We start from the raw sequence: 115,343 nt of genomic DNA, 5'->3' as shown, positions 1-115,343 counted from the left end.
ATTGCTTGCGAGCGGGAGTATTACATATGTTGTCGACAAGTTGGAAAAGAAAGAATACTTAGAGCGAATCTCATGTCCGAATGATCGCCGCATTACATATGCACATATAACAGAAAAAGGCAAAGAATTTATCGAGTCGTTTTTCCCAGAGCATGAAGAACGAATTGATCGTATTATGTCTGCGTTAAATGAAGATGAAAAAGCACTAGCGATTCAATTTTTAAAACGGATTGGAAAAAACATCCATTAATATTTTGAAATCAAGAATTTTTCAAAAGGTTAGCAGGAGTTTTTAACCTTGAACAGGAGAAAAAAACATTAATTTTTTTAAAAAAAGAGATCATGATATAAATGTCAAAAAGAGGTGAAAGAATGAAATTTGAAGAGTATAAGTATGTGAGACCGAATATGGAGCAAATTACAAGGGAATTTCATCATTGGCTTAATCACTTTCATCATGCAGAAAATGTGGAGGATCAACATCAGGCGATCGCTGAATTAAATAAAGTATCAAGCATGTTTGATACGATGTACAATCTTTGTTATATCCGGCATACAATTGATACGGAAGATGAATTCTATAAAGCTGAAAATGATTTTATGGATGAAGTCTTGCCAGTGATGGAAGGCTTAAATGCTGATTTTAATAAAGCAATTGTGCAATCCAACTTCCGTTCGCAATTGGAAGAAAAGTGGGGAAAACAATTATTTGCCCTTGCTGAAGTTCAGCTAAAGACATTTTCTCCTAATATTGTTCCTTTGTTGCAGAAAGAAAATAAACTTGTATCCCAATATACAAAGTTAGTAGCCTCTGCCAAAATCTTATTTGAAGGTGAAGAACGGACACTTGCCCAATTGCAGCCATTTGCTGAGTCAACAGATCGGGAAATAAGAAAAAAAGCAACTGAAGCACGTTTCACCTTTTTTGCAGAACATGAAGAAGAATTTGATCGAATTTATGATGATCTAGTTCAAGTACGAACGGAAATCGCTAAAACGTTAGGATATAAAAACTTTGTCGAACTCGGTTATGATCGTATGAATAGAACAGATTATAATGCTGATATGGTGAAAAATTATCGAAACCAGATTCAAACATATATCGTTCCACTTGCAACAGCTTTATATAAACGCCAGGAGAAAAGAATTGGTGTTGATTCACTCAAATTTTACGATGAAAGCTTACAGTTTTTAACAGGTAATGCGACTCCAAAGGGGGATGCGGAGTGGATTTTGGAAAATGGTAAGAAAATGTACGCACAACTATCCCCTGAAACAAATGAATTTTTTCAATTTATGACAGAACATCATTTGCTCGATTTATTGGCAAAAAGAGGTAAAGCGAGCGGGGGATATTGCACTTTTATTGCTGATTATCAATCACCATTTATTTTCTCAAACTTTAATGGCACAAGCGGTGATATTGATGTATTGACGCATGAAGCTGGCCATGCTTTTCAAGTATATTCGAGTCGCCATATCGAAACTCCTGAGCTCATATGGCCAACTACTGAAGCTTGCGAAATACACTCAATGAGTATGGAGTTTTTTACGTATCCATGGATGAACTTATTTTTTAAAGAAGATACGGATAAATATAAGTTTGCCCATTTAAGTGCGGCATTACAGTTTTTACCTTATGGAGTTGCTGTTGACGAATTTCAGCATGCTGTTTATGAAAATCCAGAAGCTACTCCAGAAGAGAGAAAACAAATATGGAAAGAATTAGAGAAAAAATATTTACCACACCGAGATTATGATGGGTTTGCTTATTTAGAGCGTGGCGGTTTTTGGCAAAGACAAGGTCATATTTTTGAAAATCCATTTTATTATATTGACTACACACTGGCACAAATATGTGCCTTTCAATTTTGGAAAAAGTCACAAGAAGATCACGATGCTGCTTGGAAAGATTATCTCCATTTATGTAAACAAGGGGGAACGAAGTCTTTCACTCAGTTAGTGAAAGAAGCAAATTTAATTTCACCTTTTGAAGATGGCTGTGTCAAATCTGTCATTGATACAATTCAAAACTATCTTAACGAAGTTGATGACAAAAACCTATAACAAAGATGATCATAACAGTCGGGGTGCACCATTAAGATTTATTCTTTACGGGGCACCCCGTATTTTTTACGTAATTTTTGAAGTGCTGCCGGTCTTCTATAAAAATGAACTGCCTCGAATATATTGGAAAACTAAACTAACGAATCATCGTTCTATACAAATAGTCTCCTAATAATAAGGGGATTTTACATCCAATTACAAAGAAAAATAATTCTGAAAATTATATTAGTAAAGTATTCTATGATATAATGTTTACAATAAAAATACAATTGTTTGCAGGTGGTAGACATGGAACAACATTCGGAGTTAAGGAAAAATATTGGCTTTTCAGTGGCAACGTCAATTGTTATCGGTACTGTTATTGGATCAGGAATATTTATGAAGCCTGGAATTATTTTATCTTCAGCAGGAAATTCAAAAATGGCAATGTTGGCATGGATCATAGGGGGCATTATTACATTAGCGAGCGGCTTAACAATCTCAGAAATAAGTGTAAAAATCCCAAAAACAGGTGGTTTATATGCTTATCTTGAAACTGTTTACGGAAAACTATGGGGTTTTTTATGTGGCTGGATTCAATCTCTTATTTATGCTCCAGCCGTTATTGGGGCACTAGGCCTATATTTTGGCTCAATATTTGCTGACTTGTTTGGTATAGAACAGCATAATAAAATTTGGATTGGGATTATGGTCGTTTTATTTTTGACGATTTTAAACTTATTAGGAACAAAATATGGCGGATTTATACAGATTGGCTCTACGATAGGAAAGATGGTTCCTATTTTTCTGATTGCGATTTTTGGTCTTTGGAAGGGAAATGGGAATATATTAATGCAAGAGAGTGGTGTTGCAGCTGATCATATTAGTATGGGTGCAGCTGTACTTGCAACGCTTTGGGCGTATGACGGCTGGATTAATGTCGGCTTTATGGCGGGGGAAATGAAAAATCCTTCAAAAACATTACCTAAAGCGATTATATCAGGAATTTTATTTGTCATGTTTGCTTATATAGCGGTAAACGCCGCTTTATTCCATGTGTTATCAGGCAAACAAATTGTTCATCTTGGAGCAAATTCAGCCAGCTATGCATCACAGATTTTGTTTGGTCCAGTTGGTTCAAAATTGATCACAATTGGGATTCTAATCTCCATTTTTGGTTGCTTAAACGGCAAATTATTAACCTTTCCACGTATACCATATGCAATGGCTGAAAGTAAGCTAGTACCAGCTTCCCGTTTCATTTCGTGGGTTCATCCGAAATCTAAAACACCAGTAGGGGCGACTGTTCTTGTCGTGATCATTTCATTAATATTAATGTTATGTTGGGATCCAGATAGGTTATCAAATATTGCAATTTTTTCTGTTTTTACTTTCTATGGACTCGCTTTTTTTGCTTTATTTATATTAAGAAAAAGAGATCCAGACAATGGAAGGAATCTTTATAAAGTACCACTTTATCCAGTAACACCGATTATTGCCATTTTAGGGGTTATATATATTGTAGGAAGTACATTAATAGATAGTCCAAAAGATACAATTTTATCGATTATCTGTACAATAATTGGTCTGCCGGTTTATAAATTTATGATAAAACGAAATCATACAGCCAGTCTTCCAGTAGTCAGTGCTATCCAAGAAAAGACTACTGAACAATAATCACTGTTTTAACGAATAGAATAGGGTATTAGCTATTATGCGGATGAATGACAAGCTAATAAAGCACAATAAAAAGGCCAAAAGAACGAGACGTTCTTTTGGCCTTTTTAATTTATTTATATCCATTATTTTGCAGCGTTTATCATGATTTGTTCATTTTGTATCTCGGCAACTAATTGTTTATGTTCTGGGTGATCTAATATAAAGTCAGCGATTTGATCTTCTAATTGTTCTTGGATGACACGGCGTAATGGTCTAGCACCAAATGCAGGATCGTAGCCAAGTTCAGCGATTTTTTCTTTTACGGCTTCCGTTACTTCTAATTGAATAGATTGTTCATCAAGTGTTTCGTTTAAATCTGTAAGCAATATATCGACAATTTTAATTAAGTCATGTTTTTCTAATGCATTGAATTCAATAATACTGTCGAAACGGTTTAAAAATTCTGGTTTAAAGAAATCTCCTAATGAATTAAGGATGTTTGATTCTTTGATCGCTTCACTTTTTCCGAATCCTAACTGAGCGCGTTTTTGTCCAACACCAGCGTTACTTGTCATAATAATAACAGTGTCTTTGAAGCTTACAGTTCGACCTTGGCTATCTGTTAGGCGGCCATCATCAAGGATTTGTAAGAACATATTGAGTACGTCTGGGTGTGCCTTTTCAATTTCGTCCAGCAAGATGATGCTGTAAGGATTGCGGCGTACCTTTTCTGTCAATTGACCTGCCTCTTCATGGCCAACATATCCTGGAGGCGCACCGATTAATTTGGCCACACTATGTTTTTCCATAAATTCACTCATATCAAGGCGAATCATTGCATCTTTCGTACCGAATAATTCTTCTGCTAGCGTTTTTGACAATTCTGTTTTACCGACTCCAGTAGGACCTACAAATAGGAAAGAACCGATTGGGCGAGTTTTAGCCTTTAACCCTGCACGTGAGCGTCTGATTGCTTTTGCCACTTTGTTAACAGCTTCTTGTTGGCCAATTACTTTAGCAGATAAGTTTTCTTTTAAATGTTGCAGTTTTTGTTGTTCATCTACTTCTAATTTACCAACAGGTATGCCTGTCTTTTTCTCAATAATTTCTTGTATTTGCGCTACATCAACGATTGGTTTTGCCGAATCTTGCTTTGATGTTTGCCATTCTTTTAGCTTTGTTTCTTCATTTCGAAGCTTAGCTGCTGTTTCATAATCTTCTTTTGCTAAAGCAGCTTGTTTCTCTTGCTTAATTTCATTTAAACGTTTTTCGATATCTTCTTTACTTGGAATTGTAATCGTTAAATTTAATTTTGAGCCAGCTTCATCCATTAAATCAATGGCTTTGTCTGGCAGATAGCGATCTTGAATATAACGATGTGAAAGGTTCACACAAGCTTTTAAAGCGTCTTCTGTATAAGTTACTTGATGATACTTTTCATAACGGTCTTTTAACCCTTTTAAAATCATGTATGCTTCATCTAGGTTTGGTTCACTAACTTGAACAGGTTGAAAACGTCTTTCAAGGGCAGCGTCTTTTTCAATTTGACGATATTCTTTTAATGTTGTTGCACCAATCACTTGAATTTCACCACGAGCGAGAGCAGGTTTTAAAATATTCCCCGCATCCATTGATCCTTCTGCAGAACCAGCACCAACAAGCAAGTGAATTTCGTCAATAAATAACAGTACATCTTTTCTTTGCTGCAATTCATTGATTAGTTTTTTCATGCGTTCTTCAAATTGACCGCGAATTCCTGTGTTTGCAACAAGGGATGCTACATCTAATAAATATACTTGTTTATTTCTTAATTTGGCTGGAACTTTATTTTCAGCAATTTTAAGGGCAAGCCCTTCAGCAATGGCCGTTTTACCTACACCTGGTTCCCCAATCAACACAGGGTTATTTTTATTGCGGCGATTTAAAATTTCAATTACACGACTGATCTCTTCATCGCGACCAATTACAGGATCGATTTGTCCAGATTGGGCCATTGTAGTCAAATTACGACCAAATTGATCTAAAAATCCGCCGCCTCTTTGACCTTGGGTTTGTATTGTTTGTTGTTTGATACCACCCATATTTGTAAATCCATTTGCATTCATTTGGTTGAATAAATCATTCAAGCCGCCAACATTACCAAAACCATTCATGAATGATCCACCTCCAAATTGATTTTCAAATTTAGCACGTTCTTCTTGGTAGCAATTAGAGCATAAATTTAAAGTTTGTTCATTCCCATTAATATTTATATGAAATCCAATATTCGCTTCATTTTGATGACATTTTTCACACAACATCAAACATTCCTCCTTATTAAAGATCGTTTGATTGTTTGACTTTGATTAACTTTGACCTTTTGTTGAATAATGTAGATCAAAATAAGAATAAATGCAAATGGTTTGCTTGAATTTGACCAAGTTTGATTTTTGCAATCAAACAATATAAAGCAAATAACGACTTTGTTTGACTTATTTTGACCTTTGATTACATTATAGCCATTTTATTTTTCGTTGTAAAGAGTTTTTTTTGACCTTTTTTGACTAATTTATTTTTTTCTAAATAACAGAAGGGCCGGGCTAATCTTCATTGCTTGTACATAGGATGATAATAAATGGAATTTTATTGATTAATCATGATGTTTACTGGGGATAGAGAGTTAATTGTAGGAAGGGGAAGTTTTATGAAAAGAGGTTTAAGTGCACTTCAAATTGCTGCTGTTTATATTGGAACAATAATCGGTGCAGGTTTTGCAACAGGAAAAGAGATAGTGGAATTTTTTACTCGCTTTGGGTTTTATGGTTTTCTTTCTATCTTTATTTCAGGTGTGCTTTTTATTATTCTAGGAACGAAGATGATGGAGAAGGCGATTGATATAAAAGCACAATCGTACGAAGAGTTTAACGAATTTTTATTTGGGAAAACATTATCTAAAGCGATTAATTTATTAACAATGGTGATGCTTATTTGTGTTTGTGGCGTGATGTTATCTGGCGCAGGTGCAGTTTTTGATGAACATCTTCATGTAAGTAGAATGATTGGTATGCTCATTACTGTTTTGCTCACTTTTATTGTAATGTTAATTGGTTCAAAAGGATTGTTTAGTGTCAATACTTTTGTCGTACCGATGATGATCTTATTTAATGCCTTATTAATGTCACATTCTGTACAAGAGCCTAATTTTTTGACGCATTTACGATGGAGGCCAAACACGGCGCATTTTGGTAATGCCATTACTCAAGCTCTTTCATATGCAGCATTTAATTTAGCATTGGCGCAAGCTGTTCTAGTCCCAATTGCAACTGAAGTAAATGATAAAAAAACGATAAGGCTTGGGGGAATATTCGGCGGTTTATTTTTAACGTGGATCCTTATATCTAGTCATTTTTCATTGGTTACGTTACCACATTTTACATCATATGAATTGCCGATGGCAGTTATTGTGAAAAATAGTTTTCCTGAAATCTATATGATTTACATATTAATGATTTATAGCGAAATTTTCACTTCAATTATTGGCAATGTCTATGGTTTAGAAAAGCAACTAAGAGGATATTTATCGATTAATAGTATTCCGATTTATATCATCATTTTAGTTATAACATTTCTTATTAGTCAATTGCACTATGGAACACTGCTATCGATACTTTATCCGATATTTGGTTATTTCAGTCTACTGTTTATCGTTATCCTTGGGATTAAAACAAGGAAAATATAATAAAAAAAGACTGCTTAGTTGCAGTCTTAATGGATTGGAAAAATGACAAGAAGTAAAAGATCGAATATTAAATGTGACAAAATAAGCATCGATAGATCTCTTTTTTTAGCATAAAGAATTCCCCAAAATAGAGAACCGACAAACGCGGCAATCATCATAATTGGTAAATCTGCATAAAGAAATACAGATGCATTTAAAAGTGCAGAAATTAAGATGGCAAACTTATCGTTCATTAGATTCATTAAACGTTTTTGTACAAAGCCTCGCCAAAAAATTTCTTCACCTGGGATGAGAATAATGATGAGGACAATATAATTCCAAAGCAATTCCGGTGAAAAGCGTTTATAAGCATGTGAAACTTGTTGATCAAGATCCGTTGGCAATAATGTTAATAAAAAATGTCCGATCCAAAAAATCAAATATAAAACGATACCGGAAAGAATGCCATATAGTAGGAATTGAAAAAAAGACTTTTTCGCGTTGCTTTCTGCTTTCCCTTGAAATATAGAAAAACTAATTAGAAAGAGCATAGCCCCGGAATATAAGTACCAAAAAACCGCATGATGATCGTGAAATGTTATAAATAGAAGAATATGAGCTAGTATAATACTACTGATTAGCTTCGTATCGACGGAAAGTTTCGTCATGCTGTAGTTTCTCCTCTCTTTCAATCACAGAAAATATAATAGTAACTCATTCAAAAAATGAATACATTCATGAAATAAAACATATTCATTTTTTCATACTTTGTTATTTTATCAAATCTAGTAGATAAAATGAATGGAAAGAAAATTCCATCATTTAATATAAATAGTCGAATCGAGTTGACACGCAAAAAAGAAATTGAGAGCACTCCCAATTTCTTTTTTTTTTGCGTACGTGAGCTTTTAGTTAGGTAGATCGTCATTATGGTATTTAAGCCTTTGTGGATGATTGAATAATTTTGTAATTTTTATGATTAATAACCGTTTTTTCATCTAATTCTAGTTCATTGAAATTTTCCATATGTGTTAAATTAACAATAACAGAATTCTCATTCACTTTTTCCACAACGCCTTGCAAGCCCTCTTTGAATTCAATAATATCACCAATTTGAGCTTTCTTCAAAATAACGCCTCCTATCACTTTTTGAACGTATTGTAAATAGTTTGCACTATTTATCAGAAAAGTTCAAGACTAATAGTTACGGAAATTTGAATAAACTATTAATTTGTTTTAAAAAAGCATTTTATGCTTTTACAATTCCAACAAGCAAATCATCATTGTTATGATTAATATGAGAGTTCCTATGATAAAATATTAATGGGGTGAAGCATATGACAGAGGAAGAAATGAAAGATTTGATTGAAAAACTTCGAAAAGGTGAAATTCAGGAATTTTTAATTAAAAAGGAAGATTTTTTAACTTTTCGTGAAGTGCTTGTTTCCCAAGAAGATTTTAAACATTTTAAAGGGATTGCCCAACATGGGGGAAATGTGATTTATCAATATTTACAGATTCCGAGAAGCTAATATCATTATTTTGATCGAATTGAAAGAATTATGTTGATATTTCTCGAAATTTGTATTATTTTTTAAGTCATGGTATCCTATACCGTGGATTTTCTTTTAAATCCCCATCAAATTTAATGCAGTTTTGTCTTTTTTATGTAACATTTCACATAAATATTGACGAAATTTGCAACGTGCTTTATTTTTATATGAGAAAAATATTTTATTGAAAAGGAGTAAGAAAATTATGGCTCAAAAATCTTTTACAGTAACTGCAGATACAGGAATTCACGCACGTCCGGCTACTTTGCTTGTACAAGCTGCTAGCAAATTCGACTCTGACGTTCAATTACAGTACAAGGATAAAAAAGTTAACTTAAAATCAATTATGGGTGTTATGTCTCTTGGAATTGGTAAAGGTGCAGATATTACAATTTTCGCTGAAGGTAACGATGCTGAAGACGCATTGAACAGCCTAGCAGAACTATTGAAAAAAGAAGGTTTAGCTGAATAATGTCAACAATTCTAAAAGGTATTGCGGCATCTAACGGTATTGCAATAGCAAAAGCTTACCGTTTAGTGGAACCTGATTTATCTTATGAAAAGAAAAATGTTCAAAATGTTGACGAAGAAGTTAATCGCCTACATAGCGCGGTAGCTGAATCAAAAACAGAATTGGAAGCGATTCGCGAACATGCTCTTAAAGAATTAGGTGCGGATAAAGCTGCGATTTTCGATGCACATTTACTTGTTTTAAGTGACCCAGAATTATTATCTCAAATCGAAGATAAAATCAAAAACGATCAAGTTAATGCAGAATTCGCTTTAAAAGAAACTGCAGATATGTTCGTTACGATGTTTGAACAAATGGATAATGAATATATGAGAGAACGTGCAGCTGATATTCGCGATGTTACGAAACGAATTTTAGCGCACCTGCTTCAAGTTGATATTCCAAATCCTAGTATGATCGCTGAAGAAGTGGTTGTCATCGCTGAAGATTTAACACCTTCAGATACAGCTCAACTAAATCGTGAATTTGTTAAAGGATTTGCGACTAACGTTGGGGGACGTACATCACATTCAGCAATCATGGCTCGCTCTTTAGAAATTCCAGCTGTTGTTGGTACAAAAACGGCAATTCAAGATATCCAAAATGGTGATCTTGTAATCGTTAACGGATTAACGGGTGATGTCCATATTAATCCAACACCAGAAGTAGTGGAACAGTACAAGAAAGAGCAAGAAAAATTTGAACAACAAAAAGCTGAATGGGCTAAATTACTTCATGAAAAAACCGTTTCTAAGGATGGACATCATGTTGAATTAGTTGCTAATATCGGAACACCAAATGATTTACAAGGTGTTGTTGATAATGGCGGTGAAGGTGTCGGTTTATATCGTACTGAGTTCTTATATATGGGAAGAGATGAACTTCCAACTGAAGAGGAACAGTTTGAATCGTATAAAGCGGTTTTAGAAGGCTTAAATGGTAAACCTGTCGTTGTCCGTACACTTGATATCGGTGGCGATAAAAAATTACCTTATTTACCACTTCCTGAAGAGATGAATCCATTTCTTGGTTTCCGTGCTATTCGTCTATGCTTAGATAGACAGGATATTTTCCGGACACAATTACGTGCGCTACTTCGTGCAAGTGCATACGGTAACTTAAAAATCATGTTCCCAATGATCTCCAACTTAAATGAATTCCGCGAAGCAAAATCTATTCTTCTTGAAGAAAAAGATAAACTCATTCAAGAGGGTGTAAAAGTTTCTGATGAAATTGAAGTTGGTATCATGGTAGAAATTCCTTCAACTGCAGTTTTAGCAGATCTATTTGCAAAAGAAGTTGATTTCTTCAGTGTTGGAACAAACGATTTGATCCAGTATACAATGGCTGCTGACCGTATGAATGAGCGTATTTCATACTTATATCAACCATACAATCCATCTATTTTACGACTTGTGAAACGCGTTATTGATGCTGCTCATCAAGAAGGTAAATGGGCAGGCATGTGCGGTGAGATGGCTGGAGATGAAATTGCAATTCCTCTTCTTCTTGGTTTAGGATTAGATGAATTTTCAATGAGTGCTTCTTCTATCTTAAAAGCTAGATCACAAATACGTACGTTGAACAAAGCCGACATGGAAAAATTAGCTGAGCAAGCATTAAATCTAACAACAAATGATGAAGTGTTAGAACTTGTGAAAAAATTTACAAATCATTAAAAAGTAAAAAAGTGGATTAGTGAGATTGTAAATGGGTATAGTATATTATCCCAATAAGAACATTGCGTCCTGATATACGTAGTATAATCTGTTGGGTGTGCATCGTTTCTTCTCATTATTCTCTTTTTTAAGCCGAATGAATATTTCATTCGGCTTTTTTAGTCATAATAGATGAATTTTACTGAATACTTCGTTTATACTTGAATTAGCATTGAAGAATATTAAGGAGGTATATGAAATGAAATTGGGAATTAAAGGAAAAGCAGCTCTCGTTGTAGCTTCTAGTCAAGGGCTCGGAAAAGCAATTGCAAAAGAACTAGTTGAAGAAGGTGCTAATGTTGTTATTGCAAGCAGAAATGAACAACAGCTCCAACAAGTAAAACAGGAGTTGCTTGCATTAGGCAAAGGTGATGTTGAATATATTAAAACGGATATTACAAATGTTGAAGAGATAAAAGCAATGGTCCAAAAGGTAAAAGATACTTATGGAAGACTTGATATATTGGTAAATAATGCAGGTGGGCCTCCAGCAGGAAATTTTGAAGATATGGACGATGAAAAATGGCAGCAATCATTTGAACTTAATTTGCTTTCATACATAAGAATCATTAGAGAGTCACTTCCTTTGCTGAAGAAAAATGGCGGAAGAATTATCAATATTGCTTCATCTTCTATTAAAGAGCCAATTCCAGGATTAATTTTGTCAAATACTTTTAGAACGGGTATTGTCGGACTCTCTAAATCGCTAGCTGAAGAACTAGCACCTTACTCTATTTTAATTAATACAGTTGGTCCAGGTAGAATTGCAACGGATCGAATTACACATCTTGATCGTGTAACAGCAGAAAAGACAGGAAAGAGCTTAGAAGAAGTTGAGCAAGAACAATTACAGTCTATTCCGCTTAAACGATATGGTCAACCTGAAGAATTTGCTAAATTTGTTGCTTTTCTTGCATCAAATGCAAATTCATATGTCACCGGAAGCAGCTTTTTGATTGACGGCGGAAAAGTAAAATCGATTTAATAAAACGATAAATAAATGAGTGTGGGGGAGAAAATATGGATAAACAATTAACAAGTATTGGATTTATCGGATTAGGTGTCATGGGTAGAAATATGGCATTCAATTTATTGAAATCTGGATATTCACTTAATGTTTATAATCGTTCCAAGGATAAGGCAAATCTTTTATTAGAGCAGGGGGCTACATGGTGCCCTTCGCCAAAAGAGGTTGCAGAACAATCAGCGGTTATTATTACAATGGTTGGTTATCCGTATGATGTGGAAGAAGTTTATTTTGGCGAAAATGGATTACTGAAACATGCTAATGAACAGACAGTATTGATTGATATGACAACATCAACTCCTACACTTGCAAGGAAAATATATCAAGCTGCGAAAGAAAAAAATATCGAAGCAATTGATGCGCCAGTTTCAGGTGGCGATATCGGTGCACAAAAAGGAAATTTAACGATAATGGTTGGCGGAGATGTTGAAACATTTGAAAAGGTATTGCCAGTTTTGAAGGTGCTAGGGGAAAATATCGTACATCAAGGGGCGGCTGGTTCTGGACAGCATACAAAAATGTGCAATCAAATTGCGATCGCTTCAAATATGATGGGGGTAAGTGAAGCAATTGTGTATGCCAAAAAAGCAGAATTAGATCCGGAAAAAGTATTGAAATCAATTAGTGCAGGGGCTGCGGGCAGCTGGTCATTATCCAATTTAATTCCTCGGGTACTTGCTGGCGATTATTCACCTGGATTTTTTATTAAACATTTTATTAAAGATATGAAAATTGCATTAGATGAAGCAGAGAAAATGAACTTAGAGCTTCCTGGGCTTGCTCTAAGTAAAAAGCTATATGAACAATTAGCTGAAAATGGTGAGGAAAATAGCGGTACGCAAGCTTTAGTGAAATATTGGGATATTTTTTAATGAATTGATTGCCTTGTTTTTAAACATCGAATTCACAGTAAATATATGTTAATTTCAATGATACAATAAACAATCCGCTTAAAAGGGGGCTGAACGGTTCCTCTTAAGCGGATTATTTATGATCTATATTCTTTTAAATAGCTGTTTTCGTTAACCTTGTAACTTTTCAACAAAAGGGTTAGTTGATTTATGCTCCAGTATGCTTGCTTCACTCCTTTAGTGTCTCATCTATCCCGTTTTTCCCGAAGGAGTCTTGCACCTTTTACTCCAATCAACAATCTTTAGGAACAGTTTCACTATTTAACCAAGGATCTATCTTTTTAAATAACTTTCGATGCGGTTAAATCCTTCTTGAAGTGTCTCCATACTGCATGCATATGAAATTCGGAAAAATCCTTCACCATAAGCTGAGAAAGAACTTCCAGGAACGACTGCGACTTTATTTTTATTGGCTAAATCGACAGCAAAATCAAATGATGATAGAGCAATATAGTCGGGTATTTTAACAAAAAAGTAGAATCCGCCGTTAGGTTTTACATATGTTAAACCTAATTGATCCAGTCGTGAACATACAAAGTCTCTTCTTTTCATGTATTCTTTTTTCATCACTTTAGCATCATCTATTCCATTTGTTAATGCTTCAATTGCTGCTTGTTGCGAAATAGAAGTAGCACATGTGACATTGTATTGATGGACTTTTAAAATATGTTTACTAAGCCATTCTGGAGCAAACAACAAGCCGATTCGCCATCCTGTCATAGAATGCGACTTAGAAAGGCCATTTATGACGATGGTACGGTTATGTAAAAAGTTCGCAATAGATACATGCGGACTATCATAAGATAGTTCACTATATATTTCATCTGCTAATACAAACACTTCTTTGTCCTTTAGTAAATCTGCTATTTCTTTTAATTCATCTGCCGTTAAGGTAACACCAGTTGGATTTGAAGGATAAGGTAAAATGACACATCTCGTTCTATCTGTAAGAGCTGTCTTAATTTTTTCAGCTGTTAATTTAAAGTTAGAGTCTCTCGTATCGACATGAACTGGTATTGCATCGCACAAACGGATCAGTGGCTCATAACCAGGATACACAGGGCCGGGTAAAATTACCTCTGATCCAGGTACTAAGATCGTCCTAAGCGTAATGTCGATCGCTTCACTGGCACCTATTGTTACAATGACCTCCGTTTCGGGATTGTAATTCAGATTATATTTTGTTTGCACAAATTGTGCAGCAGCATTTCTTAGTTTTATATCTCCAGCATTGTGTGTGTAACTTGTTACATTTTGTTCAATTGCATGTATTCCAGCCAGTTTAACGTGCTCAGGTGTAGGAAAATCTGGTTGGCCGATTGTAAAAGAGACCATATCTTCAATATGGTTCACCATATTAGAAAATTTGCGAATTCCGGAAATTTCAATATCTAATACTTTTGGATTTAGTAAATGATCCAAAGAAATTGCCTCCTTATTTCGTTTAACTGTATCATAGCATTGAAGAAAAGTATGATTAAAATATTTTATTCGTTGTTCTAATTGTACTATAAAATGAGTTGGCATTAGTGGAAAAAATAATTTTTCAATATCATGCTTTTTTTATTAATTTTACATGATTTTCTCATTTTAATCATTTATAGTAGTGAGTGTATGCTTGAATGGAGATGGAAGTATGGATGAACAACAACAAGATATAAGGTATGCAGGTTTTTGGAGGAGATTTGTAGCTTATTTAATAGATATGGTAATACTCAGTATTCCACTCTTAATTATTACACTTGCGGTGTTCTGCATTGTAGCAGTACAAATTGATTTTTCTACGAATAAAGTTACAATTAATCAATTTTTCTCTATCGGAATTGGATATCTTGTTATTTTCTTCGTAGATTTAATTTTACCTATTTTGTATTTTGCGTGGCTAGAATCATCGAAATGGCAGGCAACGATAGGAAAAAGAGTTTTAGGGCTCAAAGTGATTGATACTAAAGGAAATCCGCTAACATTTTGGCGTGCTTTAGGTAGAAGCTTTGCGATGATTTTATCTGGTATATTTTATATTGGATATATTATTGCTGCATTTACAGAAAGAAAACAAACACTACACGATATGATCGCTGGCACATCAGTAATAATGGACGAGCGAAATTAAGCCTCCCAAATAAGGAGGCTTTCAGTTTGTTAACAAAAGGAATTTAGAATAGTCTCTTTTAATCAATATGCCATTCGAAAACATGAAAGTTCCACCTTGCACTGATTATATCCCGTAGTAAACTTCCTTACATTTCCGCTCCAATCTACATAGTAAAAAATCTTCCATATTAAATGTAAAACTTCATGCAAAAGGGTTTTATCATCAATCTCTTCGCATTAGGTTCTATCTTCACTCCAATAGAAAAATATAAATAATAGAATTTAAATATTTCCTTGAAAACTTGAAGAGTTTGTTTTTCGTTGTACCAGTATAAAAGACCCAAAACGATAAAAATAAAGAAAACGTGATTTTGCAAAAAATACAGCGAATATAAGAACGTTCATGATATAATCATTCAAAAGGAGAAAAAAGTAGAAAAAGGGGGAATTTTGGTGGAAAGTAATAAAGGAATTCTTTTAGAAAGTGGTACGAATGAACTAGAAATCATTGAATTTGAAGTAAATCAAAATAAATATGGAATTAATGTTATCAAAGTGAAGGAAATTATTATGCCTGCACACGTGACGATCATTCCGAATGCACATCCATTTGTAGAAGGAATTATCCAGCTACGCGGTGAAGTGCTGCCGGTTGTAAACATGCGGAAGGTGTTAAAATCTCAAGAACAGACGTATTGTGCAAATGAGAAATTTATCGTAACAGAATTTAATCAGCAAAAAATCGTTTTTCATGTAGACAACGTCTCCAAAATACATCGAATATCTTGGGAGAGAATTGAAAAGCCTTCTGATTTGTATTCGAGTCAATCAAATGAAATTGTCGGTGTGATTAAACAAGATCAGGATATGATCTTAATGCTAGATTTTGAAAAAATTATAACGGAAATAAATCCAAATATTAATATAAAAGTAGCAGAAGTAAAGAAACTAGGGAAAAGAGAAAGAAGTAATAAGCGAATTGTTTTGGCTGAGGATTCTGCTTTACTTAGAGGACTTCTAGAAGAAACATTAAATGAAGCTGGTTATGAGCAAGTGAAATTTTTTGAAAACGGAAGAGAAGCTTTTGCTTACCTTGATTCACTTCTGAAAGAAGGCAAACGGATAACGGAAGAAGTGCAGCTCGTTATTACAGATATTGAAATGCCGCAAATGGATGGTCATCACTTGACGAAAAAAATTAAAGAGACAAATGATATGAATGATTTGCCCGTCATCATTTTTTCATCGCTGATCACTGATACTTTAAGGCATAAAGGAGAGATTGTAGGGGCTGACGCTCAAGTAAGTAAACCGGAAATTAATGAATTAATTAAATATATTGATGCACTTATTTTATGATATTAGTAGTATCAACAGTATTTAAAGCCCCATATTATGATCATCATTATTTATAATATGAGGCTTTAAAATTAATAACCGTTATGAAAAATGTTGAATTGCTTAAAAAAATGAATCCCCCAGCCTTTTAAAGACAGGTTTGCAATTCTTTTTATGGTATTGCTGCGTTGATTTTTGAGGTGATTTTGGTTGATTTTCCATCATTCCTGTATAGGCTTGTAGTAAAAGTTTCGCTTGGTGCAAAGACATGTGACATTTTGGATTTCTTGATGAATGATCGAGTTTGCCAAGATGAGGGAGATTTTTAAAGTCTTCCTTTGATGGTGGTATATGAAATGTATAATCGCCACAACGAATTAAGACATCCGATTGCTGCTGACTGTATTTTGGGTGTTCAGAAAAATGCAGTCCGATTTTAACAGCTTTTCCTTCTTGAATCATCTTTTGAAGCGCTGTTTTTTTAAGGCAGTATAAATATTTCGGATTCGTAGCAGTTTTAGCATGGCGATTCACGGTGAAAATCGCATGAGAGAGGTTTTGAATTGTAGGGTTCAATGGAGTACATTTATGTGAATTCAATGTAGAACTCCTTTCTAAATTAAATAATTTTACTTTTTTGTTAATTAATTATACAACTTTTCCTTGGAAATGGAAAGAACCGATCTATTGTTTTAATTATTTAACAATATTACATAGATGAATATGCTATAATTTCATTATAAAAAATAGAGAGAAAGTTAAACAAAAGGGGGTAGGAGTTGGATGAAATATATTGTACAGCTCCGTTGGTTAGTCTTAATTTTATGGGTGTTGTGTGGGGGCATATTGGCATGGAAGGCGCCATCTTTAAATTTATTAGTACGTGAAAAAGGACAAATTTCCGTACCAAATGGATATCCTTCCGCTATAGCGTCGCAAATAAAAGATCGGCATAATCCAGATCAAAAAGAGACTGCAAATATTATGGTTGTCTTTCACCAATCACATAAATTTAATCAAGCAGACATGGATCGTATAGAACATACGATTCACCGCTTAAATGATAATAAAGAATCTTTACACATCACGAAAGTAATAAGTCAGTTTGATCATCCATCACTAAAAAAAGCACTAGTGTCCAAAGATCAAAAAACAGTAATGACACGACTTACTGTAAATTTGAGTCACTCTTCTTTAAGAAGTGTGAGGAAACAATTACAAAAGGCAATTCAAACGCCTGGTATTCAAGCTTTAATGACGAGTAGCAGTTTGATTAATCAAGATGTTGCAGACAGTTCACAAAAGGGTTTAAAAAGAACGGAGCTCATTACAGTTGTTTTTATTTTAATCGTATTAATTTTAGTTTACCGTTCAATCATTGCACCGTTTATTCCTTTAATAACCGTGGCACTTGCCTATATGATGAGCCAATTTATTTTAGCCGTTTTAGTTGATCGTTTTAATTTTCCAATTTCGAATTTTACGCAAATATTTTTAGTTGCAATTCTTTTTGGAATCGGAACGGACTATTGTATTTTACTGCTAAGTCGTTTTAAAGAGGAGCTATCAAAAGGAAGGGAGACACTCCCTGCGATTATAAATACATACAAATCTGCAGGAAAAACCGTCTTAATAAGCGGCATTGCTGTTATGATTGGATTCGCCTCTATTGGTTTAGCAACATTTAAATTATATCAATCGGCAGCGGCTGTTGCCATCGGTGTTGCCATCTTGTTAATGGCGCTGTTTTCAGTTATCCCTTTTTTTATGGCAGTTTTGAAAAAAAACCTATTTTGGCCAACGAAAGGTGAAATTACCCACAATGAAAGTAAAATATGGACTTGGCTAGGAAAGATTGCTATCGCACGGCCTTTCATTGCTTTAGGAATCGTCATCATCATCGTCATGCCTTTACTAATCAGTTACAATGGGAAAATTTCTTTCAACTCTTTAAATGAAATTGGCAAGGGGTACGATTCTGTCAAAGCATTTAACATGATTTCGACTAGCTTTGGTGCTGATAAAATGATGCCAGTCGAAGTTGTTATAGAAAACGACGAATCAATGAAGTCAAAAGACTATTTAGCTTTGATTGAGAAAATCAGTGCAAATCTAGCAAGTTTGAAAAATGTTCAAGAGGTTCAAAGTCCTACACGTCCAGCAGGGAAGGTTATACAAGACATATATATTCATAAACAAGCGAAAACAATTAGTAATGGTATTAAAGAAAGCAATGATGGTTTGCGTCAAATAAAGTCAGGATTGAATACTGCTTCCGATTCAGTTGCCAATTCTAAAGCTAAAATTAAGGCTGCTACTGATGGAATAGATGATTTACAATCAGGAACGAGTAAAATCCAATCAGGTATGACAAATCTACAAGCGGCATTAAGCAATATTGAAACAGGTATGAGAGATGGTTCACAAGGGGCCCATCAATTAAAGTCGAATGTTCAAAAGGCACAGGTACAGGCTGAACAACTGCAGGCTGGATTTGGACAGTTATTATTAAAATATCAGGATGCTCAAAAAAGCATTAAGCAATATATAAAAGAATCCAATCAATTGCCTAGTGATATTCCTTCTGAACTTGATCAGCTGCAGTCCAACTATAATCGTTTTTTAAAAGGTCATCCCGAAATCAAAAAGGACCCGCAATTTCAGCAGCTACAACAAAGCCTTGAGGAACTTGGGATGATAAACAGTGAAGTTCCTAGCTTAATTATGCAACTGGATCATACGACATCAAAGCTAGAAGCGATCAATACGCAATTACAAACGATGTCAAATGGTCTAAGTCAATTCGTAAATGGTTTTACGCCTGTTATCAATGGCTTGAATCAACTAGAACAAGGAATTGATAAAGCGGCGAATGCCCAAAATCAAGTTATTAATAAAATACCAGCCATTAATCATGGATTAAAGAGTATATCAGACGGGCAGGCGCAATTACGATCAGGATTAAGTCATTACAATGGTCAACTTGATCAACTATCGAATGGATTAAATTCAAGTGTAGATGGCCTTGGTCATATAGAATCCGGACTGGATAGTGCACAGAGTTTTTTAGCGGATTTATCTGCCGATCAAGAAGGAACACAAGGGATTTATATCCCGGACCAATTATTAAATAATGTAAACTATCAAAAAGCACTTGGAAATTATATATCTCCTGATGGGAAAATGGTTAGAATAAATATTATTTTAACCGAAAATCCGTATTCAAATGAAGCGATAGACATGATTAATCACATTCATCAATCTATTAAAGATTCAACAAAGAATACAAAATTAGAAAATGCCCATGTCGGGATTGATGGCGTAACAAGTATAAATCATGATCTTAGAAGTTTATCAAAAAATGATTATACACATACTGTCATTTTAATGTTGGCAGGGGCAGCTGTAGCTTTAATTATTTTCTTGCGGTCAATCATCATGCCAATTTATATATTGGTGTCATTATTGATAACATATTATGCATCTATGGCTGTTACTGAACTAATCTTTATCCATTTAGGCGGCTATTCTGGACTTAGCTGGGCAGTTCCTTTCTTTGGTTTTGTCATTTTAATTGCTCTCGGAATAGACTATTCTATTTTCTTAATGGAGAGGTTTAATGAGTATCAAGCATTGTCTGTTGCAGATGCAATATTATATGCGATGAAAAATATGGGGACTGTCATTATTTCAGCTGTAATCATTTTATCTGGAACATTTGCTGCAATGCTTCCATCAGGCGTATTAACGCTTATGCAAATTGCTACTTTAACGCTCACTGGTTTATTATTCTATACTTTTCTTGTTTTGCCGCTTTTAATTCCTGTGATTGCGAAGACTTTAGGAAAAGTAAATTGGTGGCCGTTCATCGCTAATAAATAATGTTTAAAGAGGTTGGGACAAGACTCAAAAGTGGTTAGCTAAAGACGAACATTGCACAACTCTGCTCCGGAAGCGAAGGATATTTCCGGAGCGGAGTTGGAGCGCGATATTCGGGGGTTCTTTAGTTCATACTTTTTTCCTAGCCTCTTTTTTGTTTTAGAATTTTTTTCTATTCTTTTTATTTATTTCCTTGTAAAATAGAGTTATATTGTTGTGTTATTACAGTTTGCCCACTTTTGGGAGATTGAATTTCCTGATTATGGAGATAAAAAGGATGGTTTTATGGACAAGGTAGCAGCAACGAGAGAGTTTGACAATCTTCGTGATTTAATTAAAACATTATTCAATCTAGATACTTTATATCAATTGGCTGATTTCGTATCGATAATAAAGGTGGAGCATGGTCCAACATTTGCAATTGCATGTGATGATCGAGCCGAACAACAAGTATATCAAATATTAAGTGAAGTGATTCAAAATGGACAGTTGGAAAGCTATTGCTGTAAAGTGATTGAAAGTTCTGAACCTGTTACTTTTATTACAGAAACCTATATAAATAATAAAGTGTCCCTTTATGAATCGACATTAATTTGCAACAAAGAAGAAGATCGTCCGTGTCAATGGATTATTGTAATGACAAAAGATGTAACAGAATTAGAAATGGGGAAGAAGGTATTATTAGAGAGCAATAAAGCTTATGAGGCACTTGTACAACGCCATATCGGTGCTGTCATGTCTATTGATGTATCGGGTAACATTTTAAGTATGAATGAATCAGTAAATGATTTGCTGTTATATAAGGAGAATGAGCTGAAAAGCCGTTCTATTTTTAATCTAATGGAGAAGCATACAGCACAGGATTTTCAATTATTATTAAATAAGTCGCTTGTGAGCCATCAAGACCAAACGTTTTCTTGTTATGTTTATAATCGAATTGGTGAAAAAATATTTGTTTCTATTCATATTATGCTTGTTGCGGTAGATATAAATATAAAGAGGTTTTTTATCACTATCCAAAATATTAATAAATCGGCGGTTGAGAACCGATTCGCATTACATGATGAATTGACAGGATTATGGAATCAACATGCACTTCTAGAACATATGAAGATGCTTATTTTAGAAGCAAAGAAAGCAAACCGTCAATTTGCTATTTATTATATTGATTTAGATCGTTTTAAGTATTTTAATGATATTTTAGGTAAGCAAGCTGGAGATGAAATCTTAAAGAGAACGGCGCAGCGACTGCAAAGATTAAATCTTGATGACTTTCAAGTATATCATGTAAACAGTGATCGTTTTATCATTATATTAAATGGAAATCAAGATGATATTGAAAAAGGGGCCGTTTTAATATCTGCAATATTTAATGAGCCCTTTCAAATTGAGGAAGAAGATTATATCATTGCTTCTTCAATTGGAATCAGTATTTATCCAAATGATGGCGAAGATGAAGAAACATTGATTAAACATGCTGATACCGCGTTGTCACAAGTAAAGGATAGTGGTAAAGGACATTATCGCTTTTATAGTAGCCGTATGGACGTCGAATTTCAACAGTATATTTTAATGGGGAAACATTTAAGACGAGCGATTGAAAAGAATGAATTAATGATCCATTATCAACCACAAGTTGACCTCAAATCAGGGGAAATTGAAAGCTTTGAAGCATTATTAAGGTGGAATAACCCAAAATTTGGTAATGTTTCGCCGTTAAAGTTTATTCCATTTGCAGAAGAGACAGGCTTAATTATCCCAATTGGAGAATGGGTGATCGACACTGTTTGTAAGAAAGTAAAGGAATGGCAGGAAAGGGGAGCTGTTGATTTTCGGGTGGCGATCAATATTTCTCCAAAACAGTTCAAAGCACCATACTTGCCTAAATTAATTCATCAGACATTGCGAAAATATGATTTGCCTGCTTCGGCTATCGAAATAGAGATTACAGAAACAATGATGATGGATATAGGGAATGTTTTAAATATTTTACAGGAATTAAAGGATTTAGGAATAAAGATTTCTGTAGATGATTTTGGAACAGGTTATTCATCATTGAACTATATAAAAAAATTCCCTATTGATATTTTGAAAATTGATCAATCTTTTATTAGGGAGCTTAATATTAGCCAGAAGGACGTGGCAATTACAAAGACGATTATCCATTTGGCTCATCATTTAGATTTAGAGGTTATAGCTGAAGGGGTAGAAGAGCAAGAACAAGTAAAGTTACTTCAATCTCTTAATTGTCAAAAGGCCCAGGGCTATTATTTTAGCCGTCCAGTATCGGCTGAAGAGATTGAACATCGATATTTTTATTAATGCACGTTTATTTCCTTTTTAATGGTTTCGTGTTAGAGTGAACATATGAACATAAAAAAATTCCTCTTCTTTGTATGCTTGGCTGTATGGGGACAGAAGGAGCGTGCTAAATGGATAAAAAAATGGAAATGATGATCATTCCAACTGACACAGGCTGTATGAAAATGTTTATTTATGGTTTTAAAGAACCTAGCTCAAAAGGGAAAATCATTACTGAGTACAATGAACATGTCGCAATTGCAAAAGGCTATAATTTTAAAGATACTATGCTGCGTTCATTAGCTAAGTTAAACAAGACCATTACAAATAATAAATTAGATTAATAGCTAGTAGGTTTCATATATTTTATTCAATCGGTTCTGCTTGGAGCGAAATCGATTGAATAAAATTTAGTTCTGTCAAAAAAATGAATGGTTATTCATTCACGAAGAGGGGGATTTATGTGAAAAATAAAGTGGTGATTATCACTGGCGGTTCAAATGGAATGGGAAAATATATGGCAAAAAGATTTGTAAATGCTGGGGCGAAAATTGTCATTACTGGAAGAGATCAAGACAAGCTGGAAAGGGCAAAGAGGGAATTAGGGGCTGAATCCCCTTCAATTTTAGCGATCCAAATGGATGTAAGAAATCCTGATGATGTTGAAAAGATGTTAGAACAGACAGTTGAATCATTTGGAACAGTTGATTTTTTAGTGAACAATGCTGCAGGGAACTTTATATGTCCAGCAGAAACACTATCTATTAACGGTTGGAATTCCGTCATTAATATTGTCCTCAATGGAACGTTTTACTGTTCACGTGCCGTTGGAAACTATTGGATTAAACATCATATTAAAGGGCGGATTATCAATATGGTTGCGACATATGCTTGGGGTGCTGGTGCAGGGGTTGTTCATTCAGCAGCAGCAAAGGCAGGAGTTTTATCGCTTACAAGAACATTAGCTGTTGAGTGGGGTAGCAAATACGGTATCACTGTTAATGCAATCGCTCCAGGTCCAATTGAAAGAACAGGTGGTGCAAGTAAATTATGGACATCTGAAGAAGCTGCTAAAAGGACGCTAAGCAGTGTTCCACTCGGCAGATTAGGCCATCCAGAAGAAATAGCAGAGCTTGCCTATTTTCTCCTCTCTGAACATGCGGCTTACATGAATGGTGAAGTTGTGACGATGGATGGTGGACAGTGGTTGAACCAACATCCATTTTAAGTGTTCATTCAAGTTATTTAAAAATAATGTAAACAGCGCATCAATGTTTATGTACAAAAGTCAACAATCATATATACTTGAATACAAAAACTTTCTACATTTGAAGTAGAAAGTTTTTTGTAAAATAAAACGGGAACAATAATATGGAGTAAAACGTTAACATATGATAAAGAATAACTTAAAGTGGATGGAATAGAAAAAAATATGTAATAAAATGTCGACAGTGGGTTTCCTAAGTGGAATTATTACTGTACAATTCCTTTTGGGGACAAGAAATATTCGTTATTGTTTCGACATGTAAAATGTGAGAGGATTGCATATGTAAATTATATTTTGTAAATCGTTAAAGAAATGATTTCGAATTCATCATTTTATTTGCTTTTGAAAGGAGTTCATTATGTCTCAACTTTTAGGTATTATTCAAAGATTACAAGCAATGCAAGAAGTAAAGGATTCAGGTGAAGTGCAGCAAAGGCGTTTTGAAGTAAATGGAAAAACGCTATGCCAAGTTAAATTTTTCCCTGCGACAAATACTTATGAGCTAGAAGTATTCGATGATAAAAAGCATTCAAATAAGTACCAATTTGATGATATTGATATTACTGCAATTGAAATTTTTGATATCGTTCAAGAAGGAAGTAATGCTTAATAGAAGGGGCCGTATTGGCTCTTTTTTTAAGCTCTTTTTTAAAGGATTCAATCAGGTTCATTTATGAAAATTTAAAGAGACAACATCTAGTTTCTTTAAACAGCAAATTGTTACGAAAATAGCTATTTATGGTTGTTTTTTAATCTTTTGATGTAAAGCGGCAGAATTAGTTTTTATAAAATATTTGTAAATATAAGTTTATTATATATAGAGTAGAAAATGATTTTAATCATTGTTACAATACAGATGATATAAATTGGAACCATTCCTAAGTGTACTATGATAAAATATAAAGGGATATACACAAAGATTTTATTGAATTGTTTGATTTGATACTTCATCTTAGAAGGGTTTTGAACATACAAAATTCAATTAAGAATGGAGGAATTTCATGATTTCCTTACAAAGCCATGAATTTCTTGAACCGAAAATTATTGATTTTATGATTCCATCTGAAAAAGTTGCCCATGTACAAATGAGCAACAGTTTAGAACATGCTTTGTTAGTGCTGACAAAAAGCGGATATTCATCTATTCCTGTTTTAGATCCGCAATATAAATTACATGGACTTATTAGTTCAGCATTAATTACCGATTCAATTTTAGGTTTGGAACGGATTGAATTTGAAAAATTAACTGATAAAAAAGTAGAAGATGTAATGAATAAAAATATACCTCGTATACAGATTAATGATAACTTCGAGAAAGCTTTAGGATTGTTAATTGATCATCCGTTTTTATGTGTAGAAGATCAGGACGGGTTTTTTGCAGGAATTTTTACGAGGAGGACTTTGCTAAAAGAATTAAACCATCATGTGCATAAACTCAATCATTTTTAACAGCCTCTTTATAGGGCTGTTTTTTTATAAAAAGCAGTAGTTGATTTCCGCTCCAGGATGCTCGCTTTCCGCGGGCGAAAGCTGAGCCTCCTCGACGCTGTCCGTCTGCGGGGTCTCAGCAATTTCGCTTATCCCGCAGGAGTCTCACATCCTTCCGCTCTAATCATCTTTATAATCAAGGGGCAGCTTCTTTTAAAAAGTGAAAATTTTTAAAACGGCTGTTCTTGTATACTTGTTGTTTTTTCGTAAAACAAGAGGTTGCTTTCTGCTCCAGGATGCTCGCTTTCCGCGGGCGAAAGCTGAGCCTCCTCGACGCTGTCCGTCTTTGGGGTCTCAGCAATTTCGCTTATCCCGCAGGAGTCTCACATCCTTCCGCTCTAATCATCTTTATAATCAAGGGGGTAGCTTCTTTTAAAAAGTGAAAATTTTTAAAACGGCTGTTCTTGTATACTTGTTGTTTTTTCGTAAAACAAGAGGTTGATTTCCGCTCGAGGAAGCTCGCTTTCCGCGGGCGAAAGCTGAGCCTCCTCGACGCTGTCCGTCTGCGGGGTCTCAGCAATTTCGCTTATCCCGCAGGAGTCTGCTCTGATCAGTTCTTTATAATCATTTAAATTTAAAGTTGCATGGATGAATAGAAATCTCTTGACTTCTTCGTGTATAATAATAAGAAAAACTTATAGAGGGGTATTATGGCTTTTTCAGAGTTTCAATTACTTTCAGTATTAGCGCAAGAGTTGAATATGAGGAAAGCGGCAGAACGTCTTTTTGTTTCTCAACCTGCGCTTTCACAAAGATTACAAACAATTGAGAAACATTGGGGTACACAGCTTTTTCTTAGAACCCAAAAAGGACTGACGATAACTCCTTCAGGTGAGTTAGTGATTCAATTTGCAAATGAAATTCTTGATAAAGAAGAAAAGGTTCGAGAGCAAATTAATACGTTGGATTCAAAAATACATGGAACGTTAAAAATTGCTTGTGCAACAATCGTTGGGCAAAATTGGCTTCCAAAAGTTTTAAAAAAATTCGTCCAACAGTATCCACATGCGAAAATTTCTTTAATCACTGGTTGGAGCAGTGAGATTATGAAATCTATTTATGATGATGAAGTACATATTGGAATCGTTCGTGGATCAACTGATTGGAAAGGACCAAAGCTTCACCTTTTTGAAGATCCTCTATATTTAGTGGATAAAGAAATTCAAGAAATTGGTGAAGTCCTACATACTGATCGTCCATATATCCAATTTAAAAGCGACTCAAATTATTATCAAGAAATTCAAGATTGGTGGCATCGTGAATTTCAATCATCCCCAAAAAGAACTATTGTCGTTGATCAGATTGAAACTTGTAAACAAATGGCTTTTAACGGAATTGGCTACGCTATTTTGCCGGCTATTACATTAAATGATGCTGATGTAAAAAATCTTTATAAAATTCCATTAAAAGATGAGCACGGTCAACTATTAAAAAGAGACACATGGATGCTTGGCTATGATGCAGCTTTTGAATTAAAACAAGTCCAAGCTTTTCTTGATGTAGTCAATGAATTTGTTGCTATGAATCCCCATGTAATTTAATGATTCATACTTGTATATAAAAGACTTGTCTGTTAAAGTAAATGCAGTAGTATAATGGCTTAATTTGTCAAAATAAGGTGAAGAACAATTCTTTAAGTGAAGCTAATTAAAGATTGTCGACTCCTCATCTTATTCATATATATTTTAGATGGAGGTATACATATGAAAATGATGGATGCAAACGAAATTATTTCATTTATTGCAAATAGTAAGAAATCAACTCCCGTAAAAGTGTATGTAAAAGGGCAATTACAAGGGATTGATTTTGGAGAAAGTGCTCATGCTTTTATCAATGGTAACGTTGGAACCATCTTCGGTGAATGGTCAGAAATTTCAGCAGCAATTGAAGCGCATAAAGACAAAATTGAAGATTATGTTGTTGAAAATGATCGCCGCCATTCTGCGATACCTTTGCTTGATTTAAAAGGGGTAAATGCACGTATTGAGCCAGGTGCTATTATTCGTGATCAAGTTGAAATAGGAGATAATGCTGTTATCATGATGGGAGCTTCCATCAACATTGGATCAGTGATTGGTGAAGGTACGATGATTGACATGAATGCTGTACTTGGTGGAAGAGCAACAGTAGGGAAAAACTGCCATATTGGTGCCGGTGCTGTATTAGCTGGTGTTGTAGAACCGCCTTCTGCAAAACCAGTTATTATTGAAGATAATGTATTAGTAGGTGCCAATGCTGTTATTCTTGAAGGTGTTACAGTTGGGAAAGGTGCTGTAGTTGCTGCTGGTGCAATTGTTGTAAGTGATGTTCCACCTAATACAGTTGTAGCTGGAGTTCCTGCAAAAGTTATCAAAGAAATTGATGAAAAAACAAAGTCAAAAATTGAAATTAAACAGGAACTTCGAAACTTATAATTAAAATCTTGTTTTTAAAAGGGTCTGGCGCTATGTTTTATATCTCGAAATACCTATTGGATAGATATTTTGAAATATGAAATGTGATGCCCGACCCTTTTACGATAGAGGAGGACGTTGTGATGGCGGTGGATTTAACTCAAATAAGGCGAGATTTACATCGAATACCTGAGTTAGGGTATCAAGAATTTAAAACACAGGCCTATATAATGAATTATCTTTCTTTACTTCCGCAAGAAAGATTGCAAATAAAAACATGGAAGACGGGGATCCTTGTAAAAATAAAAGGAACCAATGCGAAAAAATTAATAGGTTATCGTACAGATATTGATGGTTTACCTATTGAAGAGCAGACAGGACTAGATTTCCATTCCGAACATGAGGGGAAAATGCATGCATGTGGTCATGATTTTCATATGACAATTGCCCTTGGTATTTTAACCTACTTTGCAGATCATCCAATTCAAGATGATTTGCTGTTTATTTTCCAACCAGCTGAAGAAGGGCCTGGAGGGGCGGAAGCAATGTTGGAAGAAGTATTAGTTGGTGATTGGAAGCCTGATATGATCATGGGGCTTCATATTGCTCCAGAATATCCAGTAGGTACGATTGCAGTAAAGGAAGGATTGTTGTTTGCTAATACTTCAGAGCTGTTTATTGATTTACGAGGAAAAGGTGGACATGCCGCATATCCACAGTTAACTAAGGATATGGTGGTGGCAGCAGCTCATTTAGTAACGCAATTGCAAACGATTATTTCTCGCAATGTTGATCCACTTGATAGTGCTGTTATTACAATTGGAAAAATAACAGGAGGGACTGTTCAAAACATTATTGCAGAACAAGCAAGATTAGAAGGAACGATTCGCACATTATCTGCAGAAGGTATGGAGCTAGTTAAAAAGCGAATTGAAAATGTCGTTAAAGGCATTGCAGTCTCATTTGAATGCGAAGCTTCTATTGACTATGGTTGCAATTATTATCAAGTATATAATCATCATGAGCCAACGAAAGCATTTATGGATTTTGTAGAAAAGTACAAACATGCCAATTTGTTTGTATGTAAGGAAGCAATGACAGGTGAAGATTTCGGTTATATGTTAAAAGAAATACCAGGGTTCATGTTTTGGCTTGGGGTTGATTCCCCATTTGGGCTTCACCATGCTAAACTGTCACCAAACGAAGAAGCAATTGAAGTGGCTGTATCTCTTATGACTGATTATATTTGTACGCTTTAATACAAAGGCCTATAAAAAAACAATAGTTTATTTTGTTTTCCGCGTGCGGGTCCGAAAGCTCACCTTTTACGCTTTAATCAACTTTAAGGACAGTTTTATTTTACAGCTTCATTTAAACAGAATGAAAAAAGAAGGCTATAAGGAGCTTTTCACAGTCCTTAAGCCTTCTTCTTTTTTCATTTTAATTGCTTTCTTTTACGCGTTTTGTTAACACATTTGCAATTGCCTTTTTCAAGATTCTTTCAACTTCCCATTGTTTTCCATTTTTTGTTTTTGCAAGTACACGAATAACAATTTCTTTACTATCAAATGCTTCAACCCCAACTACATTTGGACCTTCTACTACATCTAAGTTTCCTTTTACAGCTTCTATACAAGCAGTTTGGATGATATCAATCATTTTATCAGGATCTTCTTCATTACTTATAGAAATATCTACGAGAGCACGCATATTGCCCCGAGAATGATTGCTTAAAGTAATGATTTGGCGATTAGGAATAAAATGCAATGTTCCATCGAAATCCCGTATTTGTGTTGTGCGTAATCCCATTTGCTCGACAATGCCTGAAAAATTACCTGTCGTAATATAGTCATCAACATCTACTTGCTTTTCTAATAATAAAAAGAATCCTGTTACAACGTCACTGACCAATCCCTGAGCTCCAAACCCTATTGCTAAGCCAATGATTCCTGCACCGGCCAATATTGCTGTAACGTGAATTCCTATCATTTGCAAGGCTGTAACAATAATAATAAAGAGGAGAATGTAGTCAATAGTATTCTTAATAAGCTTTTCCAATGTTTTTGCACGTGAGGATGATACTTTTTCTCGTGCTTGATAGCGTTCGAAAATAGTATGAATCATTTTATGCCCAACTGCCTTAATAATTAAGTAAAGTACATAAATAATAATCAATCGTACGATAACCGTACCTGCTTCATAAAAGATGTTAAGAATCTCATCCTTATTTGTGAAATCATTTAAAACTTTATCCAAAATAAACCTCCTAATGATTTTAAATAATCGTTATTCTAATTTTAACACGCCAATAAGTTGGTTAAACTTTAAATGTAGATTAAAATCATATTTCAAAATAACTTCTGCTTAAAAATATTATTTTTCCGCGCATTGATACAGTTATTGGCGTTGTTAGATAATAATAAGTTTTAATAGGCTAAATCTAAATGCGATCGTTTGACTCTCGATATGTGGTTTATTATAATAATTTTAACGTACATAGTAATTGAGAATAGATTTATTGCGTTTTCAATTGAAAAAGATCCTATATTATTGGGAGGGATTGTGAATGACTGAACGTTTAGTAGGGAAGCAAGCGCCACGTTTCGAAATGGAAGCTGTTTTACCTAATAAAGAATTTGGTAAAGTAAGCTTGGAAGAGAACATGAAAAATAACAAATGGACGGTTCTTTTCTTCTATCCAATGGATTTTACTTTTGTTTGTCCAACTGAAATTACTGCTATGTCTGACAGTTACGCAGATTTTGAAAAGTTAGATGCAGAAGTAATTGGGGTGTCAACTGATACTATTCATACTCATTTAGCTTGGATTAAAACGGATCGTAAAGAAGGCGGAATTGGCGAACTTAACTATCCTTTAGCTGCCGATCATAACCATAAAGTTTCTCGTGACTATGGGGTTCTTATTGAAGAGGAAGGCGTAGCACTCCGCGGCTTATTTATTATTAATCCGGATGGAGAATTAATGTATCAAGTTGTGAATCATAATAATATTGGCCGCAGTGTAGAAGAAACTCTTCGTGTACTTCAAGCTCTTCAAACTGGTGGACTTTGCCCTGTCAACTGGAAGCCTGGTCAAGCTACACTTTAATCCTGAATCTTTTTATTTGTAAGGACCTACCGAATTCGGTTAGGTCTTTTATTTAGGCTGCTTTCAATAAAGTTTAGGAAAAGGATGAAGTGGTTTTGCTCCGGGATGTCGCTTTCCGCGGGCGAAAGCTGAGCCTCCTCGGCGCTGTCCGCCTACGGGGTCTCAGCAATTTCGCTAATCCCGCAGGAGTTTTGCATCCTTCCGCTCAGATTAGTTTTATGAACGGTCATCAAAAGCGAGCAGGTGATTTTCTTACCAATTAGTTTCAGAAAAAATGTTATTTATTTTTGTGTATTTAGGTTAATGTAAACGATAGAGAGATATAGTAAGGAGGGGGATTATGAAGCTTAATGAAAAAATGCCTGAATTGGCAAATGCAACAGAATGGGTTAATCAAGAAGTTACGAGAGATGAGTTAATTGGCGTAAGGCCGACATTGATTCATTTTTGGGCGATCAGCTGCCATATTTGTAAAAAGGCAATGCCGGAACTAAATAAATTCCGTGATCAATATAAACAACAATTAAATGTTGTTGGTGTACATATGCCACGATCTGAAAATGATCTTGATATTGAAATCGTAAAATTGATTGCAAAAGATTACGGGATGACACAACCAATTTATATTGATAATGAGCATCGGTTAGCAGATGCATTTGAAAATATGTATGTTCCTTCTTACTATCTATTTGACGAAAACGGAAGACTGCGACATATGCAAACAGGAGGAAGCGGTTTACATCTGCTTGAAAAGCAGCTTCATCTTATATTGAAAGAAATGAAAGAGATCAGTTCATTTTATAAAAGCTAATGAAGTTAAACATGAACAAATAAAAAACAGCAATCCTTAAAAAGAGTCTTCTTCCAAAATATGCAAAGATCTATGTTAGAATAATGGTATTAAAAATGTTAAGTTCATAGGATGGGGAATTTGAGATGAAGAAAGAATTTACTGTGATTGGTTTAGGGCGGTTCGGTGGTAGTGTATGTCGGGAATTGATTGACGCTGGTATGGATGTTTTAGCTATTGATAGAGATGAGGATAGAGTTAATGAGTTTGCTCAAATTGCGACTCAGGCGGTAATTGCTGATACAACGGATGAGACAGTCATGAGAAAATTAGGTGTCCGAAATTTTGAACATGTTATCGTTGCGATTGGTGAAGATATACAAGGGAGTATATTAACAACAATTATTTTAAAAGAATTAGGTGTTAAAACGATTACGGTGAAAGCGCAAAATGATTTACATGAGAAAGTATTGCTAAAAATCGGTGCTACTCACGTTGTTCATCCTGAAAGAGATATGGCAAAAAGAATTGCACATCATATGATCTCGAATAATATACTAGACTACTTGGAGTTGTCTGAAGAGTTTAGTATTGCTGAGGTTGCTTCAACGACAGAAATGGCTGGTAATTCACTTTTAGATTTAAATGTTCGCGCAAAATATGGGGTTACAATTGTTGCTATAAAAAGGAATAAAGAAAACATAATAATTTCTCCAAGCGCTCAGGACGTTATTCAAGCTGGAGATACATTAATTATTATTGGAGCGGATGAAGCTATCAATCGATTTGAACAAGATTTGCAGTAAATAAAACAGGAGGACATAATTCCTCCTGTTTTATTATATTTACTCTGTTTTTTTAGATAGACAATGATCACATTCCATTAAGTAAGATTCAGCTTGTTCTTCAATTACTTGACCGCATTCTGGACATTGCTTTGGTGGCAAAGTTTTAAAAAACTCAACTGGGCTAGTGATATTCATTATAAATCCTCTCCTTAAAAGATAGTTTCTGTTGTTATAAAACAGATGGGATGATTGTATTGGATAAGTGAGATTAGAAACATTTTGTTTTATACAACAGACATTATTTATGATTTGTTGTTATAATACAGTATATACGGTTTTTTTGTTTTTGTACAGTACTTTTTTAGATTATCCGTAATTTTTTGCTTTATCTGATAAATATGGTTGCTGTTTTGGTGAACCGATACAGGGAGATTAAGGCTCCTGTGAGAAAAGCGGAATAGGTGAGAATTACAGGGGTGTAGTGCACAGCGACGGAGGCTCAGCATTTTGGATCGAAATCACCTCTCCCTAAACAACATCTTTAGAAAAGAGCCCAGCTTTTATACTTGAAAATTACTTTCTTCCAAGGATTTGTATCCGTCTATTTGCGTCTCCAGCAAAATAAATATGAAAATGTTATACAACAGACTCTTTTTTGCAAGAACGAGGTTAAAAGTAATGACATTCTGAACTTCGTCCTTAATTCAAGCTTCATTTTGATCTCTACATTTTACCTTTTATCTTAAATAGAGGGAGGGGAGTCTAGCTTAAAGGATGAAAAAGCAACAAAGTTAACGAAAACAGCCAAAAAAGACTGTAAACAATCGATCCATGTTAACGGAGCTTGTTTACAGTCTGTATGATTTACATAAATATCTTATTAAACCTCCATAATGATTGGCATAATCATTGGTCGGCGCTTTGTTTTTTCGTATAAAAATGGTGCAAGTGTGTCAGTAATTTCATTCTTAATTTCTGTCCATTGAGTTGTTTTTCGTTCCATTACAACGTTTAGATGTTTTGCAATAATCGATTGTGCTTCGTTAATTAAATCACCGGATTCACGCATGTATACGAAACCTCGTGAAATAATATCTGGACCAGAAGCAATTTTAAATTCATTCATGTCAATAGCTACAACCACGATGACAAGTCCTTCTTCTGAAAGAATTCGACGATCACGCAGTACGATATTTCCAATATCACCGATTCCATTTCCATCTATATAAACAGAGCCAGAAGGGATTTTACCTGCTACTTGTGCTTTATCACTGCTTAAAGCAAGTACTTCACCATTATCCATAATAAAACAGTTTTCTTCAGGAACACCGCAGTCATTTGCTAATTGTGCATGAGTCTTTTGCATGCGATATTCACCATGAATTGGCATGAAAAACTTAGGTTTGATTAAACGCAACATCAATTTCTGTTCTTCTTGACCACCATGTCCAGAAGTATGGATATTATTTAATGGACCGCTAATAACATCTGCTCCAGCACGATAAAGTAGATTAATCGTTCGATTAATACTCGTTGTATTCCCTGGAATTGGAGAAGAAGAAAAGACAACAGTATCCCCGGGCTGAATTTGAATTTGACGGTGTGTGCCATTTGCGATTCTAGATAAAGCAGCCATTGGTTCGCCTTGGCTACCAGTACAAAGAATGGTTACTTGATTGGCCGGAAGACGATTCAATTGTTGTGTATCAACAAAAGTGTCTTTTGGGCAACGAATATAGCCGAGATCATGTCCGATTTCAATCGCTGCTTCCATGCTACGTCCAAAAACAGCAATTTTTCTTCCTGTTTGAACAGCAGCTTCTGTTACTTGTTGGAGACGATGTATGTTTGATGCAAAGGTTGCAAATATAATTCTTCCGTCAACTTTTCGAAAAATATCTTGAATACTTTCGCCTACTCGACGTTCAGACATTGTGAAATTAGGAACTTCACTATTTGTACTATCAGACAAGAGGCAAAGAACACCGTCTTTTCCAATCTCAGCCATTTTCGTTAAGTTGGCAGGCTCCCCAACAGGGGTAAAATCAAACTTAAAGTCTCCTGTATGAACAATATTTCCAGGAGGTGTTTTGACAACAATTCCGTAAGAATCAGGAATACTGTGGGTTGTCCTAAAGAAGGTCACTGATGTTTTTCTAAATTTAATGATATCATCTTCTTGAATTTCTATTAATTGTGTTTGTCGTAATAAGCCGTGTTCTTCTAATTTATTTCTAATTAAGCCAAGTGCTAATTTGCCACCGTAAATAGGAATGTTGATTTGTCGTAGTAAATAAGGGATACCACCGATATGATCTTCATGACCATGGGTAATAAATAGCCCTTTAATTTTATCAACATTTTTAACTAAATAAGTATAATCAGGAATTACATAATCAATTCCTAACAACTCATCTTCAGGAAATTTGATCCCAGCATCAATCAGAATGATTTCATCTTGAAATTGTACGCCATAAGTATTTTTGCCGATTTCGCCCAGTCCGCCTAAAGCGAAAACAGCTGTTTGATCATTTTTAACAAATTTCATATAGTTACTACTCCACTAATTTAAAATTTTCTTGTTGTTTTTCATATTCGAGATATTTTCCTTCTAATAATTGAATATACTCGATATTAATTGCGCGGTTTTTTAATTTTTGGCGTACTTCTCTTTCAGATTCAGCTTCAATATAAAAAGCTTTTGTATTTTCTCGTACAGGTACTTCATATAAACTGTCTTGATAATAAACTTTATAGATCATGTTTTATCTCTCTCCTTACTCCGTTTTCAATAGTAACTTTTTCTATTATATAAAAAGATAACTACATATAACAACTTTTTCATGTAAATTAATATTTATCCATATATTTATTTGATTTTTTAAATCTTTCACCCGGTATCAATCAAGTATATTGTTAGTAAATACTATTAGAGTATGCTGATTTCATTTTAATGGGTGAACTTACTAAAATAAAAAGATAATTAGATAAAGAATAATCCCTCACAAAGAGGGATTCCAATGGTTATGCAATTGTTTTTTTTCTTAATAGATCTTTCCATTGTTTTAAAAGCTTCTTTTTTAGCTTTTTTAACATGGAGATCATCTCCCTACTTCTATTGTAATAAATTATCGGATAAAGTAAAGGCGGCCAGTAGATCTTGTCTTATATTATATGCAAAAGAATTTTTTATTATCGAGGAAAAATGTGGAAATGACGAATATTTAAGATGAAAGTAATTTACGATTGAGGAGAGGAAATGTTAACATTGTGAAATATAAGTAGTAAAGAATGGAGTTTAGATAAAATGAAAGACATCGTATTTTTTGATATTGATGGTACATTGCTTGATCATCATAAAAATATTCCGGATTCTACAAAAAAGGCAATTAAAGAGTTGAAAAGCAATGGAGTATATGTAGCCATTGCAACAGGTCGTACCCCTTTTATGTTTGAACATATTCGCAAGGAGTTGGAGATTGATTCATATGTTAGTTTTAACGGTCAGTTTGTAGTGTTCGAAAATGAATTGATATATAAGAATCCACTTTTAATTGAAGCACAAAAGGCCTTAACGGAATTAGCAAATAAAAACGGTCATCCACTTGTATACTTAACAGAAAAAACTATGAAAGCGAATGTGGAGTACCATCCTCATATTGAAGAGGGGATCGCTAGCTTAAAGTTTCCTCATCCTGCATACGATCCATCTTTTTATTTACATAATGAAATTTATCAAGCGTTATTATTTTGCGAAGAAAAAGATGAAGATATATATATAGGTAAATTTCCCGATCTTCATTTTGTACGTTGGCACCAATATTCCATGGATGTTTTACCAAACGGTGGTTCAAAAGCAGAGGGGATAAAACAAATGATCTCTAAATTAGGCATTCATATGAAAAATGTATATGCTTTTGGAGATGGACTAAATGATGTTGAGATGATTAAAGAAGTTGGTACTGGAGTAGCAATGGGGAATGCTGTTGACATACTGAAAGGATGCGCTAGCTTTGTAACTGAAGATGTTGACAATGGCGGAATTTATTATGGTCTAAAAAAATTAGAACTAATATAAAGAAAAAATCCCGTGCGAGACGGGATTTTTTTGTTTCTAGATTTGCAGTCATTGTCGAAAAATATTGGACAGTTGCGGAACTTGTTATGGTATAAAAGATTAATGTCTATTCTATTATAATACAGTTTTGAAGGCTAAGTATTACAGATGATTGTTTATGATCTTTAAAAAATTTTTTTGAGTTAGGTTTTATAATTGACGCTTTACCAATTTTAAGGTACTCTATATATGTCAGAAACAGTATTGTATCACTTTGTTAGATGATTTTATTAATACAGTATATACTGTTTTTTGTGAAAAATGAAAATGATTGCGGTTTCTTGTGTATTTGTTGTTTTATGTAATCTGTCGACATTTTCATAAAATAGTGACTAATTTAGTATTGGAAAAATGAATGATAGAACTGAAATAATCATCTAAATGAAGATATGTAGAAAGGATTGGTGACTTCGATGGCTTCAAAAACAAAGAATACAGTGTTCGATGAGAAGAAAACATTCGAAATGATTGAAGAACAATTCGAAATGGTCCAAATCTTAAATGAAGAAGGAAAAATTGTAAACGATTCCTTAGTGCCGGATATGACAGACGAGCAATTGCAAGAATTAATGCGTAGAATGGTCTATACACGAATTCTTGATCAACGCTCAATTTCATTAAACCGTCAAGGCCGATTAGGATTTTATGCGCCAACGGCAGGACAAGAAGCTTCACAACTTGCTTCACATTTCGCATTGGAAAAAGAAGATTTTATCTTGCCAGGATATCGTGATGTACCACAAATTGTTTGGCATGGACTACCATTATACCAAGCATTTTTATGGTCACGTGGTCATGTTGATGGTATGAAAAATATTAAGGATTTAAATATTTTACCGCCGCAAATTATTATTGGTGCTCAATACGTTCAAACAGCTGGTGTTGCGCTTGGATTAAAAAAACGCGGTAAAAAATCTGTTGCAATTACATATACAGGTGATGGCGGTTCATCACAAGGAGATTTCTATGAAGGGATGAATTTTGCAGCTGCATATAAAGCGCCTGCTATTTTCATCGTGCAAAATAATCAATTTGCAATTTCTACTCCACGGGAAAAACAAACAGCTGCTAAAACAATCGCTCAAAAAGCTATTGCTGTTGGAATTCCAGGAATTGTAGTAGATGGTATGGATCCATTGGCAGTTTATTCTGCTGTAAAAAGAGCTCGTGAACGGGCGATTAATGGTGAAGGTCCAACATTAATTGAAGCAGTATGCTATCGTTTTGGCCCACATACTATGAGTGGTGATGACCCAACCCGTTACCGTACTTCTGATTTAGATAACGAATGGGAAAAGAAAGATCCTTTAGTTCGTTTCCGTAAGTATTTGGAAGATAAAGGTTTATGGAATGAAGAAAAAGAAAATGAAGTAATTGCACAAGCAAAAGAAGATATTAAAGCGGCAATTAAAAAAGCCGATGAAGCATCGAAACAAACAGTAACAGAACTAATCTCTGTTGTGTATGAAGAACAACCATATACATTACAAGAGCAATATGAAATTTATCAAGCAAAGGAGTCGAAATAGGCCATGGCGCAAATGACAATGATTCAAGCAATCACTGACGCATTACGTACTGAGTTAAAAAATGATGAAAATGTGTTAGTATTCGGTGAAGACGTTGGCGTTAACGGCGGCGTATTCCGTGCGACAGAAGGTTTGCAAAAAGAATTTGGTGAAGAACGTGTATTTGATACTCCGTTAGCTGAATCAGGAATTGGTGGATTATCAATTGGTTTAGCTCTTCAAGGATTTCGTCCTATTCCAGAAATTCAATTTTTCGGTTTTGTATTTGAGGTAATGGACTCGATTCATGGCCAAATGGCTCGGTATCGTTTCCGTACGGGCGGCAGTATCAATATGCCAATTACAATTCGTTCTCCATTTGGAGGCGGGGTACATACTCCAGAAATGCATGCTGACAGCTTGGAAGGGTTAATGGCCCAAACACCAGGTATTAAAGTAGTTATACCTTCAACACCATATGATGCAAAAGGATTGTTAATTTCTTCAATAAGAGATAATGACCCAGTTGTGTTCTTAGAGCATTTAAAATTGTACCGTTCTTTCCGTGAGGAAGTTCCAGAAGAAGCATACACAGTACCTATTGGAAAAGCAGATGTTAAACGAGAAGGTACAGATCTTTCCATCATAGCTTATGGTGCGATGGTTCATGAATCATTAAAAGCTGCTGAAGAGCTGGAAAAAGAAGGCTATTCTGTAGAAGTAGTTGATTTACGAACAGTAAGTCCGCTGGATGTTGAAACAATTGTTGCTTCCGTTGAGAAAACAAATCGTGCTATAGTAGTCCAAGAAGCACAAAGACAAGCAGGAATTGCTGCAAATGTTATTGCTGAAATTAATGAGCGTGCCATTTTAAGCTTGGAGGCACCAGTCCTTCGGGTAACGGCTCCTGACACGATCTATCCATTTGCACAAGCAGAAGGTATTTGGATTCCGACTTATAAAGACATTTTAGAAACAGCGAAAAAAGTCTTAACTTTTTAATCGCTACATCATATCTATTCACATGCTACAATAAAAAGTTTCTTATTGTTGTGATAGATGATTATGATCAAAAAGGAGTGAGAACACCTTGTCATTTGAATTTAGATTACCAGATATCGGTGAAGGAATACATGAAGGTGAAATCGTTAAATGGTTTATTAAGCCTGGCGATAAAGTTGAAGAAGATGATGTACTATGTGAAGTACAAAATGATAAATCCGTTGTTGAAATTCCTTCTCCAGTAGAAGGTACAGTTGAAGAAATTTTAGTTGAAGAAGGAACTGTAGCTGTTGTTGGAGATGTGCTTGCGAAATTTGATGCCCCTGGATATGAAAATATGCAATTTAAAGGCAACCATGGAGCAAGTGAAGAAAAGGAAGAAGCACAGATTGAAAAACAAGAGGTAGCTGTTGAAACGAATAAAGAAGAAGCAGCTAAAGAAACGGCAGATTCTAAGCAAGAGGCGGCAGATCCAAATCGCCGTGTAATTGCAATGCCTTCTGTTCGTAAGTATGCTCGCGAAAAGGGTGTTGACATTCGTCTTGTATCTGGTTCCGGTAATAATGGCCGTGTCATTAAAGCTGATATTGATGCTTTTGTTAACGGTGATACAAAAACGCCGGAAACATCAGAAACACCAGTTGAACATGCAGAAAAAGCAGCGCCACAAGTCGTTATACCAGAGGGTGATTTCCCTGAAACACGTGAGCCAATGACTGCAATCAGAAAGGCTATTGCAAAGGCGATGGTTCATTCAAAACAAACGGCGCCACATGTAACGCTCATGGATGAAGTGGATGTTACAGCATTAGTTGCACATCGAAAGAAATTTAAAGAAATTGCAGCTGAAAAGGGCATTAAACTAACGTTCTTGCCGTACGTAGTGAAAGCTCTTGTTAGTGCTTTAAGAGAGTATCCTGTTCTTAATACATCGATTGATGACTCAACAAATGAAATTATTCAAAAGCATTATTACAATATTGGAATTGCTGCAGATACTGAAAAAGGTTTGCTTGTTCCAGTTGTTAAACATGCTGATCGAAAATCTGTTTTTGCTGTTTCAAAAGAAATTAATGAGCTAGCTGATAAAGCACGCAGTGGTAAGTTAGCACCAAACGAAATGAAAGGTGCTTCTACAACAATTACGAATATTGGTTCTGCTGGTGGCCAATGGTTTACACCTGTAATTAACCATCCTGAGGTAGCTATCTTAGGAATTGGTAGAATTGCTGAAAAACCAGTTGTAAAAAACGGTGAAATTGTTGCAGCTCCTGTTTTAGCATTATCATTAAGCTTTGATCACCGTATGATTGATGGTGCAACCGCACAAAATGCGTTAAATCATATAAAACGTTTATTAAACGATCCAGAACTATTATTAATGGAGGCGTAAAAAAATGGTAGTGGGAGATTTTCCAATTGAAACAGATACAATTGTCATTGGTGCTGGTCCAGGGGGATATGTTGCAGCAATTCGTGCTGCACAATTAGGACAAAAAGTAACAATAGTAGAAAAAGAGCATATTGGTGGTGTTTGCTTAAATGTTGGCTGTATACCATCAAAAGCACTTATTTCAGCATCTCATCGTTATGAGCATGCAAAGCAATCTGAGGATATGGGAATTGTTTCTGAAAATGTAACAGTTAATTTTGAAAAGGTACAAACATGGAAACAAAGCGTTGTTCAAAAATTGACAGGCGGAGTTGAATCTCTTTTAAAGGGGAATAAAGTAGAGATTGTAAAAGGTGAAGCTTATTTCAATGATGATCATACTCTACGTGTTATTAAGGAAGATTCGGCGCAAACTTATACATTTAAGCATGCAATTATCGCAACTGGTTCACGTCCAATTGAATTGCCAACTTTCAAATATTCAGAAAGAGTTTTAAACTCAACCGGAGCGTTAAATTTAAAAGAAATTCCAAAAAAATTAGTGATTATCGGTGGCGGTGTAATCGGAATCGAACTTGGTACTGTTTATGCGAACTTTGGAACTGAAGTAACGATTTTAGAGGGCGCTCCAGATATTTTAGGTAATGCTTATGAAAAACAAATGACATCAATTGTTTCCCGTAATTTGAAGAAGAAAGGTGTTCAAGTTATTACACAAGCATTAGCTAAAGGTGTAGAAGAAAAAGAAGATGGTGTCGTTGTCACTTACGAAGCAAAAGGTGAACAACAAAAACTTGAAGCAGACTATGTGTTAGTTACAATTGGTCGCCGTCCGAATACAGACGAAATGGGATTAGAACAAGCTGGTGTGAAGATGACAGAAAGAGGCGTTATCGAGATCGATAAGCAATGTCGTACAAGTGTATCTAATATTTTCGCAATTGGTGATATTGTGCCAGGTCCTCAGCTTGCTCATAAAGCGTCATATGAAGGAAAAATCGCTGCTGAGGCAATAGCCGGCCATCCTTCTGAAATTGATTACATCGGTATTCCTGCTGTTGTGTTCTCTGAACCTGAGCTTGCAACTGTCGGTTATACTGAAGCTCAAGCTAAAGAAGAAGGATTAGATGTTGTAGCAGCAAAATTCCCTTACGGTGCTAATGGACGTGCATTAGCATTAAACGAAACAGATGGTTTTGTTAAATTGGTAACACGTAAGGAAGATGGCTTACTAATTGGTGCACAAGTAGCAGGTGTCAGTGCATCTGATATCATTTCTGAACTTGGTCTAGCAATTGAGGCAGGTATGACTGCTGAAGATATTGCAATGACGATCCATGCACATCCAACATTAGGTGAAATTACAATGGAAGCATCGGAAGTTGCTCTTGGAACACCAATTCACATTTTAAAATAAGCAATATGAAGTGTCCTCAACGAGGGCACTTTTTTAATTTGCAGCCTTTTTATTAAAAAGAGGCAGTTGATTTTCGTCCGGGTGCTGCTTCTGCGGAAGAAGCTGGGGACTCAGCAATCCTGCTAATCCCGTAGAAATTTTGGTTCTTTTACTGTAGATAGCTTGTTTGAGAACGGACTAATAAAAACAAACATTTTTTAAAAGGCTCAAATAATAAATGACAATATATGTTTTTACGTTGAGTAAAAGGGGTATTCACAAATAAAGCAATGTTATTTGGGTGCCTATCATTTATGTTTATTCCTTTTTATCTTCTTAAGTTTTCGTAATATAGATATTATGATTCTAATCGTCGTAAAATATTCATCATATTGTGTAAAATTGGGCATATTTGTTTATTAATGGAGAATAGATTCGTTATATTCATAATAAAAAACTTAGGGTGAGACGATGAAATACTATGTTGCATTTCTTTTTCAATTAATGGTTTGGAGCGTTTTTACATTGGCATCTTGGCTTTCAAAAGGGGATCGAATGGTGTTTAAAGTTATTACATTTATTGTGTTTTTTTATTTAGCCTTTTTGTTAGCTAAGTCCATCATTAAATCATTTCGCAGAACGATGATTATTACGGCTTCGAGCTTATCTGCTTACGGCGTACTACAAATCGTTTTAGATGAGATGGTAAAATAAATTATATGTCACAATTAAATAAATATAATATACTTTTTTATCTTGAATAATTAAATAGTATGTATTAATATATAAATATAAACGCTTACAAATTATTTTTAGGGGGAAATTAAAATGGGAATCATTGTATGCCAATCATGTGAAGCTACGATCGAACATGTAGAAGATGAAAAGGTTACGGTTCTCTACTCAACATGTGAACATTGTCAGCACGAAGAGGAAGAATAATGGTCAATGTCTCAACGGCTTATAGCCGCTTTTTTTTTGCACTATAAGTTAAGAGTAGGCGATTTCAGATACTGACATTAGCTTTTTTAGAAAAGGGAGAAAAGAAGAGGTGGAACAAAAGTTATTAACTAAAGAAACTCGAATATTGCGCTCTAACCCGGATCCGGGAATATCTTTCGCTTTCCGCGGTTGGCTGGTGAGCCTCCTGCATCCGCTTTGTGCAATGTTCGTCTTTAGCTATTGAGTTTTGTCCCATCCTCTTTCTTACGATTAGTCAAGTATCTTTCAGTAATTTCTGTTGCGTTTTTAATTTGTCATAAGCATTGCGCAAATCATAAAAAATAAAATCTTTCGTAAGGCGATGACATGTTTCATACAAATCTACTCCTTTTGCCTATCATAGAAGCCTTCACAGTGCCTTATCGATTCCATTTTCTTATACACGATCTCGTGGACCCAACATACTAAACTGATTCAAATAAGGGTGTGAAGTTGGTCTGGTTTTGATACGGACTCTTACATGGTCCCAGAGGTTGGTCGACCTTCCTTCACTTCTACTATAAAAAAATAGTAGCACAAACCATGGCCTAGGTTTGCGCTACTAATGTTAGTATGTTTTAATATCTTAATATCTTTATTTAATTGCCCGATGTTCTTTTATGACTTTTATTGTATTTAATTGAGGGTCTTCTGGCCCTTGAACAGGTAATCCAGCTTCTAAATTTGTGCGAATATAATTTAAGTTCTCTTCTGTAATGATTTCCCCAGGAATAAAGATTGGAATTCCTGGAGGATAAACCATTACAAACTCCGCAATAATTCTCCCTTCAGATTCTGATAACGGTATCGTCTCAGTTTCAGCGTAAAATGCATCACGCGGTGTTAAAGCAAGTAAAGGAATATCTGGTAATAGTACTTGAACATCAAGCTTGCTTGAAAGATGTGAAAAAGTGTTAGAGAGCTCTTCTAACGCCTTAACTAATTGGTTTACACTTTGATCGCTATCTCCAGGTGTGACAATACAAAGAATATTGTATAAGTCAGAAAGTTCAACTTCAATGTTATATACTTCACGTAACCATTTTTCTGCATCATGACCTGTAATGCCAAGATCTTTTACAGAAATAATTAATTTCGTCGGGTCATAATCGTACGTCGCTTTTGTTCCTAAAATTTCATTGCCAACACAATACAAATGATCGATTTCATTAATTTGTTTGCGCGCTTTTTTCGCAAGTTGGATGGTTGCCTCAATAATTTCTTTCCCTTCAGTGGCCAATCTTTTTCGTGCAACGTCTAAAGAGGCAAGTAAAATATAGGATGTAGATGTTGTTGTAAGCATGCTAAACATACTTTGAACGTGATTTTTAGATATAAGTCCTTCTTTAATGTTCAATATCGAGCTTTGAGTAAGTGAGCCGCCAAGTTTATGGACGCTTGTTGCTGCCATATCTGCACCGGCTTGCATTGCTGATAATGGAAGTTCATCATGAAAATGTATATGAACACCATGGGCTTCATCAACAAGCACAGGAACATGATATGCATGGGCAATCTCAACAATACTTTTTAAATCAGCGGAAATCCCATAATAAGTCGGGTTTATGACTAACACAGCTTTCGCATCAGGATTTTGTTGTAATGCCTTTGAAACGGACTCTGGTGTAATGCCATGTGAAATTCCTAATTGATTGTCTACTTCAGGATGAATAAAAATAGGGATTGCTCCTGAGAAAACAATTGCTGACATAACAGATTTATGAACATTACGCGGAACAATAATTTTATCTCCAGGATGGCAAACGCTCATGACCATTGTCATAATCGCACCGCTTGTTCCTTGGACTGAAAAAAATGTATGATCAGCGCCAAAAGCTTCAGCTGCTAACTGTTGTGCGTGCATAATAATTCCATGTGGTGAATGCAAATCATCTAATGGCTCAATATTAATTAAATCTAGCTTGAAAATATTTTCGCCAATAAACTGACGAAACTCAGGATCAACGCCGTTTCCCGCTTTATGGCCAGGAATATGGAATTGAATGGGGTTGCGACTAACATGTCTAAGTAAACCTGTATATAATGGTGTGTCCAATTGCGACAATGACTTCTCCACCTTTTTTATAAAATAATCGTTAACAAAACAAATGAATTATAGCATTTCACTCTATCTTTTTAAATAGTTTTCCGTATAAAAAGGAAAATAATTATTTCATATAGAAATTAGATATAAGGGCACTTAGTTATAATAAAGTGGGTATTGTTCAATCACATCACAAGTATGAAATGACAATTGTAGTGATAAGCTACGTATAAAAGTGAAAGAAACGCTGAAACTTAATTGCTTATTTTTAATTATTTATTATACTAGAATAATTGAATGAAAAGAGGCTATCTATGTAAAATGTGTATGTGTTAAAAAAGTGAGAAAGATGGTGAAATTGGTGGAATATCAATATCCTTTTTCAATGGATTGGTCAACACAGGAAGTAATTGATGTCGTTCATTTTTTTGAAGCAATTGAAAAGGCATATGAAAAAGGCATAAAACGTGATGAACTTTTAAGCCGTTATCGACGCTTTAAAGAGATTGTACCTGGTAAAGCAGATGAGAAAAAATTTTGCAATGAGTTTGAAGAAGTAAGTGGGTACTCTCCGTATAGAGCAGTAAAAAAAATGAAAGAGTCCGAATCAGGGTTAATTAAAATGTAACCAATCTTTTTTTATAAAGATAAAGGCTGTCTCAAATATGATCAAACATAACATATTATAAGAGCTGTTTTAACTTATAATCCGTATTTGTTCGATCGAGAGACGGCCTTTTTTAATCAAGTACTGAAAATTGTTATGTTAATACAATGGTTTAGACGATTTTATATATGGGTAATAAATGAATAAATACATCTTCAATTGTTTTAATCAATGTTTCAGGGGACATCTCAATCGCTTGATTTTTGGGAATATGGAGTCCGCAAAGCATTTCTGCTTTTTTTACAACTTGCATACGGCGAAATAGTGATTGAAGCTCATGTTTATTTAATATACTGGCATTCGGTTTCGTATGATCATTGGACCAAACATAATGACTTGGGATATTTTCGATAATTGGATTAATTTTTTTCTCTAACTTTTTTCCGATCTCGTCCTTTATTGGGCATTCATTAATAATTGCAACCCATATAAACAAATGTGTTTCCCAAAGTCCAATTTGAAAATGTGGAAATTTTTTATAACCACGTTTATTGCTTGAAAAGGCAACCCACGTATCATTAGGCGGATTTATCGTACGACGAGCATGCTTAGCGACATGGTAAAACATCTCTTCTCCTGTAATGGCTGATAGTGTAGGAGTAAAATACGCTCCTAACGCTTCAAGCTTCGGTCGTACTGTTTGTTTCAATTGCTCCATTCTTGCATCTAGTCCCTCTATGTTAAAGACTTGAAAGTCCTGCTCAGTAAATGATGCGATGTTCATATATGTTCACCTCAGTTTAATAATAAAATTAGACATGTTATGACAATATTCATCATTATTTTATCACATTCGACGGCGTGTCTTGAAAATTAAAGTGGTTTGTTTAATAAAAAAATAGATTTTCACCCAATTTTGTTACATCATTCCGACAAGTTCATAATATATATAAAACAATATCTGAAAATTCGATCATCCAATGGAAGGAAGTGTGAGAATTGAAACAAGTCATTAATTCCAAAAAAAGACAGCAGTATGAAAAGAAAAAAATTGCGGTTTTAAGGCTGGAATTAGATTACGAGCTTGCAACATTGTTCGAAGCAATGGAAAACAAAAATGAAGAAACTAAGCAAAAAACCATTAAGAAACTGGAAAAAATTCGTGAAGAACTTTTAAAAATGGATGCTATGTAAAAGTAAGAAAATGTTTGGCTTACCTGGAAAAAATTTTGCTCCCTTAAAAAATGGGGGTTTTTTTATGTGAGACCCTGGATTCGCAAAGCTACGAGGATTTTTCCGGACTGTCTGGGGAAAGCGTCCTCCTAAAATGGAATCACTCATCCGATCTATTAGATCTGAAAGCAAAAGATTACGTATTTAAGTATGTTTAAATTTTAATAAAATCATTCATTTCCAGTTATTGTAGCGAAAGAGACTTTTGCAGGAAAAGTGCGTTCAAGGGAGTTTCTGCAGGAGTATACGACCTCCGAAGCGAAAACCACTACTATTTATTGAAAATAATTTTTTTCCTTCTTTGCCGTACATACTTATTATTTCACAATGGCTGATATTAACAATTTTATCCAGTATTGTTTAATAATGCTGATGGATTAGAGTGAAAGTTTTCAAAACTTGATAAATAATACGTTTTCCTTTACTCTTAAGAAAATCAAGAGTATTCAATGGAGGGTTCTATATGAATAATTGGGACGAAATTGATACATACGTTCGAGAGTGGTTAGAAGAGGCAAGAGAAAAGATTTTGGCCTCATTTTCTACCTCAATTGAAATTGAAACAAAGTCAGACCGAAATGATTTAGTGACAAATATTGATAAAGAAATTGAACAGTTCTTTATTCAACATATTAAAAATAAGTTTCCGGATCACCATATTCTAGGTGAGGAAGGATTAGGCGAGAAGATTGATTGTACAAACGGAATGTTATGGATTGTTGATCCGATTGATGGAACAGTAAATTTTGTGCATCAACAAAGAAATTTTATGATTTCTATCGGTATTTATGAAAACGGAGTGGGAAAATTAGGCTATATATATGATGTGATTCACAAAGAACTTTATCATGCTGTTCATGGGGAGGGAGCATATTTTAATGATGTTCCGATTCCAAAACTTACGGATGCTGCTATTGAAAACGCTATTGTAGGGTTAAATCCGACTTGGGTTGTTGAGAACCGAAAAATAGACCCAAAAAAATTATCAAAGCTAGTCAAAGATGTACGAGCAATTCGTTGCTATGGTTCAGCAGCATTGGAAATTGCATATGTGGCTACAGGTAGGCTTGATGCGTATATCACAATGCGCTTATCACCATGGGATTTTGCAGCTGGAAAGGTTATAATAGAAGAGGTAGGCGGTATTATGACGGATATTAAAGGAGAGCCGTTGAAAATATTGGAAAATAGTCCTGTATTTGTAAGCAAGCCAAGTTTGCATGAAACGATTTTAAATAAATATTTAAAAGAAGGAAGCTTATAATCTTCCTTCTTCGCGGTATCTTTTCTTTGTTTTAAATCCAAATCCCATAATAAAAAATAATAAAACGATGGAAATGAAAAGACCGAAGATGCTCTCTGCTCCAATTGCAACTCCTATTCCACAAATGGAAAGAAATGCAGCGAAAGCAAAGAAAACAAATACCCACTTGATTTCTCGCATAAAAAGCCCTCCCTTTAATTATCATTTTACCTAAAAACTTTTATCATTTCTAGTAAATATGTTACAATAATTTAGTTACAGAGACACTAACTAAGATTTAAGTTAGGCAGGAGGAAATTTTTTTGAAAAGAAGAGAAGATTTACGTAATATAGCGATTATAGCTCACGTTGACCATGGTAAAACAACTTTAGTCGATCAGTTATTAAAGCAGTCCGGCACATTTCGTTCCAATGAGCATGTCGAAGAAAGAGCGATGGATTCTAATGACCTAGAACGCGAAAGAGGCATTACAATTCTTGCTAAAAATACGGCTGTTCATTATCAAGATAAAAAAATTAATATTTTAGATACTCCAGGACATGCAGACTTCGGCGGCGAAGTAGAGCGAATTATGAAAATGGTGGATGGTGTCCTTCTAGTTGTAGATGCGTACGAAGGTTGTATGCCGCAAACGCGTTTTGTACTTAAAAAGGCGCTTGAGCAAAACTTAACACCAATTGTCGTTGTCAATAAAATTGATCGTGATTTTGCACGTCCAAAAGAAGTAGTGGATGAAGTATTAGAATTATTCATTGAATTGGATGCTAATGATGACCAATTAGAATTCCCTGTTGTATTTGCTTCTGCGATGAATGGAACTGCAAGCCTTGATCCAGATCCAGCTAAGCAAAATGAGAATATGCAGGTTCTATTTGAAACCATTATTGAACATATCCCAGCTCCAGTTGACAATCGTGAAGAACCATTGCAATTCCAAGTGGCACTTCTTGATTACAACGATTATGTTGGACGTATCGGAATTGGACGAGTATTCCGAGGTAATATGCATGTAGGCCAACAGGTTGCTTTGATGAAATTGGATGGTTCTGTCAAAACGTTTAGAGTAACGAAAATATTTGGCTTCTTTGGTTTGAAAAGGGAAGAAATTCAAGAAGCGAATGCTGGAGATCTCATTGCAGTTTCCGGTATGGAAGATATTAACGTAGGTGAAACTGTTTGTCCTATTGATCACCAAGATGCATTAACGCCTCTTCGTATTGACGAACCAACGTTGCAAATGACTTTCCTTGTCAACAATAGCCCATTTGCTGGTCGCGAAGGAAAATTTGTAACAGCAAGAAAGATTGAAGAAAGATTGCGTTCACAATTGCAAACAGATGTAAGTTTACGTGTTGAAAATACAGATTCTCCAGATGCATGGGTCGTATCTGGCCGCGGTGAACTACATTTATCTATTTTGATTGAAAACATGCGCCGTGAAGGATTTGAACTGCAAGTTTCAAAACCACAAGTTATTGTAAAAGAAATTGATGGTGTGAAATGTGAACCTGTTGAAAGAGTACAAATTGATATCCCTGAAGAGCATACAGGTTCTATTATTGAATCGCTTGGTTCACGTAAGGGTGAAATGCTAGATATGATTAACAATGGAAATGGACAAGTTCGTCTGATTTTCAATGTTCCGGCACGTGGTTTAATTGGCTACACAACAGAATTTATGACGTTAACAAGAGGATATGGTATTTTAAACCATAGCTTTGATAGTTATCAACCATTGCAACCAGGTCGTGTTGGGGGACGCCGTAATGGTGTTCTTGTATCTATGGAGACAGGTAAAGCAACAACTTATGGTATGATGCAAGTAGAAGATAGAGGTACCCTTTTTGTTGAACCTGGAACAGATATTTATGAAGGTATGATCGTTGGCGAAAATACACGTGAAAATGATATTACCGTTAATATTACAAAAATGAAACATGCAACGAATGTGCGGTCTGCAACGAAAGATCAAACATCTGTAATTAAAAAGCCAAGAATTATGTCATTGGAGGAAGCACTTGAATATTTAAATGACGATGAATATTGTGAAGTGACTCCAGAATCTATTCGTTTGCGCAAACAGATTTTAAATAAAAACGAACGTGAAAAATTGGCTAAAAGGCTGAAAAAAGCATAATGATTAAAAGAGTACTCTAGATCAAATCTTGAGTACTCTTTTTTTGGTTTGTCAACGTGTCATGATTAGTTGATTTCGCTTATTTGCGTGTTTAACTTATAAATTCAAAAAAAACAGCCTAGCATCGTCTAGGCTGTTCATTCTTTATTTGTGCTGATTTGATTGTTTCTCTTGTTCTTTATTGAGTTGCTTACCTTGAGAATCGTTAAGGGTCTTTTTAGGCTTCTCTGGAGCTTGATTTGGGTTTGATGGTTCTACAATATTTTTAGGAATTTCCGGCATGACTCTACCGGCAATATCTGCTAGCTCATTTAAAATACCTTGCCCTGGTTTTCCGGCGCGAACATCTTCTCCAACTTCTTTTAGTCTTTCGTTTAAATCAGGGTCTGCAATAACGATTGATTGTGCCCCGTATGGATCATGCTTTAGGCTTTCAGCAACTGAATATTTGATCGATCCTACTTCTGACCTATCAAGATTTGCGTCGACGTCTATCCCTACAATTGCATAATTTCCAAATACGACTGCACGAGCATTTTTTACTTTAGGGATGCTTTTTGCAATTTGTGCAAGACGATTTGCAATTTGCAGGTTAGATTTTCGATTTGTGTTTTGATTGTCACTGTTTTTAACTGAGACGTTTCTGGGAATCGCATCTTTTCTTTCGCCATTTTGCAGGCTATTGTTTTCAACACAAGCTGTTAAAAAGGCGAATAGACTGACAATCATGAGCGTATGGATGATTCTCAACGGAATGCACCTCCAAGTATTCATACATCCTTTAAAGTTTAGTGTGTAAAAATCTTCTAACTTTATACATTTGGACATATATTTTAGCAATGAAATCTTTGTCCACTAAAGATGAACAGTTCCAACAATTTTTCATAAAATAATTTAATCCAAGAGAAGCAGGAGGCATCCAGTTGAATAAAATTTACGTGTTAGATACAAATGTATTATTACAAGATCCTAATGCGATTTTTTCTTTTGAAGATAATGAAGTAGTGATCCCAGCAGTTGTACTTGAAGAAGTGGATTCAAAAAAAAGAAACATGGATGAAATAGGAAGAAACGCAAGACAAGTATCGAAATTAATGGATAGCTTTAGACAAACAGGGAAATTACATGAAAAAATTCCACTTCGTAATGGAGGGATGTTGCGAATTGAGCTAAATCATCGATCATTTTTTCAATTGCAAGAAATTTTCGTTGAAAAAACGAATGATAATCGGATTCTAGCAGTAGCGAAAAATCTCTCTATTGAAGAAAATGCAAAAGAAAATGGTAGAGCTGTTATTTTGGTGAGCAAGGATGCACTCGTAAGAGTTAAAGCAGATGCACTAGGTTTACAAGCGGAGGATTTTTTAAATGATCGTGTTGTGGAAGCAGACCATATTTATACTGGCTTACAGGAAATTTTTGTTGATATAGATTATTTAAAAAGTTTTTATCAAAAGAATGAACTAGCCATTCGTGAATTTACAACACAGACGTTTTATCCAAACCAATTTTTAATTATGAAGGATGCACTTGGCAGTTCATCGTCAGCAATTGGTATTGTTGATCAATCAGGAACAGTGGTGAAAAAATTATTATATAATCAAGATGCCATTTGGGGAATAAAACCTAGAAATGTGCAGCAAACAATGGCGTTAGAACTGCTTCTTCGCGAAGACATTCCCCTTGTGTCCATGATCGGAAAGGCGGGAACCGGAAAAACTTTATTGGCGCTGGCTGCGGGATTGATGCAAACAGAAGATTTGCAAATTTTCAAAAAGTTACTTGTTGCAAGACCGATTGTCCCATTTGGAAAAGATATCGGGTATTTACCAGGGGAGAAACAAGAAAAATTGCGTCCGTGGATGCAGCCAATTTATGATAATTTGGAATACCTATTTAACACGAAAAAGTCAGGGGAAATAGATGATATTTTAGCAGGAATGAGTTCGATCGAAGTAGAGGCTTTAACATATATTCGCGGCCGCAGTATACCAGAACAATTTATTATTATTGACGAAGCTCAAAATCTGTCAAAGCATGAGGTAAAAACAATACTAACAAGGGTTGGGGAGAACAGTAAAATTGTGTTAATGGGTGATCCTGACCAAATCGATCATCCATATTTAGATGCCTATAATAACGGTTTAACATATGTACTAGAGAAATTTAAACATGAGCCGATTGCTGGTCATATTAAATTGTTTAAAGGTGAAAGATCTCGGTTAGCACAAATTGCTGCTGATTTATTATAAAGGCTTAGTTAAATATATAATTGTTTCCTTCTTGTGTGGGCCGGTCCTCATAAGACAAGGGAGGATTATTTAACAGGCTATTAAAAAGATGTCAGGCACGATTTCAGTGTCTGACATCCTAGAACATACATAGTTATTCGATACGCAAACCGGAAACAAATTTAATTGGATTTTCACGATTAGAACCATCATCAAATAAAATATGAAGCGGACCATCGTCTTTTAATGGTTTTCCTTTATGTGAGAAAGCTAGAATTAATTCTGCTAGTTTGGTAAGTGGGAAACGAATATCACCATTTACTGTTTCAAACACGATGTCTTTTGCATCGTCTAATGGTTCAGCATTTCTAATAAAACGATCAATTTTTATGCCGAAGCTTCCCGTTTTCATATGCTGCCGCTTAGAATGGGTATTTGGTTTCGGTGGCGGTTGTGTAATTGCTCCTTCTTTTATTTCCCGGTCGAAAAATTGACCCGTTTTCTTTAAATATTCTTCATCTGTATTTGTTTCAGAGTGATCTTGCTCAAAATATGTATCTAAATCAATTTTGTGATCATCAAAAAGCCATGTTCCAATATCTAATGTAATTGGAAACTTCACTTTTCCTTTAACTGGAATAATCATTCTCCTTTTCCCCCTTCCAACTATTAAATTATATCGTTAATATTTTGTATTGTCACTTGAAAGCGATTAAAAGTTGAATATTAATTGCCTTATTTACCAGTTTTAATAGGTTCATTGATAATAGCAGAATGATTATTTTTATAAGTGGTTTTAAGCAAAGATAGGAACAGGCGTGCCAGAAGGTTTTATTTTTATTTTTTGAATTGTATCATGAACTTATCCTGTGTTTTACTTGCAAATTATGAAAATTCAAGGTAAAATTTTTAGATAGATTATGTATAGTTTGAACGGGGGGATCAATGTGGCGTCTGAAACAAGGGTGAACCACCAAGAAAAGGCCTATAGTCTATTAAAGGCAGACGCAGATAAAATTTTGCGATTAATTAAGGTTCAAATGGATAACTTAACGATGCCCCAATGTCCTTTATATGAGGAAGTATTGGATACACAAATGTTTGGTTTATCCCGTGAAATAGATTTTGCTGTTCGATTAGGACTAGTAGATGAGATACATGGTAAGGAACTGCTTGATTCCTTAGAAAAAGAGCTTTCTACATTGCATGATGCATTTATAAAAGAGTAGCATAATAAAAAACTCAAACGATTAATAAACAATTGTTTGAGTTTTTTTTACAATACATAAAAGATATTTGTTCCATTAATTAGGGAAGAATTATGTTAAAAAAAATGCTATAATTTTGCATGATTAGGAGTAAAACTCTTAATAGATTATAGGAATGGAAGGTTTCTATGTTCAAGAAAATATTAAAATCATTTGACTATTCAATTATTGCAGTTTATGTTCTACTCTGTCTATTCGGACTTGTAATGATCTATAGTGCGAGCATGGTTGTAGCAGTACAACGCTATGGAGTAGATAGCGCTTTTTTCTATGATCGACAAAAATTAAATTTATGTCTTGCATTTTTGTTGTTTCTAGTGACTGCATTTTTGCCTTATAAAATTTATCAGACGAATAAATTTTTAATTTCGATTATGGGCATTATCGTTGTAGGTTTGTTGAGTATATTTGTATTTGGACATGTCTCCAATAACGCTCAAAGCTGGTTAGAAATCGGAACAGCTTCTTTACAGCCATCTGAATTTGCGAAACTTGTTGTAATTATTTACTTATCTGCAGTGTATGCAAAAAAACAGGCATACATTGATTCCTTTAATCGTGGAGTGGCACCGCCTTTAATTTTCTTAATTGTCGTTTGCTTAATGGTAGGTATACAGCCGGACATTGGTACAGCATCCATTATCTTTTTAATTGGCTGTACGATTATCGTTTCTTCAGGCATGAAGTTTAAAACGATTATGAGATTGTTCAGTATCGGTTTAGGCGTTCTAGTCGTTTTTTCACCATTCATTTTCTTGGCAAGGCATAAGATTTTTACGCCAGAACGGTTAAGCCGCTTTACAGGATTCTTACACCCATTTAAAACAGAAGGATCAGATGGCTTGCAACTTGTTAATTCATACTTGGCAATAGGCTCTGGTGGTATAAAAGGGCAAGGTTTAGGACAAAGTATTCAAAAACTCGGTTATCTTCCTGAACCGCATACAGACTTTATCATGGCAATTATTGCTGAGGAATTAGGAGTTGCAGGTGTTCTATTTGTTATTTTAGGACTAGCATATTTAGTGCTACGTGGAATATACATTGGCGTGAAAATAAAAGATCCGTTTGGAAGTCTATTAGCAATTGGTATTTCCAGCATGCTAGCGATTCAATCCTTTATCAATTTAGGCGGTGTATGTGGTCTAATCCCGATTACAGGGGTACCGTTACCATTTATAAGTTATGGCGGATCATCATTAGTCCTACTATCTTTATCAATGGGCATATTAGTCAATGTTTCAATGTTTAAAAACTATGAAGAAAACTTTAAAAAGAAACAAGAAAAACATAAAGAAACAGATTATCATTCGAAAAGACCTTTTAAAATTTACTCAAGATAATCCATAAAAAGACCTCGGTGATGCCACCGAGGTCCTTTTATTCGTTTTATGCTGATTTGCTTCTGCCGATAATTAAAATTAAATAGCATAGTAATCCAAATAAACATGAAATAATAAATGAATGTAACAATGCAACGACTGTACTCAATGATGTAAAAATAACAAGAGCGCCAGAAAAGATTTGCAGTATGACAATGATTAAGGCAAGGATCCATCCCCAATAAATCACACGTGCGTGTTTGTAATGTTTTACAGCCCGATAGGTGATATAAGCGATCCAAATAAATATTAAACCAGCTGCAAAACGGTGGCCCATTTGAATCCATTCAAATTTATTTGCAGGTAATCCAGGTGCATTGTTTAAGCATAAAGGCCAATCCCGGCAAACTAAACTTGAATTTGTATGGCGAACAAGAGCACCAGAATATACAACGATATAGCTATAAATGGTAACGCCTATTGTGTGCCATTTCATGCCTTTATCAATGATTAAATCGCTTGCTTCAAATTTTTGATCGACTTCAAAAATTAAAAGCGTTAGTAGTAATACGGATGCAAATGAGATAAGCGAGATTCCGAAGTGCAAGGCCATAATGATACTAGATGAACCCCATACGACAGCAGCTGCACCTAGAAAGGCTTGTAGCAATAAAAAGATAATAGATGTAATGACTAAAAACTTTGTTTCTTTCTTATGCCCAATTGAAATCCAAGACCAAATTGCTAAAATAAATACAAAAGCTGAAGCAATGCCTGTACAAAATCTATGAGCCCATTCGATAAAACTATTCAATGTAAGTGGATCAGGAAAAAATTTACCATTACATAAAGGCCAATGATGGCCACATCCTAATGTTGAGCCTGTATTTGTAACAAGGGCGCCACCGATTAAAACAACCATCATAATAATTGTTGTTAAAACCCCGATCCATTTTAATGCAATACGCAACCTATTCATCCTCCTCAATTTATACAGAGATCCTATTTTATTAAAGTCAGTTATTGGGTAGACTAAAACATATCCAAAGTTTGGAGTACAAACCTTTCTTCGGAATGAACGCTAATTTACATACATTATACCAATCAGTATAAAGTAAACGTTTCAATTACAAACATACTAAAAAGAGAAATCTCATTAACATATTAACGTAAAATCAAAGGAAGTAAAAATATTTTTTATCAAGTCACAGATTTGTCAAAAATAGTTCTTAAATATGCCACATAATATGTTAAATTCATGTTTAAATAGTAAATTGAAGGATTAGATTTTTCGCACATACATTTAAACCTATATATTTATACTAGGTCTTTACTAAAAGTTAAACTTAATAGATAAATTATGAAACATGTCTTATAGTTAATAGGTAATGGCTAATACTTTTCATTATCTTTCTAAAAAAGATTTGGCTTTTTTCTAAAGGATCGTTGTTTTAAATCGAGGTTTATTACTTAGCCTTTTCATGGAGCAGCTGATTGCGCAGTGGATGAGACTCCTTCGGGGGAGCCAGCCTTTGGAGCGGAAATGAACGCTTCTTTATGATGAACAAGCAACAAAGTTTGCGAAAACAGCCAAACATGTTAACCAAATCATAATGTTTCTTTAATATCTATACAGGGAAGGGACAATACTTTAGAAGGTTTTGCCATATGCGAAAAAGCAACAGATTTTAACAAGTGAAGACTAAGAGGGGAGGGGCTATCGTGTCTGATAGTCGAGTAACGATAAATGTAAATGGTGCAGAAGCAGTTGAAACGTCTGCTGTAAAAGATTTTTTTGCACTTATTAAGATGGGGATTGTAAATTCAAACTTGATCACAGCCTTTACGGGAATGTGGTTAGCATTAGAATTTAACCATCAACATTTTTTACAATCATTAGATACAATCTTTTTAACATTAATAGGAACTGCTTTAATTGTAGCTGGCTCATGCAGTTTAAATAACTATTATGATCGTGATATTGATCAAATAATGAAAAGTAAAAACTTTAGACCTACTGTTACGGGGAGAATTTCAGGTGCCAAAGTATTAACGATCGGGATTAGTTTTGTAGTAATCGGTACAGTGCTTTTATTTATGACTTCTGTCACTGCGGGAATCATAGGAGCGTTTGGTGTTTTTAGTTATGTTGTACTTTATACAATGTGGACAAAACGTAATTATGTCAGCAACACTGTAGTAGGAAGTTTTGCAGGGGCTGTGCCGCCACTAATTGGTTGGGCTGCGGTTGATCCGAACTTAGGTATTATTCCATGGATGCTCTTCCTTTTAATGTTTATTTGGCAGCCGCCACATTTTTATGCAATTGCGATGAAAAAATGCGAAGAGTATCGTGAAGCTAATATCCCAATGTTACCTGTTATTCGCGGTTTTCAAGTGACAAAATGGCATATGTTAATTTGGGTTATATGCTTATTACCAATTCCTTTTTTCTTAAAAGCGATAGGCATTCCGTTTGTTATGCTAGCAACAATTTTTAATATTGGCTGGTTAGTATTGAGCATTGCAGGTTTTAAAATGAAAGATGATTTAAAATGGGCTAAGTATATGTTTATTTATTCATTGAATTATTTAACGATCTTATTTGTTGCGATGGTTATTTTGACGCTTTTTTAATGAATCGAGCTTTCATTAGTACTAAATATTATATTTATAAATTTGATGCAACTTCTTTCTTCAAAGAGAGCAGTTGCTTTTTTTATAAGTCTATGGCATATAATAGTAAACATGACGATAAACTTTTATAGAAAAAGGTGTTTGTTTTTTTAGATGATTATAAAATGATATAATAATATTAGATAAAAGGATGTTATGGGGAAATATATTAAAAGAGGTGAATTCACCTGCGCATTTTTACAAGAATCGTTATTATGCTTGTTATCATTTTTTTAGTGGGATTTTATTTTGAATTGCGTCCAAATCATAATGGTATAAAAGAACCTTCTAATCCACCTAAAATTGATGATCAAGCAAAAATAAATGAGAAAAACAAAGTAAACACTTATAGCCGACCTAAAAGTGGAATTTCAACTTATATTGGGAAATCAACGAAAGAATTAACAAAACAATTTGGAAAACCATCGAGAATTGATGCTTCTGCATATGGCTATGATTGGTGGATCTATAAGAAGAAAGATGCCACCTATTTTCAGGCGGGAGTTAAAAATGGGAAAGTCGTAACAATCTATGCATTAGGATCCGGTCTTTCTGTCTCTCCATTTAAAATTGGTGAAAAAGTAGAAACGATTTATCAAACCATTACAATGAATACGAATATAACGGTTAAAATGAAGGATGGTACATATCGTTTTGAATTATCCGAGGAAGATTTAAACATAAGTCCGTTAGTTCAGCTTGGCGATATTTATGCACAACTTGCTCTCGATAAATTTAGTGGAACTTTAACGAGTGTAAGATTTATGGATAAACGTACTTTAGTACAGCAACATCCTTATGCAATGAGCTATCAAGGACATTTAGCGAAGGAAACAATAGACAGTACTAAACGTGAAGAAGTAGAAAGAGGCAGTGAGCAACAAATATTTGATATGACCAATATTATTCGCCAACGATACAAAGCGCCAAAATTACATTGGGATAAAGAGTTGTCTACATTTGCTTATGATCATAGTAAAGATATGGCAGTGGACAATTATTTTTCACATACTTCACCTCGATATGGAAATTTATCTAAACGTTTAAAAACAGCAAATATCGTTTATCAATCTGCTGGTGAAAACATTGCAGCAAATTATATTGATGGTCCTGCTACTGTTGAAGGCTGGTTAAACTCAGAAGAGCATAGAAAAGCAATGCTGGATAGTCAATTTACTAGTCTTGGTGTTGGTGTATATGATAAATACTACACGCAAGACTTTGCTCAACGATAACATGATCTTAAGAAAAGACTTCTATTTTATTAGAAGTCTTTTTCTTAATGTTTAATAATAAAGAATGAACTTGTACAATGGGCGATTTGGACACCATCGTCCCGATAAGCTAGCCCTTCCATAACCATTGTATTTGAACCGCGATGAATGATTTTAACTTTTGCTTTAATGAAGCTACCAGCTCCAGGTGCAATATAATGAATATTTAAATTAGAAGTGACGGCTTTTTGCCCTTTTGGGAGTACCATATTTGCTAATCCACCCATGGCTGTATCTAAGAGTGTTGCTGTTATTCCGCCATGAACAATCGAAAAATGATTAAAGGTTATAGGTGTAATTGGCATAGTTATTTCTACTTCTTCATCTTGAAAATGATGTTTCATTTGAAATAAATCTTTTATATAAGATGATTGATCTTTTTCGTGTTTTTGTTTATTAACAATTCCTTCTAATACTTGAGATAGTACAGATAAATCCTCTTTTGAAGCATTTTTTAAACATTCATCAAGTAATTGTGTGATTTTTTCATTCATAAATAATAACCTCATTAAAGTGATTTTAATTCCATGTGAAAACGATATCAATTTGGGGCTTAACAACATTTTTAACGATTCCCGTATAACTTATATAGTACCAAAATAGTATGAAAATGAAAACAATTTCACCTTTTTTTAGTTTGAGCATATTTTAATATGGGCAAAGTTTATTAGTTCTCTGAGGTGAAAGGAAAATGTCGAATAAAAAACTGCATCCTTCTGTTGAAAAATTTAAAGTATTTACGAAGGAACATCCTTTACTGATTCAAGAAGTTCGCCAGGGACAGAAAACATTACAGGAATTTTATGAGGATTGGTTTTTACTCGGAGAAGATGATCCTTATTGGGAAAGATATAAAGAGGGCAACAAAATTGAAAAAGAAGCTGATACTGAAAAAAGTACAGAAAAATCCAGTGAAAATTGGTTTTCACAAGTGAGTCAGTTTTTTCAAAAAATGGATGCAAACCAAGTTCAACATCATTTACAAAATTTAAGCTCTGCTATCGGTGCAGTCCAAGGCGTATTTTCTCAATTCCAAAGTAATGAACAACCAAAAGCACAACCAGAACAACCAGTCCGTAATAGTCCATTTTCATTTAGAAAAGACTAGGGAGAAGTGATAGTGATGCGAGAGGATGTCTTAAAGATCATTTATCAACAAGGCGAGTTGAAGGAGTTTTTAAGGGAACAACCGATCTGGTACCGAAGGCTGACACGTCATCCAGAAGAAATAGAACAGTTTCAAATTGCTTCACTCCATTTTTTTGAAAAGACCATTCCACAACGTGTTGAAAAATTTTCAAACGGATTACAAATGGTTTCAATGATGATGCATATGATTCAAGGCATGTATCAAAGTTAAGTATTTTTATAAATTTTTTGAGTAAAAAGCTCCTTGTTGGTGACAATAAAGAAAAGACAAGGAGTGGATATGATGAAAAAAATTGTGATGATCGGTTTAGTATTGTTACTGCTATTAGTAGGCTTAAAACACTTTAATCACTATCAAAATACGACGAAGGTTGATGCATCATCTCCGAAAGAAAGTCAAATGGTTGTTCGCCATTTTGTAAAACAAGATACGCTATTCATTGAATGTTTTATTCCGAGTGTGACATTTACAGACAAAAGCTCGCATGTAAAAAGGGCAAAGATTAGGGTATATGTAGATGGTCAAATGAAAGGTGATTATAATACAGCTGCATTTGTGTTGAAAGGTATGCAGCGAGGAGTTCATTTAGTTAAGTTAGATGTTTTGGATAGAAAAAGCAGCCATCAACTTGGAATGCATAGACAATTTTATATAACAGTTTCTTAAATAGATTCATGTTAAGGAATTCGCATGCTCATCAAAAACATGATAAAATAGAATCATGGAGGTGAGCATTTTGCTTGCAACAATAGAAAGAGTAGAAATTTTAGCTGAAGCTGAAATTTTGGCGAAAATGGTAATTGAATCAGATATTGCAGCTCAATATAAAGAATGTTATAAACGATTAAAGACGGATGCAGAAACTCAGCGCAAAGTTCAGCATTTTACACATATGAAAGAGCTTTTTGCGGATGTACAGCGTTTTGGACGATACCATCCAGATTATAAACGAATTAATAAAGAAACGCGCGATGCGAAGCGAGAAATGGATCTCGATGAAAATGTTGCTCGTTTTAGGCAAGCAGAAAATGCCTTACAAGATTTGCTTGATCAAATCAGTCTCCGTATTGCAAAATCTGTTTCAGAACAAATTAAAGTACCTACTGGCAATCCCTTCTTTGATTCATCTTGCTCGGGTGGATGTGGATCAGGAGGAAGCTGTGGTTGTTCAGCATAAACTGTTTAATAAAGGCTCATTAGTAAAATTGTTAGCTTAAATCATTTTAATGATTCATGATTGGAAGAAAGGGCTGAGACTACTCTGAAGCGGCTTCCAGATTGCGAACCAATGGAGCGGAAAACCCTGCTTCTTTTTTAATGAAAAGCGACAAGTTTACGGAAACAGCCTTCATAAAATATTGATGGGGATTTTTTTGAAAATCTTTTTGAACCTGAGTGCAATGGTTGCTCAGGTTCTTTCGTTGATTGAGAAGGTCATTAACGGTTTTCTTTATTGCTTGTGCTAAGCTTAATATGTTAAACTCAAAAAAATAGCATATCTAAGGGGAAAAAATGGATGTTATCTGATAGACAAGGACTTATTGTTTGGTTGTATCATTTGAAACAAGCCAAATTGCTTAAAAGATTTGGTAATATTCATTATGTTTCAAAACGGATGAAATACGTAGTATTATATTGTGATCGTACAGAAATTGATTATTTACAGGAAAAACTTAGTAAGTTTTCTTTCGTTCGTAAAGTGGAAGTATCATGGAAACCATTTTTAAAGACGGAATATGAAAATGCAAAACCAGATAAGGCAAAAGAATATGATTATAAAATTGGCTTGTAATCATTCCGTCATTCCATCGTTCAATTGCATGGACACGTTATTTAAGCATCATTTCTATGAAATGAGGAGAAATGTTATTTATCTCCTTTTTCGTAAAAATGATGCTTCTTTATTTGCTAAAGCCTGAGAACATGAGCTTTGAATATGATGAAAATTTATTTGACCAGTATATGAAGAATCGGATTCGATATATTTTATGTTAATCGAGGTATCACGTTATTCATGCGTAAAATACCAATTAAATATTGATAGTAAAGTGCTTTTTCTGCAAAAGTTTGCGAGGATCTTACTTCAAATTCAATAATGTGTTTGTTACATTCAGCTGCAAGCTGTTCAAAAAGCTGATATCTTTTATTTGGATTGACATGGGGATTAGGGATTCCTTCTCGACAAATATATATAGGCTGGAATTCACCAGGATCTGTCGCTTGCAGAACAATTGCTAATGATGTAACAGGCTTTTCATTTACAACCGAATGAAGTGCAAGCATTTGTATCAGTCTATGCTGATTTGACTTGGCTAGCTCAATCAGTTCAAATAAATCACTGTACCCTTCCCCTAACTCAATAAATTGCTGTAACATGACATTCCCTCACTTTAATACGGATTCTAATCTAACGCTCTATATTATATATGATGTTTGTTTTGGAATCTATGGTCAATAAAAAACCCTGCAGTAATGCTGCAGGGTCCTTCTATATCCTATGTAAGGATAGAAGGGAAAGGGAGAGGAGAAACCGGAGGAAGAACTTATGGGGAAACGTAAGTCTTCTCCGCGGTTGGCAACAACACCTTCAAATGATGTTGCTATAATCAGTATCACCAACTTAGGCTAATTTATACTTCTGTAAAAAGGTTAAATGAAAAACTTTTCTAATAAACATGAGTTATGGTAGGATAGTAAAGAAAAATTGTTGATATGTGGTGAAATGAATGAGAGTAATTTCAGGAAAACAAAAAGGAAAAATATTAAATGCTGTTCCTGGGATGGGAACGCGGCCAACGACAGATAAGGTGAAAGAAGCAATTTTCAATATGATTGGTCCTTATTTTTCAAAAGGTATTGGTTTAGATCTTTTTGCTGGAAGCGGAGGTCTTGGGATCGAAGCTTTGAGTAGAGGAATGGAAAAAATAATTTTTATTGATCGTGATTTTCAGGCAGTACAAACGATTAAGACGAATCTTCAAAAATGTGGGCTTGAATCAAAAAGCGAAGTATTTCGAAATAATGCAGAGCGTGCATTAAAAGCAGTAGTGAAGCGTAATATGGTCTTTGATGTAGTATTTCTTGATCCACCGTATAAAAAACAGAAATTGGTAGAAATATTATCATTTCTAGCAGAGCAACATCTGTTATCTGAAAACGGTTACGTTGTCTGTGAGCATGCAGTTGAAATTGAATTGCCGGAAGAAGTCTCAAGTTTAACAATATATAAACAAGCAAAGTATGGGATTACAGGGATAACGATATATATTCATAGGGGGGACAATGGAGATGGAAAAGATAGCGATTTGTCCGGGGAGTTTTGATCCAATAACATACGGTCATCTTGACATTATCAAAAGGGGTGCGAAAGTATTTGATAAAGTATATGTTGCTGTGTTAAATAATTCAGCTAAACAACCACTTTTTAATGTAGAGGAAAGAAAGTCATTGATCGCGCAAGTTACAAAAGATATTCCAAATGTAGAAGTTGATTCGTTCCAAGGCTTATTAATGGATTATGCAAAAAGTAAACATGCAAATGCAATCATACGTGGTTTAAGAGCGATTTCTGATTTTGAATATGAGCTACAGTTAACATCAATGAACCGTGTGTTAAATGATCAAATTGAGACTTTTTTTATTATGACAAATAATCAGTACTCTTTTCTAAGTTCAAGTATCGTAAAAGAAATTGCGAAATATCATGGACCTATTTCAGAACTTGTTCCAAAAGAAGTTGAGGAAGCGTTGCAGTATAAATTTTCGAAAGAGATGATATAAGAAGCCTCTTTTATTAAAAGAGAGTAGATGATTGTCGCTTTAGAATGCTCGCTTTCCGCGGGGGAGGCTGAACCTTTACGACTCTGCGCTTAAAACAGGAACTCTTAGTGCTAATATAAAAAGAATGGAGCATCAGCCCTTGGGTTTGAATGCTCCATTAATTTAATTTGGTCATTTTTTTTGCATAAACAAGAATATACACAATGATTCCCGCAATCGTAATAAGAGGGCCGTAAATTTCTAGCCAATTAAACATATGCTGCCACCAATCCTTATTCATTTCTCCCATGTTAATAACCATCTTATAAGTTTCCTTTGAAGATAGAAAATGTTTATAAAAAGGATTCCAAATAAGTAACGTGATGATTGCAGAAATAAACCCATGAAAAATTCTCGCAATTACAAATGGTTTAAAGCGAATATCTGTTTGTGCTAAAATACTTGCTACTTGAGCTTGAACACTGAATCCACCAAAGCCGAGAATAAAGCTTGTCACAATTACTTGCTGTAAAAGAGGGGTATGCTCAACTTGGCTAATCATTTGACTCCCTAATGTCATTTCAAAAAAACCAGATATAATTGGTATACTTAGATTTTCAGAGTAATGAATGGTGCTTAAAATGCTATTTAAAATGGTGCCAAGAAAAGTTGTAATGTGTAAAAGAAAAAGTAGTTTGTTCATAACTGAAAAAAGAATGATGAAACCGCCGATCATTAATAATGTTTGGATACTGGATATAACAGCGTCTCCAAGCAGCTTGCCGATTGGCTTGTTGTTTTGAATTCTCGTGGCGTGCAAAGCTTTTAATGCTTCTTTTAAAATAAACTGCTTATTGCTCTTAGCTATTTTCTTTTCCGCGCTTGATCCGTGGAATCTCATCAGTAGTCCAACGACAATATTTCCTGCATAATGTGATAAAGCGAAAATAAAGCCTAGTGTAGGATTATGAAAAAAGCCAACAGCAACCGCACCGAAAAGAAATAGTGGACTAGACGAATTTGTAAAGGCGACAAGCCTTTCAGCTTCGATTTGTGAAATTTGCTTTTCTTGGCGCAACCGTGCAGTTAACTTAGCTCCAGCTGGATTACCGGACGCCAGCCCCATTGCCCAAGTAAAACCACCAACACCAGGAACGCGAAATAATGGCCGCATCAAAGGTTCAAGCAAAACACCTAAAAAACGGACAACCCCGAACCCTATCAGTAGCTCGGATATGACAAAAAAGGGAAATAATGATGGGAAAACAACTTCCCACCACATATTAAGCCCGCTAATTGAAGCTTTAAATGATTGCTCAGGTAATACGATCATGGATATGGCCATTATTGATACGCTTAATGCTAACAAGGCAGTTTTGATTTTTGACTGGATCAAATTTTGTTCCTCCCCTAACAAAATGTCTATCATGATGTATTATGTATGGAATCTAATGGTTTCCTTGTGATACTTACTTGTCCCCATATAAAACAATATGCTTATGTTGATACAAATTAGACCATAAACAATTTCATTCTGCTAGCGAGATATAATGAGAAGTCATCAATGAAATAGAAAAACGAGAGTCTTTCATTATTATTGTCTCCTTTTACAAATTGTGAATAAATCATTAAGATAGAACTAACCTATTATTATTGGTTAAATTGTTTATTACAAAAAATGGATGTGAAAACAATGAAATTTCGAAAAAATCGTCTGCGGATATTAATTTGTATTGTCATTATTTTAGCGGCAATCTCTTTTATACGCTTGCCGTATTATATTGAGATGCCTGGCAGCGCCTTACAGCTTGCTCCAATTATTAAGGTTAAAGGAGGTTATCACGAAAAAGGGCAGCTGATGTTAACAACTGTTCGTATGGCAAGGGCAACTCCTTACTTATATGTTTGGGCGAAATTACACAAACATGACGATATTGTGCCGCTAGATGAAGTACGAGATAAAAATCAAACTGAAGAAGAGTACAATGTATACCAACTATATTTAATGGAAAATTCAAAGCATAATGCGATTGAAGTTGCTTTTTCAAATGCTCATAAGCCGTACAAGTCTCATTATAAAGGTATATATGTACTTGATGTTTATGATGATATGCCAGCTAGTAAAGTATTAAAAGTTGGTGATCGGGTGACAAAGGTCGATCATCATTCGTTCCAATCTTCCAAGCAATTTATGAATTACGTTGGTAAGAAAAAATTAGGGGATTCAGTAGCAATTACTTATATCCATGATCATAAGGAAAAGACAGCATCAGTTAAACTAGCGAGATTTAAGGAAAACAAAGATAAGGTTGGTATCGGTATTGGTTTAGTAGATGACCGCACGCTTACCTCGAATCCGTCTGTTAAAATGAATACAGAAAATATCGGAGGGCCATCGGCAGGGCTAATGTTTTCACTTGAAATTTATAATCAGTTAACGAAACAGGATATTACGAAAGGATATAAAATAGCGGGAACTGGAGAAATTGCTACAAATGGTGAGGTAGGAAGAATTGGCGGAATTGATAAGAAAGTCATTGCAGCAAGTAAAGCAGGAGCTGAAATCTTCTTTGCGCCGAATGATCATATTACGCCTGAAATGAAAAAGACAGATCCACATATAAAAACAAATTATCAAGAGGCGTTACAAGCTGCAAAGGATATTCATACAAAAATGAAAATTGTTCCTGTGAAAACCTTTAATGACGCGTTAAGCTATTTAAATCAACTGAAAGCAAAAGAGTGATATATGAAGATAAGAAGAAAGCTGGACAAAACTTAAAAGTAGTTAGCTAAAGACGAACATTGCACAACTCAGCTCCGAAAATAGAGGTAGACTCCTGTGGGCGGATCGCCAGCCACCTGCGGAAAGCGAAGGATATTTCCGGAGCGGAGTTGGAGCGCAATTTTCGGATTTTCTTTCGTTAATATACTTTTGTCCCAGCTTTTTTTATGTTTGAATAATAGGTGGTTCGCTATATTCTCTATGAAGCAAAAGACTGCGAGCCTTTGCATCTAATATTTGAGCAAAAACTTGAGTAGAGCGACTGTCTAATTCCATTACGCTTTCAAATTTCGCTGAAAACTTCGAAATAAGAGGAATACTCAATTGCTTTTTTATGGAGCGTAAATATTGTTTTCCTTGCTCATTCATTGCTAATAAACGAATATATTCAGGTCTTTTTTGGTGTTCCTTCATTTCCACTTTTTTTGTATTTGTTAAAATATGTACACACATTCTTTGAATTCGTGTCCAAGTATATCGCTTTGTTTTAACTAAATTCATAAATTCCGAAAAGCACTGAGCCTGTAATGCATATTTCTTTAGACGGTATTCAATGCCTTCCACTACTTCATATAGCTCACTTAAATCGTTTGCTGACGTTGTTAATAGTTTATATTGGAGGAATGGCCAATAATGATTCCAATGGTGAAAAGAACCGTATGTTTGCTTATAGTTGATCAAAGCTTGAAAACTTGTAGCAGGGACTACCTTCTTAATGTCAGAAATGTTGTCGCTTGAAAAAATAGCACGACGAATCGCTGTGGCGCTTGCGATTGTTTCTGAAGTAAAAGTTTGATCATGGTAATTCGCTGCTTTTCGGGAGATTGTAATGGGCCTCATATTTGTTTGCTGATGTTGAGCTGCAAGAATATAATGAAAGCCGAGAATATTATTCGGTAGTGATAAATCTATATCATCTTCTATAATACCTAATTGCTTAAAACCGGCAGATAATGAAGATGGGTAGCTCATTCCTTGTTTTATATGAGTGCGAATTGCTGTTTGGAAGCGCTGATTAGTAGTTGTATTTTGTAACATATTAGCAATTTTAACTAATGATTGAACATCGCCAGATTCACTTCCAAAACAGAAATTTTCACATCCCAATGCGTTTAAAAGAGCGATTGCTCCGTTAGCAAACATTTCTGCTTGTTGGACAGCAAATGTATATGGAAGTTCGATAACAAGATCAACACCTGCTTCTAATGCCATTTGTGCCCGCGCCCATTTGGAAACAATGGCAGGTTCCCCTCGTTGTAAAAAATTCCCGCTCATGACGGCAATAATCACGTCTGCATTTGTTTTGCGCCTTGCCTCTTTAATGTGATGCAAATGTCCATTGTGAAAGGGATTATATTCTACGACAATGCCTGTACTGATCAATCCAAATTCCACCTTTCTCTTATTTCTCGTCCATAAGTTTTTGTAGGCCCTTTTTCTGAAGGATTGTGTTTAAGAACTATTATTTACTGAAATGATTCATAAAGAAGTTGATTGGAATGGAAGGAGCGAGACATCTGCGGGAATAGCGGATTGCTGAGACCCAGCAGGCGTAAAGCGAGCACCCTGAAACGAAATCAACTCCTTTTAATAATAAAAAACGACAAAGTATACGAAAACAGCCTCGATATCAACAAATGTAAAAGATATTTGACAACCTAGCCATAACACCCTGTATTTTTTGTATAATAGAATGGATTAGATTAGATTTCTTCGTTAAATGCCAATTAAATTCTATTAAGAAGGATCGTTACTTTGTTACATAAAAAAATTGTGTTAAAATATTTTTACCATATTCATAAAAAAAAGCAATCTATTGGAAATGCAGAAAAATGAATCATGTTGGATATACTGATGATGTAAAGAAAAAATATTGACAAACGGTATAATGAAAGCTATAATTACCTTTGTTGTCTTGGGGTGATTTTTAATGAAATGGTCTACCATTCAGTTGCAAAAATTTCGAGACAAGAGTATTGAGATTGATGAAAATGTTGATGTTACTCAGGATTTAAAAAAATTGAATTCTGATATTCGCGATGCTTCTCCATTTCATATTACTGGAAATGGGAGAGTTACATCCGATAAGGTAACTTTTCAAATTCATATAGACGGTAATTTAGTTTTACCTTGTTCTAGAACTCTTGTTGATGTTAATTACCCGATTGATATTGAATCTACAGAAACATTTCTTCTTAAGCCGATTACATATGATGGATTGGAAGATGAAGAAGTGCATCGTGTCGATGGTGAAGTCATTGACTTAGTCCCGGTAATTAAAGAACTTATTTTACTTGATATTCCAATTCAAGTGTTTAGTGATGAAGCGAAAGATGACCAGCTTCCACATACAGAGAATTGGCAAGTAATAACAGAAGATCAGTATGAACAATTGGAAAAGAGCGCAGAAAAAGCGGTTGATCCGAGATTATCTGATCTAGCAAAGTTTTTTAGTCAAGACTCGGAAAAATAAATGACCCACTAACGGCTGTAAAAAATTACGTACTTATCTCTTATAAGGAGGTGGGAAGAATGGCTGTACCTTTTAGAAGAACATCTAAAACTGCGAAAAGAAAACGCCGTACACACTTCAAATTGCAAGTTCCTGGCATGGTTGAGTGCCCAAACTGCGGTGAAATGAAACTTGCACACCGCGTATGTCCATCATGCGGAACATATAAAGGTAAAGAAGTTGTGAGCAAGTAATTGATTTATTAAAATCAATAAAAAGGGTGAAGATACCATGGATCTTCACCCTTTTTTTATGCAAAAAAATATTCCTATGATATTTCTTATATAATCTTATCTTTTCGTTAGTCTATCTATTCTATTAAGAGCATATGAATAAATATAAAAAAATGCTTGGGGGGATAGATATGTCATTGGTTCGACAAGATGCATGGACACAAGATGAAGATTTGTTGCTTGCGGAGGTCGTCTTACGTCATATTCGTGAAGGCAGTACACAATTGCAAGCGTTTGAAGAAGTAGGAAGACAAATGAACCGCACAGCTGCTGCTTGTGGGTTTCGCTGGAATTCATACGTAAGAAAACAATATAAATCAGCAATAGAATTAGCAAAAAAACAACGAAAAGAGAGAAAACAGACTAAAAATGATGAAGAGCCACTGTCTGCTTATGAAAGCCCTGTGGAGGCAGAATACTCTCAGCCCGAGCAGGTCACATTTACTTTGCCTGCTGTTATAAACTATTTGCAGAAATTGCATGCAGAGTTTGAAGAAAAGAAACATGAGCAGACAGAATTACAACGTGGTGTAGATGACTGGAAAAATAAGTATGCAGAAGTGTACCGCTTATACCAAACCGAGAAAGAAAAATGTATGCGACTGCAACAGGAGTACCATTCTCTACTATCTTTTATGGATAAAGCTAGGAAATTAGGCGAGAAGGAAGTTTGATGTGTCAATAGTCACGTATAAGCGTTTTCCTGTAGTGTTACAGATACTTAATACATGCTAAGAACCTAGAGGATATCCTTACAGCCAAAGTAGGGGAAGCAGTATAATCTTTTGATGTTGGCTGGAAAGCTCGATAAAACGAAACATTCCACAAAGTTTAGGTGAACAAAAAATAACCCCCAATGTTTATACATTGGGGGTTATTTTATACGTTTATTTTGTTGATTGCTCTTGCAACTTAACGCCTGTAGGATACCATACCATAGGGTTTTCGCTTAAATCCCGCTCTACATTGTATGAGAGCGCCTCGAAGCCCATTTTTTCCCAAAATTCTTTTGATTTCATTCGAGAATTAGTTTTAATTGGCAAATTAAAACTTTTTGCAAAATCAACGAGTGCTCTTCCGTAGCCTTTAAATTGATAATTTGGTAATACCTCAAGCTTCCATAATTCCAAAAAAGTTTGTGGAGGGTCGAAATAAAGATCATATTTTTCGGAACGTTCGTATAAGCTCATACGTGCAACGAGTTTATCTGCAAAATAAATTCCGTAAAAAGGTGAATCGCTGCTATCTTCAATGATATTATCCTGTAAATCTTCAAGCATTGACAACTCTTGAGCGCCATATTCCTTGAATTGTTTGAACTCTTCCAACGTTTTATAATTAACTTTTAATTTTTCCACTTTAAATGACATCTATAAAACCCCCATTTTGTGTGAAATAACTTTATTCATCCATTTTCCCTTTATTGTTGTGAAGATTTTGCCTATTACTATCATTATATAACAAACTTGCGAATTTTTTAAACAAAATGATGAAAGCGATAGCAAAATATTTTTGTGGATTGTGAGCTCTTTTTTTACGAAAATGGTCTATTTTGATACAATAATACATAATAAACAATGGTGATGAGGTAGAAATGAAAATAGGAATTATTGGTGCTGGATCACTTGGACTTTTATATGGAGGATATTTAGCAACAGAACATGCAGTAACAATGTTTCCAAGATCATTGGAACAGGCGGAAAAATTATGTGAGCATGGTATTACAGTATGTGGTGAGAACTGTTTCCAAGTAAATGTCCTTTCAACGATGGATGTTTCAGCGTTAAATGAACAAGATGTAATCTTTGTGACAGTCAAACAATATCACTTAATGTCCATTGTAAACATGCTGAAGAATATTGAAAGTTCCATTCCTTTAGTGTTTTTGCAAAATGGAATGGGGCATCTAACGTTATTAGAGACATTGCCACAACAAATCATTCTTGTTGGGACTGTCGAACATGGAGCAACAAGAAAAAATGAAATGACAGTATCACATAATGGTGTGGGGAAAACAAACATTGCCTTTTTTTGTGGACATTCTGATCTGCTGTTAAAGTTTTTTTCTTCCCAACCTGAGCAATTTAAATTTGTACATCATGATCATTATGAATTGATGCTCCTCCATAAATGCTTTGCAAATGCAATGATTAATCCTTTAACAGCGATATTAAAGGTGAAAAATGGAGAGCTGATACGTAATTCATTTTATTATAAAATATTTCAATCTTTGTTCGAAGAATTAATATCCCTTTTTCCGCAATTAGATCGGGAAGCCATGTATCGCAGTGTGAAAAATCTTTGTTTAAGTACAAAAGAAAATGAATCATCGATGCTAAAAGATATAAAAAAAGGCTCAAAGACAGAGATTGATGCCATTTTAGGTTATATGTTAGGGAAGGCTAGCGAGAGGGAACAACACGTGCCGATTATGACAGCCATTTACCAAATCGTTAAAGGAATGGAACTGGACGGAACGATAAAATGATAAAGTTAGGCAGTCTTTTTCCTTTTTTTAATTAAAAATGCTATACTCAATTAGAAATTACGAACAGTAGAAAGGAAGAATCTTTGATGGAACTGGAAAACCTTTCAATTCCAGCAACTAATCGGTTTGCATCCCTTTACTTAGAACAAAAACAACCGGTGAAGGACTTTTTTCATTACGACATAAGGGATTCTTCTGTATTTAAAAGAAGAGCTCAAGATTTAAGAGAAAGAACATTTAACCGAGAAAAACTTGCGAATTGTATTGAACAATATATGAGAAAATTTCCGTCTGCTTCTGCGGTAGAACATTCCATAAAAAAACTACGAAATCATGATTCTGTTGTAGTAATTGGGGGACAGCAGGCAGGACTATTAACAGGGCCTCTATATACAATACATAAAATCATTTCAATTATAAAGCTAGCAAAAGAACAAGAAAAACTTTTAAATCAGCCTGTTGTTCCAGTATTTTGGATTGCTGGTGAGGATCATGATTATTTGGAAGTAAATCATGTATATGTAGAACGAGAACGCCAATTGAAAAAAATGAGTTATGTTGAAGGACCTATACAGAAAAAGATGGTTGCTGACATTACTTTAGAATCAGAAAATGTAAAAAAGTGGATTCATCAAATTTTTGAGCATTTAGGTGAAACCACCTATACAAAGGATATTTTGAAACAACTTGATTGTATTGTTGACAACTCAAATAATATGGTTGAATGTTTCGCTTTCATAATTAATGAACTGTTTAAAGAGTACGGCTTACTACTGATTGATTCGGCAAACCCGCTTTTACGTCAGCTTGAAACTTCTCATTTTAAAACGATTATCGAACATTATGACACGATTACAAAAGCGGTACTGGCTCAGCAAGAATTAATTCAGAAAGATCACTTTCCAAAAGCGATTGACATTTCTGAGGAAGCGCTGAATCTATTTTATTATGATGGAAAAGAAAGAATTTTATTAGAATATGATCGTGAACGTAATGGCTTTTTAGGAAAAAATACAGATCTTTATTTTACAAAAGAACAATTATTAGAGATTTGTGATACAATGCCAGAGCTGTTGAGCAATAATGTTGTGACAAGACCGCTCATGCAAGAATGGTTGTTCCCAACACTTGCATTTATCGGCGGTCCTGGTGAAATTGCTTATTGGGGCGAATTGAAACGTGTATTTGAAGCATTTAAATTTCATATGCCGCCAATGATACCGCGATTAAATATCACGTTGCTCGAACGCTCGATTCAAAGAGATATTGAAACATTGCAGCTATCTGTGGAGGAAGTTTTAAAACAAGGAACTGCAAATGAAAAAGAAGAGTATTGGAATACGATTAAAGAAGGGGAATATGATGATATCATCAATGAAATGAGAATATATCTTGAGGAGCAATACAAAAAGCTTTCGGCGCAAACTGATGATGGTATCCATCCTCTAATTGAGAAGAATCTCGCATTTCATACGGAACAATTTAATTTTTTACAGCGTAAGATATATGAACAAATTGAACGTAGACACGATGTAGTATTAGAAAAATATGCAAGGATTGAACGTTCATTGCGGCCTAATAATATACCGCAAGAAAGAGTTTGGAATGTATTTTACTTTATCAATAAATATGGACCAGATTTTATTCCATCATTAATGTCTTTAACTTACAGTTTTGATGGTACTCATAAATTAATTCGAATTTAACTGGCTATTTTTTAGCCAGTTTTTTTTATGTTGAAAAGCAGGTTGATTATTAAAAAATAAATTTTCCGATAAATGGTGCAGGAATTTTTTACCTTTAAGAGAATTAAAAAATTAAGTGGTGAAAGGTGGGGGATTGTGGTAAATTAAATATATAAAGTGGGAGGGTTGGATCTATTATGTTCATGGGTGAGTACCAACATAACATTGACACAAAAGGTCGTCTAATTGTCCCTGCCAAATTTAGGGAACAATTAGGGGAGATGTTCGTAATCACACGTGGACTAGATCGCTGCGTTTTTGGCTACCCCATGAGCGAATGGAAACAAGTTGAAGAAAAGTTAAAAACTCTCCCATTAACTAAAAAAGATGCCCGTGCCTTTACCCGTTTTTTCTTTTCAGGAGCAACTGAATGTGAATTGGATAAGCAAGGTAGAATCAACATCCCCACTCCGCTTATTCAATATGCGCAATTGGAAAAAGAATGTGTGGTTTTAGGGGTTTCCAATCGAATTGAGATTTGGAGTAAAGATATATGGGGAGAATATTTTTCAGAGTCAGAAGAATCTTTTGCGGAAATTGCAGAAAATCTAATTGACTTTGATTTATGATTCATTTCGATTGGAAAGGTGATAGAATTGTTTGAACATACGACAGTGTTATTAAAAGAAACAGTTGATGGATTGAATATTCGTCCTGATGGTATTTATGTAGATTGCACGCTTGGTGGCGCCGGTCACAGTGAATACTTACTTTCAAAATTATCTCCACAAGGTCATTTGTATGCTTTTGACCAGGATGAAACTGCAATTTCTCATGCGAAGCAACGGCTTCACAAATATGAGAACCAAATAACCTTTATAAAAAGCAATTTTCGGCATATTCAAACAGAATTGGCGAAACTGGGAGTTCATCAAGTTGATGGTGTTTTATATGATTTAGGTGTCTCTTCTCCACAATTAGATACTCCAGAAAGAGGCTTCAGCTATCGTTACGATGCACCGCTTGACATGCGAATGGATTTAGAGGGAGATATAACAGCATTTGATATTATCAACAAATGGCCATATGAAGATCTAGTTCGCATTTTCTTCCGCTACGGTGAAGAAAAGTTTTCAAAACAGATTGCTCGTAAAATTGAAGCGTATCGCGAAAAGGAACCCATTTCAACAACTAACCAGCTTGTAGAAATTATTAAAGATGCAATCCCCGCCCCTGCAAGACGAAAGGGTGGACATCCAGCCAAGCGTATTTTCCAAGCAATTCGTATTGCTGTCAATGATGAATTAGCTGCATTTGAAGATTCACTAAAAAATGCAATTGATCTTTTGAAGCCAAAAGGGAGAATTAGTGTTATTACCTTTCACTCATTAGAAGATCGAATTTGTAAAAATATTTTTAAAGAAGCTAGTCAAGTTAGAGACTTACCACCAGGACTGCCTATTATTCCTGATGAGTACAAGCCTATTTTAAAATTGGTTACAAGAAAGCCAATTTTACCAAGTGACCAAGAATTAGACGAAAACAATCGATCACGCTCAGCAAAATTAAGAATTGCTGAAAAATGTTGATAAAAGTGGAGGAGGGAGCTTATATTGAGTAATTTAGCAAGACAGCCAAAAGCTTATGTAGAACCACAAAGAAAGGTTGAGATAGAACATCAACCGATAAAAAGAAGATCTCAAATTACATTAGGGGAAAAAGTAATTGCCTGTGTGTTTGTGTTATTTATTTGTTTTATGGCAGTCAGAATTATCTCAACAGAAGCGGCCATTTATAAGGTAAACAGAAATATTGAAGACACTAAACAGACGATTCAAAACAAAAACAAGGTGATAGACGATTTGAAAGTGCAAGTAAGTGATTTAAGTCGTTATGATCGTATTTGGAAGAAGGCAAAAGAACTTGGTTTAAAATTAGATGAAAATAATGTTAAGGTTGTTGAAAATAAATGAATTCCAAAAAAATCTATACGAATTATGGAGCAGCAATATTATTTATAATATTTGGTCTGCTCTTTTTTATCTTACTTGTCCGGTTTTTGACGATTCAAATTACTGGACAGGCGGATGGCAAGGCGCTGGCAGCGAAGGCGGCGCAAAAATATTTACGGACGAATACGATTGAGGCGCAACGGGGAACGATTTATGACGATAATGGAGAAGTAATCGCTGAGAATATTACCTCTTATAATTTAGTCGCTATTCTCGATCAAAAAGCAACGATAGATCCTAGTCACCCTAAAAATGTCGTAGATAAACGAAAGACTGCAAAAGAGCTTTCTAAATATATTTCTTTATCTGAAAGTGAGATTTATGACATTTTAAATAAAAAAGGAAGATTCCAAGTTGAGTTTGGCAAGGCGGGGCAAGATATTCCCTACAATGTTAAGAAAAAGATCGATGCGCTCCATTTGCCAGGTATTACTTTTACTACAACATCTAAACGGGCATATCCGAATGGATCGTTTGCAGCCCATTTAATTGGGTATGCAAAAAATGATCCTAAAACTGACCAGCTTGTAGGCAAAATGGGTGTTGAAAAAAGCTACAACAAATATTTACAAGGGAAAAATGGAAAAATAAGCTATGAAGGCGATTTTTGGGGATACCTAATCCCAGATAGAAAGAAAAAAGTAACAAAGCCAAAAAATGGTGATGATGTCTATTTAACAATTGATAAAAAAATTCAGTCCTTTTTAGAGGATGCGATGGAAAAGGCTCAAAAAGAGTACAAACCTAAAAAAATTATTGCCATTGTAGCAGATCCTACAACAGGTAAGATACTTGCAATGGGCCAAAGACCAACCTTTGATCCTGAAACGTTAAAAGGAATATCCGACGCATGGCAGAATGAGGCAGTGGAAACAGCATATGAACCGGGATCAACAATGAAAATTTTTACTTTATCAGCAGCGGTGCAGGAAGGCGTTTTTAATCCAAATGCTACATACAAATCCGGGGTATTTCATGTGAAAAATGTACCGAATCCAATCAAAGACTGGAATAATGGCGTTGGTTGGGGAAGGATTACTTTCTTGGAAGGATTGCAAAGATCTTCTAATGTTGCCTTTGCGACGTTATTGGATTATATAAAACAAGATAAATTTAAGCAGTATTTAGAGGCATTCCATTTTGGCCAATCAACACATAGCGGATTGGCAGATGAAGCGACAGGGAAGATTTTATATGATTATCCAATTGAACGCTACACTACAGCATTTGGTCAAGGTACTACTGTAACAGCACTGCAAATGGTTCAGGCTGCAACGGCAGTAGCGAATGATGGTAAAATGATGAAACCATATGTAGTGGAAAAAATTAAGGATACTGATACGAACAAAACTAAAATTACAAAGCCAGAAGTAGTTGGCCATCCTATTAGTGCACAAACTGCGAAACAAGTAAGAGACTATCTTCGTACAGTTGTAACTAATAAGAAAAAAGGAACAGGGACGGTCTATAACATACCTGGCTATTCTGTAACGGGTAAAACAGGTACTGCGCAAATCCCTAATCCGAATGGTTCAGGATATATGATAGGTAAAGAAAATTATATTTTTTCTTTCCTTGGCATGGCTCCAAAAGATCATCCAAAATTAATTGTTTATGTAGCTGTACAGCAACCGCATCTAAAAGAAACAGAGACTGGTTCAGAACCAGTAGAAATGATATTTAACCCTGTAATGAAAAATAGCTTGCAGTATTTAAATATTAAACCAGAAAAAATGCCGGTTGCAAAGAATATTAAGCTACCTGATTTAATTGGTGAAAAGCCTTCTGATGCAAAAGCGTTATTGAAATCGAAAGGACTTACACCTGTTGTTTTAGGTGATGGTGATGAAGTGACGAATCAGTCACCTGCAAAAGGAGCAATTATGCTTCAAAACGGAAAAGTGTTATTAAAAACAAATGGTTATCAAAAAGTTCCTGATTTTACAGGATGGTCGAAACGTGATGTATTGAAAGCAGCCCAATTATTGAATTTGAAAATGCATGTAAGTGGAGACGGATACGCATTCTCGCAAAGCTTGCGTAAAGATTCAGTGGTTAGACCAGGTGATTCAATCACTGTTCAATTTGATACACCTTAATAAAAAAGAGGTTATAAACTGTACAGTCTTTTGATAGGAAACCCACTCGAGAAAATTTATTTTCTCGGGTGGGTTTTTATTTTATCTTTCCGCAAGCTTTACTACCCGCCTCTTTTTAAAAGAGGCTGCCTGTCTCCGTAATTGATTGACTACATGAGTCCCTGCAACAGAAGTCATCTCCCCTTCATTTTAAGAAGAGTTGCTATTTTACTATTATTGCTTCAAGCCTATTGATTGAGCGTAAGGGGCTTGACAGAAATGTAATATGCAGCATCAAATGGTACATGTTCTATTCATAAAAGTACAAGCATATATTGTCGCTAGGAGAACATGGACAAACAAAAGGAAAATCTATTAAACAATATCCTATTGGCTATAGGAGTATAATTGTTTTCTTTTCCTTATTTAGTGAGGGAGGCGTGACTTTTTGTGAAACGTGTATCAAATGTAACCGTTCGAAAGCGATTGGTAGCCGTCTTACTGTTTGGGATATTTGTATTTAGTATTATCGACGTTCGCTTAGGTTATGTTCAGTTTGCTTTAGGTGATATGCTGACGAATAAAGCAAAGGATTCGTGGAGTCGCGATATTCCTTTTGAACCTGAAAGAGGAAAAATCGAAGACCGCAATGGTGTTCCAATTGCTAGCAATCAAAGTGCACCAACTATTTTTGTTATTCCAAGGCAAGTAAAAGATCCGGGAGATACGGCTGAAAAATTAGCAAATGCATTAAATGCCAAGCCGGAAGATATTTATAAAGAGATAACGAAAATGACTTCAATTGTCCGTATAAAAGAGGGGAGAAAGGTTACGAATGAGAAAGCTAATATTGTTCGTAATTTAAAATTAAAAGGGGTATATATAGCAGAAGATTCAAAAAGGTATTATCCTTTCGGCAGCTATCTTTCGCACGTCCTAGGCTTTACAGGTTCAGATAATCAGGGACTTACAGGACTTGAACTTTATTATGATGATGTACTAAGCGGGAAGAAGGGTTCTGTTCAGTTTTATGCTGATGCGAAAGGGAAGCGCATGACAAAAATGTCAGATGAATATAAAGCGCCGAAAGATGGGCTAGATTTAAAATTAACTGTTGATACGAGAGTACAAACCATTATTGAGAGAGAATTAGATAACGCAGAAAAAAAATATCATCCCGATGGCTTAATTGCGATTGCCATGAACCCAAATACAGGTGAAATTCTTGGAATGTCAAGCAGGCCTACTTATAAGCCGGATAACTATAAAAATGTATCACAGCAAGTTTACAATCGTAATCTACCGATTTGGAGCACATATGAACCAGGATCAACCTTTAAAATTATTACATTAGCGGCTGCTCTACAGGAAAAGAAAGTGAATTTAACAAAAGATAAATTTTATGATTCAGGAGCTGTAAAGGTTGGAGGAGCCACACTTCATTGCTGGAAAAGAGGAGGACATGGTTCTGAAACCTTCTTACAAGTTGTGCAAAACTCATGTAACCCAGGATTTGTCGAATTGGGAGATCGTTTAGGAAAAAATACGCTTTTTAAATATATTCGAGACTTTGGTTTTGGGCAAAAAACAGGGATTGATCTATCTGGTGAGTCTTCTGGTATTCTTTTTAATACGAAAAAAGTCGGGCCAGTTGAACTAGCAACTACGGCATTTGGTCAAGGTGTATCGGTCACTCCTATACAGCAAGTTACCGCCGTATCTGCTGCCGTGAATGGAGGAATATTATATACGCCATACATTGCAAAAGAACTGGTAGATCCGGCTACAGGAGAAGTGGTCATGCGCAAGACACCTGTAGCCAAGAGAAGAGTTATTTCAGAGCAAACGTCTAAGCAAGTTCGTCATGCATTAGAAACAGTAGTTGCGCAAGGTACTGGTAAAAATGCATACGTAGATGGATATAGTGTCGGTGGTAAAACAGGAACGGCCCAAAAAGCAAAAAATGGGCATTACTTGGAAAACAACTATATCTTATCATTTATTGGATTTGCACCTGCGAATGATCCAAAAATCGTTGTTTATTTAGCAGTTGATAATCCAAAAAATACTGTTCAATTTGGTGGTACAGTAGCAGCTCCGATCGCTGGAACGATAATTGGTGATAGTTTGCGTGCAATGGGAGTAAAACCAAGTAAAAAACAACTTGAAAAAACTCGTACGTATTTTGAAACACCATCTGTCAAAGTTCCCGATTTAGTTGGACAAACGAAAAAAGAGATTATCAATGATTACTATGATTTTAAACTAGACATAAGTGGTTCTGGTAGTAAGGTCGTGAAACAATCACCGGAACCAGGTGTTAAAGTAGATGAAGGTTCGACAATTCGAATATATATGAAATAATTGTTAGGCGGCAAAAGGAAACTTATTGCCGCCCTCATTTTGTAATGAAAATGAAATGGGTTACATGACGATTTTTTTGAAATATGTGCAATGCTTCATAGATTAATGGCCATTTTTTTTGTAAAATAGAAAGGGATTGTCGTTGACTTTATTTAAAAAGGGTTTGTCTTTGCTAGAGGAAGGAATGGAAAAACATGAATTTACATACATTATTACGTGCTTTGCCTTTGGTGAACTTACCGAAGGAAAATCCAGAAATTACAGAGCTTGTTCAGGATAACCGTAAAGTGACAGAAGGCAGTTTGTTTATTTGTATTAAAGGTTTGACGGTAGACGGTCATCGGTTTGCTGAGGAAGCAGTACAAAAAGGGGCAGCCGCAGTTTTAGCTGAACATGAGTTAGATGTCAATGTGCCAGTTATCGTTGTGAAAAATACGAAGCGTGCAATGGCAATTTTAGCGGATGTTTTTTATGAGCAGCCAACAAGAAAAATGCAATTAGTGGGGATTACGGGAACGAACGGAAAGACAACGACTAGTCATTTAATTGAACAAATTTTCCGCAGTGCTGGTAGACGTACAGGGCTTATTGGCACAATGTACATGAAAATTATTGATCAAACAATTGAAACAAAAAACACGACGCCTGATAGTCTAACATTACAACATACTTTTAAAAAAATGGTCGACGAGCAAGTGTCCGATTGTGTTATGGAAGTATCTTCACATGCGCTCGTACAAGGAAGAGTTCATGGTTGTGATTATGATATTGCTGTGTTTACAAATTTAACGCAAGATCATCTTGATTATCATAAGACATTTGCTGAGTATCGCCGCGCAAAAAGCTTGTTGTTTGCGCAGCTCGGAAATTCTTTTGATCAGTCTCATCCAAAATATGCAATTTTAAATGCGGATGATCCTGCTTCAAAAGAATTTGAAGAAGTTACAGCCGCCCATGTTTTTACATATGCCATTGAGCAAAAAGCTGATTTTATGGCGAAAAATATTGTGATGAACCCTCATGGTATGTCTTTTACTCTTGTTACGCCGTTTGAAGAGCAGCAAGTGAATTTAAAGCTAATTGGGAAATTTAGTGTCTATAATGTATTGGCTGCAATCGCTACTGCATATATCGCTAATATTCCATTAAGAACAATTATTGAAGCAATTGAAAAGGTAGAAGGAGTGCGTGGACGATTCGAAACTGTTAGAGGTGGACAACAATTTACAGTCATTGTCGACTATGCGCATACACCTGATAGTTTAGAAAATGTTTTGAAAACTGTACAACAATTCGCCGAAAAAAGAATATTTGTCGTTATAGGATGCGGCGGTGACCGTGATAAAACAAAACGCCCAATTATGGCGAACATTGCATGTCAACTTGCAACTGATCCAATTTTCACTTCTGACAACCCACGTAGTGAAGATCCATTAGCGATTCTCCGTGATATGGAAGCTGGGGTAGAAGGGAAACAATATAAAGTTATTCCTGATCGTAAAGAAGCAATTCAGTATGCAATTGATCGAGCTGAAGAAGGGGACGTTGTGTTAATAGCAGGAAAAGGGCATGAAACTTACCAAATTATTGGCGAAAATGTTATTGATTTTGATGATCGACAAGTTGCTTTAGAAATGATAAAGGAGCGACAATAATGTTATCATATCAAGATATTTATCATCATTTTAAAACAACACAAGGTGTAAAAGATTTTGCAATGAACTTTCATACGGTCTCTATTTTTGCTAATGTACAGCAACCAAAGGGACTTTTTATTGCATTAGAGGAGGAGCCTGATCTGCTTACTGCTATTTCCAATGGGGCAATTGCGGCAATTTGGAAAAAGGATCAATTGGTTCCAAAGTATACACCAAATGATTTCCCAATTATTTTTGTTGACGATCCAGCTTCTGCACTCGAACAAATTGGGGAAGAATATATAAAAAATATTGAAAGTAAGGGTTATGAAATGAGTACATCTTTTGTTTTTAAAGCACCAAATCATTCAAATGAGCCGTATACATATGATTTTTCTACGAATCATAGTCGGGAAAGTTTTTTAAGCACGCTTAAAGGGAAAAGGAGGGGATAAAAATGATGGAACAAGTTTTATTTATGACCATATTAATGGGCTTTTTAATTACGGTCTTATTATCACCAATTTTTATCCCTTTTCTCCGGAGATTAAAATTCGGGCAAAGCATTAGAGAGGAAGGTCCGAAATCACATCAGAAAAAATCTGGAACACCGACAATGGGTGGAATTGTCATTCTTATTTCAATTCTTATTACAACTTTAGTAATGACAGGAAAATTTTCTGATGTGTCAGTACCAACAGTAAAAACGGTGCTACTTTTATTGGTAACTATTGGCTTTGGATTGTTAGGTTTCCTTGATGATTTTATAAAAGTTGTTATGAAGCGAAATTTAGGGCTAACATCTAAACAAAAATTGTTAGGGCAAATCGTTATTTCAGTTATATTTTATTTGATTTTTAGACATTATCATTTGTCTTCAGAAATAACCATTCCGTTTATCGATAAAACGGTAAATCTTGGTTGGTTTTATGTTGTTTTGATTATTTTCTGGCTCGTTGGATTTTCAAATGCTGTGAACTTGACAGACGGTCTTGATGGCCTTGTATCTGGAACTTCAGCAATTGCATTTGGAGCATTTGCTGTTTTAGCATGGAATCAATCACAATATGATATTGCTGTTTTTTCAGTAGCAGTTGTAGGGGCAGTTTTAGGATTTCTTGTCTTTAATGCCCACCCCGCTAAAGTCTTTATGGGGGATACTGGTTCATTAGCACTTGGCGGAGCGATCGCAAGTATTGCGATTTTAACGCATTTAGAATTATTGCTTATTATTATTGGCGGTGTATTTGTAATTGAAACTTTATCCGTCATTTTGCAAGTTATCTCATTTAAAACAACAGGAAAACGTATTTTCCGAATGAGTCCTTTACATCACCATTACGAACTTGCAGGATGGTCTGAGTGGAGAGTAGTTGTGACGTTTTGGGCAGTCGGTCTGTTATGTGCAATTTTAGGAATTTATATTGAGGTGTGGATGTAAAGTGAAAACTATTAATGATTATCAGCATAAAAAAATATTAGTCCTTGGGTTAGCGAAGAGCGGAGTTAGTGCTGCTTCGCTTTTACATAAGTTGGGGGCGTTTGTAACGGTTAATGATTTTAAACCGTTAGAAGAAAATCCCGATGCTCAAGGTTTATTAGAGCAAGGGATTAAAGTAATTTGTGGAAGCCATCCAATTGAATTATTAGATGAAGGATTTGAGCTAATCGTTAAAAATCCTGGAATCCCTTATACAAATCCATTAGTGGCAGGTGCTTTAGAACGTAATATCCCTATTATTACTGAAGTTGAGCTTGCTTACCAAATTACAGAAAGTGAAATTGTAGGCATTACAGGAACGAATGGAAAAACAACAACAACTACATTAATTTATGAAATTTTTAAGGCAGATAAACGGCTTGATCCGCTTATTGCAGGAAATATTGGTAAGGTCGCATCAAAAGTCGCACAGACAGCAAAAAAAGATCAGCAAATGATTATTGAACTCTCATCTTTTCAATTAATGGGAATCCGGACATTTCGTCCTCATATCGCGATCATTACAAATCTTTATGAGGCACATTTAGATTACCATGGAACAAAGCAAGAATATGCAAAAGCAAAATCGAATATTACGAAAAACCAAACGGAAGATGATTTTCTTATCGTCAATAATGACCAGAAAGAATTAGTTGAACTTGTTCGTTTTTCTAAGGCAAAACTAATTCCATTTTCAACGAAGGAATATTTAGAAAATGGCTGTTCTTTATATGATGGCTATATTACATTCCGTGGTGAAACGATTATACATCGCAATGAAATTGTTTTACCTGGAGATCATAATTTAGAAAATATTTTAGCTTCAGTAGCGGCAGCGAAATTAATGGGTGCTGAAAATGAAGCAATTAGAAAGGTTTTAACAACTTTTACAGGTGTAAAACATCGTACACAATTTGTTGCCGAAATTGATGGACGCAAGTTTTATAACGATTCAAAGGCAACGAATATTTTAGCTTGTACAAGTGCATTAAAAGCTTTTAATCAGCCAACTATCTTACTTGCTGGTGGGCTAGATCGCGGAAATGGCTTTGACGAATTAATCCCAAGTTTAACAAATGTTAAAGCAATGATCTTATTTGGACAAACAGCTCCAAAATTGGAGGAAACAGCAAAAAAGGCAGGAATAGAAACAATTATCCGTGTGGATAACGTTGAAAAGGCTGTGCCAGTTGCCTTTGAATTGTCCGAACCTGGAGATTGCATTCTACTTTCGCCAGCATGCGCAAGCTGGGATCAATATAAATCTTTTGAAATTCGCGGTGATATTTTCATTAATGCTGTGCATAAGCTTAAGTAAGGGCTTGACCAAATGCAGTAGGTGTCTCTATTTCCGTGAACAGCTCGATCGTAAAAAGAGATGGTTGATGTGATTGTACATTTTTATAAGAATGGTGTGTACTATGAAAGACCAACAAATAATACGAACCTTTTTTGAGACAGTATGCTTTTAATTTTGTGTCCAGCCCTAATAATTACTTTGAGGTGTTCGGAATGCCATCAAAAAAATCTAATCCTGATTTTCTTTTAATCATGGTGACATTAGCATTATTGGCGGTTGGGCTCATGATGGTTTATAGTGCGAGTGCGATTTGGGCTGAATATAAATTTCATGATGCATTTTATTTTGCTAAACGTCAGTTTCTTTTCGCTGGTATCGGCATCGTTGCGATGTTTTTTATTATGAGAATTGACTATTGGACGTGGCGTACATGGGCAAAACTTATTTTGCTTATTTGTTTTGTATTGCTTATTCTCGTATTAATACCCGGTATCGGAATGGTGAGAAATGGTTCGAGAAGCTGGATTGGAGTTGGGGCCTTCTCAATTCAGCCGTCTGAGTTTATAAAATTAGCGATGATTGCTTTCCTCGCAAAATTTTTATCTGAAAATCAGAAGCATATTACGACAGTAAAAAAGGGACTGCTACCATCTTTAGGTTTAACATTTTTGGCATTTGGAATGATCATGCTTCAACCAGATTTAGGGACCGCAACCGTAATGCTTGGCACTTGTGTCGTGATGATTTTTGTTTCCGGTGCAAGAGTGATGCATTTTGTCATGTTAGGTTTAATGGGGATTGCGGGGTTTGTTGCTTTAATCATTTCCGCACCTTATCGAATGGAGAGAATTACATCGTTTTTAGATCCATGGCAGGACGCTTTAGGCAGTGGGTTCCAAATTATTCAATCTCTTTACGCTATTGGACCTGGGGGCTTATTCGGATTAGGGCTAGGGCAAAGTAGACAAAAATTCTTTTACTTACCTGAGCCGCAAAATGATTTTATTTTTGCGATCCTATCTGAGGAATTAGGTTTTATTGGAGGGACATTCGTTTTATTATTATTTGCCCTTTTATTATGGAGAGGAATTAGAATAGCGTTAGGTGCCCCGGATTTGTTTGGAAGTTTTTTAGCTGTTGGGGTTATATCGATGATTGCTATTCAGGTGATGATTAACATTAGCGTTGTTACAGGATTGATGCCCGTTACCGGAATTACTCTACCATTCATAAGCTATGGAGGTTCATCTTTAACATTAATGCTTATGGCTGTAGGAGTGCTGTTAAATATAAGCCGCCATGCAAGGTTATGACGGATACTAAAAAGAATCCCTTTAAAAAAGGATTCTCAGATTGTCGACAAAAGGCATCGAGAGCACTTACTCTCGATGTCTTTTATCATTTTTGAATGGAATTGCGGTAAAAAGAAATGTATTCATGTTGAGATCATTTTGTTAATCAAGCTGTTCAATTGTCATTTACTTTAGAATAAGGATAAAAAATAAATAATCATAAGGTGATCCTTGAAAAGATTGAATATAGTATCAAAGTCCTGAAAACAACCTGAATAATCAACATGGAATGATTAAAAATAAGACATCAGCCCTATGGCTTTTTATGTAAGAATACAAGTATATGACATTTATTTAATTTCTCTTTTAATGTTCTCCAAATGTAGTTTAAAATATAGTAATATATAACAATGAGCAGTTTAAAATGAAGATGATTTTTATCATAAATTTAGAATGTCTGTAATTCGTTTGAGGTGAAAAAATGAGAATTATTGTTAGTGGTGGCGGAACTGGTGGCCATATTTATCCAGCTTTAGCATTAATAAGAACGATTAAGGCTAAGCATCCAAATACTGAGTGCTTGTACATAGGGACAGAGAAAGGATTAGAATCCAAACTTGTACCAAGAGAAAATATCCCTTTTAAAGCAATCCATATAACTGGTTTTAAACGTTCTCTTTCAATTGAAAATGTAAAAACCGTTTTGCGCTTTATTAAAGGAGTTAAGCAATGTAAAAAGATGATTAAAGAGTTTAAGCCTGATGTTGTTATAGGAACAGGTGGATACGTATGCGGACCAGTTGTTTATGCAGCAGCAAAGCTTAAAGTTCCAACAATTATTCATGAACAAAATAGTGTACCGGGGTTAACTAATAAATTTTTAAGTAGATATGTAAATAAAGTAGCAGTCTGTTTCGATTCGGCTAAAGACTTTTTTGATCACAAGAAAGTAGTTTTAACTGGAAATCCTAGAGCATCTGAAGTACTAGGACAACGTGATAAAAAAGTATTGCAAACATTCCATTTGAAAGAAAATATTCCTACGGTATTAATTTTCGGTGGCAGCCGAGGGGCGCGTCCAATTAATGAGGCAGTGATAAAAGCATTGGCCAATTTTGTAGGGAAATCTTATCAAGTTATTTATGCAACAGGCGATGTTCATTATGAAGCTGTGCAAAAGGAAATTTCGCTAATTGGTCAGGTAGATAATGTCAGTGTTGTTCCATTTATTCATAATATGCCAGAAGTGTTACGTGCTGTTGATCTTGTAGTGGCTAGGGCTGGAGCAACGACACTTGCTGAATTAACTGCTCTAGGAGTTCCTAGCATATTAATTCCAAGTCCGTATGTGACGAATAACCACCAAGAAAAAAATGCAAGGGCATTAACGGAAAAACACGCTGCTTTAATGCTTCTTGAAAAAGATTTGACAGCTACAAAGCTAATTGAAACGATTGATCAAATTTTATTAGATAAAGACCAAACAATAAAAATGCGAGAAGCCGCTCGGAAATTAGGAATCCCCGATGCTTCCGAGAGACTGTATCAAGTAATGGAATCTTTAGCTGAATCCCGGTCATGATTTCAATGGGATTTAGCGATCGTGTTCCAATTTACATGCCAGCATAAAGAAATGGACTTCTAGCCTTTCAAATATGCATATGTTTTTAAAGCAATTTTGCTAAATAAAATTGGATAAGTTTTGATTAGAGAGGGGGATTGGAATGGTCAGTCAAGATAAAAATATTGTTTCAATTGAAGATCGAATCCCGAAATTGAAACAGCAACGTAAACGTAAAACCAATCGACGACTTATTTTATTGATTTCTAGTTTCTTTCTTCTGGTAATATTTATTATTTATTTTCAATCCCCACTTAGTCATGTAAAGCAAGTACAGGTTACGGGAAACGAGACAGTTGAAAAGCAGGAGATTATTAAAAAAAGTGGCATTTCATCAAAAACGAATATATGGAATATTAGAAAGAAAAATATTGCCGAGAAAATAGAATCTATACCTGAAGTTAATCAGACGACCATTCATATCGCTCTGCCAAATACCATTCAAATACATATAAAAGAGCATACTAAGATTGGCTATTTACAAAATAAAACGAATCTATACCCTGTATTAGAAGATGGCACGATCGTTCACCATGCTCTGCATTATGTTTCAACAGATGCGATTATTTTTACAAACTTTAAAGAAGATCGTGTATTAAAAGACATGTTGCAACAATTTAAAAAATTACCGAAACAAATTGTATCATCTATTTCTGAAGTTAAATATACGCCTTCAAAAATGGATAAAGAATTAATTACATTATATATGAACAATGGATTCGAGGTACGAGCAAGTATTCCAACTTTTGCCGAAAAAATGGTTCATTATCCGTCAATTATTAGTCAATTGAATCCAAATCAGAAGGGTGTTATTGATTTAGAAGTAGGGTCTTATTTTAAAGCTTTTGACACAAAGAAGAAACATTAGTAATATTGCATATTTCGCTTTTCACTAGATACATCTTAGTGTAGACTTATATTAAAATAATATTTTTATATGATGTCTATTAATAAGGTTTTAAGATGTCAATGTCATTCTTCTAAATCTAATACTAGAATAATTTTCGTGAATGTAGAAAAAATTCTTGATTTAGAAAGGGATTTTCATACAAGTATAGAATACTTTCATTAACTTTATAATTTTCTTACATAATTATATGTATTGATTTATTGAAAATTCAATGATTGTAAACATAACAATAAAAATAATAGATATTTGATCGTTAAGGCAAAGGGAGGTGCCATAGTATGAACAACAATGATTTATATGTAAGTTTAGACATCGGTACATCTACCACGAAAGTAATCATCTCAGAAATGGTGAATGATTCTATCAATATCATTGGAGTTGGCAATGTCGAATCAGAAGGTATTAAAAAAGGGGCAATTATTGATATAGATGAAACTGTTCATTCTATCAGAAAGGCAATTGGAGAAGCAGAAAGAATGGTTGGAATGAATATCAATAATGTAATCGTCGGAATCCCAAGTAACCACGTAGTTTTACAGACTTGTCACGGAGTTGTTGCTGTTTCAAGTGAAAATCGTGAAATAACGGATGAAGATGTTGCCAGAGTAATGGATGCGGCCCAAGTAATGTCAATTCCTCCAGAAAGAGAGATCGTCAATGTCATTCCTAAGCAATTTATAGTGGATGGATTAGATGAGATCAATGATCCTCGTGGTATGATTGGTGTTCGTTTAGAAATGGAAGGAATTATTGTAACTAGTTCAAAAACAGTGTTACATAATATCTTACGATGTGTTGAACGGGCAGGGCTTACGATTTCGGAAATTGTCCTGCAACCTTTGGCTGCAGGAGCAATAGCATTATCAAAAGATGAAAAAGAGTTAGGGACCGTTTTAGTTGATATTGGCGGTGGCTGTACGACATTAGCTGTTTTTGAAAACGGACATATTAAAGCTACAAGTGTATTACCTGTTGGTGGCGATAATATTACGAAAGATTTGTCTATTGTTCTTAGGACTTCTACAGAAGATGCTGAGAGGGTGAAGGTGAAGCACGGACATGCTTTCAGTCCAGATGCATTAGAAGATGAAGTTTTTAATGTACCAATTATCGGAAGTAATCAACAGGAAAGATTTAACCAATTGCAAATTTCTGATATTATAGAAGCTAGATTGGAAGAAATGTTTTTATTTGTACAACAAGAATTAAAACGTATGGGGATTGTTGATTTGCCTGGCGGGATTGTTTTAACAGGTGGTACGGCAAATTTACCAGGAGTACTAGAACTTGCTCAATCAGTATTTCAAAATCGAGTAAGAATGGCAATTCCTGACTATATTGGTGTAAGAGAGCCACAATATACTACTGCTGTAGGTTTAATCAATTATGCTTATAAAAACGCCAGACTACAAGGCAGAAACGTAAGCTCGACAACAGTTCAGACAGAATACGTTGAAAAAAAACCGGTAAAGGCATCTCAACCGAAGCAAAAACATGAGCCTAGAAATCAAGAAGATAAGCTTTCTTCTAAAATGAAAAAGTTTTGGGGCATATTTTTTGAGTAGTTTGATAGGAGATCATTACTGGTTTATAGATTGAATTAAGTTTCAATTAAACCGTTTATCTTGTCCGAGAAACTGTAAAGGAATACTCGTTAATTAGGAGGATTAGTGAATGTTAGAGTTCGATACAAATTTAGACTCTTTAGCAACTATAAAAGTTATTGGTGTAGGCGGAGGAGGAAATAACGCTGTAAATCGCATGATCGAACATGATGTTCAAGGTGTTGAATTTATTGCCGTTAATACAGATGCGCAAGCACTGAACCTCTCAAAAGCTGAAATTAAAATGCAAATTGGCGGAAAGCTAACTAGAGGACTTGGCGCTGGCGCAAATCCTGAAGTAGGAAAAAAAGCTGCCGAAGAAAGTAAAGAACAGATTGAAGAAGCATTAAGAGGTGCTGATATGGTATTTGTTACCGCTGGAATGGGTGGCGGAACAGGTACAGGTGCAGCTCCAGTTATTGCTCAAATTGCAAGAGAACTAGGTGCCTTAACTGTTGGGGTTGTAACAAGACCTTTTACATTTGAAGGAAGAAAACGCGCGACACAGGCTGCTGGCGGTATTAGTGCAATGAAAGAAGCCGTTGACACACTGATTGTGATTCCGAATGATCGATTGTTAGAAATCGTTGATAAGAGTACACCTATGCTTGAAGCTTTTCGTGAAGCCGATAATGTTTTACGTCAAGGTGTGCAAGGTATCTCTGATTTAATTGCGGTTCCTGGTTTAATTAACCTTGACTTTGCAGATGTGAAAACGATCATGACAAATAAAGGATCTGCTCTTATGGGAATTGGCGTTGCTTCTGGGGAAAATCGTGCTGCAGAAGCTGCGAAAAAAGCAATTTCTTCGCCACTTCTTGAAACATCCATTGATGGTGCTCAAGGTGTGCTAATGAATATTACAGGAAGTACAAATTTAAGTTTATATGAAGTTCAAGAGGCTGCTGATATTGTTGCATCAGCATCTGACCAAGAAGTAAATATGATCTTTGGTTCTGTCATTAATGAAAACTTAAAAGATGAAATTGTTGTGACGGTTATTGCTACAGGTTTTAAAGAAGAAGCTGGACAAGTGAAACAGCCGCAACGTCCTTCTTTTGGACAACCAAAACCATCTATGTCACAACAAGTACCGAAGAGAGAACCAAAACGAGAAGAAGTACAACAACCTGAACCAAGCCATACAGTACAATATACTGAAGATGCGCTTGACATTCCTACGTTTTTAAGAAATCGCAATCGTAGAAATCGTTAAGCAGCAGTGAAGTGCAAATAAAAAGATCTTTCTATCAATCGATAGAAAGATCTTTTTATTTACACTTAAACTAGACGATTATACATTAGACAAATTTCGAATGAAAATATGAAAAGTTTTATCATTCTCCATACAAAAACTGACAGTATTTAAAAATAAGATTCGATATACTAGCCATACATAAAACATTATCTATTTATTTAGCATTATTTCAAAGGAAACATTTAATGTTATTTAATGATGCTTGTTCATAATTCTTCTTTTGGGGGGATGTGTTTGGTTGTATATACAGATGTGATCTGGCTCCTTAACTTTTTAGTCGATAGTATGCTTCTATGGCTGACAAGCATTGCTTTAAAACGCTCGGTTCGTGTGTGGAGAATGATTTTAGGCGGATTTATCGGCTCCTGTTTAATCATCATGAGTTTTACCTCTTCATTAGCATATTACGCTGGGAATCCATTTATGAAACTAACATTTTCAATTTTTATGGTTTACTCTGTATTTGGTTTTAAAAGATGGCGGTATTTTTTTTCAAACCTATTAACGTTTTATTTCGTAACATTTTTAATGGGCGGTATTTTAATTGGTGTTCATTACTTTATTCAATTTGATTTTGGAATGCAGGCAAATGTCTTGCAGGCAAAAGTGAGAGGTTTCGGTGATCCAATAAGTTGGATGTTTATTGTGATCGGTTTTCCTTTAGCATGGTATTTCTCAAAACAAAGAATTAATGGAATTGAGATGACAAAAATCCAATATGATCAGTTAGTAAATGTTGAGGTACGAATCAATGACTCTGTTTTGTTATTGAAGGGATTAGTAGATAGCGGCAATCAATTATACGATCCAATATCTAAGTCGCCAGTAATGTTTATTTCAACGAAAGCAGTACAAGATAACATCCCTTCAGAAATTATGATGGCTGCAAGTGATCCAGAAAAAGTTTTTGATAATACGATAGAGTTAAGTACTAACTGGAGCGACAGAATTCGTTTTATCCCGGCAAAGACAGTCGGAAAGCAACAGCTTCTCATTGCTTATAAACCCGATTCAATAAGGATTTATAATGATCACGGATCATGGCAAGTAAATAAAGCGCTCATTTCATTTACAAGTGAAACATTATCAAGTGATGACTTGTTTAATTGTATCGTTCATCCAAAAATGATGACGAGCATTCAAAATCAAACAGCTTCATAGACTAAAAATCTGTCCACATTGGTGGCAAGATGGAGGCGTGTAAATGAAAAAATTATGGTTTAAACTATCATTTTGGTGGTACAAATTATTATTTAAACTCGGCATTAAAGCAGATGAAGTATATTATATTGGTGGCAATGAGGCATTACCACCTCCATTATCTAAAGAAGAAGAAGCCATTCTTTTAGAAAAGCTTCCAAAAGGAGATCAAGCAGCACGCTCACTTTTAATTGAAAGAAACCTAAGGCTTGTTGTTTATATCGCACGTAAGTTTGAAAATACTGGCATAAATATTGAAGATTTAATTAGCATTGGAACTATTGGGCTAATTAAAGCAGTGAATACGTTTAATCCCGAGAAAAATATTAAATTAGCCACATATGCATCTAGATGTATTGAAAATGAAATTCTAATGTATTTAAGGCGGAATAATAAATTACGGTCAGAAGTCTCATTCGATGAGCCTTTGAATATTGATTGGGATGGCAATGAATTATTGTTATCTGATGTACTAGGGACAGATGATGATATTATTACGAAAGATTTAGAAGCAAATGTAGATAAAAAATTACTCTATAATGCTTTACATCAATTGTCTGATCGTGAAAAGAAAATTATGGAAATGCGTTTTGGACTTCATGGGGAAGAGGAAAAAACCCAAAAAGATGTTGCAGACATGCTTGGCATTTCACAGTCCTATATTTCAAGGCTGGAAAAAAGAATTATTAAAAGACTTAAGAAAGAATTTGATAAAATGGTTTAAAAAATTTTTTGGTATAGAAAAACCTTATATACCAATGTTTTTGTATTCTTCCAATTGATTTCCAACATTTTTATGTGTGCATAATTTTCCTTCCAAAGGAGATACTGTTTTTTGTACAGCAGCTCCTGATTGGAGGGAAAAGATTTGAAGCGTAATAAAGTGGAAATATGTGGTGTTGATACATCCAAACTCCCTGTTTTAAAAAACGAGGAGATGAGAGAACTTTTAAAACAAATGCATGCCGGAGATTTATCAGCAAGAGACAAATTAATTAATGGCAACTTGCGACTTGTATTAAGTGTCATTCAACGCTTTAATAACCGTGGAGAATATGTGGACGACCTTTTCCAAGTTGGCTGCATCGGACTAATGAAATCTATTGATAATTTTGATTTGAATCAGAATGTACGTTTTTCAACTTATGCCGTACCGATGATCATCGGAGAAATCCGAAGATATTTACGAGATAATAATCCAATCAGAGTCTCAAGATCGTTACGAGACATCGCTTATAAAGCACTACAGGTAAGAGAAAAGTTAATGGGTTCAACTTCAAAAGAGCCAACAACCGATGAAATTGCCAAAGAGTTAGATATTCCACACGAAGATATTGTTTTTGCACTGGATGCCATCCAAGACCCTGTTTCTTTATTTGAGCCTATTTATAATGATGGTGGAGATCCGATTTATGTAATGGATCAAGTAAGCGATGAAAAGAATAAAGATACACAATGGATAGAGGAAATCGCTCTTCAAGAAGGACTACGACGCTTGAATGAACGCGAAAAAATGATTATTAGAAAAAGATTCTTTCAAGGAAAAACACAAATGGAAGTTGCTGAAGAAATTGGAATATCGCAAGCCCAAGTTTCAAGATTGGAGAAAGCAGCAATTAAACAGATGAATAAAAATATTCAATGAGTGAGTCTGAAGACTGTAGACAACTCCTTAAAAAGGGGAGTAACTACAGTCTCTTTATTTTTGACACTTGGAAGAGGTTTTCGCCCCGGTGGGTTCCCCGTCGACGCGCTCATCTCGCAGAAGGCTCTCCCCTAACCTCAATAACACCATTCTGGATGTTTTCAGAATTTCAATGGTAAAAACAAATAATGAAGCATACACTGTTATCGTATAAGTAAATTGAAATGAGGATCAAAATTTATCCATGATGTATGGATGAGGTTAGAGAGGGGAAAATATGATTCGAATTTCTGATTTTCAAATAAAAGATGTTGTGAGTGTTTCAGATGGCAGGAAATTAGGGAATGTTGTAGATATTGATATAAATTTAGATATTGGTAAAGTTGAAAGTATTGTCGTTGGCGGTGGGTCTGGCAAAGTGTTTGGTTTATTTGGAAAGGAAGAGGAAATTGTTGTTCCTTGGAGTAATATCGTTAAAATTGGAACGGATGTCATATTAGTGCGTTTTAAAGAATCTTCTTATATTCAACAGCAAATACAGGAACCAAAAAAATAGATAGCGTTTGATTGTTTTTTCTTTTTCAAAGATAAAGGGTTGTGCACTTGATATGACAACAACTGAAAGAACCATCACTTTATAAATGATACGGTAAACATCGCTATAAAATAAAAGAATCGGCATTTGCCGATTCTTTATTAACGATATACTTTAATTTTTACTTTCTTTGAACCCCAATCGATTGCTTTGCTTTTTTTAGAGATGAAAACATCGATATGATTTCCTTTAATACCGCTGCCTTTATCGCCAGCTACCGCTGTTCCATAACCAGGAACATAAACTTTAGAACCAAGAGGAATCACTTTAGGATCAACGGAGATGACTTTTGCGCTCGGATGTTTTTTCAAGTTAATGCCTGTTGAAGTGATTCCGCTACAACCACCGCAGCTTGCTGTATACGCAGTAGCTTTAACAGATATTACACGATAAGAGTTCGAACTAGACGATACTTTACCACTTTTACTTGAGCTAGTTTGTAATGTTAATTTTTGATTTACTTTAATGAAATCTGATTTAAGATGATTCCATTTTTTTATTTGCGACACTGTAACGTGATTTTTCTTAGCAATTTTAGATAATGTGTCACCGGCTTTTACTTTATAAGTTTTCGTGGCAGCAAACGTTGCATGACTAATTCCGAAAAATAAAATAAAAACTGTAAGGATCGACATACTTAATTTTTTCAATATATTAACCCCACTTATATTTGAAATTGTTGATTATAGATTACCAGTTTTATATAACAAATTCGTAACAACTGGATATTAAATATATTACAAATAGATTTCAACAAGAATAACAAGATTAAATACTTCATATAATGATAGTTTCTTCATTTTATTTGCTCTGAATATTCATCTATATCGCGATTATGTAAATAAAGATTAGGCTAGAAATATCCAACTTTTGTAGGAATAACGGTTTTTCTTGAGAAATAGTCTGCATACTAAAAAAAAACTGTTATAATGATACAAAAAGGCTTTATTATAAGGAGCGGTCACTATGTTCGAACCGTTTAAAAAGGTAAATGATTATTGTTATTTCATTGATTGGAAATTAGACAGTCAATATCAAATAGTTTCTGGCTTTACTACGAAACACGGCGGTGTCAGCCAATCTTTTAATGGGAGTCTCAATTTAGCCTTTCATGTTCATGATAAACTTGAGCATGTTCAAGACAATCGAAAAATATTAGCCGCTCAGCTTGATTTTCCAATAAATACGTGGGTTGGAGCAGAACAAACCCATGAAGATGTTATTCAAAAAATAGTAGAACAAGATAAAGGAAAAGGGGCACTTGAGTATGAGACAAGTTTTGCTCATACGGATGGCTTGTATTCTGATGATCAAAATATTTTGTTAACACTTGCTTTTGCCGACTGTGTTCCGCTTTATTTTATAGCTCCCCGCTATAATCGTGTAGGAATTGCACATGCTGGCTGGAAAGGGACTGCAAAAGGAATAGGATATAAAATGATAGATAAATGGGTAAAAGACGGTATATCTACAGATGAGATTTATGCTGTAATTGGCCCTTCAATTTGTAAAAACTGCTACACAGTGGATGATCGTGTCATTGATGCGATGAAACCATGGATGCAGGAAAATTTACCATATATAGAAAAAACTACTGGACAATATGATCTAGATTTAAGAGAATTAAATAAAATTATTCTAATGAAATCAGGTTTGCGAAGAGAACATATCCAAGTAACAACTTTATGTACGAGCTGTCAAGAACAGGAATTCTTCTCCCATCGTCGCGATATGGGCAAAACTGGACGAATGCTTGGCTTTATTGGCATGAAAGGAGAAAATACAAAATGAAAGTTGCAGAAAATCTTGCGTTCATTCATGAACAAATAGAGAGTGCTTGTTTACGGGCAAATAGAGATCCGAAAGAAATAAAAATTATTGCAGTAACGAAGTATGTTACGACAGAACGGGCAGCAGAAGCGCTTGATGCAGGTATTATTCACTTAGGAGAAAATCGTGATGACGGTTTACTAGCCAAATACGAGAAACTAGGTAATAAGCCAGTATGGCATTTTATCGGAACGCTACAATCTAAAAAAGTAAAAAATATTATTGATAAAGTGAGTTATATTCATTCTCTTGACAGGATGAGTCTTGCAGAAGAAATTGAAAAAAGAGCAGAGCAGCGTATGAAATGTTTTGTTCAAGTAAATGTTTCTGGGGAGCAGTCAAAACACGGCATGGAGCCTGAAAAAGTTAAGCAATTTATTGAAGACCTAAAAACATTTTCACATATAGAAATTGTAGGATTAATGACGATGGCACCGCTGACAGAAGATAAAGAAATCATTCGTCGGACATTTCGAGAATTAAAGAGATTACAAGAGGAAATAGAAGCAATGCAATTGACATATGCACCTTGTCATGAATTATCGATGGGGATGTCAAATGATTTTACGATTGCTATTGAAGAAGGTTCGACATTTGTACGAATTGGTACAGCACTTGTCGGTTCATAAAATATAGGCGGAGGTGTTAAAAATGGGTTTGAAAACAAAATTTAAATCGTTTTTTTTACTAGATGATGAATATGAAGAAGTGGAAGAAGAGATGATGGATAAGGAATACGAACAGCAAGAATATGAGCCGCAGCAAACGAAACAAGCAAAACCTACAAAACAAAATGTTGTAAGTTTACAAAGTGTACAAAAATCAGCAAAAATGATCCTTGTTGAACCAAGAGTATATGCTGATGCCCAAGAAATTGCCGATCATTTAAAAAATAGACGAGCAGTCGTTGTGAATTTACAAAGTATTTCCCATGATCAAGCAAAACGAATCGTAGATTTTCTAAGCGGGACGGTTTACGCAATAGCTGGCGATATTCAAAGAGTAGGCAGTAATATTTTTCTATGTACACCTGACAATGTTGAAGTATCTGGGAAAATTTCTGATTACATACAGGAACAAGATCTTAATGATTCGAGGTGGTCTTAAGTAGATGGGTATGATCTTACATCTATTGTTAACTTTAATTCAATTATACTCCTATGTGATAATTATTTATGTGTTTCTTTCTTGGTTTAATATTAGAGATTCTGCGGTCGGTCAATTTTTAGCAAGACTAGCGGAGCCATATTTAGAGCAATTTCGTCGTATCATTCCCCCGCTTGGAATGATTGATATTTCTCCAATCGTTGCATTAATTGTTTTAGAATTGGCAAGTTACGGACTTAAAACTCTATTCTCTTGGTTTATGTAATCATCAACAAAAAATTGAATCACGTTGTAAAAGAGGCTGGGACAAAGTTCAAAAGTGGTTAGCTAAAGACGAACATTGCACAGTTCAGCTCTGGAAATTGACGCAGACTCCTGCGGGAGAATAGGCATCGGTGAGACCCCGCAGTGCATGAGCACGAGGAGGCTCACCAGCCGCCTGTGGAAAGCGAAGTATATTTCTGGAGCGGGGTTGAAGCGCAATATTTCGGGTTTTCTTTCGTTAATATACTTTTTTGTCCCAGCTTCTTCAATTTTAGTTGTAAAAAGGAGCTCATATGGATACGATCTATCAACATTTTCGCCCTGATGAAAAAGAGTTTATCGATCAGGTGCTTAGTTGGAAACAATTTGTAGAAGATACATATGCACCAAAATTAACAGATTTCCTTGATCCACGCATGCAGCAGATTGTAGAAACGATAATCGGTACAAATTCTGACATTCGGCTAGCATCATTTGGAGGATATCTTGATGCTGAGAGAAAAAGAATGTTGCTATATCCTGATTACTTCCAGCCTAATGATGATGATTTTCATCTTACTCTATTTGAAATTCAGTATCCGTCTAAATTTGTTACGATCGCACATAACCATGTGCTAGGATCATTAATGTCTCTGGGAGTTAAACGTGAAAAATATGGGGATATTTTAATTCATGACGAGCGAATACAATTTTTTATTACAAATGAAATGTCGGAATATGTAAAATTAGAATTTAAACAAATTGGCAAGACAACAATCCAGCTAATCGAAAAAGATATGAATGACGTTATTTCTACACGAGAAGAATGGAAAGAGGCTATAACGACAGTCAGTTCACTGCGTTTGGATGCTATTCTTTCTGCAATCTACTCAATTTCTAGGCAGAAAACACAAATGCTGATCAACCGTGGATATGTAAAAGTAAATTGGAAAGTGATTGAGGATCCTTCTTTCCAATGTCAAGAAGGAGATTATTTTTCAGTTAGGGGCTATGGGAGAAGTAAACTGATGTCATTAGAAGGGAAAACAAAAAAAGAAAAATGGAGAATTACGACAGGAATTTTAAAATAATTTGATTTATTAGCAGGAATTTCTTAAAAAATCGTCGAAATTCGTTATAATAAAATGGTATAGTATAAATAAACATACAAAATACGGCAAAAAAATTTTGGAGGTGGCTGCATGCCTTTAACGCCATTAGATATACATAACAAGGAATTTAGCAAAGGTTTTCGTGGATATGATGAGGATGAAGTTAACGAGTTTCTTAATCAATTAATAAAAGATTATGAAATGATTATCCGTGAAAAAAAAGGTTTGGAAGAACAAGTTGCAACATTAACGGAGCGATTAGGTCATTTTAATTCAATTGAAGAAACATTAAATAAATCTATTGTTGTAGCACAAGAAGCAGCTGAAGAAGTCAAAGGAAATGCACAGAAAGAAGCAAAGCTTATTATTCGTGAAGCAGAGAAAAATGCGGATCGCATTGTAAATGAGGCGCTTTCGAAAGCACGTAAAATCGCTTTAGAAATCGAAGAACTAAAGAAACAGTCAAAAGTATTTAGAACAAGATTTAAAATGCTTGTTGAAGCTCAATTAGATCTTTTAAACAGTGATGACTGGGATCGGCTGATGGAATTTGAAGTTGATGCTACTGATTTAAACTTAAATTTAGAAGAAGAAGTAAATTAATATTGACGAACACAAAAAAATTCACATATAATGGAATACATTAAAACGATCAATTTCATACGTAAAAACGATGATAGGGCAGTAAAGTTATGAATACTCTTTTTCAGCGAGCCAAGGATAGTGGAAGCTTGGTAAAGACCATAACTTGAATATCCCCCTTGAGTTCTTGCTTTGAACGCCGTATGGTTAGTAAATAAAAGCGGGTTATTCACGATACGAATGTTAAGCGGACATAATGATGTATGTCTATTAGGGTGGTACCGCGGGAGAACCTCTCGTCCCTTCTTCAGGGATGAAGAGGTTTTTTTTATTATATATTGGCAAGAATGAAGGTAGAAAATTCAAAATTATATTCGTGATTTCAGGAGGATCAATATGGATTACAAAGAAACACTATTAATGCCAAAAACAGACTTCCCGATGCGTGGAAATCTTCCAAAAAGAGAACCAGAAATTCAAGCAAAATGGGAAGATATGAATATTTATGAAAAAGTGCAAAAAAGAACAGAAGGTAGACCACTTTTCGTTTTACATGACGGACCTCCATACGCAAATGGTGATCTTCATATGGGGCACGCTTTAAATAAAACATTAAAAGATTTTATTAATCGCTATAAATCAATGACAGGCTATCATGCGCCATATGTACCTGGTTGGGATACACATGGTCTCCCTATTGAGCAAGCATTGACAAATAAAGGCGTTAAAAGAAAAGAAATGTCAATTGCCGAATTTAGAAAACTATGTGCTGAGTATGCTTACGAGCAAGTTGATCGCCAGCGAAAAGAATTTAAACGTTTAGGTGTTCGTGCTGATTGGGAAAATCCTTATTTAACATTGAAACCTGAATATGAGGCTGAGCAAATTAAAGTATTTGGTGAAATGGCGAAGAAGGGTTACATTTACAAAGGGTTAAAACCTGTTTATTGGTCTCCATCTAGTGAATCTGCTCTTGCTGAAGCTGAAATTGAATATAAAGATAAAAAATCACCTTCTATTTATGTAGCATTTGATGTAAAAGATGGAAAAGGTGTATTAGATAGTAAAACAAAAATTATCATTTGGACAACAACTCCATGGACGATGCCGGCAAACCTTGGAATTAGCGTTCATCCGGATTTACAATATGTTGTTGTAAAAGCAAATGGCCAAAAATATGTTGTGGCCGAAGCATTATTAGAAGAAGTAAGTAAAGTATTAGAATGGGAGACAACTGAAAAAGTTAAAACAGTTAGCGGTAAAGAATTAGAGTATGTTATTGCAAAACATCCGTTTTATGATCGCGATTCTTTAGTTATGCTAGGAACTCATGTTACAACTGATTCTGGTACAGGTTGTGTCCATACTGCACCAGGACACGGGGAAGATGACTTTATTGTCGGGAAAAAATATGGTTTAGATGTATTATGTCCAGTTGATGATAAAGGTGTTTTAACAGCGGAAGCACCTGGATTTGAAGGACTATTTTATGATAAAGCAAATAAACCAATTACAGAAAAATTAGAAGAGGTAGGAGCATTATTAAAATTAAGCTTTATTACCCACTCATACCCACACGATTGGAGAACGAAAAAACCTGTTATTTTCCGTGCAACTGCACAATGGTTTGCTTCTATCGATATGTTTAGAACAGAGCTTTTAGAAGCAATTAAAGATGTTAAATGGACTCCATCATGGGGAGAAACACGGCTCTTTAATATGATCCGTGATCGTGGCGATTGGTGTATTTCAAGACAAAGAGCATGGGGAGTGCCAATTCCTGTATTTTATGCGGAAAATGGTGAACCAATTATTACGGAAGAAACGATCCAACATATTTCTAAGCTATTCCGTGAGCATGGTTCAAACGTATGGTTTGAAAGAGAAGCGAAAGATTTACTTCCAGAAGGATTTACACATCCTGCAAGCCCTAATGGCATTTTTACGAAGGAAACAGATATTATGGATGTATGGTTTGATTCTGGTTCTTCTCATCAAGCTGTTTTACATGGCAGAGATGAGCTGCAAAGACCTGCAGATTTATATTTAGAAGGTTCAGACCAATATCGCGGCTGGTTTAACTCTTCATTAATTACATCTGTTGCCGTAACTGGAAAAGCGCCTTATAAAGGAGTTCTAAGCCATGGTTTCACATTAGATGGCGAAGGGCGTAAAATGAGTAAATCACTAGGAAACACGATTGTTCCTGGAAAAGTTATAAATCAATTAGGTGCAGATATTATCCGCTTATGGGTAGCGTCAGTTGATTACCAAGCAGATGTCCGTGTTTCAAATGATATTTTGAAACAAGTTACTGAAGTCTACAGAAAAATTCGTAATACGTTCCGTTTCCTATTAGGAAATCTAAACGATTTTAATCCTGAACAGCATAAAATCGCATATCAAGATTTACGCGAAGTTGATCAATTTATGTTAGTTAAATTAAACAACTTAGTGAAGCATGTTCGTGATTCGTATGAAGCATATGAATTTTCATCCATTTACCATGCAGTCAATAATTTCTGTACAGTTGATTTGAGTTCGTTCTATCTTGATTTTGCGAAAGATGTTTTATACATCGAACTTGAAAATAATTTTGAACGTCGTGCAATGCAAACAGTCCTTTATGAGTGTCTTGTTACTTTAACAAAATTATTGTCACCTATTCTTTCCCATACAGCGGATGAAGTATGGAGCCATATTCCTGGAGTGACTGAAGAGAGCGTTCAGCTTACAGATATTCCAGAGTATAAGGAACTTCCAAATGCAGATACTTTAGAAACGAAATGGAATGCATTTTTAGATTTACGTGATGATGTTCTTAAAGCATTAGAAGTTGCTCGTAATGAAAAAGTTATCGGAAAATCTTTAACAGCGAAAGTAGCATTATACGTTAATGAAGAAACGAAACAATTATTAGATAGTATTACTGAAAGCAAGACCCAATTGTTTATCGTCTCAGATTTTGAAGTGGCTGGTACGTTAGAACAAGCACCTGAACAGGCATTACAACTTCAACATGCTGCAGTTGTAGTTGAAAAGGCTGAAGGGGAAACATGTGAACGTTGTTGGGTTGTGACTCCTGAAGTAGGGCACGATCATAACTATCCGACTTTATGTCCGCGCTGTGCTTCTGTAGTGGAAACATTAAATAAATAAAGATTAGCTTCTATTTAAATTTCAGAGGCCTGATATTCATTCTGATGAAAGCTGAGTACAGACTTAACTTTTAAAAGGAAGGATATCAGGTTTCTTTCTATTTATACTTGAATATTTTGTTACTTTTAGAAAACGTTACTCCTCAAGAAACGAGCGGAATCGGGAAGACTATTTGTAAAGATTTTTGGGGGGATCATAAATGAGTAAAAGTATAGAAGAACTTCTGAATGGATTACAAGAAGAGTTAAGCATATACGAAGCGAAAGACGAAACCGTTCAGCAGCTGATATATGAAGAATTAAAAGATATTGAACAAGCACTTATAAAATGTCAAAAAGGACAATATGGTGCATGTGAACAAACTGGAGATCCTCTTCCTGCTCATTGGTTGAAAGAAGTACCTACATTAAAATCCTCAAAAGATTGGAATACTATATGGTCATATGGGAAAGTTTCTGTCCCTTTTGATTATAGTACTTATTAGCTCTTACTTTCCCCTTATTCTTGTTTGTGCTAAAATGCTTAAGTAGCATATAGCCTTAATGGAGATATTTTTCATCTCCATTCATACATAAGATTGATGGGACGGGGGATTTATATTGTATTTGTTGTTGTACTATTTAATCACGTTAGTAGTTATTGCAATTGACCAATTAACGAAATGGTTGATTGTTAAAAACATGAATCTTGGTGATAGTATTACAGTTATTCCGCATTTCTTTTATATTACCTCTACTCGCAATACCGGAGCAGCATTTAGCATTTTAGAGGGACAAATGTGGCTTTTCTATGCCATTACGATTGTCGTTATTTTAGGAATCATTTATTACATACAAAAACATGCAAAATTTAAGTATTTGCTAGGAGTTAGTCTGGCATTAATTCTTGGAGGGGCAATAGGTAATTTCATTGATCGTCTTTTCCGTGGGGAAGTTGTTGACTTCGTACAGCTTCATTTCGTCCACTATGATTTTGCTATTTTTAATGTTGCAGATTCAAGCTTAACAATTGGTGTTATCCTATTATTTATTTTTGTCTTAATGGATGATCGAAAATCAAAGGAGTAATCTATGGAAACAATTCAGCATATTATCAGCGAAAGTGAAGTAAATGAACGTCTTGATAAAGTCATTTCATCATTGCAGGAAGAATGTTCAAGATCTCAAGTTCAGCAGTGGATTAAGGAAAAAAAAGTTACAGTGAACGGAAAACATGAAAAGGCAAATTATCGTTGTGTTTTAAACGATCAAATTTATATAGAAATTCCAGAGCCTGAAGTTCTTGATGTCCAGCCAGAAAATATGGATCTTGACATATATTATGAAGATGCTGATGTGTTAGTCGTAAATAAACCTAAAGGCATGGTTGTGCATCCTTCTCATGGACATATGACAGGAACTTTAGTGAATGGATTAATGTTTCACTGTAAAGATTTGTCAGGCATTAACGGAGTGCTAAGACCGGGAATTGTTCATCGTATTGATAAAGATACGTCAGGATTATTAATGGTTGCAAAAAATGATTTAGCACATGAAAAACTAGCGCAACAATTAAAAGATAAAACGGTAACGAGAAAGTATTACGCATTAGTTCATGGGGTGATTCCACATGAGGTAGGAACGATTGATGCACCGATCGGTCGCGATCCAGATGATCGGCAGCGGATGGCAGTTGTTGACAACGGAAAACCTGCAATTACTCATTTTAGCGTAATAGAACGTTTAAATAATTATACATTAGTTGAATGTCAATTAGAAACAGGACGTACACATCAAATTCGCGTTCATATGAAATACATTGGATTTCCGCTAGTAGGAGATCCTAAATATGGACCGAAAAAAACCCTTTCAATTGGGGGACAAGCGTTGCATGCTGGTTTATTAGGCTTTACACATCCACGTACAAATCAGTATCTTGAATTTGAGGCACCATTGCCTAAAGAGTACGAGGAACTGTTAAATCAATTACGTAAAATATAATAAAATAAATATTGACAAATTGTGCGGGAAAGTTTATCTTTAAATTAACTTCATAAGCCTTTTAAAAGCAGTCCTGTGAGGCTGGCAAGGGAGCGTATATAAACATGGTATATAATAACCTTCTTGCCTCTTGGTAAGAAGGTTTATTTTTAGAGGTGAAAAAATGGTACAGAAAGCAATTGTAATGGATGATACGATGATCCGTAGAGCATTAACACGGATTGCACATGAAATTATTGAGCGAAATAAAGGCATTGAAGATACAACTCTTGTTGGCATTAAAACACGCGGAATCTTTTTAGCAGAGCGTCTTGCGGAGCGGATTGAACAAATTGAAGGTCGTTCAATTGAAGTTGGGGAAATAGACATTACTTTATACCGTGATGATCTTAGCGAAAAAACAAATGATGGTGAGCCGGAAGTGAAAGGTGCAACATTGCCTTCCTCTGTTACAAATCGTAAGGTCATTCTTGTCGATGATGTTCTTTATACGGGAAGAACTGTTCGTGCTGCGATGGATGCTCTAATGGATAGCGGAAGACCAAGTCAAATTCAGCTGGCAGTATTAGTTGATAGAGGCCATCGTGAATTACCAATTCGTGCTGATTTTATTGGGAAAAATATTCCGACATCGCAATCTGAAAGAATCGTTGTTCAATTAACAGATGTCGATGGCCGTGATCAAGTAAGTATACACGAAGATGAATAAATCCTTTTAATAAGCAGTCCAGAGAGGCTGACAAAGGATGGGTGGCTTCATTAAGCCCTCTTTGTCAGCCTCTATGACAAAGAGGGCTTTTTATTTAAGGTCATAAACATATGAATAACACCTTTTAAGCGAGGTCCAGAGAGGCCTAAAAGGGTGTCATGATAATGGTATCAGCATATGCCGATCAATCTTTCATGCACCCTGAATCATCCAGGGTGCATTTTTTTATGGTCCTACGAAAAAAGTGTAAAAAGTAAAAATAGCTGCAAAGTAAATGAATGGAGATGGTATTGATGAAACATTTCTTATCTATTTCAGATATGAACACGACTGAAATCATGGAGCTATTACAAGAAGCGGATACATTTTCAAGAGGAGAACAATGGAAGACAACAGAGCCTGTTTTCGTTGCAAATCTATTTTATGAACCAAGTACAAGGACAAAATGCAGCTTTGAAATTGCAGAAAGAAGATTGGGACTCGAATTATTACCTTTTGAAATTGGCAACTCAAGTGTGCTTAAAGGCGAGACCTTATATGATACGATTAAAACTTTGCAGTCTATTGGTGTTAAGCTTGCAGTTATTAGACATAAGCAAGACCACTATTATGAACAGCTTATAAATCATGTTGATCTCTCAATTGTGAATGGCGGAGATGGGAGCGGTCAGCATCCAAGCCAATGCCTATTAGATTTACTAACAATTAAGCAAGAATTTGGCTATTTTAATGGCCTAAATGTTTTAATCGTCGGCGATATTGTTCATAGCCGGGTGGCCCGTTCAAATTACGAAGCATTGCGGAAACTTGGTGCAAATGTGAAGTTTTCCGGACCAAGAGATTGGTTTGATCCAACATTCCTGCAAACAGATTATATAGAAATAAATCAGGGGATTAAGGAGGCAGATGTCGTGATGCTCCTAAGAATCCAGCATGAGAGACATGAACAATCAGCGCAATTTTCAAAGGCTGACTACCATATTCAATACGGATTAACACTAGAAAGAGAACAACAAATGAAACAAGGAAGCATTATCATGCACCCTGGTCCAGTTAATAGAGATGTGGAAATTGCCAGCGAATTAGTAGAAGGAAAGCGTTCAAGAATTTTTAAACAAATGGAAAATGGCGTTTTTGCTCGTATGGCAATATTAAAGACAATTTTACAAAACGAAAAGGTGGTTTGTTAAATGAATTGGCTTATTAAAAATGGAAGTTTAATAGATAAGGAAAATCGTCTTATAAAAAAAGATATTCGCATCCATAATGGAAAAATTAAAGAGATTGGTGAGCATTTAAGCGAGCATGGTGAAGACATGATCGATGCAAGTAATCTTGTTGTCTTACCTGGGCTCATTGATCTTCATTCACATTTAAGAGAACCGGGATTTGAGCATAAAGAAACGATTGAAACAGGTACTTTAGCGGCAGCGAGGGGAGGATTTACAACCATTGCAGCGATGCCGAATACAAAGCCAGTAATGGATCGACCTGAACGGTTAAAACAATTTTTTGAACGAATGAATGAAACAGCATATGTTCGTGTACTTCCATATGCGGCTATTACAAAAGATCAACAAGGAAAAGAATTAACAGACTTTCCAAGCTTAAAAACAGCAGGAGCTTTTGCCTTTACAGATGATGGTATTGGTGTACAAGAAGCAGATCAAATGTTAGAAGCGATGAAAAGAGCTGCCTCCATAAACATGGCTGTTGTTGCTCATTGTGAAGACAATTCCCTCATACATGGCGGAGCAGTACACGACGGGGAATTCGCGAAAAAGCACGACCTAAAAGGAATTCCCTCACTAGCAGAATCTGTACAAATTGCACGAGATGTATTGCTTTCCGAAGCAACGGGCTGTCATTATCATGTTTGTCATATTAGTACAAAAGAATCGGTTAGAGTTGTTCGTGATGCAAAAAAAGCAGGTATAAAAGTTACGGCTGAAGTAACGCCACATCATTTACTTTTATGTGAAGATGATATTCCGGCAGTTGATACGAATTATAAAATGAATCCGCCATTACGGGCAAAGGCTGACAGAGCTGCGCTCATAGAAGGTTTACTAGATGGAACAATTGATTTTATAGCTACAGATCATGCGCCACATACTGAAGAAGAAAAAGCAAAGGATATGATGAAAGCTCCTTTTGGGATTGTTGGTTTTGAAACAGCCTTTCCTTTACTTTATACCGAGTTTGTTAAAAAGGAAATGTTTACATTCGAGCAACTAGTAGATTGGTTGACAGTCAAACCTGCAAAAGCATTCGGATTACCATATGGAACAATTGAAATTGGCAAAGAAGCCGATATTGTATTAGTGGATCTTAACGAGAAAAAAGCAATTGATCGAGATTCATTTGTTTCAAAAGGAAAGAATACTCCGTTTCATGGTTGGGAATGCAGCGGCTGGCCAGTAGCCACGTTTGTCGCAGGGGAATTAAAGTGGAGAGAGGAGCTGTTAGTAAAATGAAAAGACAACTAATATTAGAAGATGGTTCGGTTTTTGTTGGAGAAGGATTTGGCAGTGAACATGTAACAGAAGGAGAAATTGTTTTTACGACAGGCATGACAGGGTATCAGGAAACGCTGACAGATCCTTCTTTTTATGGACAAATCGTCACTTTCACCTATCCTTTAATTGGAAATTATGGAATAAATGAAGATGACTTTGAAGCAACATGTCCATATATAAAAGGAGTTGTTGTGAAAGAATGGGCAAATTTCCCGTCTAATTGGCGCAGTTCATTATCACTTGATGAATTTTTGAAAAAGTACAATATTCCTGGTATTTCAAGTATAGACACTAGAAAACTGACAAGAAAAATTCGTGAGTTCGGCACATTGAAGGCAGCGATTTGCGACGAACATTCAGATCCTTCTGAAATAGTTGAAAGCTTGAAAGCAAGACAGTTTCAAATCGATGCAGTTGCACAAGTTTCAACAAAAGTTTGCGAAGAAATAGCAGGATCCGGGAAGCACATTGTCTTAGTTGATTTTGGGGCAAAGAAAAATATTGTGGCAGAATTAGTAAAAAGAAACTGTAAAGTAACAATCGTTCCGTTTCAAACATCCGCAACTGAAATTCTCGCACTAAAGCCTGATGGCGTGATGCTTTCAAATGGACCTGGTAATCCGAAAGATGTGTCATGTGCCATTCCTATGATTCAAAGTCTATTAGGAAAGATTCCTTTATTTGGCATTTGTCTTGGCCATCAATTATTCGCACTTGCATGCGGAGCTGACACTTTTAAATTAAAATTTGGTCACCGCGGTGCAAACCATCCTGTACAAAGTGTGGAGACAGGAAAAACAGTTATGACGGCACAAAATCATGGTTATGCGGTCAATGAACAAACTTTGAAAGGAACGGGGCTCATTGTGACCGAACGGGCTTTAAATGATGGCACGATTGAAGGATTAGCACATACGGTATATCCAGCATTTACAGTGCAATATCATCCGGAAGCATCTCCTGGACCACATGATTCAAATCCATTATTTGATCAATTCCTATACTTAATTGAGGAACATACTAAGGAGGAAACCAACTATGCCAAAACGCACTGATATACATAAAATTTTAGTTATCGGATCAGGTCCGATTATTATTGGTCAAGCAGCGGAGTTTGATTATGCTGGTACACAAGCATGTTTAGCGTTAAAAGAAGAAGGATATAAAGTTGTGCTTGTCAATTCCAATCCGGCAACGATTATGACGGATACAGAAATTGCAGACAAAGTATATATTGAACCACTAACATGTGAATTTGTTAGTCAAATAATTCGGAACGAAAGACCTGATGCCATCCTCCCTACTTTAGGAGGGCAAACAGGCTTAAATATTGCGATGGAACTGGCAAAAACAGGCATTTTAGAAGAGTACGGGGTAGAAGTATTAGGTACTAATCTTGCAGCAATTGAGCAAGCGGAAGATCGTGAAGCATTTCGTGATTTGATGAAACAAATTGAGGAACCAGTTCCCGTAAGCACAATCATTCATTCTCTTGAAGAAGCGTATCAGTTTGTAAGTGAACAAGGTTACCCGATTATCGTTCGTCCTGCCTATACTTTAGGTGGAACAGGCGGAGGAATCTGTAAATCGGAAGAGGAACTGATCGACATCGTTACAAATGGTTTAAGACAGAGTCCTGTTCATCAATGCTTGTTAGAAAAAAGCATTGCCGGTTTTAAAGAAATTGAATATGAAGTGATGCGAGATGGAGAAGATCATGCGATTGTTGTGTGCAATATGGAAAATATCGATCCTGTCGGCGTTCATACAGGCGATTCCATTGTTGTCGCTCCAAGCCAAACGTTAAGTGATAAAGAGTACCAAATGTTAAGGAATGTCTCATTAAAGATTATTCGTGCATTAGGCATTGAAGGTGGATGTAATGTTCAGCTTGCATTAGATCCTAATAGCTTTGACTACTATGTCATTGAAGTGAATCCGCGTGTCAGTCGTTCATCTGCCCTCGCTTCAAAAGCAACTGGTTACCCGATTGCAAAATTATCTGCAAAAATTGCTGTCGGCTTAACGCTTGCTGAAATGAAAAATCCAGTTACAGGAACAACCTTTGCGAATTTCGAGCCATCGTTAGACTATGTTGTCACGAAAATTCCACGCTTTCCTTTTGATAAATTCGAGCAAGCCTATCGAAGACTTGGCACACAAATGAAAGCAACAGGAGAAGTGATGGCAATTGGACGGAATTTTGAAGAATCAATTTTAAAAGCCATTCGCTCACTTGAAATCGGCATCTCCCATTTTGAACTGTTAGATGCAGATCAAATTGATGGTCATTTGCTAGAAAAGCGAATTAGAAATGCTGGCGATGAAAGAATCTTTTATATTGCTGAAGCGTTAAGAAGAGGAATCACAATCGAGCAAATTCATGACTGGAGTAAAATCGATCTTTTCTATTTATATAAAATAAATAATATTATTCAATTTGAAACACGACTGCAAACCTCTCCTTGGAATGAAGAAGTCGTGAAACATGCGAAAAAACTGGGATTTGCAGATGCAACAATCGCGAAGCTATGGGATACGGATGAAAAAACGGTTTATGATTGGAGAAAAGAACGTAGCTTACAGCCAGTTTATAAAATGGTTGACACGTGTGCAGCAGAGTTTGCCTCCGAAACGCCATATTACTATGGAACTTATGAAGACGAAAATGAGTCAATCCGCACGAAACGCAAAAGTATTATTGTGCTAGGTTCAGGACCAATTAGAATCGGACAGGGAATTGAATTTGATTATGCAACTGTGCATGCAGTTTGGGCGATCCAAGAAGCAGGATATGAGGCGATTATTATCAATAATAATCCAGAGACGGTATCAACAGATTTTAGTATATCTGACAAACTATATTTTGAACCGTTGACGATCGAAGATGTAATGCATATTGTCGATTTGGAGAAACCTGAAGGAGTCGTTGTACAATTTGGCGGGCAAACGGCAATTAATCTTGCAGAGCAATTAACAGAGCGCGGTGTTCAAATTCTCGGAACCTCACTTGAAAGTCTTGAACGTGCAGAAGATCGTCATAAGTTTGAAGAAGCATTAAATAAATTGCAAATTGCAAGACCATTAGGAAAAACAGCGACATCTGTTGAAGAAGCGATCATCATTGCCCAGGAAATTGGTTATCCTGTGCTCGTCCGTCCATCTTTTGTACTAGGTGGAAGGGCAATGGAAATTGTCTATCAGGAAAGTGATCTCCATCAATATATGAAGCATGCCGTAAAAGTAAGTCCGAATCAGCCGGTTTTGATTGACCGTTATATAACTGGAAATGAATTTGAAGTGGATGTCATCGCTGACGGAACGGATGTTCTTGTTCCGGGCATTGTTGAACATATTGAACGTGCCGGTGTTCACTCAGGGGACTCAATTGCTGTATATCCGCCGCAAAGATTATCGTTAAAACTAAAAGAAAAGATGTTTGACTATATTAAGAAACTAGCAAAAGAATTACAAATTGTCGGTCTTATGAACATTCAATTCATTGTATCCAACGATGAGCTATATGTAATCGAAGTAAATCCGCGTTCAAGTAGAACGGTACCGTTTTTAAGTAAAATCACTGATGTACCAATGGCGAAACTGGCCACAAAAGTAATCTTAGGTCATTCATTGCAAAGTTTAGGATTCGGTACAGGACTAAAGCCTGAAAAAGATGAAGTTTTTGTTAAAGTACCTGTCTTCTCATTTGCGAAGTTAAAAAGAGTAGAGCCAACTTTAGGACCGGAAATGAAGTCGACTGGGGAAGTAATGGGGAAAGATCGTACCTTTGAAAAAGCTCTTTACAAAGGATTGCTTGGAGCTGGCACAGCATTAAAGCAATATGGAAAGATTTTATTTACTATTGCGGATAAAGATAAACATGAAGCATTGCAATTAGCACAAAGATTTAAAGCAATTGGTTTCACATTATTAGCTACGACAGGAACGGCCCAATATTTTAGCCAATTTGGCTTAGATGTAGAAGTGATCGATAAAATCGGTGGCGGCGAAAAAACAATACTAGATAGTATCCGTGATGGAGATGTACAATTTGTGATCAACACAATGACAAAGGGGCAGCAATATGAACGGGACGGCTTTCAAATTCGCCGTGAGGCAGTCGAAAGTGGTATCCCATGTTTAACATCACTTGATACGGTAGCAGCCATGCTCTCAATTTTAGAGTCTATGAGTTTCTCTATTCAACCAATGATTACAGCGAGTAAGCAGGTGACTTTTTCATGATAAAAGATCAAATGACCGTGATGAGTCATTCGAATGTTGCGACGAATATTTACGAAATGGTATTAGCGGGAGAATTAGTTAAGCTTATTTCAAACCCTGGACAATTCATCCATATTCGTGTTCGCAATGATGTTTCTCCATTGCTGCGTAGACCAATTAGCATTGCTTCTGTTGAAAAACAAAACAATCAAATAACCATTCTTTATCGTGCAGAAGGAAAAGGAACAAAACAACTAGCGAATATTCAAGTGGGAGAGACAGTAGATGTCATTGGACCGCTCGGAAATGGCTTTCCTACTGATGAATTGAAAACAGGACAACGCGCACTATTAGTAGGTGGGGGAATTGGTGTCCCCCCTTTATATGAATTATCAAAGCAGCTTACTAAACAGGGGATTGAAGTACATCATGTTCTAGGTTTTCAATCAGCTGAGCAAGCATTTTATCTGGAACAATTTAATGAAATCGCACCGACATTTATTGCAACTGCAGATGGATCTATCGGTACAGCAGGTTTTGTAACAGATTTCCTTGCAAGTGATGATTGGACATTTGACTGTATTTACGCTTGTGGTCCCACGGCGATGCTAAAAGCACTTCAGGAAAAATATAAACATATTCGCGGATTTGTATCATTGGAAAATCGAATGGCTTGCGGAATTGGGGCATGTTTTGCCTGTGTATGTCATTTAGCAGATGATCCTGATGGAAGTACTTATCGGAAAATATGCAGTGATGGACCAGTATTTGAGATGGGAGCGGTTGTACTATGAACATAAAAGTTGAACTGCCAGGATTATCATTAAAAAATCCAATCATGCCTGCTTCTGGATGCTTTGGCTTTGGTCGAGAGTATGCTCAATTTTATGACCTTAGTGAATTGGGAGCAATTATGATAAAAGCAACGACATATGAAGCGAGATTCGGCAATCCCACTCCTAGAGTAGCCGAAACAGATTCAGGAATGCTTAATGCGATCGGCCTGCAAAATCCGGGTTTAGAAGCAGTCTTAACGAAAGAATTGCCATGGTTGGCCCAATATGATGTACCGATCATTGCGAATATTGCTGGGTCGACAGTTCAGGATTATCTCCATGTTGCTGAAAGTATTTCAGAAGCCCCAAATGTACATGCGCTGGAACTGAACATTTCCTGTCCTAACGTTAAATCAGGAGGAATAGCTTTCGGAACAAATGCAGCAATGGCATATGAATTAACAACAAAGGTAAAAGAGGTTTCCTCTGTCCCTGTTTATGTGAAGCTATCCCCAAATGTAACCAATATTGTGGAAATTGCAAAGGCGGTTGAAGCTGGTGGTGCTGATGGTTTAACAATGATTAATACTTTAGTAGGGATGAGACTTGATTTGCGAACTGGAAGACCAATATTGGCAAATGGAACAGGTGGTTTATCAGGTCCTGCCATTAAACCTGTTGCCATTCGGATGGTTCACGAAGTTAGCCAGCATGTAAATATTCCAATTATTGGCATGGGGGGGATCCAGTCTGTTGAGGATGTAATAGAGTTTTTATATGCCGGAGCAAGTGCGGTTGCTGTAGGAACAGCAAATTTCGTCGATCCATATATCTGTCCGCAAATAATAGAACAATTGCCTAAAAAATTGGCAGAACTCGGATTTGAAAATATTTCTGAAGCAGTTGGAAGGAGTCATACATTATATGTTTAAACCGATCATCGCTCTTGATTTTTCAAGCTGGCCAGAAGCAAAGCGTTTTTTATCATTATTTGATAGTGAATCTCTCTATGTTAAAGTTGGAATGGAGCTGTTTTATCAAACAGGGCCTAAAGTAATCGAAGAATTAAAAGAAATGGGACATGATATTTTTTTAGATTTAAAGTTACATGACATCCCCAATACGGTTCATAAGGCAATGAAAGGGTTAGCGCAATTAGATGTCAATATGGTTAATGTTCACGCAGCTGGAGGATTAGAAATGATGGAGGCTGCAGTTTCAGGACTTAATGAAGGGACGAAACAAGGGAAGGAACGACCGCTTATTATCGCTGTCACACAACTAACAAGTACATCTGAAGAGCAAATGCAAAAGGAACAAGGAATTAAAGGTTCTTTAAAGGATTCAGTTCTACGTTATGCTGCACTTGCACATCAAGCAGGATTAGATGGTGTTGTTTGTTCGGCTTTAGAAGCTTGCGAAATTCGTAATCATATTGGTTCGCAATTTTTAAGTATTACTCCAGGCATTCGTTTTGCCGGCGATGAGCTTTCTGATCAAAAACGGGTCGTTACACCAGCGTTAGCAAAGGAGTATGGTTCTTCTGCAATTGTTGTTGGCCGATCAATTACAAAAGCAGCTGATCCTTATCAAGCATATCGAAAAATGAAACAACTATGGGAGGCATAATGAAATGGAAAAATATATAGCTGGACAATTACTAGATATTGAAGCAGTTTTTTTAAGACCGAAAGAACCGTTCACATGGTCTTCAGGTTTAAAATCACCGATTTATTGCGATAATCGTATTACATTATCATATCCTAACTTGCGAAAAGAAATTGCGATTGGCTTGAAAAAGTTAATTGAACAACATTTTCCTGAAGCAGAATTAATTGCTGGTACTGCAACAGCCGGAATTGCACATGCAGCATTCGTTAGTGATCTTATGAATTTGCCGATGTGCTATGTCCGTTCAAGTGCAAAAAAGCACGGAAAAGGGAATCAAATAGAGGGTAGAATATCAAGCGGCCAGCAAGTAGTCGTTGTTGAAGATTTAATTTCAACAGGGGGAAGTGTCCTAACTGTAGTTAATGCGTTAAAAGAGGCGGGATGCAACGTGCTCGGTGTTGTAGCAATTTTTAATTATCAGTTAGAGGCAGCCAGACAGAACTTTGAACAAAAAGGTGTAGAAGCATATACATTATCAAATTACTCTGCATTATTAGAGGTCGGATTAGAGAAACAGCTGATACTTGAAGAAGAATTGGAAACTTTACATAACTGGCGGAAAGAACCTGAAAATTGGGGGATATAAAATAAAAAGGCTGGGAAAAAGTATATTAACTAAAGAAAACCTGAATATTGCGCTCCAACCCCGCTCCGGAAATATACTTCGCTTTCCGCGGGCGGCTGGTGAGCCTCCTCGTGCTAATGCATGAAGTGACCCCAAAAAGTTAGACACATTTATTTCATTAGATAGCTAAGGTTTGAACTCGGTATTGCACAGGGCTCAAGCCTTTTAGTTTTGTCT

At 35.4% G+C, this 115,343-nt stretch carries 110 protein-coding genes and 1 other annotated feature (1 of these 111 running past the window's edge); of the genes, 89 read left to right on the top strand and 21 right to left on the bottom strand.

The window, feature by feature from the left end:
• The 3 genes from G4D61_RS01965 to G4D61_RS01955 all read left to right on the top strand — a co-directional run.
• Positions 1-250, top strand: the 3' portion of a protein-coding gene (locus G4D61_RS01965) for a MarR family winged helix-turn-helix transcriptional regulator (RefSeq protein WP_025731062.1). 185 nt of this gene lie to the left of the window's left edge; 250 of the gene's 435 nt are visible here — the last part of the coding sequence; the start codon falls outside the window, past its left edge; the stop codon is at positions 248-250.
• Positions 251-372: 122 nt separating this feature from the next.
• Complete coding sequence (locus G4D61_RS01960; protein WP_163173100.1) at positions 373-2,067, top strand: M3 family oligoendopeptidase; 1,695 nt, start codon at positions 373-375, stop codon at positions 2,065-2,067.
• Positions 2,068-2,355: 288 nt separating this feature from the next.
• On the top strand, positions 2,356-3,723 hold the full coding sequence (locus tag G4D61_RS01955; protein WP_025731060.1) for an APC family permease: 1,368 nt from the start codon (positions 2,356-2,358) through the stop codon (positions 3,721-3,723).
• Positions 3,724-3,848: 125 nt separating this feature from the next.
• Here the strand turns inward: G4D61_RS01955 and G4D61_RS01950 are convergent, their stop codons facing one another.
• Positions 3,849-6,005, bottom strand: a complete 2,157-nt coding sequence (locus G4D61_RS01950; RefSeq protein ID WP_025731059.1) for an ATP-dependent Clp protease ATP-binding subunit — start codon at positions 6,003-6,005, stop codon at positions 3,849-3,851.
• Between the two features lie 383 nt (positions 6,006-6,388).
• Here G4D61_RS01950 and G4D61_RS01945 point away from each other — a divergent pair, with 383 nt between their 5' ends.
• The gene (locus G4D61_RS01945; protein WP_025731058.1) at positions 6,389-7,423 is read left to right on the top strand and encodes a YkvI family membrane protein; all 1,035 of its coding nucleotides are present in this window, start codon (positions 6,389-6,391) and stop codon (positions 7,421-7,423) included.
• 26 nt (positions 7,424-7,449) lie between these two features.
• Here G4D61_RS01945 and G4D61_RS01940 read toward each other — a convergent pair whose 3' ends face one another.
• Together G4D61_RS01940 and G4D61_RS01935 are read right to left on the bottom strand one after the other, a co-directional pair.
• Positions 7,450-8,070, bottom strand: coding sequence for a CPBP family intramembrane glutamic endopeptidase (locus G4D61_RS01940; RefSeq protein WP_025731057.1), 621 nt, complete (start codon positions 8,068-8,070; stop codon positions 7,450-7,452).
• Between the two features lie 268 nt (positions 8,071-8,338).
• A complete protein-coding gene (locus G4D61_RS01935; protein WP_025731056.1) occupies positions 8,339-8,530 on the bottom strand; it encodes a YkvS family protein in 192 nt (63 codons plus the stop codon).
• Between the two features lie 209 nt (positions 8,531-8,739).
• On the opposite strand from G4D61_RS01935, the gene ykzS reads away from it, so the two are divergent.
• The 5 genes from ykzS (at position 8,740) to G4D61_RS01910 (ending at position 13,083) form a co-directional block, all read left to right on the top strand.
• Positions 8,740-8,934: a protein YkzS gene (gene ykzS, locus G4D61_RS01930; RefSeq protein ID WP_025731055.1), complete on the top strand. Its 195-nt coding sequence runs from the start codon at positions 8,740-8,742 to the stop codon at positions 8,932-8,934.
• Between the two features lie 226 nt (positions 8,935-9,160).
• Entirely contained in the window at positions 9,161-9,427 is a 267-nt protein-coding gene (locus tag G4D61_RS01925) for a phosphocarrier protein HPr (RefSeq protein ID WP_025731054.1), read from the top strand.
• Positions 9,427-11,145, top strand: a complete 1,719-nt coding sequence (ptsP, locus tag G4D61_RS01920) for a phosphoenolpyruvate--protein phosphotransferase (RefSeq protein ID WP_025731053.1) — start codon at positions 9,427-9,429, stop codon at positions 11,143-11,145. Before G4D61_RS01925 ends, ptsP begins: the two co-directional genes overlap by 1 nt.
• 238 nt (positions 11,146-11,383) lie before the next feature.
• A complete protein-coding gene (locus G4D61_RS01915) occupies positions 11,384-12,169 on the top strand; it encodes an SDR family oxidoreductase (RefSeq protein ID WP_163173098.1) in 786 nt (261 codons plus the stop codon).
• Positions 12,170-12,204: 35 nt separating this feature from the next.
• A complete protein-coding gene (locus G4D61_RS01910) occupies positions 12,205-13,083 on the top strand; it encodes an NAD(P)-dependent oxidoreductase (protein ID WP_035355189.1) in 879 nt (292 codons plus the stop codon).
• 312 nt (positions 13,084-13,395) lie between these two features.
• On the opposite strand, the gene G4D61_RS01905 is transcribed toward G4D61_RS01910, so the two are convergent.
• The gene (locus G4D61_RS01905; RefSeq protein ID WP_025731533.1) at positions 13,396-14,544 is read right to left on the bottom strand and encodes an aminotransferase A; all 1,149 of its coding nucleotides are present in this window, start codon (positions 14,542-14,544) and stop codon (positions 13,396-13,398) included.
• A 214-nt stretch (positions 14,545-14,758) separates the two neighbouring features.
• Here G4D61_RS01905 and G4D61_RS01900 point away from each other — a divergent pair, with 214 nt between their 5' ends.
• Positions 14,759-15,235, top strand: a complete 477-nt coding sequence (locus tag G4D61_RS01900) for an RDD family protein (RefSeq protein WP_025731534.1) — start codon at positions 14,759-14,761, stop codon at positions 15,233-15,235.
• A gap of 431 nt (positions 15,236-15,666) precedes the next feature.
• Positions 15,667-16,575: a chemotaxis protein gene (locus G4D61_RS01895; RefSeq protein WP_205603189.1), complete on the top strand. Its 909-nt coding sequence runs from the start codon at positions 15,667-15,669 to the stop codon at positions 16,573-16,575.
• A 102-nt stretch (positions 16,576-16,677) separates the two neighbouring features.
• Here the strand turns inward: G4D61_RS01895 and G4D61_RS01890 are convergent, their stop codons facing one another.
• Complete coding sequence (locus G4D61_RS01890; RefSeq protein ID WP_025731536.1) at positions 16,678-17,154, bottom strand: YkyB family protein; 477 nt, start codon at positions 17,152-17,154, stop codon at positions 16,678-16,680.
• A 183-nt stretch (positions 17,155-17,337) separates the two neighbouring features.
• Here G4D61_RS01890 and G4D61_RS01885 point away from each other — a divergent pair, with 183 nt between their 5' ends.
• From G4D61_RS01885 to G4D61_RS01845, 9 genes are all read left to right on the top strand, one after another.
• The gene (locus G4D61_RS01885; protein ID WP_163173097.1) at positions 17,338-20,436 is read left to right on the top strand and encodes an MMPL family transporter; all 3,099 of its coding nucleotides are present in this window, start codon (positions 17,338-17,340) and stop codon (positions 20,434-20,436) included.
• A gap of 282 nt (positions 20,437-20,718) precedes the next feature.
• The gene (locus G4D61_RS01880) at positions 20,719-22,755 is read left to right on the top strand and encodes a sensor domain-containing protein (protein ID WP_155918580.1); all 2,037 of its coding nucleotides are present in this window, start codon (positions 20,719-20,721) and stop codon (positions 22,753-22,755) included.
• A gap of 110 nt (positions 22,756-22,865) precedes the next feature.
• Positions 22,866-23,078 (top strand): hypothetical protein, encoded by a 213-nt coding sequence (locus G4D61_RS01875; RefSeq protein WP_025731539.1) that lies wholly within the window; start codon positions 22,866-22,868, stop codon positions 23,076-23,078.
• Between the two features lie 113 nt (positions 23,079-23,191).
• Positions 23,192-23,962, top strand: coding sequence for a 2,4-dienoyl-CoA reductase (gene fadH, locus G4D61_RS01870; RefSeq protein ID WP_231473133.1), 771 nt, complete (start codon positions 23,192-23,194; stop codon positions 23,960-23,962).
• A gap of 397 nt (positions 23,963-24,359) precedes the next feature.
• Complete coding sequence (locus G4D61_RS01865) at positions 24,360-24,611, top strand: YkuJ family protein (RefSeq protein WP_025731541.1); 252 nt, start codon at positions 24,360-24,362, stop codon at positions 24,609-24,611.
• Between the two features lie 391 nt (positions 24,612-25,002).
• Positions 25,003-25,449: a cyclic-di-AMP-binding protein CbpB gene (gene cbpB, locus G4D61_RS01860; protein WP_025731542.1), complete on the top strand. Its 447-nt coding sequence runs from the start codon at positions 25,003-25,005 to the stop codon at positions 25,447-25,449.
• A gap of 689 nt (positions 25,450-26,138) precedes the next feature.
• Complete coding sequence (gene ccpC, locus G4D61_RS01855; RefSeq protein WP_081750054.1) at positions 26,139-27,029, top strand: transcriptional regulator CcpC; 891 nt, start codon at positions 26,139-26,141, stop codon at positions 27,027-27,029.
• 162 nt (positions 27,030-27,191) lie between these two features.
• Positions 27,192-27,902: a 2,3,4,5-tetrahydropyridine-2,6-dicarboxylate N-acetyltransferase gene (dapD, locus tag G4D61_RS01850; protein ID WP_025730193.1), complete on the top strand. Its 711-nt coding sequence runs from the start codon at positions 27,192-27,194 to the stop codon at positions 27,900-27,902.
• A gap of 122 nt (positions 27,903-28,024) precedes the next feature.
• Positions 28,025-29,140: an N-acetyldiaminopimelate deacetylase gene (locus tag G4D61_RS01845; RefSeq protein ID WP_025730191.1), complete on the top strand. Its 1,116-nt coding sequence runs from the start codon at positions 28,025-28,027 to the stop codon at positions 29,138-29,140.
• A 181-nt stretch (positions 29,141-29,321) separates the two neighbouring features.
• Here G4D61_RS01845 and G4D61_RS01840 read toward each other — a convergent pair whose 3' ends face one another.
• Positions 29,322-30,137 carry a mechanosensitive ion channel family protein gene (locus G4D61_RS01840; RefSeq protein WP_052137960.1) on the bottom strand — a complete coding sequence of 272 codons (816 nt, stop codon included), beginning with the start codon at positions 30,135-30,137 and terminating at the stop codon, positions 29,322-29,324.
• A gap of 310 nt (positions 30,138-30,447) precedes the next feature.
• On the opposite strand from G4D61_RS01840, the gene G4D61_RS01835 reads away from it, so the two are divergent.
• The 3 genes from G4D61_RS01835 (at position 30,448) to G4D61_RS01825 (ending at position 32,586) form a co-directional block, all read left to right on the top strand.
• Positions 30,448-30,990: a peroxiredoxin gene (locus G4D61_RS01835; protein WP_025730187.1), complete on the top strand. Its 543-nt coding sequence runs from the start codon at positions 30,448-30,450 to the stop codon at positions 30,988-30,990.
• Between the two features lie 340 nt (positions 30,991-31,330).
• A complete protein-coding gene (locus tag G4D61_RS01830) occupies positions 31,331-31,801 on the top strand; it encodes a TlpA disulfide reductase family protein (RefSeq protein ID WP_163173094.1) in 471 nt (156 codons plus the stop codon).
• Positions 31,802-31,926: 125 nt separating this feature from the next.
• Positions 31,927-32,586: a potassium channel family protein gene (locus G4D61_RS01825; RefSeq protein WP_025730185.1), complete on the top strand. Its 660-nt coding sequence runs from the start codon at positions 31,927-31,929 to the stop codon at positions 32,584-32,586.
• Between the two features lie 39 nt (positions 32,587-32,625).
• On the opposite strand, the gene yhfH is transcribed toward G4D61_RS01825, so the two are convergent.
• The 3 genes from yhfH to G4D61_RS01810 all read right to left on the bottom strand — a co-directional run bounded on the left by yhfH (position 32,626) and on the right by G4D61_RS01810 (position 35,330).
• The gene (gene yhfH, locus G4D61_RS01820; RefSeq protein WP_081750052.1) at positions 32,626-32,763 is read right to left on the bottom strand and encodes a protein YhfH; all 138 of its coding nucleotides are present in this window, start codon (positions 32,761-32,763) and stop codon (positions 32,626-32,628) included.
• Positions 32,764-33,448: 685 nt separating this feature from the next.
• Positions 33,449-35,116, bottom strand: a complete 1,668-nt coding sequence (rnjA, locus tag G4D61_RS01815) for a ribonuclease J1 (protein WP_025730184.1) — start codon at positions 35,114-35,116, stop codon at positions 33,449-33,451.
• A 7-nt stretch (positions 35,117-35,123) separates the two neighbouring features.
• Entirely contained in the window at positions 35,124-35,330 is a 207-nt protein-coding gene (locus G4D61_RS01810) for a DNA-directed RNA polymerase subunit epsilon (protein ID WP_025730183.1), read from the bottom strand.
• Between the two features lie 545 nt (positions 35,331-35,875).
• Between G4D61_RS01810 and G4D61_RS01805 the strand changes: the two genes are divergently transcribed.
• The 7 genes from G4D61_RS01805 to G4D61_RS01775 all read left to right on the top strand — a co-directional run bounded on the left by G4D61_RS01805 (position 35,876) and on the right by G4D61_RS01775 (position 42,926).
• Positions 35,876-36,646 carry a Cof-type HAD-IIB family hydrolase gene (locus G4D61_RS01805; protein WP_025730181.1) on the top strand — a complete coding sequence of 257 codons (771 nt, stop codon included), beginning with the start codon at positions 35,876-35,878 and terminating at the stop codon, positions 36,644-36,646.
• A gap of 452 nt (positions 36,647-37,098) precedes the next feature.
• The gene (gene pdhA, locus G4D61_RS01800; protein ID WP_025730179.1) at positions 37,099-38,214 is read left to right on the top strand and encodes a pyruvate dehydrogenase (acetyl-transferring) E1 component subunit alpha; all 1,116 of its coding nucleotides are present in this window, start codon (positions 37,099-37,101) and stop codon (positions 38,212-38,214) included.
• Between the two features lie 3 nt (positions 38,215-38,217).
• Complete coding sequence (locus tag G4D61_RS01795; RefSeq protein ID WP_025730177.1) at positions 38,218-39,195, top strand: alpha-ketoacid dehydrogenase subunit beta; 978 nt, start codon at positions 38,218-38,220, stop codon at positions 39,193-39,195.
• Between the two features lie 88 nt (positions 39,196-39,283).
• Positions 39,284-40,588: a dihydrolipoamide acetyltransferase family protein gene (locus tag G4D61_RS01790; RefSeq protein WP_025730175.1), complete on the top strand. Its 1,305-nt coding sequence runs from the start codon at positions 39,284-39,286 to the stop codon at positions 40,586-40,588.
• Positions 40,589-40,592: 4 nt separating this feature from the next.
• On the top strand, positions 40,593-42,005 hold the full coding sequence (gene lpdA / locus G4D61_RS01785) for a dihydrolipoyl dehydrogenase (RefSeq protein ID WP_025730173.1): 1,413 nt from the start codon (positions 40,593-40,595) through the stop codon (positions 42,003-42,005).
• Between the two features lie 450 nt (positions 42,006-42,455).
• Entirely contained in the window at positions 42,456-42,698 is a 243-nt protein-coding gene (locus tag G4D61_RS01780; protein ID WP_035356175.1) for a hypothetical protein, read from the top strand.
• Between the two features lie 114 nt (positions 42,699-42,812).
• The gene (locus G4D61_RS01775) at positions 42,813-42,926 is read left to right on the top strand and encodes a GapA-binding peptide SR1P (protein WP_081750051.1); all 114 of its coding nucleotides are present in this window, start codon (positions 42,813-42,815) and stop codon (positions 42,924-42,926) included.
• Positions 42,927-43,560: 634 nt separating this feature from the next.
• Here the strand turns inward: G4D61_RS01775 and G4D61_RS01770 are convergent.
• Positions 43,561-45,030 carry an aminotransferase class I/II-fold pyridoxal phosphate-dependent enzyme gene (locus G4D61_RS01770; protein WP_025730169.1) on the bottom strand — a complete coding sequence of 490 codons (1,470 nt, stop codon included), beginning with the start codon at positions 45,028-45,030 and terminating at the stop codon, positions 43,561-43,563.
• 340 nt (positions 45,031-45,370) lie between these two features.
• Between G4D61_RS01770 and G4D61_RS01765 the strand changes: the two genes are divergently transcribed.
• Positions 45,371-45,637, top strand: coding sequence for a UPF0223 family protein (locus G4D61_RS01765; RefSeq protein WP_025730167.1), 267 nt, complete (start codon positions 45,371-45,373; stop codon positions 45,635-45,637).
• 151 nt (positions 45,638-45,788) lie between these two features.
• Here G4D61_RS01765 and G4D61_RS01760 read toward each other — a convergent pair whose 3' ends face one another.
• Positions 45,789-46,400: a DUF1054 domain-containing protein gene (locus G4D61_RS01760; protein WP_025730164.1), complete on the bottom strand. Its 612-nt coding sequence runs from the start codon at positions 46,398-46,400 to the stop codon at positions 45,789-45,791.
• A 215-nt stretch (positions 46,401-46,615) separates the two neighbouring features.
• On the opposite strand from G4D61_RS01760, the gene G4D61_RS01755 reads away from it, so the two are divergent.
• On the top strand, positions 46,616-46,810 hold the full coding sequence (locus tag G4D61_RS01755; protein WP_025730162.1) for a YkzI domain-containing protein: 195 nt from the start codon (positions 46,616-46,618) through the stop codon (positions 46,808-46,810).
• Positions 46,811-47,312: 502 nt separating this feature from the next.
• Entirely contained in the window at positions 47,313-48,113 is an 801-nt protein-coding gene (locus G4D61_RS01750; RefSeq protein ID WP_025730160.1) for an inositol monophosphatase family protein, read from the top strand.
• Here G4D61_RS01750 and G4D61_RS01745 read toward each other — a convergent pair.
• A complete protein-coding gene (locus tag G4D61_RS01745) occupies positions 48,108-48,293 on the bottom strand; it encodes a YlaF family protein (RefSeq protein ID WP_025730158.1) in 186 nt (61 codons plus the stop codon). The genes G4D61_RS01750 and G4D61_RS01745 overlap by 6 nt on opposite strands.
• A 122-nt stretch (positions 48,294-48,415) precedes the next feature.
• Between G4D61_RS01745 and typA the strand changes: the two genes are divergently transcribed.
• Complete coding sequence (gene typA, locus G4D61_RS01740) at positions 48,416-50,251, top strand: translational GTPase TypA (RefSeq protein WP_025730156.1); 1,836 nt, start codon at positions 48,416-48,418, stop codon at positions 50,249-50,251.
• 144 nt (positions 50,252-50,395) lie between these two features.
• Here typA and G4D61_RS01735 read toward each other — a convergent pair whose 3' ends face one another.
• Positions 50,396-51,001 (bottom strand): YhcN/YlaJ family sporulation lipoprotein, encoded by a 606-nt coding sequence (locus G4D61_RS01735; protein WP_235929303.1) that lies wholly within the window; start codon positions 50,999-51,001, stop codon positions 50,396-50,398.
• A 173-nt stretch (positions 51,002-51,174) separates the two neighbouring features.
• On the opposite strand from G4D61_RS01735, the gene G4D61_RS01730 reads away from it, so the two are divergent.
• Positions 51,175-52,503, top strand: a complete 1,329-nt coding sequence (locus tag G4D61_RS01730) for a PhoH family protein (protein WP_163173092.1) — start codon at positions 51,175-51,177, stop codon at positions 52,501-52,503.
• 133 nt (positions 52,504-52,636) lie between these two features.
• On the opposite strand, the gene G4D61_RS01725 is transcribed toward G4D61_RS01730, so the two are convergent.
• Positions 52,637-53,128 carry a hypothetical protein gene (locus G4D61_RS01725; protein ID WP_025730151.1) on the bottom strand — a complete coding sequence of 164 codons (492 nt, stop codon included), beginning with the start codon at positions 53,126-53,128 and terminating at the stop codon, positions 52,637-52,639.
• A gap of 301 nt (positions 53,129-53,429) precedes the next feature.
• Between G4D61_RS01725 and G4D61_RS01720 the strand changes: the two genes are divergently transcribed.
• Together G4D61_RS01720 and G4D61_RS01715 are read left to right on the top strand one after the other, a co-directional pair.
• Positions 53,430-53,711 carry an Fpa/YlaN family protein gene (locus G4D61_RS01720; RefSeq protein ID WP_025730150.1) on the top strand — a complete coding sequence of 94 codons (282 nt, stop codon included), beginning with the start codon at positions 53,430-53,432 and terminating at the stop codon, positions 53,709-53,711.
• A 167-nt stretch (positions 53,712-53,878) separates the two neighbouring features.
• Complete coding sequence (locus G4D61_RS01715) at positions 53,879-55,093, top strand: FtsW/RodA/SpoVE family cell cycle protein (protein ID WP_025730149.1); 1,215 nt, start codon at positions 53,879-53,881, stop codon at positions 55,091-55,093.
• A gap of 46 nt (positions 55,094-55,139) precedes the next feature.
• Here G4D61_RS01715 and G4D61_RS01710 read toward each other — a convergent pair whose 3' ends face one another.
• Entirely contained in the window at positions 55,140-56,042 is a 903-nt protein-coding gene (locus G4D61_RS01710; protein WP_025730148.1) for a COX15/CtaA family protein, read from the bottom strand.
• A 752-nt stretch (positions 56,043-56,794) separates the two neighbouring features.
• Between G4D61_RS01710 and cyoE the strand changes: the two genes are divergently transcribed.
• Together cyoE and G4D61_RS01700 are read left to right on the top strand one after the other, a co-directional pair.
• Positions 56,795-57,709, top strand: coding sequence for a heme o synthase (cyoE, locus tag G4D61_RS01705; RefSeq protein ID WP_163173090.1), 915 nt, complete (start codon positions 56,795-56,797; stop codon positions 57,707-57,709).
• Positions 57,710-57,963: 254 nt separating this feature from the next.
• Positions 57,964-58,983 carry a CAP domain-containing protein gene (locus G4D61_RS01700; protein WP_163173088.1) on the top strand — a complete coding sequence of 340 codons (1,020 nt, stop codon included), beginning with the start codon at positions 57,964-57,966 and terminating at the stop codon, positions 58,981-58,983.
• Positions 58,984-59,027: 44 nt separating this feature from the next.
• Here G4D61_RS01700 and G4D61_RS01695 read toward each other — a convergent pair whose 3' ends face one another.
• A complete protein-coding gene (locus G4D61_RS01695; RefSeq protein ID WP_025730145.1) occupies positions 59,028-59,516 on the bottom strand; it encodes a PaaI family thioesterase in 489 nt (162 codons plus the stop codon).
• A 197-nt stretch (positions 59,517-59,713) separates the two neighbouring features.
• Here G4D61_RS01695 and G4D61_RS01690 point away from each other — a divergent pair, with 197 nt between their 5' ends.
• From G4D61_RS01690 to G4D61_RS01670, 5 genes are all read left to right on the top strand, one after another.
• Entirely contained in the window at positions 59,714-60,130 is a 417-nt protein-coding gene (locus G4D61_RS01690; protein ID WP_025730144.1) for a YlbD family protein, read from the top strand.
• Positions 60,131-60,145: 15 nt separating this feature from the next.
• A complete protein-coding gene (locus G4D61_RS01685) occupies positions 60,146-60,382 on the top strand; it encodes a YlbE-like family protein (protein ID WP_025730142.1) in 237 nt (78 codons plus the stop codon).
• A 72-nt stretch (positions 60,383-60,454) separates the two neighbouring features.
• On the top strand, positions 60,455-60,838 hold the full coding sequence (locus tag G4D61_RS01680) for a hypothetical protein (protein WP_025730141.1): 384 nt from the start codon (positions 60,455-60,457) through the stop codon (positions 60,836-60,838).
• Positions 60,839-60,908: 70 nt separating this feature from the next.
• On the top strand, positions 60,909-61,349 hold the full coding sequence (locus G4D61_RS01675; RefSeq protein ID WP_025730140.1) for a YlbF/YmcA family competence regulator: 441 nt from the start codon (positions 60,909-60,911) through the stop codon (positions 61,347-61,349).
• A gap of 339 nt (positions 61,350-61,688) precedes the next feature.
• Positions 61,689-61,964 (top strand): YlbG family protein, encoded by a 276-nt coding sequence (locus G4D61_RS01670; protein ID WP_025730139.1) that lies wholly within the window; start codon positions 61,689-61,691, stop codon positions 61,962-61,964.
• Positions 61,965-62,158: 194 nt separating this feature from the next.
• On the opposite strand, the gene G4D61_RS01665 is transcribed toward G4D61_RS01670, so the two are convergent.
• On the bottom strand, positions 62,159-62,548 hold the full coding sequence (locus G4D61_RS01665) for a DUF7147 family protein (protein WP_025730137.1): 390 nt from the start codon (positions 62,546-62,548) through the stop codon (positions 62,159-62,161).
• 350 nt (positions 62,549-62,898) lie between these two features.
• Here G4D61_RS01665 and rsmD point away from each other — a divergent pair, with 350 nt between their 5' ends.
• Together rsmD and coaD are read left to right on the top strand one after the other, a co-directional pair.
• Positions 62,899-63,495, top strand: a complete 597-nt coding sequence (gene rsmD / locus G4D61_RS01660) for a 16S rRNA (guanine(966)-N(2))-methyltransferase RsmD (protein ID WP_025730135.1) — start codon at positions 62,899-62,901, stop codon at positions 63,493-63,495.
• Complete coding sequence (gene coaD, locus G4D61_RS01655; RefSeq protein ID WP_025730133.1) at positions 63,461-63,952, top strand: pantetheine-phosphate adenylyltransferase; 492 nt, start codon at positions 63,461-63,463, stop codon at positions 63,950-63,952. Before rsmD ends, coaD begins: the two co-directional genes overlap by 35 nt.
• A gap of 157 nt (positions 63,953-64,109) precedes the next feature.
• On the opposite strand, the gene ylbJ is transcribed toward coaD, so the two are convergent.
• Positions 64,110-65,327, bottom strand: a complete 1,218-nt coding sequence (gene ylbJ, locus G4D61_RS01650; protein WP_163173087.1) for a dipicolinic acid transporter SpoVV — start codon at positions 65,325-65,327, stop codon at positions 64,110-64,112.
• Between the two features lie 297 nt (positions 65,328-65,624).
• Between ylbJ and G4D61_RS01645 the strand changes: the two genes are divergently transcribed.
• Entirely contained in the window at positions 65,625-66,677 is a 1,053-nt protein-coding gene (locus G4D61_RS01645) for a SepM family pheromone-processing serine protease (protein ID WP_025730129.1), read from the top strand.
• 204 nt (positions 66,678-66,881) lie between these two features.
• On the opposite strand, the gene G4D61_RS01640 is transcribed toward G4D61_RS01645, so the two are convergent.
• On the bottom strand, positions 66,882-68,099 hold the full coding sequence (locus G4D61_RS01640) for a nucleotidyltransferase (protein ID WP_035355473.1): 1,218 nt from the start codon (positions 68,097-68,099) through the stop codon (positions 66,882-66,884).
• A 547-nt stretch (positions 68,100-68,646) separates the two neighbouring features.
• Here G4D61_RS01640 and G4D61_RS01635 point away from each other — a divergent pair.
• The 3 genes from G4D61_RS01635 to G4D61_RS18415 all read left to right on the top strand — a co-directional run bounded on the left by G4D61_RS01635 (position 68,647) and on the right by G4D61_RS18415 (position 70,135).
• Positions 68,647-69,189 (top strand): YceD family protein, encoded by a 543-nt coding sequence (locus G4D61_RS01635; protein WP_025730126.1) that lies wholly within the window; start codon positions 68,647-68,649, stop codon positions 69,187-69,189.
• A gap of 59 nt (positions 69,190-69,248) precedes the next feature.
• On the top strand, positions 69,249-69,422 hold the full coding sequence (gene rpmF, locus G4D61_RS01630; RefSeq protein ID WP_025730124.1) for a 50S ribosomal protein L32: 174 nt from the start codon (positions 69,249-69,251) through the stop codon (positions 69,420-69,422).
• A 170-nt stretch (positions 69,423-69,592) separates the two neighbouring features.
• Positions 69,593-70,135 (top strand): RsfA family transcriptional regulator, encoded by a 543-nt coding sequence (locus G4D61_RS18415; protein ID WP_025730123.1) that lies wholly within the window; start codon positions 69,593-69,595, stop codon positions 70,133-70,135.
• Between the two features lie 213 nt (positions 70,136-70,348).
• Here the strand turns inward: G4D61_RS18415 and G4D61_RS01620 are convergent, their stop codons facing one another.
• Positions 70,349-70,831, bottom strand: coding sequence for an N-acetyltransferase (locus tag G4D61_RS01620; RefSeq protein ID WP_025730121.1), 483 nt, complete (start codon positions 70,829-70,831; stop codon positions 70,349-70,351).
• A gap of 224 nt (positions 70,832-71,055) precedes the next feature.
• Here G4D61_RS01620 and G4D61_RS01615 point away from each other — a divergent pair, with 224 nt between their 5' ends.
• The 20 genes from G4D61_RS01615 to G4D61_RS01520 all read left to right on the top strand — a co-directional run bounded on the left by G4D61_RS01615 (position 71,056) and on the right by G4D61_RS01520 (position 94,591).
• Positions 71,056-71,949, top strand: a complete 894-nt coding sequence (locus G4D61_RS01615) for a 2-dehydropantoate 2-reductase (RefSeq protein ID WP_163173084.1) — start codon at positions 71,056-71,058, stop codon at positions 71,947-71,949.
• An 86-nt stretch (positions 71,950-72,035) separates the two neighbouring features.
• Positions 72,036-73,655: a bacillithiol biosynthesis cysteine-adding enzyme BshC gene (bshC, locus tag G4D61_RS01610; protein ID WP_025730116.1), complete on the top strand. Its 1,620-nt coding sequence runs from the start codon at positions 72,036-72,038 to the stop codon at positions 73,653-73,655.
• Positions 73,656-73,831: 176 nt separating this feature from the next.
• Entirely contained in the window at positions 73,832-74,263 is a 432-nt protein-coding gene (mraZ, locus tag G4D61_RS01605; protein WP_025730114.1) for a division/cell wall cluster transcriptional repressor MraZ, read from the top strand.
• Positions 74,264-74,290: 27 nt separating this feature from the next.
• Positions 74,291-75,223, top strand: a complete 933-nt coding sequence (gene rsmH, locus G4D61_RS01600; protein ID WP_025730112.1) for a 16S rRNA (cytosine(1402)-N(4))-methyltransferase RsmH — start codon at positions 74,291-74,293, stop codon at positions 75,221-75,223.
• Between the two features lie 24 nt (positions 75,224-75,247).
• On the top strand, positions 75,248-75,607 hold the full coding sequence (gene ftsL, locus G4D61_RS01595) for a cell division protein FtsL (protein WP_025730110.1): 360 nt from the start codon (positions 75,248-75,250) through the stop codon (positions 75,605-75,607).
• Positions 75,604-77,745 (top strand): penicillin-binding protein, encoded by a 2,142-nt coding sequence (locus tag G4D61_RS01590; protein ID WP_025730109.1) that lies wholly within the window; start codon positions 75,604-75,606, stop codon positions 77,743-77,745. The genes ftsL and G4D61_RS01590 overlap by 4 nt, the downstream gene beginning before the upstream one ends.
• A gap of 429 nt (positions 77,746-78,174) precedes the next feature.
• The gene (locus tag G4D61_RS01585) at positions 78,175-80,088 is read left to right on the top strand and encodes a stage V sporulation protein D (protein ID WP_025728834.1); all 1,914 of its coding nucleotides are present in this window, start codon (positions 78,175-78,177) and stop codon (positions 80,086-80,088) included.
• Positions 80,089-80,282: 194 nt separating this feature from the next.
• Positions 80,283-81,743, top strand: a complete 1,461-nt coding sequence (locus tag G4D61_RS01580; RefSeq protein WP_025728832.1) for a UDP-N-acetylmuramoyl-L-alanyl-D-glutamate--2,6-diaminopimelate ligase — start codon at positions 80,283-80,285, stop codon at positions 81,741-81,743.
• Complete coding sequence (locus tag G4D61_RS01575) at positions 81,743-82,180, top strand: hypothetical protein (protein ID WP_025728830.1); 438 nt, start codon at positions 81,743-81,745, stop codon at positions 82,178-82,180. Before G4D61_RS01580 ends, G4D61_RS01575 begins: the two co-directional genes overlap by 1 nt.
• 2 nt (positions 82,181-82,182) lie before the next feature.
• A complete protein-coding gene (mraY, locus tag G4D61_RS01570) occupies positions 82,183-83,166 on the top strand; it encodes a phospho-N-acetylmuramoyl-pentapeptide-transferase (protein WP_025728828.1) in 984 nt (327 codons plus the stop codon).
• 1 nt (position 83,167) lies between these two features.
• Positions 83,168-84,523 (top strand): UDP-N-acetylmuramoyl-L-alanine--D-glutamate ligase, encoded by a 1,356-nt coding sequence (gene murD, locus G4D61_RS01565; RefSeq protein WP_025728826.1) that lies wholly within the window; start codon positions 83,168-83,170, stop codon positions 84,521-84,523.
• Positions 84,524-84,717: 194 nt separating this feature from the next.
• Positions 84,718-85,818 carry a stage V sporulation protein E gene (spoVE, locus tag G4D61_RS01560; RefSeq protein ID WP_035355465.1) on the top strand — a complete coding sequence of 367 codons (1,101 nt, stop codon included), beginning with the start codon at positions 84,718-84,720 and terminating at the stop codon, positions 85,816-85,818.
• A gap of 460 nt (positions 85,819-86,278) precedes the next feature.
• Positions 86,279-87,379 carry an undecaprenyldiphospho-muramoylpentapeptide beta-N-acetylglucosaminyltransferase gene (murG, locus tag G4D61_RS01555; RefSeq protein ID WP_025728822.1) on the top strand — a complete coding sequence of 367 codons (1,101 nt, stop codon included), beginning with the start codon at positions 86,279-86,281 and terminating at the stop codon, positions 87,377-87,379.
• A 142-nt stretch (positions 87,380-87,521) separates the two neighbouring features.
• Entirely contained in the window at positions 87,522-88,286 is a 765-nt protein-coding gene (locus G4D61_RS01550; protein WP_025728820.1) for a cell division protein FtsQ/DivIB, read from the top strand.
• Between the two features lie 320 nt (positions 88,287-88,606).
• Positions 88,607-89,893: a cell division protein FtsA gene (gene ftsA, locus G4D61_RS01545; RefSeq protein ID WP_025728817.1), complete on the top strand. Its 1,287-nt coding sequence runs from the start codon at positions 88,607-88,609 to the stop codon at positions 89,891-89,893.
• A gap of 109 nt (positions 89,894-90,002) precedes the next feature.
• Complete coding sequence (ftsZ, locus tag G4D61_RS01540) at positions 90,003-91,148, top strand: cell division protein FtsZ (protein ID WP_025728814.1); 1,146 nt, start codon at positions 90,003-90,005, stop codon at positions 91,146-91,148.
• 270 nt (positions 91,149-91,418) lie between these two features.
• Positions 91,419-92,351: a sigma-E processing peptidase SpoIIGA gene (spoIIGA, locus tag G4D61_RS01535; protein WP_205603184.1), complete on the top strand. Its 933-nt coding sequence runs from the start codon at positions 91,419-91,421 to the stop codon at positions 92,349-92,351.
• A 43-nt stretch (positions 92,352-92,394) separates the two neighbouring features.
• Entirely contained in the window at positions 92,395-93,114 is a 720-nt protein-coding gene (sigE, locus tag G4D61_RS01530) for an RNA polymerase sporulation sigma factor SigE (RefSeq protein ID WP_025728811.1), read from the top strand.
• Between the two features lie 144 nt (positions 93,115-93,258).
• On the top strand, positions 93,259-94,035 hold the full coding sequence (gene sigG / locus G4D61_RS01525; protein ID WP_025728810.1) for an RNA polymerase sporulation sigma factor SigG: 777 nt from the start codon (positions 93,259-93,261) through the stop codon (positions 94,033-94,035).
• Between the two features lie 277 nt (positions 94,036-94,312).
• Positions 94,313-94,591 (top strand): YlmC/YmxH family sporulation protein, encoded by a 279-nt coding sequence (locus G4D61_RS01520; RefSeq protein WP_025728809.1) that lies wholly within the window; start codon positions 94,313-94,315, stop codon positions 94,589-94,591.
• Positions 94,592-94,731: 140 nt separating this feature from the next.
• Here the strand turns inward: G4D61_RS01520 and G4D61_RS01515 are convergent, their stop codons facing one another.
• Positions 94,732-95,280, bottom strand: coding sequence for a 3D domain-containing protein (locus G4D61_RS01515; RefSeq protein WP_025728808.1), 549 nt, complete (start codon positions 95,278-95,280; stop codon positions 94,732-94,734).
• Between the two features lie 316 nt (positions 95,281-95,596).
• Between G4D61_RS01515 and pgeF the strand changes: the two genes are divergently transcribed.
• The 19 genes from pgeF (at position 95,597) to pyrE (ending at position 115,127) form a co-directional block, all read left to right on the top strand.
• On the top strand, positions 95,597-96,421 hold the full coding sequence (gene pgeF / locus G4D61_RS01510; RefSeq protein ID WP_035353647.1) for a peptidoglycan editing factor PgeF: 825 nt from the start codon (positions 95,597-95,599) through the stop codon (positions 96,419-96,421).
• Positions 96,418-97,089, top strand: a complete 672-nt coding sequence (locus G4D61_RS01505) for a YggS family pyridoxal phosphate-dependent enzyme (RefSeq protein ID WP_025728805.1) — start codon at positions 96,418-96,420, stop codon at positions 97,087-97,089. Before pgeF ends, G4D61_RS01505 begins: the two co-directional genes overlap by 4 nt.
• Positions 97,090-97,111: 22 nt before the next feature.
• Positions 97,112-97,567 (top strand): cell division protein SepF, encoded by a 456-nt coding sequence (locus G4D61_RS01500; protein ID WP_025728803.1) that lies wholly within the window; start codon positions 97,112-97,114, stop codon positions 97,565-97,567.
• A gap of 4 nt (positions 97,568-97,571) precedes the next feature.
• A complete protein-coding gene (locus G4D61_RS01495) occupies positions 97,572-97,832 on the top strand; it encodes a YggT family protein (protein WP_025728801.1) in 261 nt (86 codons plus the stop codon).
• 292 nt (positions 97,833-98,124) lie between these two features.
• Complete coding sequence (locus G4D61_RS01490; protein WP_163173080.1) at positions 98,125-98,901, top strand: YlmH family RNA-binding protein; 777 nt, start codon at positions 98,125-98,127, stop codon at positions 98,899-98,901.
• Between the two features lie 111 nt (positions 98,902-99,012).
• Positions 99,013-99,525, top strand: a complete 513-nt coding sequence (locus tag G4D61_RS01485) for a DivIVA domain-containing protein (RefSeq protein WP_025728797.1) — start codon at positions 99,013-99,015, stop codon at positions 99,523-99,525.
• Positions 99,526-99,586: 61 nt separating this feature from the next.
• Positions 99,587-99,811, top strand: a binding site (T-box leader).
• Positions 99,812-99,900: 89 nt separating this feature from the next.
• The gene (gene ileS, locus G4D61_RS01480; RefSeq protein WP_163173078.1) at positions 99,901-102,663 is read left to right on the top strand and encodes an isoleucine--tRNA ligase; all 2,763 of its coding nucleotides are present in this window, start codon (positions 99,901-99,903) and stop codon (positions 102,661-102,663) included.
• 199 nt (positions 102,664-102,862) lie between these two features.
• A complete protein-coding gene (locus G4D61_RS01475; RefSeq protein ID WP_025728793.1) occupies positions 102,863-103,147 on the top strand; it encodes a hypothetical protein in 285 nt (94 codons plus the stop codon).
• Positions 103,148-103,271: 124 nt separating this feature from the next.
• Positions 103,272-103,730 carry a signal peptidase II gene (lspA, locus tag G4D61_RS01470; RefSeq protein ID WP_025728791.1) on the top strand — a complete coding sequence of 153 codons (459 nt, stop codon included), beginning with the start codon at positions 103,272-103,274 and terminating at the stop codon, positions 103,728-103,730.
• 3 nt (positions 103,731-103,733) lie between these two features.
• A complete protein-coding gene (locus G4D61_RS01465) occupies positions 103,734-104,642 on the top strand; it encodes an RluA family pseudouridine synthase (RefSeq protein ID WP_025728789.1) in 909 nt (302 codons plus the stop codon).
• A gap of 163 nt (positions 104,643-104,805) precedes the next feature.
• Positions 104,806-105,351, top strand: a complete 546-nt coding sequence (gene pyrR / locus G4D61_RS01460) for a bifunctional pyr operon transcriptional regulator/uracil phosphoribosyltransferase PyrR (protein WP_025728787.1) — start codon at positions 104,806-104,808, stop codon at positions 105,349-105,351.
• A gap of 293 nt (positions 105,352-105,644) precedes the next feature.
• Complete coding sequence (locus G4D61_RS17970; protein ID WP_025728785.1) at positions 105,645-106,541, top strand: aspartate carbamoyltransferase catalytic subunit; 897 nt, start codon at positions 105,645-105,647, stop codon at positions 106,539-106,541.
• A complete protein-coding gene (pyrC, locus tag G4D61_RS17965; RefSeq protein ID WP_205603183.1) occupies positions 106,542-107,828 on the top strand; it encodes a dihydroorotase in 1,287 nt (428 codons plus the stop codon).
• Positions 107,825-108,925: a carbamoyl phosphate synthase small subunit gene (locus G4D61_RS01450; RefSeq protein WP_025728780.1), complete on the top strand. Its 1,101-nt coding sequence runs from the start codon at positions 107,825-107,827 to the stop codon at positions 108,923-108,925. Before pyrC ends, G4D61_RS01450 begins: the two co-directional genes overlap by 4 nt.
• Complete coding sequence (gene carB / locus G4D61_RS01445) at positions 108,909-112,115, top strand: carbamoyl-phosphate synthase large subunit (protein WP_025728778.1); 3,207 nt, start codon at positions 108,909-108,911, stop codon at positions 112,113-112,115. Before G4D61_RS01450 ends, carB begins: the two co-directional genes overlap by 17 nt.
• Positions 112,112-112,888 (top strand): dihydroorotate dehydrogenase electron transfer subunit, encoded by a 777-nt coding sequence (locus tag G4D61_RS01440; protein WP_025728776.1) that lies wholly within the window; start codon positions 112,112-112,114, stop codon positions 112,886-112,888. The genes carB and G4D61_RS01440 overlap by 4 nt, the downstream gene beginning before the upstream one ends.
• Before the next feature lie 2 nt (positions 112,889-112,890).
• Positions 112,891-113,802: a dihydroorotate dehydrogenase gene (locus G4D61_RS01435; RefSeq protein WP_025728774.1), complete on the top strand. Its 912-nt coding sequence runs from the start codon at positions 112,891-112,893 to the stop codon at positions 113,800-113,802.
• Positions 113,795-114,499, top strand: a complete 705-nt coding sequence (gene pyrF / locus G4D61_RS01430; RefSeq protein WP_025728772.1) for an orotidine-5'-phosphate decarboxylase — start codon at positions 113,795-113,797, stop codon at positions 114,497-114,499. The genes G4D61_RS01435 and pyrF overlap by 8 nt, the downstream gene beginning before the upstream one ends.
• 4 nt (positions 114,500-114,503) lie before the next feature.
• Positions 114,504-115,127, top strand: coding sequence for an orotate phosphoribosyltransferase (gene pyrE, locus G4D61_RS01425; RefSeq protein ID WP_025728770.1), 624 nt, complete (start codon positions 114,504-114,506; stop codon positions 115,125-115,127).
• Positions 115,128-115,343: the final 216 nt, after the last annotated feature.

It is taken from the genome of Heyndrickxia ginsengihumi (assembly GCF_011008565.1).
Lineage (GTDB): Bacteria > Bacillota > Bacilli > Bacillales > Bacillaceae_C > Weizmannia > Weizmannia ginsengihumi.
Note: the sequence above shows the minus strand (reverse complement) of the source record. Positions and strands in the feature narration are given on the sequence as shown.

Bases quoted from the DNA above. Each gene is read 5' to 3' on its own strand.
- G4D61_RS01960 (WP_163173100.1), top strand. From the start codon at position 373: ATGAAATTTGAAGAGTATAAGTATGTGAGACCGAATATGGAGCAAATT.
- G4D61_RS01955 (WP_025731060.1), top strand. From the start codon at position 2,356: ATGGAACAACATTCGGAGTTAAGGAAAAATATTGGCTTTTCAGTGGCA.
- G4D61_RS01950 (WP_025731059.1), bottom strand. From the start codon at position 6,005: ATGTTGTGTGAAAAATGTCATCAAAATGAAGCGAATATTGGATTTCAT.
- G4D61_RS01945 (WP_025731058.1), top strand. From the start codon at position 6,389: ATGAAAAGAGGTTTAAGTGCACTTCAAATTGCTGCTGTTTATATTGGA.
- G4D61_RS01940 (WP_025731057.1), bottom strand. From the start codon at position 8,070: ATGACGAAACTTTCCGTCGATACGAAGCTAATCAGTAGTATTATACTA.
- ykzS (WP_025731055.1), top strand. From the start codon at position 8,740: ATGACAGAGGAAGAAATGAAAGATTTGATTGAAAAACTTCGAAAAGGT.
- G4D61_RS01925 (WP_025731054.1), top strand. From the start codon at position 9,161: ATGGCTCAAAAATCTTTTACAGTAACTGCAGATACAGGAATTCACGCA.
- ptsP (WP_025731053.1), top strand. From the start codon at position 9,427: ATGTCAACAATTCTAAAAGGTATTGCGGCATCTAACGGTATTGCAATA.
- G4D61_RS01915 (WP_163173098.1), top strand. From the start codon at position 11,384: ATGAAATTGGGAATTAAAGGAAAAGCAGCTCTCGTTGTAGCTTCTAGT.
- G4D61_RS01910 (WP_035355189.1), top strand. From the start codon at position 12,205: ATGGATAAACAATTAACAAGTATTGGATTTATCGGATTAGGTGTCATG.
- G4D61_RS01900 (WP_025731534.1), top strand. From the start codon at position 14,759: ATGGATGAACAACAACAAGATATAAGGTATGCAGGTTTTTGGAGGAGA.
- G4D61_RS01885 (WP_163173097.1), top strand. From the start codon at position 17,338: ATGAAATATATTGTACAGCTCCGTTGGTTAGTCTTAATTTTATGGGTG.
- G4D61_RS01880 (WP_155918580.1), top strand. From the start codon at position 20,719: ATGGACAAGGTAGCAGCAACGAGAGAGTTTGACAATCTTCGTGATTTA.
- G4D61_RS01875 (WP_025731539.1), top strand. From the start codon at position 22,866: ATGGATAAAAAAATGGAAATGATGATCATTCCAACTGACACAGGCTGT.
- G4D61_RS01865 (WP_025731541.1), top strand. From the start codon at position 24,360: ATGTCTCAACTTTTAGGTATTATTCAAAGATTACAAGCAATGCAAGAA.
- cbpB (WP_025731542.1), top strand. From the start codon at position 25,003: ATGATTTCCTTACAAAGCCATGAATTTCTTGAACCGAAAATTATTGAT.
- ccpC (WP_081750054.1), top strand. From the start codon at position 26,139: ATGGCTTTTTCAGAGTTTCAATTACTTTCAGTATTAGCGCAAGAGTTG.
- dapD (WP_025730193.1), top strand. From the start codon at position 27,192: ATGAAAATGATGGATGCAAACGAAATTATTTCATTTATTGCAAATAGT.
- G4D61_RS01845 (WP_025730191.1), top strand. From the start codon at position 28,025: ATGGCGGTGGATTTAACTCAAATAAGGCGAGATTTACATCGAATACCT.
- G4D61_RS01835 (WP_025730187.1), top strand. From the start codon at position 30,448: ATGACTGAACGTTTAGTAGGGAAGCAAGCGCCACGTTTCGAAATGGAA.
- G4D61_RS01830 (WP_163173094.1), top strand. From the start codon at position 31,331: ATGAAGCTTAATGAAAAAATGCCTGAATTGGCAAATGCAACAGAATGG.
- G4D61_RS01825 (WP_025730185.1), top strand. From the start codon at position 31,927: ATGAAGAAAGAATTTACTGTGATTGGTTTAGGGCGGTTCGGTGGTAGT.
- yhfH (WP_081750052.1), bottom strand. From the start codon at position 32,763: ATGAATATCACTAGCCCAGTTGAGTTTTTTAAAACTTTGCCACCAAAG.
- rnjA (WP_025730184.1), bottom strand. From the start codon at position 35,116: ATGAAATTTGTTAAAAATGATCAAACAGCTGTTTTCGCTTTAGGCGGA.
- G4D61_RS01810 (WP_025730183.1), bottom strand. From the start codon at position 35,330: ATGATCTATAAAGTTTATTATCAAGACAGTTTATATGAAGTACCTGTA.
- G4D61_RS01805 (WP_025730181.1), top strand. From the start codon at position 35,876: ATGAAAGACATCGTATTTTTTGATATTGATGGTACATTGCTTGATCAT.
- pdhA (WP_025730179.1), top strand. From the start codon at position 37,099: ATGGCTTCAAAAACAAAGAATACAGTGTTCGATGAGAAGAAAACATTC.
- G4D61_RS01795 (WP_025730177.1), top strand. From the start codon at position 38,218: ATGGCGCAAATGACAATGATTCAAGCAATCACTGACGCATTACGTACT.
- lpdA (WP_025730173.1), top strand. From the start codon at position 40,593: ATGGTAGTGGGAGATTTTCCAATTGAAACAGATACAATTGTCATTGGT.
- G4D61_RS01780 (WP_035356175.1), top strand. From the start codon at position 42,456: ATGAAATACTATGTTGCATTTCTTTTTCAATTAATGGTTTGGAGCGTT.
- G4D61_RS01775 (WP_081750051.1), top strand. From the start codon at position 42,813: ATGGGAATCATTGTATGCCAATCATGTGAAGCTACGATCGAACATGTA.
- G4D61_RS01760 (WP_025730164.1), bottom strand. From the start codon at position 46,400: ATGAACATCGCATCATTTACTGAGCAGGACTTTCAAGTCTTTAACATA.
- G4D61_RS01750 (WP_025730160.1), top strand. From the start codon at position 47,313: ATGAATAATTGGGACGAAATTGATACATACGTTCGAGAGTGGTTAGAA.
- G4D61_RS01745 (WP_025730158.1), bottom strand. From the start codon at position 48,293: ATGCGAGAAATCAAGTGGGTATTTGTTTTCTTTGCTTTCGCTGCATTT.
- G4D61_RS01725 (WP_025730151.1), bottom strand. From the start codon at position 53,128: ATGATTATTCCAGTTAAAGGAAAAGTGAAGTTTCCAATTACATTAGAT.
- G4D61_RS01715 (WP_025730149.1), top strand. From the start codon at position 53,879: ATGTTCAAGAAAATATTAAAATCATTTGACTATTCAATTATTGCAGTT.
- G4D61_RS01700 (WP_163173088.1), top strand. From the start codon at position 57,964: ATGCTTGTTATCATTTTTTTAGTGGGATTTTATTTTGAATTGCGTCCA.
- G4D61_RS01695 (WP_025730145.1), bottom strand. From the start codon at position 59,516: ATGAATGAAAAAATCACACAATTACTTGATGAATGTTTAAAAAATGCT.
- G4D61_RS01690 (WP_025730144.1), top strand. From the start codon at position 59,714: ATGTCGAATAAAAAACTGCATCCTTCTGTTGAAAAATTTAAAGTATTT.
- G4D61_RS01685 (WP_025730142.1), top strand. From the start codon at position 60,146: ATGCGAGAGGATGTCTTAAAGATCATTTATCAACAAGGCGAGTTGAAG.
- G4D61_RS01680 (WP_025730141.1), top strand. From the start codon at position 60,455: ATGAAAAAAATTGTGATGATCGGTTTAGTATTGTTACTGCTATTAGTA.
- G4D61_RS01670 (WP_025730139.1), top strand. From the start codon at position 61,689: ATGTTATCTGATAGACAAGGACTTATTGTTTGGTTGTATCATTTGAAA.
- G4D61_RS01665 (WP_025730137.1), bottom strand. From the start codon at position 62,548: ATGTTACAGCAATTTATTGAGTTAGGGGAAGGGTACAGTGATTTATTT.
- rsmD (WP_025730135.1), top strand. From the start codon at position 62,899: ATGAGAGTAATTTCAGGAAAACAAAAAGGAAAAATATTAAATGCTGTT.
- coaD (WP_025730133.1), top strand. From the start codon at position 63,461: ATGGAAAAGATAGCGATTTGTCCGGGGAGTTTTGATCCAATAACATAC.
- G4D61_RS01645 (WP_025730129.1), top strand. From the start codon at position 65,625: ATGAAATTTCGAAAAAATCGTCTGCGGATATTAATTTGTATTGTCATT.
- G4D61_RS01635 (WP_025730126.1), top strand. From the start codon at position 68,647: ATGAAATGGTCTACCATTCAGTTGCAAAAATTTCGAGACAAGAGTATT.
- rpmF (WP_025730124.1), top strand. From the start codon at position 69,249: ATGGCTGTACCTTTTAGAAGAACATCTAAAACTGCGAAAAGAAAACGC.
- G4D61_RS18415 (WP_025730123.1), top strand. From the start codon at position 69,593: ATGTCATTGGTTCGACAAGATGCATGGACACAAGATGAAGATTTGTTG.
- G4D61_RS01620 (WP_025730121.1), bottom strand. From the start codon at position 70,831: ATGTCATTTAAAGTGGAAAAATTAAAAGTTAATTATAAAACGTTGGAA.
- G4D61_RS01615 (WP_163173084.1), top strand. From the start codon at position 71,056: ATGAAAATAGGAATTATTGGTGCTGGATCACTTGGACTTTTATATGGA.
- bshC (WP_025730116.1), top strand. From the start codon at position 72,036: ATGGAACTGGAAAACCTTTCAATTCCAGCAACTAATCGGTTTGCATCC.
- mraZ (WP_025730114.1), top strand. From the start codon at position 73,832: ATGTTCATGGGTGAGTACCAACATAACATTGACACAAAAGGTCGTCTA.
- G4D61_RS01590 (WP_025730109.1), top strand. From the start codon at position 75,604: ATGAATTCCAAAAAAATCTATACGAATTATGGAGCAGCAATATTATTT.
- G4D61_RS01580 (WP_025728832.1), top strand. From the start codon at position 80,283: ATGAATTTACATACATTATTACGTGCTTTGCCTTTGGTGAACTTACCG.
- G4D61_RS01575 (WP_025728830.1), top strand. From the start codon at position 81,743: ATGTTATCATATCAAGATATTTATCATCATTTTAAAACAACACAAGGT.
- mraY (WP_025728828.1), top strand. From the start codon at position 82,183: ATGATGGAACAAGTTTTATTTATGACCATATTAATGGGCTTTTTAATT.
- spoVE (WP_035355465.1), top strand. From the start codon at position 84,718: ATGCCATCAAAAAAATCTAATCCTGATTTTCTTTTAATCATGGTGACA.
- murG (WP_025728822.1), top strand. From the start codon at position 86,279: ATGAGAATTATTGTTAGTGGTGGCGGAACTGGTGGCCATATTTATCCA.
- G4D61_RS01550 (WP_025728820.1), top strand. From the start codon at position 87,522: ATGGTCAGTCAAGATAAAAATATTGTTTCAATTGAAGATCGAATCCCG.
- ftsA (WP_025728817.1), top strand. From the start codon at position 88,607: ATGAACAACAATGATTTATATGTAAGTTTAGACATCGGTACATCTACC.
- ftsZ (WP_025728814.1), top strand. From the start codon at position 90,003: ATGTTAGAGTTCGATACAAATTTAGACTCTTTAGCAACTATAAAAGTT.
- spoIIGA (WP_205603184.1), top strand. From the start codon at position 91,419: ATGTGTTTGGTTGTATATACAGATGTGATCTGGCTCCTTAACTTTTTA.
- sigE (WP_025728811.1), top strand. From the start codon at position 92,395: ATGAAAAAATTATGGTTTAAACTATCATTTTGGTGGTACAAATTATTA.
- G4D61_RS01520 (WP_025728809.1), top strand. From the start codon at position 94,313: ATGATTCGAATTTCTGATTTTCAAATAAAAGATGTTGTGAGTGTTTCA.
- pgeF (WP_035353647.1), top strand. From the start codon at position 95,597: ATGTTCGAACCGTTTAAAAAGGTAAATGATTATTGTTATTTCATTGAT.
- G4D61_RS01505 (WP_025728805.1), top strand. From the start codon at position 96,418: ATGAAAGTTGCAGAAAATCTTGCGTTCATTCATGAACAAATAGAGAGT.
- G4D61_RS01500 (WP_025728803.1), top strand. From the start codon at position 97,112: ATGGGTTTGAAAACAAAATTTAAATCGTTTTTTTTACTAGATGATGAA.
- G4D61_RS01495 (WP_025728801.1), top strand. From the start codon at position 97,572: ATGGGTATGATCTTACATCTATTGTTAACTTTAATTCAATTATACTCC.
- G4D61_RS01490 (WP_163173080.1), top strand. From the start codon at position 98,125: ATGGATACGATCTATCAACATTTTCGCCCTGATGAAAAAGAGTTTATC.
- G4D61_RS01485 (WP_025728797.1), top strand. From the start codon at position 99,013: ATGCCTTTAACGCCATTAGATATACATAACAAGGAATTTAGCAAAGGT.
- ileS (WP_163173078.1), top strand. From the start codon at position 99,901: ATGGATTACAAAGAAACACTATTAATGCCAAAAACAGACTTCCCGATG.
- G4D61_RS01475 (WP_025728793.1), top strand. From the start codon at position 102,863: ATGAGTAAAAGTATAGAAGAACTTCTGAATGGATTACAAGAAGAGTTA.
- G4D61_RS01465 (WP_025728789.1), top strand. From the start codon at position 103,734: ATGGAAACAATTCAGCATATTATCAGCGAAAGTGAAGTAAATGAACGT.
- pyrR (WP_025728787.1), top strand. From the start codon at position 104,806: ATGGTACAGAAAGCAATTGTAATGGATGATACGATGATCCGTAGAGCA.
- G4D61_RS17970 (WP_025728785.1), top strand. From the start codon at position 105,645: ATGAAACATTTCTTATCTATTTCAGATATGAACACGACTGAAATCATG.
- pyrC (WP_205603183.1), top strand. From the start codon at position 106,542: ATGAATTGGCTTATTAAAAATGGAAGTTTAATAGATAAGGAAAATCGT.
- G4D61_RS01450 (WP_025728780.1), top strand. From the start codon at position 107,825: ATGAAAAGACAACTAATATTAGAAGATGGTTCGGTTTTTGTTGGAGAA.
- carB (WP_025728778.1), top strand. From the start codon at position 108,909: ATGCCAAAACGCACTGATATACATAAAATTTTAGTTATCGGATCAGGT.
- G4D61_RS01440 (WP_025728776.1), top strand. From the start codon at position 112,112: ATGATAAAAGATCAAATGACCGTGATGAGTCATTCGAATGTTGCGACG.
- pyrF (WP_025728772.1), top strand. From the start codon at position 113,795: ATGTTTAAACCGATCATCGCTCTTGATTTTTCAAGCTGGCCAGAAGCA.
- pyrE (WP_025728770.1), top strand. From the start codon at position 114,504: ATGGAAAAATATATAGCTGGACAATTACTAGATATTGAAGCAGTTTTT.